Raw genomic sequence first — 115,343 nt, 5'->3', positions numbered from 1 at the left:
TAGATGCATGTTTAACATAATAAATCCAACCACGATCGTCCCTATAAGTAAGGCACGGTGCATCGCTTTCGAGCTTTTATAGGACATAGCCCGTACTGTAACTTGAGGAAGCCCGACTACTGCTACACCAACGAGGATCCAAAAGGAAGAAACATAAGTTGGTGTTAAACTGCCATCTGCACCAAATGGAGTAATCAAATCTGGGTTCTCTGCTGTTAGGTCTGCCATAATATTAGATATACCACCACCAGCAACAATCGTAGCGATTAATAAGACTAAGGTTCCAACAAACATAACCACGCCTTGGACAGTATCCGTTAAGGCAACGGCCTTAAACCCACCGATAACTACGTAAATGAGCACAGATACAGCAAAAATAAAAAGGGATGTAGTGTAAGATATTCCTGTTAAAGATTCTATTAATCTTGCACCACCCACCCATTGGGCTGCCATTGCAGAAAATAGAAAAATAATAATACTAAAAGCCGCCGTTAGCACAACCCATTTACTCTGATAACGACCTTTTAAAAAATCTGTTAACGTGACCGCATTATACCTTCTTGCCATAATGGCGAATTTCTTTCCTAAAATCATAAGAACAAAGTATCCCGTAGCCACTTGTGACATGGAGAGCAAAACCCAACCAAACCCTTGTGTATAAGCTACTCCAGGCCCACCAATAAAACTACTGGCACTTCCGTAAGTGGCAATCATGGTCATAGCTAGAACAAAGCCACCTAGCTGGCGACCGCCTAGAAAGTATTCTTGCATAAAGTCATTATTAGACTTATTAAGGGATCGACTCGCCATAAATCCAACCGCAAAAATAATAACTAAAAAAAGTAATAGTGGTACTATAACGGCTACATTCATGATTGATCACCCCTATCTTCATCTTCAAATGGCACCTCTACGAAAAAGAATTTAACAATAAAAATAACCAGAACAGTTATAAAAATAAAGCCACCCACGCAGCTATAAAAAAACCATGATGGCAGACCAAACACATAATTATACTCTTCTGGTGGTTTACTTCCTAACCCATAGGCAAAAGCAAACCACCAAACGAAGTTAATGATAGCTAAAGCAACACCGATTAAGGCCTCTCGGTTTGCTATTTTAAAACGATAGTCTTGATTCTTTGGAGCCATTTTCCCACCTCCCCATTAAGTTATAAAGTTTCGTAAATGGAAGCTTTCACGACACCACTAAGGAATCTTATAGTTCCTGCATCGATCGATAATGGCGGGGCAATCGTTAACACATTATTAAAACCGGCTACGGTATCCCCATTTTTTCCAATAATAACTCCCTTTTCTTTACACTTGCTTAGCACCAAATTCAACTTATCTTCGTGAATGGGTGTTTTATTAATAGAATCTTCAACAAGTTCAATTCCCATCATTAATCCTTTATATCGAATATCCCCAACATTAGGGTGAGAAAGGAGTTCTTTCATATCCTCGTAAAGCTGCTCCCCTTGATTGTAAGCATTCTCAATGTACTTCTCCCTCTCGATAATCTCGATATTTTTCAGCGCGACTGCGCAGGCTGCTGGATTTCCCCCAAAGGTTGTTACACTTCGAAAGTGGTCATATTTTTCAGAGGTTTCAAATGCTTCATAACAGTCTTTGTGAATTGCTGTGACCGATAATGGGAGATACCCACTAGTAAGCCCTTTCGCCATTGTTATGATATCTGGCGTTACATCCTCATGAAAGTGACCGAACATTTCCCCTGTTCGTCCAAAACCATTAATCACTTCATCTACAATCAAGAGTACTCCATGTTTTTCACATATATCTTTTACCCTTTCCATATATCCCCTTGGCGGAATTAGAACGCCTCCTCCAGAAATATAGGGTTCCATAATAATAGCCGCTACAGTTTCCTTCCCTTCCCAAGTAATCGTATGATCTATTAAGTCTGTGCACTCAAGATTACAAGTAGATGGTTGCTTATTTAATGGACAATGATAACAATCTGGAGGCACTGTGTGTAAAAAACCTGCAGCTAATGGCTCGTATTTATATTTTCTTTCAGCCTGACCTGTTGCAGCCAAAGCCCCCATTGTTGTCCCATGATACGACCGGTATCTTGAAATAATCTTGTGTCTACTCGAACTATCATTTTGAGAGTGATATTGTCTAGCGATCTTAAACGCCATTTCATTCGCTTCAGATCCGCTATTGGAGAAAAAAATAACGTAATCATTATTAAGCCAGGTGTTAAGTTTTTCAGCCAGCTCAATTGCTGGGAGATGACTATTTGTCATAGGGAAGTAGGACATATTTTTCATTTGTTCTGCTGCTGCCTCAGCAAGTTCTTCTCTTCCGTATCCTACATTGACACACCAAAGCCCCCCCATGCCATCTAAATATTTATTACCATCACTATCTTTAATAAAGCATCCTTTTGCATTTTCAATTATAAGTGGTTGCTTACTAGCTCGCTTTAGGGCGTGCATAACATTATTTTCATCTCTGCATTGCCATTCTAACGTCTCATTCATCTCATCACTCCCTGTTTAAATACGAATTGTAACTTTTCTTTCCTTATAAAAGGTCACACCGCCACTAGACAGATTGTAAACTGATTCGTATGTGTCACGCGATCAGGGCTACTGTATTTGTTATTTATGATTCGCTAACCTCTTCCACACCCCATCAGTATTTATCCTGTTCATTTTGGCCCCTCTCTATCGGTTTTTAAGAATTTTTGGTATGATTATTTTGAATATTAACTTAATTGTATAATGTAAGCACTTACATTTCATTAGACAGTTCATGAGATCTTAATATAAATTTTTGGACAGTGTGTAAAGAGGGAGGAAAATAGATGAATGATAATAACTTTCTCACAATCGAAATGTTATTAGGAATGGACTGCTTTAAAAAATCTAAAGTAGTATGCGGGATGAAAGGTACCCAACGAATCGTGAAATGGGCACATGTGCTCGAAGTTAATCAGGTCGAAGCCTTAATAAATGGAGGAGAATTAATACTTACGACAGGTATTGGCTGGGCAGAGAAGCCTCATCTAGGTGCAAAACTTTTGGATGAATTAATTGAAAATCAAGCATCGGGTCTCTGTGTAGAATTAAACACTTATGTAGAGAAAATACCCGAAGAGATGGTAGAAATCGCTGAAGAAAACAACTTCCCTATTATTGTGTTCGAGAATCAAGTACGATTTATCGATATTACCAAGAAAATCTATGATCAACTCTATTTCCCTGACGAAAACTTAACGTCCCAACAGCGATTGATTCAATGGTGGAATAATCCGTCAACCGCAGTTATGTCGGACATTTCCACAAATCCCATGTATCCTGGGGTTGCCTCCCTTTATTTGATTCATCCAGATGAGACTGTTCCTAACTTTTGTATCTTAGGAAAAGAACTTGGACTGGATATTACCTTCACTAATCTAGCCTCTAAAACTACTGGAGTATTTCTTATAGTGTCCGATTTAAATGATGAGATCCATACACTTCGTAAAAGGCTAGATAAACTTTTCATCTCACTACCTTCCCTAGTACTTATTGGTCAAAAAATGCACAGTATGAATGAGGCCGCTCATTCAATTAACACCCTTAAGGAAACAAATAAAATTTATCATTCATTAATAAGAAAAAGAACCTTACACTATGATGAATTGTTCATTGAGAAGTTGGTGGTTCCCTTGATAAGAGAGAATAAACTCTCAACTCTAATTGACGACCATCTTTTCCCGTTAATTAAGTATGACCAAGAAAACGATAGCAACCTGCTTATTACACTAGATACATATTTAAGTCATCAATGTAACAAGCAAGAAACGGCTAACGCTCTCTTTATTGTGCGCCAAACCCTATACCATCGCTTAGATAAGATCAAAAAACTTTTGAAGACAGATTTCACCTCCTCATATGATCGCTTATCCCTGGAAATTGCCCTCTGGTCGTTTAGAAATATAATAGATAAAAGGAATAATAAATAATCCTTAAATTAATAACTAGCTTGTCTAACACGAATATTGAGGTATCCGTTTGTAATCCTTTCAAACTCAGACGATAATCTTGTGAACAGCATTGACAACAAATTGGAGCTACTGACTAAATCCATAGCTCTTCTTCAACAGAAATAAAGTACAGATTGTAGCTGAGTGTAGCCTATCTAAAACTTGTCTATCCTATAACTTCCTACAACGTTGAGTTATTTTTTCATAGGTTTAAAGAACATCTTTCAAAAAGACATCCTCTTCCTCTTTTGTTACATTAGACGTTGTGACTAAGCTCGTCACAATCATCACAACAAACCCAGCAGCAGCGGCAAGGAACAGGGATATATAAATGTTTTCAAAAACGTTCAGGCTAGTAAAAATAACATAGAGCCCAGTACCTGAAATCAATGATGCGATGGCACCGTTCCCATTGGATTTCCCCCATAAATAGCCCAATACGATCGGCGCAAGGAGACCACTGATAATCGCTGAGAAACTAAACTGAATCAGTATCGCCAGCGACTCCGGTCGATCGAGCGACAGGTAAAAGGTGACCAAACCAACAAAGACGAGTGAGCCTTTTGCTACTTTTACCGAGCGTACATCCAGTTGATGCTGTGATAACTTCCCTTTTGATAGAATCGGAGCCAGCACCTTGTACAGATCGTTTCCAATGCTTGATGTAATGCTCAAATACAAGCTGTCTGTACTTGATAAAATGGCTGAAATAATTCCAACGATAATAATCGCAGCAATGATCGGCGGAAAGGCTTCTAATATATAGACGGGAATGGCCGAGTCCGCACTACTAAGCGATGGAGCCAGCACTCTAGCTGCCAGACCACCCAATACCATTAACACAGTAATGAAGAACATGCCGAGACCCGCTGACATCGTAAATGGCCGGAGCTGCTCCTCGGTTTCCAGTGATAACACTTTATTAAGCAGGTGTGGCATAACAACAAAACTGATATGTAAAAATTGCACGGACAAAATGGCCAGGACACTATTGTAAGGTCCATTTAGTGGTGCGACCAACTCCGGATCAATCGCCTCCAGTTTACTAGAAAGTTCCCCGAATACATTCAGCCCCCCACCTATGGTCCAGAATAACGACACAAAGATCAGAATGGAAGTAATAACCATCAGAGTTCCTTGAATGCCATCCGTAACAATTTGCGCGAAGGCACCTCCAAGTCCGATATAAAGAATCGTAATGGTCACACCAATCAGAATGCCCCAGAAATAAGGAATGCCGATAACGGATTCAAAAATCGTGGCTAACCCGACATTTTGACCGACAATATAGTACACATTAAACAGCACCAAACAAGTGACTAGTACTTGCAAAGTTTTGCTGTTATATCTTCTCCCCAGCCATTCAGGAAGTGTGGAAACCCCGCCGAACTTCTTGCCATATTTCCAAAACTTCTTAGCAAACAACAGCAGGGCGATCCAGCCAGCCCCAAAGCCACCCAGCGTGTACCATAGTACGGAGACTCCATGCTCATAAGCTAATCCAGGCACACCGATAAACAAGTTGGCACTGGCGAAGCTTGCTGCATAGCTAGCCCCTACCAGCCATGGACTTACTTTCCCTCTTGCCGTTGCAAAACCGTTCATCGATTTACTATGCTGGTTCCCCTTTTTTCCAATCCACGTCACAAAAACAAAGTACAGAGCTAACAGGCTGACTAGTGTCCATAATAGTGGTCCCGTAACGAGTTGCATTAGTTGCGCCCCCCTTGGGTAGATTTTCCATAGCTATGATTCCAAATGAGTAAACCAATTCCCCAGAAAACAGCTAATGCGATCCAATAGATTGTAAACATATGCCTCTCTCCTTTTCTCTAATAATAAAAATTCTTCTGTACCGCAACATCTTACAGGACCATATAAAAAAGCCCCTTTCAAAAGAAAGAGGCTGAAATATGTACTGCTTCAACCTCTTATCTTCCAGACATCAATCTGTCTGTTGGAAGTAGCACCGTTCCCCTTGTAGGGTGGTTGCCGGGCGTCATAGGGCCAAATCCCTCAGCCAACTCTTGATAAGAGCGAATTCGTTATAAAATTAGTTCAAATAATCTGATAAAAAGCATCATAGCAGAGGTAGGAATTCCCTGTCAACACTAACATTAGCTTCAAATTCCGAATCCGCAGTTGACATACACTTCGCTTTCCATGGGCGGCCAGCGAGCCTCCTCGAACGTCACTACGTTCCGTTCTGCGGGGTCTCCCTTTGGACGCTGTTCCCATAGGAGTCTTCGTGTATGTCAACTACTAATATGAAATACCATTTTTAACTTAAATGATTAGAATTCTCTTAACCTGCACCACCGCAGGGTAAATTGCAGAATATTTTCAAAGTAGTGATTGACACCTTTTCGGATATGCTGTATATTTTTCATCAACTTAATATTTAATGATATTTCTTATCCCGAGAGGTGGAGGGACTGGCCCTTTGAAACCTCGGCAACAGACTGCATCAAGTACTGTGCCAATTCCAGCAGGCGGGAACGCTTGAAAGATAAGGAAGAGCTCTCATACATGTACGGTTATCAGCCTCTTCTTTTTCTTTTAAAAGAAGGGGCTTTTTCATGTAACTGAAGCTTATTTACATAAAGTGAGAACTTAAGGAGGAATCACAATGAGGAAACAAATGATCTTAAATGCTTTTGAAATGAACAGCGCGATGCACAATTCTCACGGACTATGGAAGCATCCGAGAAATGAGCGTCACCGCCGCTATAAAGACTTAGATTATTGGATGGACTTAGCGAGATTACTAGAAAGAGGCAAATTTGATGCCGTCTTCCTTGCTGATGTGCTAGGAATCTACGATGTTTATAAAAAAAGTAAAGACCCATCAATTCGTGATGGATTGCAAGTGCCATTAAATGATCCCGCCCTTGTGATCCCGGCGATGGCCAGTGTGACCAAGCATCTATCGTTTGCGATGACGGTGAGCACCACTTATGAAGCTCCATTCGGAAACGCCAGGCGCTTCTCCACCCTCGATCACCTGACAAAAGGGCGAGTCGCCTGGAATGTTGTGACCTCTTACTTGCCAAATGCCGCACGTAACTTTGGGCTTGAAAATATGATCAAACACGACGAACGTTACGATATCGCCGATGAATACCTTGATGTATCCTACAAGCTCTGGGAGACAAGCTGGGAAGATGACGCATTTGTAGAAGATGCCGAAAACAACACACTAGTTGATCCGGAGAAAGTTCATGAAATTAATCACGAAGGAAAGTACTTTTCCGTGGAAGGTCCGCACTTAAGTGAACCATCCTTACAACGGACACCTGTCATCTATCAAGCCGGCACATCCGAACGAGGACGTGAATTCGCCTCCAAACATGCCGAGTGCATCTTTGTCGGAGGACCGACACCTGAGCGAATTCGCTACTATGCTGATGATATTCGCAAGCGGGCCGAAAACCATGGACGGAATCCAGAAAACATTAAAATCTTTTCTTTTCTCAGCGTGATTGTTGGCGAAACGACTGAGGAAGCGGAGCGGAAGTTTGAAGAATACGCGCGCCACTGGAGCCCGGACGCCGCCAAAGCACAGTACGGAGCAAGCGGCTACGACATCGCCGAATATGAAGAAATGGATCCCGACCTTCCATTTGAATACACGAAGTCTACAGAAGGCGGACACTATAAAGCGGCAACACTAACTAAAGATGCCCCTAAAAAACTAACTGTCGGCGAAGTGCTTAACCGATTTGAATCACCAGATCGTAACAGTATTATCGTAGGAAATCCGAAAGAAGTCGCAGACGCGATCCAATTCCAGTTTGAAGAATCAGGCGTAGACGGTTTCAACTTAAACCATCTAGTAACGCCTGGGGATCTGGAAGATTTTGTGGACCTGGTAATACCGGAGCTGCAAGAGCGTGGGTTGTATAAGAAAGATTATCAAGATGGTACGTTGAGGGAGAAGCTGTTTCCGCATGGAGAAAGTGTGCTGCCTGAGGATCATCCAGGGAGTCGATATAGGTATTCGTTTACTTAAATGAATGAAGTCCCTGTTCCTTCATACAACAGGGAACAGGGACTTCATGAATACACTAACCTATACGATTTCCTCCGAAAAAATGAGGTCACACCGTGTTACGTTCTAACTGTTCTTCCATTTCTTCCTGTTCCGAATCCGACAACTTGACGATTGAAAATCCGATCCCAGCATAAATCATCGATAAAATAGGAACAGTAAAATTCAAAATCGCATAAGGGGCGTATTCAAAAGCATGAACGCCTAATGTTCCAAGGATAAATACGCCACAGGTATTCCAGGGGATAAAGACAGATGTTAATGTCCCGCCGTCTTCCAAAGCGCGCGAAAGATTTTTGGAGTGGAGCTTTTTCTTTGTATAGACTTTGGCATACATTCTCGCTGGAACAACGATGGAAATATATTGTTCCGAACAGGTAGCATTTGTCGCAAAGCACGATAGAATTGTTGTTGGTACGAGACTTCTCGCAGATTTTGCTAATTTCAAAATTTGATCAACAATCACTTTTAACATTCCTGTATTCTCCAGAATACCTCCAAACGTCATGGCAACGATGGTCATGGACACCGTGTACATCATGGAATCCAGACCGCCACGGTTAAAAAGGTTATCCACCATTTGATTGCCTGAATCAATGGCAAAACCCGCCTGAAGTGTCTGAACTGTATTACTCATGGCATCGCCCTGGATAGCGATTTGACATAAAAAACCTAATAGTATACCAGCTATAAGTGCAGGGACTGCAGGAACTTTCCGAATTACAAGCAGAATTACAGCTAATGGAACAAGAAGCAGCCACGGGGAAATCACAAAGTTTTCATTCATAACCTTCATGGTTTGTTGAATATTTTCCATATTGACGGATTCCGAACCAAACCCTCTCCCCAAGAACCAATACACCCGAGAGCAATGATTAAAGCTGGAACAGTGGTGTACAGCATGTGGCGAATATGTTCAAATAAATTCGTCCCCGTTAACCCTGAAGCAAGGTTCGTTGTATCCGATAATGGGGACATTTTATCGCCAAAATAAGAACCGGAAATAATAGCACCCGCAACCATTGGTGCAGAGATTCCCATGCTGACCCCTATCCCCATGCCGGCTACTCCGATGGTTCCCATGGTGGACCAGGAACTCCCAATTGCAAGGGCCACAACAGCACAAATGATTGTAATCGCTACCAAAAACATGGACGGCGTAATAAGTTTTAACCCGTAGTAGATCATCGTTGCCACAATACCGCCACCAATCCACACTCCAATCGTAAGTCCGACCAACATGATGATGACGACAGCAGGTAGAGCTAGCCGTATACCTTTATACATGCTTTCTTCAATTTCGTTCCAGTTATAACCACTTCTCCAGGCAATGAAAGCCGCTACGGCTGTTCCGAAAATTAAAGGGATATGAGGGCTTCCTTCCAGTACAACGATCGTAACAAGCATAGCGACAATCATAAGAACCAGTGGGATAATTGCAAGTCCAAACGTCATTTCTTTTTTACGTGTTTCCACCATACTGATCCCCCTTTTTTAAAATTTTTCGAAAATGGAAGTTGCAAAAGTTCAGCTTCTTCTACTGATCTAACGTCTTTAATATCGTGTGAGCCAGGATCTCAATCCCAGAAAAAATAGCTTTCCGATCAAATGTCATCTGCGGATGGTGGAGACCAGGCTTTAGATTCGCCCCTAACCCTAGCATCGTTGCTTTTAAATGGGGACGATTAATGGTATAGAAATGAAAATCATCTCCTCCAGATGTCACGAGGGGGGCCATCGTATGTTCATCTCCGAGGACCTCTTTAATCGCCTCTCCCATATACCCTTGAGCTTGACTGTCAGTCTCTGCAGCCGGCACATAGTCCATAACTCGAAGCGTAATAGGAAGGTTGTAGGCTTTTTCCACAGCTTCAATTTTCCCTTCTACCTGTTCACGAAGCTGCTGAAGAGCCTCATTGGATTGCGCGCGTAAATCGAGGCTGAATACGGCAGACCCTGGAATGATATTTGGATTGTTCCCTCCAGCTTGAAATTTGGTTACTTTGGCTGAATAAGGGATCATCGGATCAAGGTAAATCCCTTTCACTAACTCCACAATGGCGGAACCAGCTTCAATGGCATTGACTCCTAAATGCGGACGTGCCCCATGTGTATCTTCACCTGCAATTTTCCCTTCCATAAACAGTCCCGCACCGTGAATGATGGCCGGTGAAGCTTGGCCACCTTCCATTTCCTGCACTGGCCTCAAGTGAACTCCATACAAATAATCAACATCATCAACTACACCATTTTCAACCATCCTTAATGCACCATTTCCTGTTTCTTCAGCAGGTTGAAAAATAAATCGAACACTTCCCTTTGGAACCCCTTTCATAAGAAGCGTAAGCAGGACTCCAACGGCCATACTCATATGGGCATCATGCCCACAGGAATGATTAGCCTGGAAAACTCCCCCTACTTCCTGCCAAAGGGCATCCATATCCGCACGTACCGCTACAACCGGCTTACCGCTGCCGATTTCAGCAATCAGTCCGGTTGAGTCCGGAAAAGTTGTAACCTTTACTCCTTTTTCCTCTAGTACTTGTTTAATATAAGTTGTCGTATTTTCTTCTTTCCAGCTGACTTCAGGATTTGTATGAAGATGGTCAAAAACGTTATGGATGTCTGGTTGGATCGTTTCTACAATCTGCTTCACCATCATTTATAGCACCTTCCCGAATAAAATCATCATGGTTCCGTCCGTTTCTCTTAGTCCATAACCATAGTAACCATTCTTCAAAAGCTGCTTTTGCTGCTGATAATCTTCGACTGCTACTGCTGAATATGTACGCCCGTCTATGGTCATGTCCCTTCGTAAATCTTTGTAGAGCACATACCGTAGTAGGCCGCCATACATGCCTTTGATTTGTGCAATCATCATTCCTTGAGCCAATTTATCTTTCAAGCTTGGATAATTTGTAGGAAAAACGGTACAGCAAAGATATCGGTACTCATTCGAAGTTCGATTAAACTCTGTCATTATCCATTTAGCCAATTTCTTCTGCAGGCCATTCCCGCGATATTCAGGGAGAATACAGGTTATTTCCTGGTGGACAACCTTCATTTGCTCTGTTTTAGATAAACCTAAATCACGCCCTAAATTTTCCTCATCATCACCCGGGTATAGAAGCGCTCGAAAGGCGATCAGCTGCTCCTGCACGAACACACCGAGTACCAGCCCTTTACCGTAGAATAGCTGTGTTAACTCTTCTTGCGTCAACGCCTGCAAAGATTCTTTGACTTGCAGCTGTTCGAAAACAGTATCCTGCACTTGTGAAATATCCGATAAATGCTCAGACTCTAGCCTGCTCACTTGAAAGTCTTCCTGCATTCCATTGGCCCTGTTCGTTACCTCTCCTTGATACAAGACGTCCATGCCTTTCCCCTCTTTTCAAAATCGATAACGTTATCTTTACTCAACCTTGTCATGCATTTCCGTTAATTCTTCTAGTATTTGCTCATCAACATCGATGCCCAGCCCCAGACGATCACGTAATTCAATAAAAGGAACATCATACGCCAGTGCTCCGATATCTTTGGAAAATTTCAACGGACCTGTTAACTCCACACTGGTAATGTCTTTTTTTGCAAAAGCTACGTGAAAACCTGCCGCCGAGCCAACTGATGATTCAACCATCGAACCAATCTGACAGCTCATCCCAGCCATACCTGCCTGGTGTACAAGTTTTACGGCTGGATAAATACCGCCGCATTTCATTAGTTTAATGTTTACCTTATCGACTGCACGCTTGCTGATCACTTCACGCATCTCCCTCGTTCCTTTAAGACCTTCGTCAATCATTAATGGAATGTGCGCTTTTTGTTTCACTTCCGCTAAGGCATCAATGTCGTCAGCAACTACAGGCTGCTCAATCCATTCCACACCTTCGCTTTCAATTTGTTTGATGATATCTAACGAATCAGCACTGGTTTTCCAGCCCTGATTGGCGTCAATTCTAATCCGAATATCCTCTCCAACTCTTTGACGTACGTTTTTAATCCGCTTCACATCTTTCTGTCTATCGATCCCTACTTTCATTTTCAGGATCTGGTAGCCTTTCTCAACAGCTTGAGCCGCCTCATCGGCCATTACTTCCGGCTCTTGTATGCTTAGTACGTGAGTCAAAGGGAACCTTTCGTGATACCTTCCCCTAATAGATTATAGACCGGTTGATTTATCGTTTTGCCCATAATGTCATAGCAGGCAATATCAATCGCAGCCTTCGCTGTAGCTGACTGATAGATACTTCGATCCATAATTTCATGGATTTTCTCAAGATGAAAGGGATTTTCTCCTAAAACAGCCGGAGCCAGTGTATGTTTAAGTACCTGAAAGATACTTTCCCACGTCTCGCCGGTTACATGTTCATCGGCTACCCCCTCCCCATAACCGACAACGCCTTGATCTGTCTCCACTTTAACGATAACGCTCGGCATCGTTGTGTACGTTTCATAACTAATTATGAATGGTTCTTTCAACGGCAGTTTTATGCCAAAAATACTGATCGATGTGATTTTCATGGCCATTCTATCTCCTTTTAATCGACAAAATAAAACATGTCGCTTGGTAGACGTTTAATATTAATAAACACCTTATCTTGAATTTTCAGATTTGTCAATCAACATTTTTGAAACAGGTGATGGTATAAGTTATAATGAGACTATTACTCTCAAGAGGGGTTACATAATGGTAGTGAAAATCGCTGTATTCGGCTCCACCGACTTTATTCATCACATAAAAAAATATGAAAAAGACATCAGTAACATTGAACTCATTCCTTATTCCTACAATCATCCCCGTGAATCCTTACAATTGATTCAACAAGCTGCACACTGTGATGTATTTTATTTCTCAGGTTTTTTACCTTACTTTTTCTCAAAAGCAGAACTTAAAAAGTTAGATGTCCCCGTTGTTTATGCATCCTTAGACGAAATCTCTCTGAGCTTGTCTCTTTTCTATATTCAACATCATTATCACATCCCAATAAGTCGTATAGCCATTGACGTAACCGATAAAAACGATGTGTATAACGTATTAAACTATGTAGACATTCTCGCAGAACCCCTTCATATTAAAGATTATCAAGAGATCTTAGAAGACGATGAAAGCTCATTCGATTTAGAGGAAATCATCCAATTCCATACTCACCTGTGGGAAGCAGGTGAAGTGGAGATCGTTCTGACCAGTATCCACGCCGTATATGACCGTTTAACTGAACAGGGCATCAACTGTATGAAAATGATCGAGTCTGAAAAACATATTGCCGATTCCCTCATCAAAGCCAAGGTCGCTGGCAAATTGCAAAAAAGTGAATCCTCACAAATCGCTGTAGGTCTGATTTCCATTGACGACTATGACAGTTTGGTTGAGAACGTGCCTGTCGTATATCAGCAAGAATACATCGCAAAGATCCGTCAACCACTCGATCAGTTTGCCAGGAAAATTAACGCATCGGTTCAGCATCTGCGAAAAGACCGCTTCGTCATCTACGGTACAAAAGGCGGAATTGAGTTCATTACGGAACACTTCCAGACGATGCCTCTCCTCTCTGAAGTTGAAAACAACATGCAAACATCAATCAGTGCAGGATTTGGCTTTGGTTTGACGACAAAGGAAGCGGAAAACCATGCAGCCATTGCCTTGAACGAAGCGAAGGCACTCCCAAACAGCAGTGCATTTATTGTGACAGAGGATAAAAAAGTAATCGGTCCTTTGAACGAAAATAAAAAATACCATCGATTAAAAACAGAAAACCATCAGTTACAAACTCTCGCCAAAACATTGCATTTGAGTACAACCAATGTCGATAAAGTGATTCAATTCATCAAATCGAGGAACTCACACCGCTTCACCTCATATGACCTGGCTGAGTATTTAGCAGTCAGCCGGCGTACCTCAGAAAGGATATTAAAAAAGTTCTCCGACCATCAATATTTACAGATTATCGGAGAAGAGAAAACTTATCAAAAGGGGCGGCCAAGGGCGATTTATGAAATCAATTTACCGATTGATCAATTCAGTTAATTGAGTCTGGTTGATATAGAAAAAGGAACTCTTCCTGAGGTAAAGAGTTCCTTTTTTGACTTATATAGTTGAAATCCTTCTCTTAATAAAGTGCAAGTCAATTTTACAATTTTAAAAAATAGGTTATAATGAGATTAGAATAGTTGCATATACTAAAAAAGACCGTTGGTGCTGTCACACCAACGATCAGGTACAATAGCCCTTCAAGGGGGCGGCTCACATAGAGTTTTTGGAAATAACTACCCACATGCTTGCCAGGCCTATGGGTGGTTATTTTTTATGGTTTGACAGTATAGCAACAATTAAAGTTCCGAAAGAAATCATCAGAAACAGTGTTTCGAATACTGTCATATCGGATCACCCCCTTTCATCTTACAGTTAGGGGAATGAACCGCCACCCATGAAAGCCCTATCATACTAGTATTATTATAGCAGAAATGATAGGATTCACCCATCTCAAAAATCAAATGACTATGTATTAAGGTAATTTGTTTTAAGACTACATACTACCGCAACCTCTCTTGGCTTGGAACCTTCTTCCCTCTATCCAATTAATAATATATCCCTTGTTATGTATCTATATCATTAATCAAGACAACTAGAAAAAAGAAAGCATAAATAGCCAAAACGGCTATTTATGCTTCTTGTAAGACACGAGTTTCTTTTTCCGGAGATTCATCCGTTTTTTTTTGATCGACTAAGTCAAGCGCCTGCGCTGTTGACGTATGGATTTCCTCGATCAATTCTGGGTTTTCCACTAGCTTCTTGCCATAAGAAGGAATCATTTCTCTGATTTTCGGTTCCCATTCTTTGATATGTTGCGGAAAACACTTTTCCATTAATTCAAGCATGACAGAAACGGCTGTAGAAGCACCTGGAGACGCTCCAAGCAAAGCCGCGATCGAGCCGTCAGCAGAATTGACCAGTTCCGTACCAAATTGAAGAGTTCCTTTGCCGCCGTCTTTCGTATCTTTGATGACTTGCACACGTTGGCCCGCTGTGACTAAATCCCAATCCTCGCTCTTGGCGTTTGGAATAAACTCACGTAACTGTTCCATACGTTTTTCTTTTGATAAAATGACTTGTTCAATCAAATATTTCGTCAACGAAGCGTTTTTTACGCCTGCCGCGATCATCGTTGCAAGATTATCCTTGCGTACAGATGTTATCAAATCAAGCAAGGAGCCCGTTTTTAAAAACTTCGGTGAAAAGCCGGCAAACGGTCCAAACAGCAGCGATGTTTTATTGTCGATAAAACGTGTATCCAAATGAGGCACAGACATTGGCGGAGCTCCCACCTTGGCTTTGCCGTACACTTTGGCATGATGCTGTTCGATCACTTCTGGATTGTTACACACCATGAATTGTCCGCTTACCGGGAAACCTCCGATATGTTTGGACTCAGGAATACCAGTCTTTTGCAGCAAGTGCAGACTTCCACCGCCCCCGCCGATAAACACAAAATCAGACGTATGGGTTTCAAGTTTTTCATTAGCGAGATCCTGGACCGTCACTTCCCAAGCGCCATCGTCAGTTCGCTTGATATCCTCAACACTATGCTTGTAATTGACATCAAGGTCAGTACTTTCCAAGGTGTCAAACAACTTACGCGTTAACACTCCAAAGTTAACATCTGTTCCTGCATCAATTTTTGTAGCGGCTATCGCTTCATTCGATGTCCGGTCTTTCATAATCAGCGGAATCCATTCTTTCAGCTTTTCCGGGTCATCGGAAAATTCCATCCCTTCAAATAATGGATTGTTGGCCATGGTTTTAAAGCGCTTTCTTAGGAACTTAACATTCTGTTTCCCTTGCACCAAACTCATATGAGGCAATGGTTTGATGAATTCCTGAGGGTTACGAATCAGATTACTGTTTACAAGATAAGACCAAAATTGCTTGGAAACCTGAAATTGTTCATTCACTTTAATTGCTTTAGAAATATCAATAGAGCCGTCCGGCTGTTCTTTCGTGTAGTTCAGCTCACACAGAGCAGCATGTCCCGTTCCCGCATTATTCCATACGTTCGAGCTTTCTTCTCCTCCAGTTCCGAGCCTTTCAAACACGCGAATATTCCACTCCGGCACCAATTCTTTCAACAATGCTCCCAATGTTGCACTCATGATTCCAGCACCAATTAAAATAACGTCTGTTTTAGTCTGGCTGTTGCTCATTTTTTTCATCCCTTATTCCTAAGATTTGCAGAAAGCGTAAGTATATAGGCGCTCCTACTTAGGCCATCACAGCAATCCAGGGAGCAACCTAATCACATATGTTTTCTGACTCAACCATATTCTAGTGTATCATTATTGATTTAAAAATTAAATTATATATTACCAAAAAGCTGGTTAGAAGTGGGGCCATTAGGTTTCAGGAACACATAATAAATCCTCAACACCATGATTCAGTTTGAATAATCAAGCGTTATTGGGTGCAACTTAAGCCATTTAGTAAAATGAGAGAACCGAGGTTATTTCTACATCTACTAATACCAAAAAGTCCCTAAGGAGCAATTACAAATACTCCTTGGAGACCTAATTAGTTTGCCCTGACCATTACTAGTATATTCAAAACCCGGCTTTACTTGCCACTACCTTCCCCTATTTTTACAACATAAATCCCCCGTAAACAAGAGCTACTGCAATTACGAATGCGGGATGAACCTTTAGCTGTTCAATTAATAAGTAACTGCTAATTATAATTAATGCGGTTTGCCATAGTCCTATCCCATTATATGATTCTCGGAAAAAACTCCATGCCATAATCCCTAGCAATATAGCAATCACAGGGCGAACATATTGTGTCATTCTTTTCACTTTATTAGAATCCTTATATTTATATAGAATACCTAACAATAAAATCATAATAATCAATGAAGGGGCAACTGTTGCAAAAACACCGATTAGGGCACCTAATACCCCACCTTCATCATAGCCTATGTACCCCGCCATCTTAGTTGCAATAGGTCCAGGTAGTGAGTTGGCTAATGCCAGCATTTCACTAAACTCTTGCACTGTCATCCATTCGTACCGGTCTACAACCTCATTTTCAACTAAGGGGATGGAAGCTGGGCCTCCACCATAGCCAAGAATACCCGGGATGAAAAAGGCTAAAAAAATCTCCCAATACTTCATGATGATTGACCTTCCTTCTTCATGACTTGTTGCTCTGTTTCCTGTGTTTTATCTTTCTGAACTAGTGCAGTCACAATTAGAATCCCAATGATTATTCCTGGATGTACGTTCAAAAAGAACAGCAGACCAAAAATGACAGCAGACATGATGCCAGTTTTCGTCCAGCCCATCCCCTTCCCTGCCTTATTAAGAAATTGCCATGTCAACACAGCAAGCATGACACCAACGACAGGTATAACAGCTGCAGTCATACCTTGCACCCACCCCACATCCTTTATAGATGATAGTGAAGTTAATAAAACGATCATCAAAACAATAGTAGGTAGAATGGTGGCTAACACTGCATTTAACATCCCCATGACACCGGAGACTCTATGTCCAATATAGCCAGCTAGTTTGGTCGCAATCGGTCCTGGCAACGTATTAGCCAACGCTAAAAGGTCGCCAAAATCTTCATCATTCATCCATTTGTATTTATCTACCACCTCTTTATGGATAAGAGGAATGGACCCCGGCCCTCCCCATATCCAAGCATGCCAATCCTGAAAAAGGCAATAAATAAATCCCAGTGTGTTTTCATAGATGGCTTGCCTTCTGTTTTACTTACCATGCCGCAACAGTACCATCTGTTCGAGACTCTGTGCCCCTATCAATACACCTGTTTCCGAGTCTCGCAAGATAATTTGCCCGCGTCCGAAGTTATTTGGTTCGAGCGCAATTTGTACATTATGCCCTCTTTCTGCCAAAGCTTGGGCAAGATGGTGAGAAAATCTGTTTTCTACTTCAACCGTTTTGTCTTTCAACCATTGCCAGCGAGGAGCATCTAAGCTGGCCTGTGGGTTCAGACCAAAGTCAATCATGTTCATCACAACTTGAACATGCCCTTGCGGCTGCATGAAACCACCCATCACGCCAAATGGACCAATCGGCTGGCGATCTTTCGTTAGAAAACCAGGGATAATCGTATGGTACGTTCTCTTTCCACCATGTAAAGCGTTCACGTGATCAGGATCCATTGAGAAATTATGGCCGCGATTTTGCAAGGCAATTCCCGTTCCTGGTACGACGAGTCCAGATCCAAAGCCCATGTAGTTACTTTGAATAAATGAGACCATGTTTCCCTCATCGTCAGCTGCCGCTAAATAAACGGTTCCACTTAATGAAGGTTCTCCAGCCTTAGGTAATAGTGCCTCTTCACCAATCATTTTTCTTCGTCCTTCTCCATATTCTTCATTTAATAAATGATCTGTTGTGTAATTCATATGACTTTCTTCTGTTACATATTGATGACCATCAGCAAATGCTAGTTTAATAGCTTCTATCTGTTTATGATATGTATCTGCTGATTCCTTTTCAGTAAAGTCAAATCCTTTTAAAATATTTAATGCTTGAAGCGCTACGATCCCTTGACCATTTGGCGGGATCTCCCACACATCATACCCACGATAATTCACGGATATCGGATCAACCCACTCAGCTTCATAGGCAGCAAGATCCTCAGCAGTTAAATAGCCTCCGTTTTCTTTTGAGAAATTACTAATTCTATCGGCTATTGAACCACGATAAAATGATTCCGCATTCGTTTCAGCAATGGAACGCAATGTTTCTGCATGATCTAAAGATGACCATATTTCTCCAGGTTTAGGTGCTCTCCCTTTTGGAGAAAAGGTCTCAAACCAATGGTTAAAAACAGGATCCTTTAAATGCTCTTTAAAGTTTTGATAGCCCTTGTCCCAGTACTTACTCAATGTGAGTGAAACAGGGAAACCTTCGGAGGCATACGTGATCGCCGGCTGTAATACTTCTTTTAATGGAAGCTTTCCGAATCTCGCTGAAAGTTTCGCCCATGCACCTGGCGCACCCGGTACAGTGACGGGTATCCATCCATACTTAGGAATTTCTTCATGCCCTGCATTTTTGACGGCGTCAATGGAAATACTCTTCGGTGATGAGCCACTTCCGTTGAGACCATGAAGTTCTCCCTTTGTCCAAACTAATGCAAAGGCGTCTCCTCCAATTCCATTTGAGGTTGGTTCTACAACCGTAAGACATGCTGCTGTAGCAATGGCTGCATCAATTGCGTTGCCGCCTTTTTTTAAAATATCCAATCCTGCCTGGGAGGCAAGCGGTTGTGAGGTGGACACCATACCATTACTCGCATATGTTGCATTTCGCGTTATTGGATAAGGGTGAGATTGATGGTTAAAAGAAAACATATAAACACTCCTTAGAAAGATACTGTAGCTCATAGTCCATATGAATTAAGCAGATATTTTATTATCACTTTGATTCCTTTGATTGCTTTTATAATTGCTAAAAATCCCATATGCCATTGATAGAATAGATAAAACAATTAAAGTTGCTGATATTGGACGTGTGAGAAATACCATTAAGCTGGGGTCCAATGAGATGGATTGACGTAAATTTGACTCAATCATCGGGCCTAAAATAATTCCTAAGATAAATGGCGGCAAAGGAAAACTGTTCATCTTCATCCAATAACCAATAAGACCAAATATTAATAAAACCCAGACATCAAAAATGCGATTATTCACTGCAAAACTACCAAGGACACATAACATTAGAATGACAGGTACTAAATAGTGAAAAGGAATTTGATTGATTTTCAAAAACATTTTGATCCCAAAGCTTTGTACAATTAACATTAAGAAGGCCGCTAAGAAAAATGAAATGAACACTCCATATACTAGAATCGGCTGATTTTGTACGAGTAATGGACCTGGTTGAATACCGTGGATAAGTAAAGCCCCTAACATCATGGCTGTTACTGCGTCTCCCGGAATACCGAAAGCCAACATAGGAACTAAAGCACCACCAACTGAAGAGTTATTGGCTGATTCAGCAGCTATCACACCATCCTTCGAACCATTCCCAAATTTAGAAGGATTTTTAGAAAACTTTTTAGCAATATCATAGCTTAGAATGTTTGCAATACTCCCGCCCGCTGCAGGAAGGATCCCAACGAATGTTCCGATCAAACTTGACCTAACCGTATTTCCTTTTGACTTCCACATATCCCTAAAAAGCTTTCTAATAGGATAGGTAACACTTGTTTTATCGTCAATGTTATAAGGCTTGGGTGGTTTCTTGATATCTCCTAACAGTTGGGAAAATGCAAAAAGTCCAATTAACACAGGCAGAAAATTAAACCCTGCTAATAATTGACTAAATCCGAATGTAAATCTTGGTGTGCCCATTAAAGGGTCTGAGCCAACAAGGGCAAACATAATCCCTAAAGCCCCGGCAATCAGTCCTTTTATTAAAGACCCCTCGCTTAAACTTGATATCGCACTAATTCCAAACAACATGAGGGCAAACATTTCCCATGGACCGAATTTAAGAGCCCACTCAGCTAACAGCGGCGCAGTAAAAATTAAGATAATGCCAGAAATGATAGAACCTATAAACGATGCCCATAATCCAATAGCCAATGCTTTACCCGGCTCCCCGTTCTTTACCATTGGGTAGCCATCAAAAGTAGTCGCCATCGCAGAGGGGGTTCCCGGAATGCCGAGCAGGCACGCCGTGATCAGCCCCCAGAGCTCCCCCCTACTTGAACACCCATCATAAGGGCAATACCATTTACTGGATCCATGCTAAAACTAAAAGGTAATGTCAGGGCAACACCCATTGTTATCGTAAATCCGGGAATGCTCCCTACAATGATCCCGGCAACAACGCCTATAAATAGAATCATGATGGTTTGAACATTTAAGATCGTTTCAAAGCTTAATAGTATATGTTCCATAATTAGTTACTCCCTTTAAAACAGCTGCCCTGTAGGAAGGAAAACCGACAGTCCATTTTGGAAAACTACATACAATACGAGAGTGAACGCCACCATCCCTAGCAATACAGCCCAAAGCTTTTGTTTATTATTCGAAAGCAGTAGATACAAGGTAAATAAAAACAAAATTGATGAAAGAAAGTAACCGATATAGTCTAGTAGAAGAACATATAAACCAAAGATCGCAAAGGTTAGAATCACTTTCTTATTTTCTTGGAGGAGATTTCTAAACGAGAACTTGAAATGATAATCCTTCGCTCGGACCATCCCGTATATACTTTTTACCAATAAACATAAGCTCAGAATGGCTAATACGATAATCACTATATTCGGAAAAAAATCCGCTTCTGTTTTACCTAGATTACGTTCTGATATTAATGAGGATTCATAGTAGGCAAAACAGCAGAAAAATAATAGTAACAGTGCGTTGATCAGGTCACGCTTTGTACTTACCATGCTGAATCGCCCCTTCTATTCTGCTAATAAGCCACTTTTTTCTAGTGAATCTTTCATATCTTTCTCATTTTTCTTCAAAAACTCAGTGTATTCTTCTGTTCCTTGGAAGTTGACGTCCGTACCCAATTCGTCCATTTTACTCTTGAACGACTCACTGTTTGCTACTTTCTTAAGAGCATCGCTAAGCTTTTTTACAATTTCTTCTGGCGTGCCTTTAGGGGCAACAATACCTCTGTTCGTAGCTGAGACCACATCAATACCTTGTTCCTTAAGGGTAGGTACATCTGGTAATACCTCACTTCTTTCTTCACCCGTGTAACCCAGCAGCTTCATACGGTCATCCGCAAGGTAATCTTTCCCTGCCACGACTGATACACCACCCAAATCTACATCATTACCGACAACAGCTTTCATACGTTTAGCCGTTCCATCAAAACCGACAATATTAAACTTTATATCTGCCGCTGTTTGAATCAATGCAGGCTCCAGCTGTGATGTTGAACCTATTGATGCTGCATAGGATATTGATCCTGGATTTTCCTTTGCTGCTTTTACAACATCCTCCATTGAATCCCAAGGACTACTTGGATGTGTTGCAATCGCATCATAAGTTGATGTCATTAATGCAATGGGTTCAAAATCAAAATAACCAAAATCAGATTGACCAGTAAGTTGAGACATAGCCACAGAGTCATGTATAGAAAGGAGTGTGTACCCATCATTTTTAGCGTTTAAAACCTGTTGCGCGCCTACAACACCGCTGCCACCTGCAACATTTTTGACAACGACATCTACCTCTAAATCTTTTTCCAACTCTTTTGCTACTAACCTATTGATAGCATCTGTATCCCCACCAGCATCCCATGGTACGACCAATTGAATCGTTTTATTAGGATAATTAGAGGCTTGTCCTTCCGAACTGGTTTCTGAACCGCAAGCAGATAGAACGAAGATCATCATAAGGCTTAGAATTGTAATATAAATACTTTTTTTCAAATTCAGTTCCTCCTCTTTTAGGACTGTTTTAGAATTACGAGACCACATTACCCTTGTAAAAGAACGGCCGTTACTAGTGCATCCTCCCTCCGACTAAAATATTTTAAAAATTATTATTATTCACATAATACAAAACAGGGAAAATTATGTCAAACATTTATTTAACAAAGTAAATCATTTTACTTATTTTTTGTTCGTTTGTCCTAATTTATAAACTTATTAATTTCGTTTGTTATCCAGGATTACTTTAACTTCAGTACACTAACGGGATACAGAAACTTCTCTTATATATCAGAGCCGATAATATTCCTGATAACTCGTTAATTTATTTTTACGGATCATGACCTGCTTAACTTAGATATCTCTGAATTACATTTTGATTAATGATTACCCTCTTCACGAAAAAATCCCTTCACCATAATTATGGTGAAGGGATACATGTATTTTTTACTTTTATTTTTAGGTTTAACGCAGTTCATCGATACCGCAAATGCTCTAATATCCTCACAGCTAACTTCTTCGGTGTATTCCTAAAAGCATCCTGTGTACTACCCGCAATGTGAGCAGTCATCGTTATATTATCCAGTTTTAAAAATGGACTGTCACCTTCAAGAGGTTCGATATCAAAAGTATCTATAGCCGCTCCAATAATTTCTCGGTTCTGTAAAGCCTCAATCAAATCATCTTCCTTTTTAGGGGAGTGGTGTGTTCAAAGGGCATATATCAATTATTACTATTTGTAACTTAAACCATGCCCGTAAGGATACAGATCTTCAATCGTAACCGGAAGTTTACCGCCCGGCTGAGCACCAAAGATCACATCCACAGAGGCTTTTAATGCAGGTAAAACCGTTGGATTATCACTTCCCCACTTATCAATCGCATAAGAAGTAAGATAACCATCGACTTTTGGATATTCGGCAACATCATAAGGCAACCCAAGGCTGACAGCAACAACTGGTTTACCAGTGTCCTGAAGCTCTTTGACAAGTTGCGCTTGTTCATCGGGCAGTCCGCTTTTTGAGTATGTTGCAACGATGATTTTGTCCGCATTCTCAGCTAATGCAGCTGCTTCTTGAACCTCCTCCTCCTTTGGGGTATGGGATGACGCCTGCCAAGAAGTGACGTTGGCCTCACTTATGTTTTGCACCGCACTAGCAACAGAATCCACCTCGGTTACACCTGCTACAAAAATATTCTGTTCAGTATGTTTATCGAAGGGTAAAACATTATCGTTTTTAACAAGAGTAATGGACTGTCGTGCTACTTCTGCAGCTTTTTCCTGAAAGTCAGGTTGGGCCGCAATTTCTTTTGCTTTTTCTGGATCCACAAAGCGATTTTCAAATAAGTCGTGTTTCAATTTTTGCATCAGTACGCGCTCAACTGATTCATTGATTCGTTTTTTAGATAGTTCACCAGATTCTACCGCTTGATAGAGTGATTCGAAGGTTTCTACTTGTTCTTCATGAGAACCAGTAGCCATTATAATATCCGCACCGGCTTTTAAAGCCATGACTGCGGCGTGCCCTGACCCCATCTTTCATCAATAGCATCCATGCTCATTGCGTCTGTAATAATGATCCCATCAAAATTCATCTCTTCCCGAAGTAATCCCGTTAACACTTTTTTAGACAATGTCGCCGGCAACTTTGGATCAATGGCTTCAATAATCACATGGGCGGTCATGATAGAGTCGACCCCTACATCTATCGCTGCTTTAAATGGTGCGAGGTGAACTTCTTTAAGCGTTTCACGGTCGTATGTAACCGTTGGCAAGCCAAAATGTGAATCGACCTCGGTATTGCCGTGGCCAGGAAAATGCTTGACAGAAGTAATAACACCTTCTGATTGATATCCTTTGATCATCGCACTCGTCATCTCAGAAACGAGGTCACTTTTTTCCCCGAAAGAACGGACACCTATGACGGGATTCTTGGGATTCGTATTGACATCCGCCAAAGGGGAAAAGTTCCAGCTAAACCCCATGGCCTTGGCTTCTTCAGCAGTGATGCTCGCCACAGTTTCTGCAACCTTTGTGCTACGCGTTGCCCCAATCCCCATTTGATGAGGAAATGTCGTTGTCCCTTGAATCACATTATGTGTAGTGCCATATTCAAGGTCCGCCGAGATGATAAGTGGAATACCAAGACGTGTTTCGCTTGCCCATTCTTGCAGTTGATTGTTGTATTTGGACATAAATTCAGGATCTTTTTTGTTTGCAATAATGACAGAGCCCGCATGATAATCTTGAATGATTTCACGTGTGTTATCATTTGGCATTTCATCAATTGCATGTTGAGGGTGGGTAACGGGCATAACCAGCTGGCCGATTTTTTCTTTCATGGTCATATGGGCAATGATTCTTCTGGCCATTCCCTTATTTGCCTTGTCCGATGGGGGATCTGAATGTTTAAAATGTTCCTCTGATGATTGTGATTTTGTAAATGCCGCACTTGGCGAAGCGACTACTAACAAGAAAACCATTAAACAGCATACTTTTGTGACTAACTTCTTCAAATGACCACTCCCTAAACAGAATTTTCAAAAATTAATGCACAAAATAAGTCTACCAATTATAAATATAGTTGTCTATACCATATAATGATATAATTCCCCTATGAAACAATTTAGTAGTTTCATATCTTCGCTTGTTATACGAGATCATTCCTTACTGAGTATTGAGTGTCCCAACCAGCATCACACATTTTTTTATGGATGGGATCGACAGTCCCATTGGCACGTTCGTTCTACCCCCGGCTTCCTCAAGAATATTACCCATAAAATAGGACAACCAGAAATGACTGGTTCACCTTATGATACGATGTCTCATTTACGGAACATACCCTTTAAACCTTAAGAGTAGCGCATACTTATCAATAACATTCGTTTTTGATACAGGTGGTATGAGCCATGTGAAACTCTTAAAAATCACCGTATCTTGGGCTGAACTCAAGTTTTAAAAGTCGTATCAAAAACAAAGTATTAATATATACTCCTAATAACCTTTTTGATAATATATAAGTAACGAATTTCAAAAAGGAGTTACAAAATATGTTATTTGGATATGCCCGGGTCAGTACAAAAGATCAAAATTTACATATGCAGTTTGACGCGTTAAAAAGATATGGCTTAGAAGAGAAAAACATTTACTCAGAAAAAATTACGGGAACGAAAAAGGATCGTCCGGCATTCACGGAAATGATTAAATATCTACGTGAAGGAGATACGGTAGTCGTTTATAAACTCGATCGAATTGGTCGTAGCACAAAACACTTGGTAGATCTAATCAATGACTTTCATGAAAAAGGCATTAACTTTGTTTCTATTAATGAGAAAATTGATACCACAACAGCAATGGGAAAATTGGTATTCACAATTTTTAGTGGATTAGCGCAGTTTGAACGTGACATTATATCAGAACGAACGAAATCTGGTTTGGATGCTGCGAGAGCCCGGGGTAGAAAAGGGGGACGACCAAATAAATCCCAATCTAAACTGGATATGGCCTTTCGCATGTATGATAGTAAAGAGTATAGTATAGAGGAAATACTGAATGCAGCTGACATTAGCAGAGCTACTTTTTATAGATATTTAAGTAATCGTTAACACCCTATTATTCCCCTCAAGAACGGATTTCGTCTCTTCTATATAATTTAAAGGCAGTTAGCCAAACAGGGTAGCGTCCGGATGCGAATTTACAACGTTAAGCGCATTTCCCCGGACGCTACCCTTCCTATTTATCTAAACATATCCTGCAAGGTCTCATACGCAAGTACAAATTTTTAAATAATCTGTAAAGTTGGTAGCTTATTACCAATTTAAGTAAATAATATTGACTAATCTCATTCACATGATAATTTATTTAGGTGCCCCAATATCCATATAACGGAAGAGGAGGAATGTATTGCGACTCCTCGTCGATTTACATATTATTCAAGTTTAGCGCATTTCTGCTTAACATTTATATTTTATTATAGGGATTGACTATTGGACTAGATACACTAGGAGGACAAGTTATGTATGCTGAAATGATGAACAACAAGATCCAATCTTTAAAAGAAAGTGGACAATATCGGGAATTCGTTACAATTAACCGTATACGCGGACAATATCCCTTAGCAATGTTAAGTGGACAAGAAGAAGAGCAATCAGTTGTTGTTTGGTGTAGCAATGACTACCTTGGTATGTCACAACATTCAGCTGTAACCGAAGCTGCACACGAGGCAATCCAGTTGTTCGGGGCAGGTTCTGGCGGGTCGAGAAACATAGGAGGTACCCATCAACATTATAACTTATTGGAATCCTCACTTGCAGACTGGCACAATAAAGAGGCAGCTTTAGTTTACCCAACAGGGTACGGATCAAATGATGCCACATTACAATGCTTACTACGGCTATTCCCTGAATGCATCATCTTTTCTGACGAACTAAATCATGCTTCAATCATTAATGGAATCCGTAGTACTAAAACCGACCGTGCAGTTTTCCGACATAATGACGTGGAGCATTTAGAGGGATTACTTGCGGCACAACCCATTGATCGGCCAAAAATCATTGTATTCGAGTCCGTGTACTCTATGGACGGAGATGTATCCCCGATTAAAGAAATTTGTAGCCTCGCTAAGAAGTATAACGCTTTAACATTTATAGATGAGGTACATGCTATTGGAATGTATGGTCCACGCGGGGCAGGTATAGCTGCGGAACTAGGCGTAGAGAATCAATTGGATATCATCCAAGGGACCATGGCAAAAGGAATTGGAGTAATAGGAGGGTATATTGCTGCATCAGAAGAAATGGTTGACGCCATTCGCTCCTTTGCCTCTGGGTTTATTTTTACTACATCACTTCCTCCATCTATAGTAGCAGCTTGTAACGCAAGTGTTGAACACTTAAAGAAATCAGATGAGGAAAGAAATACTCTACATAGAAAAACGAAAATCTTAAGGGATGAACTTTATCAAGCAGGTATCCCTATCATGAAATCGAGTGAAACTCATATTCTTCCGGTCTTAGTTGGGGATGCCAAAAAGTGTAAGGATGCGGCTAAGCGCTTGCTGGAAAAGCATCGTGTCTACTTACAACCTATTAACTCGCCAACCGCCCCTGTAGGAACAGAGCGCTTTCGTGTTAACGTTACACCTAATCACACCGAGGAACAAATTTTACAACTAACAGATGCTTTGATTGAAGTTTTCCATCACTTTGACATTTCATTTGTGGAACGTACAGATGTGACTTTCCAATGACAGTTTTTATGTACATTTTCTGCCTCCTTGTATGGGGGCTGAATTTTATAGCAGTCAAAATTCAGGGTACACCTATAAGCCTTGAAGTGTCATTGACCTACCGCATTGCAGGAGCTGCCTTGTTGTTCGTTATCTTAGCTTGCCTGTCTCGCCCATCTGGCCGGCCTTCACGTAGTGATGCTTTGCCCATTATTACATTTGGAGTTTGCAACTTTGCATTAAGTTACCTCTTTTTGTATTATGGCACAATCTGGAGTTCAGCAGCGCTGGTGACATTAATGTTTTCAATGAAAGCTATATTGACTCCTATTGCATTGCGTGTATTTCTTGGAGAGAAGTTACATCCTCGAATTCTTATAGGGGGAATTGTTGGTATTATTGCTGTTTGTGTGGTGATTTACCCTCTTTTATCGGAAGAATTCAATTCAGCTTACCTAAAAGGGATAGGAATGGCATTACTCGGTACCTTGTTGACATCGGTTGGTGATGCAAGTTCAGCTCGAAACGCCAACCGGGGAGTTAATCCCGTCTATTCAAATAGTGTGGGTGGGATTGTAGCAGCACTTCTTCTATTTATTATCTGCGCCTTCGAAGGCCAGAATTTCTACATCCCAACATCAACCTCTTATCTTGCAGCGTTGGCTTGGTTAACGATACTTGCATCCTTTGTCGCATGGATGTTCTACCTCAAACTTGTCGAGCGAATCGGTGCATCACTTAGCAGCTACATGGTTGCCCTTTTCCCTGCTATAGGAGGGATTGCATCCGTTATAATCGGGGACTCAAAGCCAACTTTATATTTATTTTTCGGATGCTTACTTGGTTGTGTTGGGGCTGCTATTGCAATGGGGTTTCGCCTTCCTTTTCATAGAAGTTTGAAGAAAGATTTTAAAAGGAACCAGTTATCATCTAATAAAAAAATCACTTAACAAGTTTAGCAACTGAAATGGTCTAAAGAAAATTACTCTTGTTAGTGCCCGAGCCTATATATCCTTCCTTTACTTTGCTCAATAAAGCTTGGTAGGGAGGGATTTTTAATTACTTGGACTCACTCGTTCGTATCCAAATATCATTATTTTCACCTCAATTAAATTGAACAACCTTGAATGAACACTTTATACCCTGGCATAACAGGGTTTTATTTTGTTTGAACAGGGTGTACCCTGTACATACAGATGAATGTACGTTACATTCTAAAGATTAGCTTTCACTGATAGTCCTTATAAATCCTTCAAAGGAGTTTCTCTTATCAATTCCAATAGACGCCAGCAGTATGACCACAGCAACAAAATGTTTGGTATGAGGACGCCTAAACAAGGATATCTTTGTAGCTGTCGGATTGCTCAGCGCGCTGTAAATTCAAAACGTAACCCTTCAAATAGAGTAGGTCTCATCTTTCTAAATAAGCCTGCCCCCATTTAAAATGAGAACAGGCTTAAAACACTTGCAAACTAACTAAGCACTGAATGATCATAAACAGGTTCAATCCCCATCTCACTCAATTGTTCCCATAAACTTTCCATTGCCTTTGTTCGATCAAAATAGAATTCTCGGCCCCGGACTCTCCAAAACAACCAACCAGCACGTTCTAGCGATTCCTGACGCTGCATGTCTTCCTCAAACTTCTCAGGACCATGCCACTTCTCCCCATCGCATTCAACAGCTAATCGATCACGTAATCCTTCAATCACAAAATCGATTCGATAACGCCCTACTTGCACCTGTGGAGTTACTTTATATCCTTTAGATAGGATCATTCGAAGGACGTCAATTTCAAATGGAGAATCACACTGCTCTTCTAAGTTTTCGACTTGTTCATTAAGACGTGTTGGATTCTTACAGTAGCTCAACAATTTATATCGTAAATCATCTGGATTTAACCGTTCTAATTCTACGGAGTGGTAGAGTCTCATCTGGTTCTTGGCTCGACTTGCCGCAACATTAAAACGTTGTTTATCAGAGGATTTTGTTAAGGCTCTAAAATTCCGATCAGGAGCTACGACCATGGATAGAAATACTATATCTCTTTCATCCCCTTGTAAGGTGTAAGGATTCCCGCAAATGATTTTACGTTTTACAAACTCACGGTCCCCAATTTTTTCACGAATCAAATTCTCGATTAGTCTATGTTGTTTCAGACCTTGGAGGGTTATGACTCCAATCGTTTGATCATCAAATTTAGGGTCTTCGATCATTTCTCCGATGTCACCAACGATGGCCTCCGCTTCTGGAAGGTTAATGTCTTTATTCCTCTCATCATTGTAGCCTTCATCGACTTTTACAGCGTGCACGGGTGGATCAATTTTTTCATCTTCTAACGGCAATCGCAAAGGAATCATTTCCCCACCGTAGCTTAAGTCATTGGAATATTGGATGATCTCGGGTACACAACGGAAGTGTTCTCGCAGCATTAATTTACCTTCTTTAGGGAAGGTTTGTTCAGCAATTTCATATAACGAAATATTCCCATCAAACAAGGTTGCATTCGGAATCCCCGTCATGTACCGTCTCGTCAGGTCATAGACATCCTCTTGATTGATTCCAATCGATTGAGGACTAATTTGTTCATCATCGCCCACTACAATTACTTTATTTCCTCGCATTAATACATTGACGGAAAACAAGTCGCATTGGCTGCTTTCATCAAAAATAATGACGTCAAACTTGTCGTTTGTAACAGGGAAGTTTTCGATCACTTGGTTAACTGGCATAATCCATACAGGGATCGCGCTTTGAGCTGTTTTCATTTCTTCTCTAGCATCCTGTAAATGGTTCTGCGCATACTTACCTGTACCCTGACCAAACCGCTTAATATAAGACTTCCATGCAGACAGCGCTCTCTTCTCCCTCGCTGTTATAGATTGCACTTGGTTCTTCCAGGTGGCTGCACTTACGATTTCACGCACGAGCCTTCTTTGTTCTTTATGCTCGTCTTCTATCTGGCCTTTAAGAAGGGCAACATTCATATCTTTTGTTTCATCCAACCACGTTTGCAACTTCTTAAGCTCAAAAGCTTCTTTATAATCTTCTGGAAAATCAATTAGTTTTCCAACTGAAAATTCGATCCACTTTCTAGTTAGAGGTAAGGATGGTTTTAATGGATCGAGCAGCTGATAAAACTGTTTTACGTTCAATTGTTTCTCTTGCAATGTTTGTAATCTTGTCAAAAGGTCGCTCCATTTAGCACGATCCTTCGATTCAAAGGCAGCCGTAAACTCTTCTGTAATCGGGTGCATCTTTTCCTCGTCACTTAATTCTCTTAACAGTTGATGTTCCTTGTAAAACTCCTGGTCCCATTTACGGTATTTTAGATGTTCAATCGCTGTTTCCATCTCTGCTTTTACCTTTTTATTATCTATTGGTGAGTATGGATCAAGTTCATCAAGGTTATAATCTGCAATTTTTTCTTTAAATGAAATAACTGCATCAATCGATTCTTGGATTGATTTGAGCTCATTTAACCGATCCTCTAAAAGGTAAGGGAACCTTTTCTCTTCCAGTTCTATGATGGAATGCCCTATCTCTTCCATATTTCCATTGAATTTACGAGCTGTTTCTTGTTTTAGCTCTTCATACTTCAAGTAGGTTTCAAGTGGCACAATATCCTCTAACGTGTTGACTGATTTTCCATCAACCACAGGCTTTTCAAACAAATACTTGCATGATTTTCCCTTAAGCATAAAAAAGAAGAAATTTGGTTTTTTGCCAGTCTTTAAGCGTTCTTTTGCAATTTCTAATTCTTCTCTTAAAAAGGATAAGTCTTTATGAGGTAGATCTACTTTATGAGTAACAAGTTGGTTGTAGTATTCAAATAGTTGTTGCTTCGCATCTTCCGTTTCCTCAATTAATGTCCGCCAACGCTGCTCGCGTCCGCCTCCCGCACGAAAATCTTCAATAACAGCCTGGTATTCATTATCACTTAAGATCTCTGAAACATGGATTGTTGCATTAATACTCGCTAGTAATGGTTCAAGTACAGTTTCATCACTCGGAAGCTGATAGGTTTCCAAAATGTTCTTTCCAACATCGTTAGAATCAACTAAACTTTCTCCTCCGTCCATGAAAGAGGAGAACGATTCACTATTCCTAATCTGTTCATCTACCACTGGAAGTTCCTTATGAACTAAAGATAAATCGCCTTTATGTAACTCACCCCTTAATGCCCACATTTCTTTAAAATCTGGAGCTTGCAACGAAAATTTCCCATCTAGAGGCACATCATCTTGAATCCAGGAGTAATCAATAGTAGATTCTGAAAGACGTTTAGCTACGTCATACTTATATAATCTTTCTCCTTTATATTGAATGGAAGTTCCCTCTTTTTCCGCATATTCTTTGATTTGGCTTTTTAACTTTGATTCATTTCGCTTGCTTCGATCTAAATTATCCTTATTTCTCTCAATCACTCTTTCAAGCTTTTGAACATCTACTTCTCCTAGCTTTTCACTAATGGTACGAATAGATTGCTCAATTCCTTGCAGGGATTCTCTTCCTCCGCCAAGTACAGGTACACATAAATCACGAATTTCTTTAGGTATCTTGTTCTTTAATACTTTTAAAGGACTCTCCTTTTGACTGGTGATTAATATCTTTTTCCCTTCAGAGAGAAAATGCGATACGAGATTCGCGATTGTATGAGTTTTCCCTGTTCCTGGAGGTCCTTGAACAGTGACACCATGATGATGTTCAACCCTATTAACGATTTCTTTTTGTTGTTCATTAGACTCTAGGGGGAAATATAGATTTTTCTCAACTGAATTTAATCCATCTTTTTCAAACCCTTTCGCATTATCTTTTGAAAGGTCACTTTCCTCACCCAAAATGGATAGCACCGTTTCAGAAAGCTCAAATTCTTCACCTGAAGAGATTTCTTCGATTATTTGCTCTAAATCCTCTCGTAAAACTCTGGTATTTTTGCTTCTTAAAGAAAAAATAGAATAATCATAAATAATAGGATGTTTTTGTGGCTTGATATTAGTAGGTTCTGCTATGTACTCCCCATTGGCATCTATTAAATTAACGAATTGGGTATAGAAGTCCGAAAAGTCTTCGGTAATCCCGCTAGCTTGGATGCTAGAAGTCAATTCATTCACTTGGTCCATATTAGGCAGTTGCACCCCCGAGAACATTTCATTCTCAACCTTTATGGTTTCATCGACTTGATTGGCAGTGATGATACCTCTATCAGCATCAAGCTCCAGTTCCAGTTTTGTTGTAATAAGTGGAGAGCGAATGGTTCCAATTTTAGGGTCCGGATGCTGCCAGCAGAAAAGTCCAGTTCCATAAATAAATTCGAGAGCCTCTCCCTCTTTTTCAAAACGAGAGATCAGCTCAAAGTACTCCTCATAAAGACGCAAGACAGTTCTTTTCTCTTTTAAATTAGCCGCCCATTCCTTCCATTCAGCAACCCACACCTGGTAGGATTGCTTTCGCTTACTGTTTTCAGAAAATATTTCTTTTATTTCGTTTCCATCATCATCTGTAGCAACTTTTTCAACTTTATATGATGGATTGCTAGTTTCATTGTTATAATCAAAATTAATCCACCGAGAGATTAACTTGTCTGGCTTTGGAGGTTTTTCATCTCTTTCGTTAATGACCGGTCTATGTATCTCTAGAACATGCCCCTCTTTCTGACAATCTCCGAAGGTATAACAGCCTTCCAAATCATTAAGTTCATTTAAGTCCCAGTTCTTATCAAATTCTTTATAATCTCTAACTACTTTCCCAACAAGTTTATTCAAGGAAAGCATATATTCGAAAAAATTCTTAGCTTTCTCCATGGTGTTAATTGATTCCAAACGAAATACCCCACTTTACTTTTGTCGATTTACTCTTCTTACAATTTTATCAAACTTTTGTCTTATCTAACACCAATACCACTATTGTAATGAGTGGTAGTAATCCATTTAGTATAGAAACATTTTCTCATTATCGATTCACTCCATGGTTATTCCACTCCATTGATTCCATAAGAAAAATTGGTCCATTTCGTAGAGATATACACTTTATTCCAATATGCATAAAGTATGCAGAATTTAATAATTCATGAAAGTAAAAATACTTCACTCCACGTTCTAAGGCGGTTTTCTGAATTGGCACAATATTTGCATTATAGATAAGGTAAAAGGAGGAAGTATATGTCAGAAACGAAGGAAATGAAAAGATCTCTAAAGCTTATTCATATTGTGTTATTTGGTTTTTCGTTTATGGCTCTTGCTACGGTCTTTAGCACATACGGTATCGCTGCCCAATTGTCACATGGAATGGTACCTGGGGCTTATTTAGTTGCCCTTATTGTCATGCTTTTTACAGCATATAGTTATGGTCAGATGTCAAAAGCCATTCCATCAGCCGGGTCAGCATATGCTTATACACAAAGATCAATAAATCCGTACGTAGGATTTCTTGTTGGTTGGTCCATTCTGATGGATTATTTATTCATTCCAATGGTTAATTACTTGCTATTCGGTATTTTCTTTTCTGCAGCCTTTCCAACTATTCCTAAGTATGTTTGGATACTAGGAATACTCGTCTTAGTTACCTTGACAAACATGAGAGGTGTGAAATTAGCGACTAAAGCGAACGCTTTGATCACCATTTTTTCTATTTCGTTTATCCTTCTTTTTATAGGTTTATCTATTGAAGAAGTTCTAGGAGGAGCAGGAACCGGTACTTTACTATCTTTAAAACCATTTTATAACCCCGAAGAGTCAATTTCGTTTATTGTAGCTGGTGCGGCTCTTTTATGTTTTTCATTTCTTGGGTTTGATTCAGCTACAACTTTTGCGGAGGAAACTATCAATCCCGAAAAAACGATCCCTCGTGCCGTCTTTATCATCACGCTCGTTGGAGGAGTCATTTTTATTGCCGTTTCATACTTTGCTCAAAATGTCTGGCCAGCATATGAAACGTTTACAAACCCCGATTCCGCTGCTCATGAGATCATTACTTTTGTGGGAGGAAAGACATTTGCTTCCTTATTTCTGGCTATATATGCTATTACAGCTTTTGGTTCGGCCATGTCTTCACAAGCAAGTGCAGCCCGAGTGTTATATGCTATGGGTCGAGATGGACAACTCCCCAAAAAGTTCTTCGGCGCTCTGCACTCGAAATATAACACACCAGTAAATAACATTTTATTAATTAGTGCCATCTCCCTTCTCGCCTTGTTTTTAAGCTTATCCTTAGTCGCCTCATTTATTAATTTCGGGGCATTTCTAGCATTTACAGGCGTCAACATCTCTGTCATTGCCTTCTATTTTATAAAAAGAAAAGAACGTTCTAAGAAAGGTATAGTCCTGTATTTGATTATCCCATCTATTGGAGCTCTACTAGACCTATGGCTGCTGATTAACTTGGATGTTAATTCGCTAGTACTTGGTGGGATTTGGTTCGCCCTGGGCTTTATCTATATGGCCATCTTAACGAAAGGATTTAAACAAAAGCCGCCTGGAATGGATCTGTCGGCTTAATATTAATCGAAAAGGAGAATGAATTCATGACTAAAGCTGATTTAATTCTTGTAAGTGATGCTGTTTTTACTGGATTAAAGGACAAGCCAGAATCACTGGCTGTAGCTGTTAGAGGCAACAAAATTCTTGGAGTTGACACAAAAGAGGAGATTGATATTTTTATAGGTAATAAAACAGAAGTTATAGACGTTGGGAATAAGCTTATTATTCCGGGATTACATGATGCGCACCTTCACATCTTGCTTGGGAGTTTATTCAGTGATTACTGTGTATCTTTAGCTGATGTAAAATCTGCCGAAGAAGCTGCTGTCAAAGTGAGAGAGTATGCGGAAGAGCACCCTGAAAGAAATTGGATTATTGGTACAGGGTGGGACCACACAGCATGGGAGGAAAAGGTATTCCCCGATCGTTTTATATTAGATCAGGAGCTGCCTGACCGACCAGTTATGCTTTTACATGCAGAAGGACATTATGGTTGGGTAAATTCAAAGGCACTTGAAATCGCTGATATAACAGAAGATACAAAAGACCCTGATTATGGAGTTATTTATAAAGATGATAAAGGAAATCCAACAGGTATCTTAATCGAGACAGCCATTGCTTTAACTTCAGATTTTGCTTACAATTTTTCGAAAGATCAGTATCGGGATATGGTTGAAGCTTTCTTAAAGCAGGCAGCAAAGTTAGGGGTAACATCCGTAAATGATTTGTATGCCAGTCGTGCCCATGAGAAGCTTGAATCTTATTCTGTTTACAAAGAACTAGAGGATGAAGGAAAGCTATCTAGCAGGATTCATCTTTATCCACCATTGAATGGCCAAATCGAACAAGCAAATGATCTCAGGGAGAAATACTCTTCAGAAAAACTGCGATTAGCAGGATTGAAACAATTTATTGATGGAGTAGTAACCGGTTATACAGCCTATATGCTTGACCCCTATACAGATAAATTGGAAACGAAAGGTGAAACAGCCTATACGGAAAAACAGCTTGAAGAATGGGTAACTGAAGCAGATCAAGCAGGCTTTCAAATTCGTTTTCACGCAATCGGTGATGGGGCGGTTCGTCTCGGACTGGATTTATATGAAAAAGCACAGCAGATCAATGGTAAACGGGATGCGCGTCACGCTCTTGAGCATATTGAAGTCATTGCACCAGAAGATATTCCGCGTTTTAAACAACTTGGTGTCATGCCTTCTATTCAGCCTTATCATATGGCACTTATGCCAAGAGAGAGTCATACAACCCGTGTAAGTGAAGAGAAGCAACAATATATTTACCCAAACGCATCTTTAATTGAATCAGGAGCAAAAGTTTCTTACAGCACTGATTACCCGATTGCTCCGCTTGAACCGATGAAGGAAATCTATCATGCCGTGACACGAAAAGACTTTACGCTTAATGAAACGTGGAATGAGCAGGAAAAGGTAACGTTAGCAGAAGCTTTAAAGGCATATACATCCGGTTCTGCCTATAGCGTGTTTAGAGAAGATGAGCTTGGAACAATTGAAACAGATAAACTTGCAGATTTAGTAGTATTGGATTGCAACTTGTTTGAAGAGCCTGAACGAAAAATTCTTGAAACGCAAGTAGAACTAACCTTAATGAATGGCGAAGTAGTGTGGAAAAAAACTTCTGAAGAGGTCAGATAAGTACTTGAAGCAAAGGTTTTTTCCCAAAGAAAGAACCAAGCTATCGTTCACACCAACGAAGCTTGGTTCATCCTTATTACAGAATTCGGATCGATGCTAATAGAATACATGACTTCTATATCATAAATTTCTTGACCCACGTATATCCATAACGTGAAAGCACAACAGAACCTTCTACCTTTCTATTATCGAATAAGTCAGTTCCTTTGAATGGCAAGGGCACCTCAACCTCTTCTCTTGAGGTGTTAACGACAAAGAAAACTTCCTCCCCTGAACTAGGTGAAATTCTTTTTAATGCAAAAAGACGGGGATCTAAATCAAGCACTTCTTGATCCGCATACGGTGAAAAGGCTGCTTCTTTTTTTCGAATTTCTATCATTTCTTGAAGACCTGAAAAAATACCGGACCGGCGTGGATCCGTTTGGAGTTCTTCATGAATCGTATCAACTTGGAGTTTTTCTCTATTAATTCGCCGTGGAATCCCTGACTCCGCCATCCCCTCCTCATCATTTTTTGACCCTAATAAGGAGTGATAGTAAATAGCGGGTACACCGATGACGGATAGTAACACGGAATGGGCCGCTAGCATCTTTTGTACTTCATCTTCTACGGTAAGGTCTTCTTCCTTATTCTTTAAGGCTTCCGAATAATTGATGTTTAGCTCATAGACAGATTGGCTTCCGTCTGGATTACTTTTATACGAAACATCTCCGCCGTTTACTTTTACTTGATTGATGAGCTCCTGCTTTTCGTCTTCCTTCAACAATCCTTCTGTAGGGCGCATACCTATGCCATCGTGACTGGCAAGGAAATTGAAATAAGTAGCTTCCTTCGAAACGGGTTCAATGGTTTGAGCCCACTGAGTTAGCTTTGATGCATCATGCTTCATGAAACTATAAAGAACCAGTGGGGGCAGTGTAAACTGGTACACCATGTTGGCTTCATTCGCTCCGCTCCCAAAGTAGCTGATATTTTCTACATGTGGAACGTTCGTCTCTGTAATGATTTGGGTATGGGGTTGAAATGCATTCATGACCGTATTCCATAACTGAATAATGGCATGAGCCTGTGGCAAGTGAATGCAGGACGTTCCTGATTCCTTCCATATAAAGCCGATCGCATCTAACCGGATACTGGTTGCCCCTTGATGGGCATAGGACAGCAGGATATCTGTCATTTCAATTAGCACATCAGGATTCGAAAAGTTAACGTCTACTTGATCCTTGCTAAAGGTTGTCCAGGCTGTTTTGCCTTCCGTGCCGTATTCATGATAGAGTGGCGAGGTTCTAGGTCTGACCACATGCTCACTATTAAACTCTGGATCCTTAGGGATAAAGAAGTCTTTATACGTCGGATCATCTTCAAGATACTTTCGAAACCATTCGCTGGATTGCGACATATGGTTGGCTACAAAATCAAACATCAACCGATAATCATCGGAAAAGTTCTGAATGTCACTCCAGTCCCCTAACTCTGGATGAATCGTTCTATAGTCGCTTACGGAAAAACCATCATCCGAAGTGTAAGGGAACATCGGTAAGAGGTGAACATCGGTAATGGTGTCGCCGACTTCTTCCTTCAAAAATTGGTGTAATGTCGGGAGAGTTGGTCCCCCCTCTTCATATATGCTGTCACCATATGTAATGAGGTAAATGTTCTGTTCTGTCGGCGCAGCTGGGGCAGTCCACTTTTTTCTTGACCATTGTTCAATCAGCCTTTGGAATTTATTTATCACCTCGACATCCTTCTTGCCATAAATATCTTCAAGATGATCGGCAATCTGATCGATAAGTTCTTCTTTCATGAAAGTCCCCTCCTTTGCTGACTATTGAAATAAGCGTGTTTAACCTGCGTCCAAGAAAGCTCTGTTGTATCATTTACTATCAGATCCGCTTGTTTAAGATATGATCCCACACCTACCGCAAACATACCGCTCGCTTGGATCGACTGAACGCCAACCTTTGCATCTTCGACCCCAATCGAGTGCGCAGGATCCGCTCCCAAAGCTTCACATACCGTTAGGAAAATTTCCGGATCTGGTTTCGATTGCTTAATTTTAGCTGCATCTGCACAGTAATCAAATAAGTGCTCGATTTCCAAGGCATGCAGGACGGTTTGGGCATTTTTCGAGACTGAAGCTAACCCAACCGGAATGGATTCACTTCTGATCTCTTCAATAAGTTCCTTCATGCCAGGTAAAATGTCCTCTGGAGCAAGCTGCTGGATCAATCTTTTATAGTACTCATTCTTTCGATTGGCTAAGTCTTCTATTTCCGAATTTGTATAAGCATCTGCCTGGTTTCCATTGGCTAGAATCAGTGTAAGAGACTCGACTCGGCTTACACCTTTAAGGTTTTCATTAAAGCTCTCATCAAAATGTATCCCTAATTCATCGGCCAGCTGCTTCCAAGCTAAATAATGATAATGGGCGGTATCAGTTATCACCCCATCCAGATCAAAAACGACGGCTTCTATGTGTTGTGATGTCATCGATTAAGTCCTTTCTTTGTGCAATTCATTATCCCTATGCAGGGGAATTTCAAGTTGATCAATTAAACGATAATGTTGCTTCCCAATTTCGGCATCAATTGGGTCTCCCCCAACTTTCTCAATGCATAACGTATTCTGATTCATCTCTACCGTAATTTTTCTGCCTTTATAATGAAAGGGCAGTTTAAAGGAAGACCATGCTGCAGGAAGCGTAGGATTCAGTTTAATCCCTTCCTGTTCAAACGATAAATTCAAGAAGCTAAAGACAGCTAACCAGATGGAACCTAATGAGGCCGCATGAATCCCTTCATCTGAAGAGTGAGGGTTCGGTCCGAGATCAATTAAGCACGCTTCCTGGAAGAGTTGGCAGGCCAGTTCCTCTTGATCACATCTCATCGCCAAAATGGAATGAATTGCTTTACTTAGCGAAGAATCATGGATCGTTTTATCTTCATAATACGTAAAGTTCTTCTCGACCACTTCTTTAGAAAATATATCAGGGAACAGATATAACAGCATGACAACATCCGCTTGCTTCAAGATTTGCATCTCGTTTACTTCGCCTCTGGAGTAATCAAGCAGGATCGATTGGCTGCCTTGATTCTTTTTATACTTGGATAAGTCAATCGCAGGTTTTCTTAAAAACGTATCATCTTGGGGAATAAGCTGGTCAGCGTTCTCTTTCGGTAAATACAATCGGTTTAGAAAATCTTCCGCTGCCTTTCGAAATTCTTCATCTAGCTTGTTGAATGTATCCAATACTTGCAGCGTTTGTTTTACAACATGATGGGCCATGTAATTCGTATAAGCGTTGTTATCAATAAACTCTGTATATTCATCTGGACCGATGACATTTAAAAGGTGCAGTTGTCCGTCACGTTCTGATGTGCGGCTCAGCCAAAACTTGCTCGTTTCTTCAAGCATCGTTAGCCCTTTCGCGGTCATGAACTCCTCGTCATCGGTTACGTGATAAAAATGGAGAACAGCATAGGCGATATCGGCTACAATGTGATGCTCCGCTAAGGCTGAGGCCACTTTTTGCCGTTCGCCAGTTTTTATATTGATGGCCGCATAAGCAGGGGTCTCTTCCTTGCCCGTTCGTGCACTCTCCCATGGAAACTGGGCACCCTCATGTCCATTTGCCTTCGCTCGCTCTCTGGCTTCTGGTAATCTATTATACCGGTATTCCAGCAATTGTTTAGCTGCCTTAGGATCATTGTAAAGATGATAAGGTAAGACGAAGATTTCCGCATCCCAGAAAACGTGTCCTTTATAGCCTTCACCCGTTAATCCTTTAGCTGCCACACTAAGATTAGGGTTATGTTTCGGAGCCATAATCTCCAAGTGATACTGGGCAAAATCAATCGCCTGCTGATCCATGGGGTTGCTGGAATGGATCTCAATTCGCCGTTCGTTCCAGAAATCCTTCCAAGTGTTTTCTGATTGTTGTAGAATCCGTTCATATCCTTCTTCCGATAAATTTTTCACCTTCGCTAAACCGATATCGTTTAACTCGTCAACTTTTTGATCGATACTTGTATACACCGCATTGAGTTTTTCCATATGAAATGGTTCATTTTTCTTCAATGAAGCCGTAGATTCACATAGCAGCTGGCGATTTTCCGCAAAAAAATGGACATCACAGCTCTTTGAATAGGTGCATGTCGAGAATAAGCCAATGGTTTGATGCGATCGTGTTGTTGTATACGTACCTTGCATATAGGTTTCGTCATGGACTTGAACATGATCTTCCAGCAAATGCTGGCGGCCAAAGTTCGTTTGCTGCGCATCAATGCCTGTCCGCACTGTAATCGTTACGTCCCTGTTCAAGCTCTCAATACTCACTTTTGAAGCTAGCACATGGACATCATGTTTAGCAGCTAGTCTGCGAAACGTAAATTGCAGACGCAGGCCATCTTCTCTTTCCCAAACAACATCCTTTGTTAGTTCTCCTCTATCCATATGGAGTGTTCGGTCATAAGAAATCGTTTTTCCTTTCAATGAAGAAAAGACTTCTCCATCAATTTCCAGGTCCATCCCCATGACATCTGGGAGATTTACTATTTCCTCAGGTTCTTCTGTGCTCGAATTGTTATAAATGCCTGCGACAAATAATCCACGCTTTTGAATAGGATAGTCTTCCTCATGTGTGCCCCGAATGCCCATGTATCCATTTCCGAGTGTCATGAGCGTCGCATATTTGTTTAGTTTTTTGAGATCGAAATGGTCTTCGGAAAGCTTCAAATTCCTCATAAATAAATACTCTCTCCTATTTCAGCAGATCTGTATAACGCTTCAACTAGTTTCTGAATTTCATATCCTTCTGCACCGTTTGTAATCCATTCTTCCTGTGATCCTAAGCATTTATGGATAAAAGAATGAATCGAAAGTCGTTCACGGTCATCTGTATCGGCAGGGCCTTTTTCAAACAGAGTTACGAGTTCACCCTTCTCGTCTGTATAAATTTCTAAAGGATACAAGGTGGCACCCGCTTGATCTCCAGCAAACTCGATATTCAGCTTTTTCGTTTGTTTCATATGAAGCGCAAAGGACGTGTCGATTTGGATTAACCCGCCGTTCTTAAGTTCAATCGAGCCGAACAGCGAGTCTTCTACCCCATATTGATCAGGATTCCATGTGCCAAAAGAACCTTCTGATTTATACGGTCCAATCTTCTGAAACATGTTCGCCGTTACCTTTTTCACTTCTGGAAATCCCATGATGAAAAAAGCGCTATCCAGCATATGTATGCCTATATCGATTAAGGGACCGCCCCCTTGAAGGTCTTTACTAATAAAATTCCCCCAGCCTGGCACACCGGACCTTCTTAAGGCAGAGAGCTTGGTGTAATAGATGTCACCAAGCATCCCTTCTTGAACTTTGTTACGCAGAATAGCCGTTTCCTCTGAAAAACGATGTTGAAAGTTATAAGCTAGCACCAAGCCTTTCTCTTTGGCTAGGTCATTCATTTCTTTAGCCTCAGAAGCAGCTATACTCGGAGGTTTTTCACAAAGCACATGACAATTCGCTTTCAGGGCTTCCATAACATGATGGTAATGATATTTATTCGGTGTGCAGACACTGACGATATCCGGCTTTTCCGTACTCAGCATTTCTTCCAGGTCAGTGTAGGCATGGTCAATTTGATTGCGCTCAGCGAATGAACGAGCCTTCTCTTCCCTTCTGTTCAGTACAGCAACGACTTCAACACCTTCATAACTCCGGTAATTCGGAAGGTGTTTCTTCTCGGCTACATCCCCGCCACCAATGATCGCGACCCTCATTGATTTCAATGGATACCCTCCTTCAGCTATTCAGTAATGACTTTAGATAAGCGATCGATTGCTTATACGCTTCTTCCTGATGCTCGCCTCTGATCCGTCCCTCGATCGTTACATAGCCTGCATAGTTATCCTGACGAAGCTGAGCAAAGCATTCCTCGAAATCAATCGATCCAGTACCTGGCTGGTAGCGGTGATTATCCGCGATATGAATATGTTCGATTACGTCTCGATTGGCGTGCAATGATCCAACGAGACTATCCTCTTCAATGTTCATATGATAAAAGTCACCAATGATTTTTGTGTGTTGCACCCCATTCTCTTCAATGTATTGTCGAGCATCGGCAATCGTATTGATCATATGGTCTTGGTAACGGTTTAAAGGTTCGAGAAAAATCGTCGTACCGGTTTCCTCTGCTGCTTTTTCTAAATGAAGCAGAGAATCACTAACAGCTTTCCAGTCCTCTTCCTGACTTCGCGGTGATTCCATTGGAGGTAAGCGGTACGTAAACATTCCCCAGGCTGCCGGAACGACAATTCCTTTTCCTCCTACATATTGAAGAGCTTTTAAGATTTCCGTGATTTCCTTTAAACCATTTTGACGTTTCTCTTCTGAGAAATCACCAATCCAGCCGTCATATCCCCGCAAGCGGCATTGACGACAACGCCTGTTTCATCGATGGCGTTTTTAATTTCCTCTTTATGATCCACTAATAGCTTCCCGTCTATTTCAAACGCGTCAAAGCCAAGCTTTTTAATGTAGTGAAATTTCTCGATGATCCCTTCAGGAAAAAAGCTCTGATTTTGCGTTGCGAGTTTCATACTCTCCATCCTTTCTTTATCCGTGTTGGACTCCAAGCTTGATACTAAGATTTGGTGATTGATCGACATATTTCATATAAGCCTCTGCACTATCTTCAAAGCTTACAACCGGATCAATGATTTTTTCACAGTCCAGATGACCGTTCATGAGTAACTGCCAGCACGTTCGTTCAATCCGCTTCCGATCCCAGCGCGGATAATCACGATTCGGTTCACTCGCTACCCTTGAGAATACAAGGTTGGCATTGTTGAAATGGGCTTCCCGTCCAAAATTAAGTCCCTCTGGAAAAGGCTTAGCAAATGCGATATAGGAGATCGTACCAGCATAACCGGTTCCTTTTAACGCATCCTGAAGGGCACTGCTGATCCCGCTTGTCTCAACCCAAGCATCCACACCCTGTTTATCCGTCAGTTTTTTCACTTCAAAACCGGCGTCGCAGCTAGTGGGATCCAGGCACACATCAGCCCCTCCTTCTCTAGCAATCTCCCTTCGATGTTCAATAGGATCAACACCTATCACTAAGCTGGCTCCCATTTTTTTCACGAGCTGAATCGCAATTTGACCAATCGCTCCTAAGCCAGAAATAGCGACACAGTCACCTGGTCTAATATGCGCATCTCTCACGGCACCTAGCGCAAACTGGGCAGGGTCATAACAAACTGCATTTTGCCATTTTCCGTGCTCCGGCATTTTTAATAGTCTATGGTTGTTACTAGCATTCACAATCACATACTCAGAGATTGGTCCATACGTGCAAACACGATCCCCTACCGAAACATCCGTGACCTTATGGCCGGTTTCTACGATTTCACCGACTATCATATTTCCTAGCTTGAACTCACCGAACACAATTCCTTTTTCCGAGGTATCTTCCCTTGGAATAAAGCTTCTCCACTCCTCTGAAAACTCTTCATCCATGAAAGGAGTAATCCCTCGAAAATCGACGACCTCCGTCCCGTGTTTCGGAGCTGAAAATTCAACCTTGATTTTCACTTCTTCTTCCCCTAATTCAGGTGCATCAACATTTAGAAAGGCTGCTTCCCTTGGTTTTGTAGCGACTAGCGTTTTGATTTGTTCTTTTTGAATCATCCTTTAACCCCTCCATCTGTTACATTTCCTTTAATTAAGTTTTCTGATATAGCATACATAATGACCACAGGCAGTGCTGTAATAATCGACGCGGCCATCATTCTTCCCCAAACGTAATCAGGGTTACTGAATAATGCATATAACCCTACAGGTAAAGTAAAATTCTCTGATCCCGAAAAGAAAATCGAAGCGAACAGGAAATCATTCCAGGCGACCATAAAGCAATAAACAAAAACGGAAACAATCCCTGTAAATGAAAGCGGAATGATAATGTAGAAAATCACTTTCACTCGATTTAATCCATCTATTTTTGCTGCTTCCTCTAAATCCTTAGGGATCGTTTCAAAATAACTATTTAGCATCAATATGGCTGTGGGCAAAGTCTGAACAATCATTACGATAATGAGTGATGTTTTTGTATCGTACAGACCTAGCCCGGAGATAACCTTAAACAAGGGCACAACCAAAAGAATGCCTGAAAACATATATACTGTGTAAAAGCTAGCGTTGATCGTCAGACGCCCTCTGAAGTTCAACCGTGAAAGGGCATAAGCCCCGAATATAGCGATCCCGACAGAGATGACAGATGCTGTTACGGAAACGATAAAACTGTTTTGTAAATAATGAAGGTAAGGGAAGATCGTTGGGTCAAAGATGTCGAGAAAGTGCTGGACCGTCCAATCCTTCGGGAAAAATGTTGGGTTCCTTGAAATAGCTTCTTCAGAGCCTTTAAATGCCGTCATAAGCATGATAAAGAAAGGAAATAGACAAACGCATAATAGAACGATTATTCCTATATAAAAGGACGCTCTCTTTGCCATTTTCGTCGATCTTGTATTAACTGCTGGCATTTAAGTTCACCTTCTTCCTAATAGCAATAATTAATGTACTAATGATTAAGAATAGAAGAACGGAAATCGCTGATGCTTTGCCTAAATCATTAAAGGCAAACGCGGTTTCATATAAATAGACTCCTAGTACATTTACTTTGTTTGTTAATAAATAGACGTCCTCAAACATATAGAACATCCAGATCGTTCGTAACGTGATCACCGTAAGCATGACCGGCATGATGGCAGGTAACGTAACCGTTTTAAACTTTTGCCAGACGTTCGCGCCATCCATTTCTGCTGCTTCATATAAAGTTGGTGATATCGTTTGAAGAATGGCCAAGAACGCGATAAAGGCATAAGGGAAATACCTCCAAATCGCAAATAACACGACAAGAATGAAAGCACTGGTAGGATTATCAAACCAGAGAGGTGCCCGATCAAATATATGCAACATATCCCTGCCAATGTAATTGATAATCCCATATCCACTGTTGAACATGTATTTCCAAACAAAGATCAGTGAAATGGACGGAGTGACATAAGATAAAATGATCAGCGAACGTGCAATCTTTCTAAACCGAAATGGACGATTAAACATGATCGCTACATAAAGACCTAGAGCTGTACTACCCACAACCACCAACAGTGTGTAAAGAAGAGTAATACCTAGGGATTTATAGAACTCAATATTCGTCAATGTTTCTATGTAGTTTTCAAGTCCTATAAACTCTGCAGGAAACTCAGGGTTAATGGGTTGCTCAAAAAAGCTTATATAGAAATTGGAGAGCATTGGGTAGCCAATTAGCAATAAGATTAAAAGTGAGCTCGGTAATAATAAAATCAATGCTAATTTTCCATCGGAAGTTTCTCGTTTGACCTTAAACAATAGGTTGACCACCTTTCTAAACAAGATTTAACTGGCTGCAGGAGGAATCTTAATCCGCACCTAATATTTTAGAAGAGACTACACTTATTCAAGGACTTTATCCAACTGTTCTTGCGCCGCCTTTATCCCTTCTTCAACACTAGCATCACCAACCGTTACTTGATTCATCATGATAGGAATCGCATTAGAACTTGAAATGTCACCCATTTTCACGAAGTTCTTATTCTCTACTAAACCGAATACTTGAATTTCATTAAAGGATTCGGCAATCTCAGTAGATAAATCACCAAATGCGTTAATGACTTTATTAGATTGATAGGTTTCACTCGCTACTACACTTTTATGTACTGGCTGAGCACCACCTGGAGCCATGAGTATCCATTCGGTTGCGTTTTCAGTTTTGGAAAGGTATTTTACAAACGTTTGCGCCGCTTTTTTCTTTTGTTCTTCTAGCCCAGATGGAATCGTTAAAGAACTGACTGTACCAAAAACCGCCTCTTGTTCTTTTTTCGGAATGGCATATCCAAGGTTACTAGGGTCACCTTGAGCGTAAACAGCGGGTAAAATGTACGTAGAATAGATGGCCATTGGTGCTGTACCATTCATAAACGCGTCTTTTACCTCGGTCACGCCATTTGAGCCAGGCATCGTATATTGCGACAATTTTTTATAATACGTTAAGGATTCTTTCATCTCTGGAGTACTTAGAGTGATCTCCCCGTTAGCATTTAAGATGTTGGCATTATTCGATAGGGCAAACTGTGAGAAAGCTTGCTCAGAGAGATTCCCCTCTACAGTTGGTAAAGCAATCCCATACTTTTGATTGGCCTTATCTGTAAATGCTTCCGCAATCTCTAGCAGCTCCTCCCAGTTCTGAGGCTCCTCAAAACCTTTGGAAGCTAGCATTTCTTTGTTGTACCATATGCCCTGTACCCACCCGCTGATAGGGACGCCTCTAAACCCCTTACCGTCCTCAGTACGTACAAGCTTCAATGTCCCGTCAAAGTATTCTTCTTTCCCAATATCCTCAATGACGCTTTTCAAAGCATCCGTATCGACAAGAGCGTTTTTATCCAGCATCTTTGCATGCTGCTGCCCAACCTCAATAACCTCTGGCAACTCGCCCGCCTGAGCTAATGTAATGATTTTTGTCGACAGACTGCCTTCCTCGACGACCACTGGATCAATATTTATATTGGGATTGTCCTCTTCAAATTTTTGTATTAACCCATTTACTACCTTTAAGCGTTCCTGCTCTACAGAAGTATGCATAAACTCAATGGTTACTTCTCCCCCCTTCGATTGGCCAGTTTCACTAGAGCAGCCGATTAAAGCTGCAGAGAGTCCAATGAAAACAATTATTCCAAACAGTTTTAGTTTCATGTGTCAGCCTCCTGAATAGTTTTTGCTGCTTCTACCTCTGAGAAATCCATATCTCCTTTTACTAGACGCACTTTTAGGGACCGCTCCCAAAAACCTACAAAAAATATGACAGCGTTACCATTTGTGAAAATCATAATATATCTTTTGTTTTGCTGTCAACATAATATTTCAGTAAAACTCCTTATTTGAAGCCACTTATATCATGTTAAATACTAACTAATTTATGGAAACCCCGTTCTATTTCTAACCTAAAATAAAAGCTATTTGGTGACATACTTTAATAAGTTTGATACTATGTAATGGAACCGGTACCAAAAAGAGGTGAACAATAATGAATCCAACGATCTATGATATAGCAAAGGCTGCGAACGTATCAAAGTCGACTGTATCTAGAGTATTAAATAATAACCCTAATATATCTTCTAAAAGCAAAGAGAAAGTACAAAAAGCGATAGAAGAACTGAATTACCAACCAAGCAAAATTGCCCGCGGACTTTCTTCTGGTTTCGATGCTATTCTTGTCGTTTCTCGATCAACGACAACAACAAAAAACAACCCTTTCTTCTCTGAGATCCTTCACGTCATATCAAGATTTTCTGACGAGGAAAACTATGATGTCATACTCCAGACCTCTCAAAATGATGTGGAAGAAATCAAACGTTGTATAGCAAAAACCGCATCCAAAATTGTGAAGGGTATTATTATGCTTAGCTCTCCCTCCGATGAAGACTACTTCAAAGAAATCGATAAGTTTAACATTCCGACCATTGTCATCGGAAAAGTTGCCGGGGAGTATAAAAACATATACTCTGTCGACACGGATAACTTCTTAGACAGTTATAACCTTGTCCAATACATGATCGATTTAGGACATAAGGATATTGCATGCCTGTATTCTCCACAAGAATATCATGTGTCGATTGATCGATTAAAAGGCTATATACAATGTCTAAAAGATAACAACATCCCTGTTAAAGATGAGCTCATGATCGACTGTGGCTTTACGATGAACGAAGCTTACCGAAATTCCCAAAAGCTTTTCGAGCAGCAAGAACTCCCAACAGCTATCTTTGCTACAGATGATCTAAAACTGCTTAGCTTATATAAGAATTTAGAAGAGCATGGCATTTCGACTCCTTCGGGTATTCTTATTGGCGGCTACAGTAATACGGAGATTACATCTTTCCTATTCCCATCTATCATCCAGATAGAAAACCCAACAGATGAGCTCGGAGAAGTGGCAACGAAACACTTGTTCAAGATTATTAAAAACAAAGCTATAAATGATCGCACAGTTATCATTCCTACCGCAAGGACTGTCCAAGGATCAAAGTATAGAACGCAGCCGTTTCCGAAATAGGATGGCTCCGTTCTATGTATAGTTATAGAAAGAGCCTCACAAGCCATCCTTTTCATGAGACGCTTGAGAGGCTCTTATTTTTTTATAAAATTCCGTAATCGCTACCGAAACGGCGGTCAGGCGACTTTATCCGTAGGATCCGCCCGTTAGTTGAGTGATAAAAAGTTGACTGTATCCCTAATAGATGGAAAGAAGTTCTGAGAACGGAACCTCTTTGTTGTTTAGCACTGTGTCGAATACTTTCCAAGCTTATGAATGACATTACACGTGCATTTAATTCCGTTGAAAAAGTTGTTAACCCCAATATTCTCGTTTGGAGAATGGTTGGCTTCATCGAAATTCGCGTAAGGAACGACGACAGATGGCAAATCTAATATTTTTGTCCATACATAGTCCGGAAGGCTTCCTCCAAGACTCGGCTGCAAAATCGTCTCCTGATTGAAGGATTCGCTCACCGCCCCTGTGACAACATCGACAACCTCCTGGTCAGCTGGCGTCCTTGACGGTTTCATGTCTCCAAGATGTTTGACTTCAATATCAGGAGCATATTTTTCGACATGAGCGCAGAACTTCTTGTAGATATCATATGGGTCCTGATCAACAACAAGCCGCATATCCATTTTTATCGTTGCTTGTGAAGGAATAATCGTTTTCGTTCCTTCTCCACCGTATCCGCTCGTAAACCCAGCAATATTAAATGTCGGTTCCATCGTTAATTTATGATAATACTCTTCTCCGTTCATATCTAATTGCTTATAGCCGATTTTTTCGGCAACTTGTTCTCTGTCAAACGGGAGCTCTTTAATAATCTCTTTTTCCTTCTCCGTCGGTTTGCGGATATCATCGTAAAATCCTTCGATTAAAACCCGTCCGTTTTCATCACGCATCGTTCTTAACAAATCAATCAAGTTCCATGCGGGGTTCGGGACAATATTTCCTTTATTACCGGAATGGTTTTCCCAATCAGCGCCTTTTGCCGTCAATTCCACGTATAACATCCCTCTGACACCAAGTAAAACGTACGGTGCACCGCTGTCATGCATAGGACCATCCGATGTGTATACGAGATCGGCTTTTAAAAGTTCTTTGTTTTTCTCAACGAAAGAAGCGAGATTTACGCTTGCACTTTCTTCTTCACCTTCAAACACCATTTTGATGTTAATCGGCAATTCACCGCATGTGTCTAAATAAGTTTTAATCGCCAAAACTTGCGCCATCAATTGTCCCTTGTTATCACCTGCACCGCGGCAAAAAATTCTCCCGTCGCGAATGGCTGGCTCAAACGGGGGTGATAACCACTCATCAAGCGGGTCCGGCGGCTGAACGTCATAATGACCGTAAATTAATAATGTAAACGCATCAGGATCCTTTATAACCTCACCATACACCACCGGATGTCCGTCAGTTTCCATCAGGCGAGTGTTTATACCAATATCCTCCATCATGCTTTTTAATAATTCGGCACAGTCTCTGATTCCAATATTTTGTGCGCTAATGCTCTTCTGCCGCAGTAATGTGAATAACTGTTCCAAATATTGATCCTTTCGTTTCTCAACCACATCCGAGATTTCAGATAAGTTCACTGCATTTCCCTCTTTCCATATTAGTAATAAAATTGTTGCCATTAATTAATACCGCTCAGATAATTGTCAATGGCGATATTTTCGTTCGACGCATACGTATTCGCAAATGCGAAAGGTGCTCCAAAACCAATAATAATTGCTTGTGCATCAAGAATCTTGCGAGACTACTCTTAGCAAACTTTTGTACACCAATTACGCCAACGTTTCGGTTAAAGCGTACCCATCAAAATCGTAGCAATAACAATCGAGGCTGTTGTTACCGTTGTAAAACCGCCGACAAGCATAGGTGTCAAAATGTTATTGAGAATGACTTGTTGTTCCTCTTCATCCCTGCCGACACTTCTACTTACTTCTTCAGCCAAGATATAACCTGCGGGAAATCCAAACATAGCCGTAAGTGCTACCGGAACACCTAAATACGGATCCCATCTCAACACTTTTGAAGCAAGAAAACCTCCGGCCAAAATGCCAAACGCTCCAACGGCAAGAATCGAAAGAACGGCGGGAAGATAATCGACAAACATACCAATCGTAATATCGTTCATCGCAGATATAATTACAAAAAGTAGTCCTACCATGGAAATACCAAATGTGTTTGCGCGTTGCATCATTCTAGGCTGATAAAAACCGAAATAGGTGCCGATAATCCCGATAAATAGTGCCCAAAGACTGTAGTGAATGCCTGTAAGACTTTCGAGCCAGACGGAAAGAGAACCACCGATAAACAATTGAAACAACAAAATAATGCTCGTTTGATACTTTTCCGGGAGCCAGCTGTTTTCATTTTCTTCTGTTGTTGCGGAAACTTCACTAGTTGGTTTACCAGCAGCCGCAAATGTTCCAGCATCAATCGAAGCCCGAAGTTTTAATGCATAACGACGCAAAAGATTGGAGGCAAGCGGCATACCTACTAACTTTTGACATCCATAGACTAGCGCTGGAATCGTAACCATACTTGCCAAGCCTATTTCCTCAAGCTTTTCAAACGTAATAAGGGTGGCAACAAGTCCTCCCGACAGCGGCCCCGATCCAGAAACAGCCTCTTCATAGCCAATAATCGGAGCGACTATAAGAAGGATGAGAACAGTTGAACATATCACGCCGAAAAGGGAAATTAATATCGCTTTTACCTGGCCTTTTAGTAACCGAAAAGGTACTAGCGTTCCCATATGTACAATGAGCGGTGCAACCATCACAGCTCCGAACGTTGCAAGGTTTGATTTGTCAATAAGATCTTTCGGAAAAATGCCTATCCAGATTAAAATCAAATAACCGAATAAAGCAACAAGCAGCATTGGAATTCTTGCTCTTGAGATGATCGACAAAAATTCACCTACTGCCAATAACGCTAACATCAACATCGCTGCAACTACAGGTTCACTTAACACTTCGTTTCCCCCATTTCTCTACTCTAAAGACTGTGGTTATAGACGTCTCTCAGTCACACACGCCCTTACCTTAACGTATATATTTTTTCCTCTGTGTTTCGATAAACGTTTAATAATATGTACCGACCTTACTAATTATTTAGCGCTGACTATCCCTTCGAGTTATGGCTATTCCCATCCTTGCCAGACAAAAATATAGTATCGTGTCCTGCCCCGCTTAATAATAAAACAGGTTTAATGCCGTACCTTGCATTATCCTCCTAACTTCTGCAGTCTATTTAACATTAGAGGTAATTCTTACATTCTCAGATCATTTATCATCCCCTTTTCACCTCACCAAGGTACGTATAATCAGTATAAACGAAGGTATTCGCAATTAAAATAATATTCAGTAAAATCCGAATAATTTACAGGGCCCTTCATTTGTGTCGTTAAATCCCAAATGTATGGTCCACGGAGGAATTTTTAATACTTTGTCAAAATTGTCGCCTGCCCCCAGTGCGTCAATACATTAACGCGCTGGGGCAGGCGTCTTTATCCGCCAGCGTAAACACAAGTACCCTCCGAGTCCCATAATTATCGCGATGATGTGATTAAATTTATATTTTGTAAGAGGAGTTGTATAGAGAGGAAATAAGAGATCCAAAAAAAGAGAAGGCTCTCTATCATAAATGTATGCTTCAAGAGCAAATACATTTTGAAAGAGGCCTTCTTATTACGGAAAGCGTTATTTAGATACTGTGCCTGCATCCTCAGGATGTACTCCATGACGATAGTAATCGGCATGATCAGGATCCAGCGGTTTACGTCCAAGGATAAGGTCCGCTGCCTTTTCTGCTAACATCAATACAGGTGCATGAATATTGCCGTTCGTAACATAAGGCATGGCAGAAGCATCGACTACTCGTACATTTTCGAGTCCGTGAACCTTCATGGTTTGCGGATCTACGACAGCCATAGGGTCTGAATCTGGTCCCATTTTGGCCGTACAAGACGGGTGAAGGGCAGTCTCAGCATCTTCTTTCACCCATTCCAAAATCTCCTCGTCTGATTGAACGGTAGGGCCAGGTGAAAGTTCCCCAGCATTGTACTTTTTCATAGCTGGTTGAGACATAATTTCACGAGTAATTCTGATTGCCTCCACCCACTCGCGTTTGTCTTGTTCAGTAGAAAGATAGTTATAGACCATGCTCGGATGTTCTTTCGGATCTTTTGAACGAATCTTTAATGAACCGCGGGCATCAGAGTACATAGGTCCGATGTGTACTTGGAACCCGTGATCCGTTGGCGCTTTTTGTCCATCGTACCGTACTGCTACCGGAAGGAAGTGGAACATCAAGTTCGGGTAATCGATTTCCTCGTTTGAACGCACGAAACCTCCGCCTTCGAAATGGTTCGTTGCGGCCGGTCCCGTACGTCCGAGCATCCACTGCAAACCAATCCAAGGCATGCGCGCTTTATTTAAGTTCGGCTGTTCGGAAACAGGAACCGGACAAGCGTGTTGGACATAGACTTCGAGGTGATCCTGGAGGTTTTCTCCTACACCTGGAAGATTAACGACCGGTTTAATGCCAAGGGAGCGAAGGTGTTCGGCATCTCCCACACCTGAAAGTTGAAGGAGCTGCGGCGTGTTGATCGCACCGCCTGAGAGTATCACTTCACCTGCTTGAACTTGATGAGTCTTCCCGTTTCGTTGATATGTCAATCCTTTGGCTCGAGTACCATCGAAATCGATACTCGCAACGAAAGCACGAGTCTTCACCGTTAGGTTCTCACGCTTCATTGCCGGATGCAGATAGGCACGTGAAGCAGATAATCGCTGGCCTTTGTACACATGCTTATCAAACGGTCCGAATCCCTCCTGGCGAAAACCGTTCACATCAGGGGTTCTTGAGTAACCAGCCTCTACACCTGAATCAAAGAAGGCTTGGAATAAAGGATTTTTAGCTGGACCGCGTTCCAATTTGATCGGCCCGTCGTGACCACGAAGCTCATCATCTCTTGATCCTAATGCATTTTCCAAGCGTTTGAAATACGGAAGGCAGTGGGCAAAATCCCACGTTTCCATACCTGGATCGGCTCCCCAGCGTTCATAGTCTTTCGGATTTCCACGTTGATAAATCATACCGTTGATGGAACTAGAACCTCCGAGCACCTTTCCTCGGGCATGCTTGACCCGTCGGCCATTCATATATGGCTCAGGGTCAGATTCGTATTTCCAGTCGTAAAGGCTTTTGCCTGCTGGAAACGGCAAAGCTGCCGGCATTTGGATCAGTAAGTCCCATGAATAATCACTCCGTCCGGCCTCCAAAACAAGGACACTTTTTTTTCCATCTTCACTTAGACGATCGCCGAGTACGGAACCCGCACTCCCGCCGCCAACGATTACAATGTCATAGGTTTCAGTCATCTATTGTTCCTCCTTGATGTTGAAAATGGAAAGAAGGGATCCAGACAATAGGAGAAGCATTGCTCTAAACCCCTTCTTTCATTTATTGATTCGAGTCAGTGTATTTATAAAAACGATTCCTTAAACCAATTCAGCAGCTCATGCTAAATCTTGATTCGAATGAATAATATTAGAACCAGTGTATAGGCTCTGGTTTAAGGTTTTGGAATATATGCTTTGTTTCTGTATATTCTTCCATACCTAGTCTGCCTAGCTCGCGGCCAATACCAGACTGCTTAAACCCACCCCAAGGGGCGTGTGGGAAGTAAAGGTTGAATTCATTAATCCAAACCGTCCCCATGCGCATTTTCGCTGCACAGCGTTCAGCTTTTGCAATATCGTTTGTCCAAACCCCGCCAGCAAGTCCGTAGATCGAGTCATTCGTAAGCTTTACGGCCTCTTCTTCGGCACGGAATTTCTCAACCGTAATAATCGGACCAAAAGCTTCTTCTTGAACGATGCTCATGTCTGTTGTGCAGTCTGTGAAGATCGTAGGCAGGTAGAAAAATCCTTTTTGTAACTCAGGATTTTCTGGGCGTCCGCCGCCAACGGCTAAGGTAGCCCCTTCATTAATCCCTGTTTCTACATATTTTTCTACTTTTGCAAGGTGTTCAGCTGAAATCAGTGGACCCATTTGGGTATCTTCGTCAAATCCGCTTCCCAGCTTAAATTCTTTCACGCGTTCTACAAGCGCACGAACAAACTCATCGTGAATGCTTTCTTCTACAATCAGTCTTGTGCCAGCGGAACAGATTTGCCCTGCGTGAAAGAAAACTCCGTTTAACGCTTGGTCGACAGCTATTTCAAAGTCAGCATCAGCAAAGATGACATTCGGGTTTTTCCCGCCCAGCTCAAGGGCGAGCTTCTTCACATTGGCACTTGCCGCTTGCATAATTTTTTTCCCAGTCGCAATGCCGCCCGTGAAAGAAAGCAGGTCTACGTCTTCGTTACTGGAAAGCTCTGCGCCTACTGTATCGCCTGAACCAAGAACTAAGTTGGCAACACCGGCAGGTACACCCGCTTCTTCTATCAGTTCAAATACTTTTATAGTAGTAAGTGGTGTAATTTCACTTGGCTTCATGATTAAAGTATTTCCGGCTGCAAGTGCTGGAGCCAATTTCCAGGATGCTTGCAGTAAAGGATAATTCCATGGCGTAATTTGCCCGCAGACACCTACTGGTTCGTGCACCACTTTACTAATAGAGTTTGATATCGGAGAGTCAATCAGCTCCCCGCCGTCTTTATCCGCAACTTCTGCATAATAACGAAATACTCCAGCGATATCTTCCATGTCTCCGCGGCTTTCTTCTACTGTCTTGCCGGTATCCAATGATTCTAAATAGGCAAGTTCTTCTTTGTCTCTCTCAATCAATTCAGCAATCTTCCTTACGACAACCCCTCGCTCCGTTGCTGGAGTCGAAGCCCATTCCCCGTTATCAAATGCTTCTCTTGCCGCAGCGATGGCTGCTTTTGCATTCGATTCATCACCTTCGGGAACAACAGCAATAACTTCCTGATTATAAGGATTAATAATCGCACGCGTATTCTCAGAGTCCATGCCAACCCATTTACCATTAATATAATGTTGCAGCTGCAGTTTCAAATCCATTATTATCAACTCCATTTTCGAAGTATATTAACTTTATTAAGAATTTATTTAACGTTTTTAACACTAGCACGCCTTTTTATGGATGTCAAAGTCATTTAAAGGATTAAGTTTAGAAATATTGAAAAGTAACTAAGAGGGTAGAATAGTAGACAGATGCTACCCCTTTAGGATTTACATTTGACATTAAATCTGAACGCGTTATCATTAAGTTCATAAAGAACATTTTATAAAAATTTAACGCTGTTCACTTTTTATTAAAGGAGCGACTCTATGAGTGAATCTACCGAAAGACCGAGCCTCAAAATAGAAGAAGCCAAAAATAAAGTCATAGCCGCCATTGCAGATACAATGGATTTATATGGGGTAACACCAGCTGCTGCAAACTTATATGCAACCATGTACTTTGAAGATCAGATGACGCTTGATGAAATGCGTATAGAACTTGGAATGAGCAAACCGAGTATGAGTACTAGCGTCCGCAGGCTCCAAGAAACAGAAATGGTAAAAAAAACATTTACACGCGGTTCCAGAAAACATACGTATGCAGCGGAGAAAAATTTCTTCCGTTCCTTTATGACGTTTTACTGTCAGATGTGGGAACGCGAAGCGAAAAAGAATTTGGAAGCCATTAAAGAAGCACAAGAAGATTTCATAGAGGTTATAAAAGATTCCAACAGTACTCCAGAAATTGTTGCAAAGGCAAAAGAATACTACGACCAATTAGAAGAGTCTAAAACATACTATCACTGGTTAGAAGACCTGGTTGCGAGTATAAGAAGCGGTGAGATCTTCGAATTCTTACCGAAAGATCAAAAAGAGTAAGCTTGATAAGAAGTGGTCAGGTAGTTTATCGAAAAGTATCTAATGCCTACCTGATTTCATCTCTGTCCCACTCTTACATATAAAAGAGCGGGCTTTATTTTGCATTTTTGTTAAATAAATTCTAAATACATTTAATTTAAGATGTATTGGAATAAATATATCAAATAAAAAAAGGGAGTTAATTAACATGAACAAGTGGAAAGAAAAATTTAGTCTAATTTTAGCGATCCTAATGATTGCTGTCCTGGCAGCCTGCGGAAGCACTAATGAGGAAGCAGCTGCAGGATCAGAAGAAAGCGATAAAGAAATAAGCATTGGTCAGGTCAACTGGGCTGAAAACATTGCGGTAACAAATATGTGGAAAGTTATTTTGGAAAATAAAGGATATGACGTCAAATTAAACAATTTGAACATGGGCAGTACGATGCAGGCGCTAGAAAGCGGCGATCTGGACGTTAGTTTAGAAATATGGTTACCCGTTCAAGATGCTAACTATTTGAAGGAATATCAAGATACCGTTAATTTCTCAGAGGCTACTTGGTATGACAATGCAAAAGTAGGACTCGTTGTTCCATCCTATGTAGAAGAAGTGGATAGTGTTGAAGACTTGAATGAACATAAAGAACTGTTCGATAGCGAAATCGTTGGATTTGATCCTGGCGCGGGTACGATGGAGGTGACGCAGCAATTAATTAAAGACTATGATCTTGAATTTGAACTCTTATCAAGCTCTGAACCTGCGATGTTAGCTGAAATTGGGAAGGCAATAGAAAACAAAGAACCTATCGTAGCCCCTCTTTGGAGTCCGCATTGGGTCTTCTCCAAATATGACTTAAAATTCTTGGAAGATCCGAAGAAAACATATGGTGGTGTAGAAAAAATTCACCATGCGACAAGACAAGGATTTGAAGAAGATCATCCAAAAGTGAGCGAATGGCTGAAAAATTGGAAAATGAATGATCAACAAATCGGCAAGCTTATTGAGTATGTAGAAAATAGCGAGAAGCCTCTTGCTGGTGCTGAGAAATGGGTAGAAGAGAATCAGGAATTGATTGATGAATGGGTAAAATAAGACATAGACGTAAGAAATAAAGAATCTTAAAATTGACGCCTGACCCCCGGTGCATTAATACCATTAACGCACCAGGGGTCAGGCGTCTTTACCCACTAAACCACCCCATTGTTATAATTCAATCTATGAACAATATTTCAAATCCCCACCATTTTAAATGAAAAATGAGCGCTAATCTTTATTATAGAAAAGCACCCCTTCTGGAAGACCGTAAAAATGAAGAAATGCGTAATTTGTGGATTTAAAATAAAGTCGTACCGTTTGTAAAAAAAATGAACTGTTTAAAATAAAGTTGCACCGTTTTACCCCTTTGGATATGATTTGTCCAAAGGGTATTATTATAGAAAGAATAACATAATGATATTCCGCATCGGGCCAGATAATTGAATAGGAGGGGGGAGTATTAGCAAAACGCGAAAATCGAAAGCTAAGCAAAAATAAAAATCGCGACCTTCCATATTACGTAAAGAAAGGTCGCTATACAGGCTAAATCTTTAATGGACGAAGTTCGTTTCATCAAGTAAAGCAATGAACAGACTTTAATTATAGGGGTTGATGTAGCCAAACGAAAACACTTGTCTCGGGCGATAGATGATCAGTGTCGTTCCTTTTTGGCTGGGAAACAGGTATTCCTCGGATCCCTTGTCTTTGGCTAACGATTACTACTGCCTTCATGGGTCGGGACTTGAATCCTATAGAATGCCTGGCACACCAAAAGAAAAGCCAACCCGGTGGATTGGCCTTTTTACTTAAGGTATTTGCTTAATTCATTTGTTCATGGAACCACTCATCGTTGGCAATTTAATAGTTTGATTTGGATATATTAGGTTTGGATTCTGAATCTGATCCTGGTTAGCTTGGTATATTGCCTCGACTTCTCGCACACTCTGTGCATTGGTTTGATCTCCGTGGTAATTCTCTTTTGAAATATTCCAGAGGTTGTCACCTGGTTGCACTGTGTATGACGATTCTTTCGGTTTACCTCGGTTTTCCACTAGCTCAGTAGTAACTTCTAAACCTCGACCAGTGTCAATACTGCTGTCGCCAAAAGTGTAGACCGTAGTATATTCTGAGGGAATGGTACCATCAGCAATAGCTTCAGCAAAATCACTAACTTTACCGTTATAGACCTTTTTGAAGATACCGTCATCTGTTGTAATGTCAGAATTTAAGAGGTACGTAGCCATGTGTTTTTGGCTTCTGCTGGATAGATGGTATTCGTCATAAGTGTAGAAATCATCAGGTTCCCAACCAGCGGCTTCAGGCTTATAATATTTGCTGTCGGTTGAGTAATTGTCATAACCACCATAGATGTCTTCCTTATCGTTGGTAGGGAAGATGTCGCTATTGTCTTCAGAGACTAAGCCATAACCATAGGCCGGAACCCAGTCGGAAATCATATAAAAGCCCATACTTTTATATCCGAATTTTTCAAAACCCTGTTCTTCTATATTGGCACGCAATCGCTGATTGTACCCGTAGATAACCTCCACATCATCAGGAGTGGTGTCCAAAGCAAGATAAGCTTCAATCTTCTGGACAACCTGTTGGTTTCTCATGTCATCAAAACTTGTTAAATCAGTACGCTGGTCCACAAAACGGTTCGGCAGCAAGATATATTTGGCGCCACCTTCTACAAGATTCTGGACCATTTTAAGAGCAAAGTCACTAGAAAGTTCTGCCGCACGTTCAGCCCCAAGATTTTCGACGGCATAAGCATCATTTCCGCCGACGCTGATAATATAGAGGGCTTTGGGATCTGCTTGCCCATTCATATCCGCGAGAAATCTTTCGGTTTGTTGTACGCCGCCCCAGCCTTTCAACCAAGGGGACCAGTTGGAACGTTCATCCGCTGAGCCCTTAGTACCTGTCATGACACCAGTAAAAGCTCCGCCAACAGCATAATTTGTCAAATTACCATAATCACCAGCCAATTCATTCGCAATGTACTCAGAGAAGACCCGGCCGTTAGAATAGCGACCTTTCCAGTAGTGCTCAGTATCGGCTTTTATATACATTCCGTCAGCGGGATCGAAACCTGGTGCTGATTGTGATGCCATTACTTGGGGGGCACGACCATAACGAAAAGAAGTGCAAATATTAAAGTTAATAAAGATTTTTTCTTCATTACTTTCCTCCTAATTTAGTTTTTAAGGTTACTTTAAAAGAACGTGTATGTTTTGCGTCCATCTTTATTTGACGTTATATAAACCTCTTCTTATACCTTTTTCAAACACACTCCTTCCGACACGCTGAACATCCACATGTTAAGGTAACATACATGATACAAAATCCATAAACGAGCATTTTCAAGAATTTTTGATGAATTTCTAGAGATTTTGAGATAAAATGGAATAAATATTATACAATAAAAATTTTACATACTTTATAAAAAAGTTTGTTTTTATTAATATTGATATTAATACTAATATGTAACCTGTCCAATAACAGATATACATATTAGACCGATGAAACCTATTGTATGGTGTGTTACGGCTGTTGACCCTTATGAGTTTTTATTTTATTATTCCGGAAAACCAGCTAATAGTTGTCAACATTTTTCATTAAAAATCTTAAGTTTTCCATGCTATACTAAAAATGAACATGCCAAATAACCTTCCGTTATGCCCTGATTAGAAGATTTTGTATTCAAATTGATTAATATAGTTTTTAAGCTATATCTAGGAAAGTTGTCTTACTTTTAAGCATTGCAAAAATCCAATGTAAAAGCTTATTAACACAAGCGATGATCGCTACTCTAAAAGGTTTACCTTCATCGCGTTTCTTATCGTAAAATTCTCTTAATCTTTTATTACGTGGAATGATTTCCACGCTTGTTTTCTTTTTACGAGCGTCTCGTATTCCGCATTGAACAGCCATAAATAGAGCTTGCCTTAATCTGCTAGATCCTCTTTTGGTAATACGGTTTACGGAAGCTGTAAACTTACCAGAGGAGTACACACTAGGATCGACTCCAGTGAATGCAACGAGCTTTTTGGGATGATTAAACCTTTCTATCTCACCAATTTCAGAAATTATCGTTGCCGCAATTTTTTCTCCGATACCTGGGATAGATTGGATTAATTCATATTCTTCAACTTCTTTGGCAAGGGCATCTATTTCAGCAGCTAACTTTGATAGATGCTCTTGGTATTGAAGAACAATATTTATCATTATTTCTAGGTTAATAATATGACTTTGATACAAGTTATTTTGAAATGGGTTACGAATTGCTGCATCTCGTAGCTTTTTTGCCTTTTCCTTAGCCCATTTATCTGAACGACTCTTACATAGTGAAGCTATTTTATCTGCTAAGACAGATCCAGTGACACTTAAAACTGATTTCGATGTTGGAAATATTAAAAGCACCTGTAAAGAAACTTTTGAATACAGGTTTCCAAATACTCCTCTATATTCAGGAAATACTTGGTCCAATATCGATTGAAGTTGTAGTTTGGTTTGTGCTGCTACACTTGAAATAGTTTCGTGCTGTCTTGTTAGATTACGAAGGTTTAAGAGGCGGATCCCTCTTTTCTTACTAGGTTCCAGTTCCTCTTTATAATAAAGCTCACACAGGTTGTAGGCATCTATGGCATCTGTTTTCACCTTTCGCAAACTTGAACTTTTCGCTCGATGTGCAATCAATGGATTAACAATAATATACATATATTGTTGTTCCTCTAAAAATTGAATAATAGGAGTATGGTAGTGTCCAGTCGATTCCAAAATAACCGAAGGTTTCCCCCCAGCTAGAGACTCAATCTCCTTTAAGAAGTCAAGAAATTTATTAAGCCCTTTAACATTATGCAAGATACTAAAACTTTTACGATAAGGCTCTCCCTTATCTAAAAACGCTTGAATCTGACTTTCCCCTTTGGCAACATCCAGACCAATGACTGGATTCATACGATTCTCCTCCTTTAATTGCACGTAATGTCGGTATCCCCTAAGGCTTCTTGTAACGTCGTAGGTTCGCTTGTTAAACGGGATCATTGTCTCAACCAGCCTGAAACACGTTTATACAAGTAGGAGGTGAACAGTTTTGCGGACGGGATCTTAGCCCCACGGGCGCTACGTTCTACCCCGACTACCGTTAATAATAAGACCATATTAAAAAAGGTCAACCAGTAAAAAATCTGGCTAACCTTATATTACGAACGGGCGCATTTCCGGAATAAGGATCTGCGTCCTTTTTGCATTTAAGGGTCATCTAATTAAACAGTGGTCTCTAATATACAAGGTAAAATTGGGGAACAATAAGCTTCAATACCAGCCTAAAAGGGGATTATTGATGAAAAAAATAATGTTATTTACTTTACTGGTACTCGTCATTTTCGTCATTTTAAACCTCCCTCCAGTTTTCACTCACGCTGAAGAAAAACGGAATGAAGATCTAATGAAAATTATTAAAGAGTTTGTACCTTCAAACTCATTCCTGATAAGCCCTAAAGAACCTGTATCAACGAAGCCATTTCAACTATATGACCTTAACGAAGATGGACAGGAAGAAATAATTATTACTTTTGAAATAAAAGCAAAAGCACAACCCTCTCCCTCACAGTTTGGAGCAATAGTATTAAAGAAAGGAGATGAAGGATGGAAAAAAATATGGGAAACAAAAGCACAGGGAGTAGGATTACATTATTCAGGTGTTGCCGATATCACTGGTGATGGTAGGAAAGAATATCTATTCGGTGTGACAATCGGTGCTTCAGCAGGAAATAAACTTGAGATATTTAGGTGGAGTAATAATTCTTTAAAAGAAATCGCAGATGTTTTATATCATAGGATTGAGCTATTAAACGATAAAAATGTTGGAATTGCTGTTTGGCAGAGGTACGTCGCCGACACCTATTTTGTGGACGTTCTAAAATGGAATGGACAAAAATTGGTTTTTGATGAAGAACTTTATTCTAAATACTATCCTGTTATAGAAAAATTTTATTACGATAAAATATCAGAAAGAGATACGTGGTTTTACTGGTATACACTTGCAGATGCTCAAATTAAAGCAAATTTATATGAAAAAGCCACTAAATCTATACAAAAAGGAATCGCATTAGCTAAGCAATTATCAATGCCTGATGTAGTCCAAGACTTTAATCAATTAAGTTACAAGCTTGAAGAAATGAAAAAGTCTTCTTAAGTAATACCAGCTAATGTAAGCTATATGCTTGTTCATGAATATCAGCTAATAGAAGATTAGTGATATTTTAGGATAGATTATTTTGAAATCAAGTCTTCTGCTAAAGGGCGCATTCCGGGATAAAGGATTTGCGCCTTTTTTGCATGAATAGGGCTAACTTTCCATTTTGTATTTTGGTGAAACGAATCTCTTTTTTCCTTCGTATCATTAGGGAGGGTGTACCACCTTAATAGCAAGGGGTTAATTATGGTCTCAACCACTATAGGAGATAAAGAGGTGATTTTATCAGGTTGAAAGTTCATATAAACATCATTATGTATCTCGTCTTAACCGCAGCTGTGTTTTATACCTGTTACATAATATTGCAGAAAAGCTTGGTTATTTCTTTAGTTGATGCTGCTTTTGTCCCATTTATAGGTGTTATTGCTTGGGGGTACAAAGTTGGTTAGAAAAGGAGAATGCAGGATTTGTGAAAAGAACTGCGATAGAATTAATCGCAGCCAATTTTGTACTATTTACACTGCAAATAGTTATATTCCTCAAATGCTTTTACTAGCTTTCTTTTAAGTGGTGTTACTTTCACAGTGGTTTATGGCGGCTTAAGTTATAAGAGGTACAAACGTAAATTTAGATGATATATTTTTTCTTTTCTGTTAAAGGAACTCGGCTTCCTAACAAGGCGAGTAAAGGAGGAGTGTTAAGATGGGCAAGAAAAAGAACTTTAAAGTATTATCTTTGGTTTGTTTATTTATTTGTGTACTCGCTTGGGTTCCGAACATAGTTTTTCAAGTCCCAAGTCAACTATGGATGTTAACTTTTGTTGTTTCTCCAATTGGGGTAGTTTTTACGGCGCTTATGAAAAAACGTTGGCTAATTGTAGCTAATACGCTTATGTTCTTAAGTTTTTTTTTATTTATGTTCGCGGGGTACTTTGTTAGTTACTTAACTGATGGAAAACTATAATAAATCAATTTATAAGTATTGTTCAACAAAAGGGCGCTATTCTCTAGTAAAGGATTGCGTCATACTTAAATTTATAGAACAGGGGGTATTTTTGTTGAAAATATCAAAATTTGCTTTATCAGTAATAATAATTCTTTTATCAGCTTATATGTTAATTACTAAAAACTTCGATATGCTTCCATTAAGTAACTTTTTATTAGGTTTATTTATGTTAGTAATGGGAGTAGAAGAATTTCGAAAAGGACGAAAAGGATATGGATATTTGGGTGTGGCCGTTAGTTTATTTGCTTTCTTTGTTTCACTACAGTCAATTTTCTTGAGCTAACGGGTATATCAGTGAAACAAGGGTTAAATAATCTTCCGTAACGGGCGCAAATCTGGAATAAGACTTGAGCTTTTTCTGTGTGATAGGGCCAGAGTGTTGAAGACTTATATTCATTATTGAGGGGGGATATTGTTGAAAATACTTAGATTAATTTTATCACTTATTGTAATAGCCTTATCAATTTATGCTTTGATAACAGGAACAACTGAAGTAATGTTGCCTTATCTTTTGTTGTTAGCAGGACTAACACTTATTGTTACAGGGATTATTGAATTTCAAAAACGGTAAGCGGAAAATAATGCCCACCTTCTAATCCTCCTCATGGCTGTGAGATACTACAGTCAGAATTTCTTAGGAGGATTGCTGATGAGCCAAACGGATAAACAAGCTCTTTGGGAAGATCGGCTGATTCATTTCCATGAATCCGGTCAGACGGCCAAAGAATGGTGTAACAACCATCATATAAATATTCATACCTTTCGCTATTGGAAAAGGAAGATTCAAGTATCAGCTGAGCCGGCGCCTTCCTGGGTGGCTGTAGAAGTTGAAGAAGAGTCTTCGCAACCATCTGTACATATTTCCATCGGAAAAGCGACGATTGAAACATCCGAAGATGTCTGTCCGGAACACTTGGCCAAAGTGTTGAAAGTAGTCCAGGCTGTATGTTGAACGTGGCGCACGTGGAGAAGGTTTACCTCGCCCAGGGCAGTACAGACTTGCGAAAGTCGATTGACGGTTTGTCGATCCTAGTCCAGGAAGCGTTCGAGTTGGATCCCTTTTCTCCCTGTCTGTTTGTCTTCTGTAACCGAAAACGGGATAAAGTGAAAATTCTCCAGTGGGATCACAACGGATTCTGGCTTCATTATCGTCGCCTGGAAAAAGGAACGTTTCATTGGCCTTCAGACGATGACGCTTCCGTCATGCCTGTCAGTCGCCGTCAATTCCGGTGGCTGATGGACGGGCTGCCTCTTCACCAGCGAGGAGCCCATCGGGCTGTTCACGCAAGAACATTGATTTAAAAGAAGGAATTCGTCTATTTATGTCGAATCCTTTTTTTATGGACACAAAGACGAAGATCCCAAAGACAATGGAATCACTGGAAAAACGTTGTCTATCACTCGAAGATGAAAACGCCAAACTGGCAGCCAAGGTAGAATGGTATGAAGAACAATTCAAATTGAGCCAGCAGAAGCGTTTCGGTGCTTCGAGTGAAAAGATGAACCCTGATCAGATTTCCCTTTTCGATGAGGCAGAAGTCACTTCCAATTCGAAGGAAGAGGAGCCGACCATCGAAACGATTGAATATAAACGGAAAAAACGAAAAGGGCAGCGTGATGAGATGATGAAAAGCCTTCCTACAGAAACGGTGGAATACCACCTCGAGGATCAGGCTTGTTCGTCATGTGGTCATGACATTCATCAAATGAGTACGGAAGAGCGTCGTGAATTAATTGTGATTCCCGCGCAGGTGAAAGTGAAAAAACACGTGCGCCATGTATACAGTTGCCGGCAATGTGAACAACACGGGGTAGAAACCCCTATTCACACAGCTCCTATGCCAAACCCTGTTCTTCCGAAAAGTCTCGCATCCCCTTCAAGTTTGGCATTTTTCATGAGTCAGAAATATGTCGAGGCGTTGCCTCTCTATCGTCAGGAAAAGCAGTTGGAACGTATGGGAATCCCTTTATCCAGAGCCACCATCGCCAACTGGATGATCCACGCAGCGCACCACTGGTTGAAGCCTTTGTTTGACCAGCTTCATCAAGCCATGGTGAAGCATTCATCGGTGCATGCGGATGAGACACCTCTTCAGGTGTTGCGGGAAGATGGAAAGGCAGCTGAGTCTAAGTCCTATATGTGGCTGTACTGTACCGGTCGCAACGGACCGCCCATCGTTCTGTATGATTATCAGCGTACGCGAGCTGGTAAGCACGCGAAGCGATTCCTTACATCGTTTTCCGGCTTCCTCCAAACCGACGGGTATGGAGGCTATCATAAAGTGGACGGCGTAAAGCTGATGGGCTGTTGGGCTCACACCCGCCGAAAATTCGACGAAGCTCTGAAAGCAGCCCCATCTTCTTCGACATTGGTAAATAGTGTCGCCAGGGAGGCGCTTCAGAAGATTCAGCGATTGTATGATATCGAGAAGAAAAGCAAAACGTGGACAGACGAAGAACGCCTGGAGTATCGGAAAGAGAACAGTAAACCGATATTGGAGGACTTTTTGGAGTGGCTGAAGAATCATAAAGCCAAAGTTCTGCCGAAGAGCAAGTTAGGGGAAGCCATCACATACTGTTTGAATCAATGGGATCAACTGGTCGTCTACCTGCAAGGTGGACAGGTAGATATCGATAACAATCGAGCTGAACGATTCATCAAACCATTCGTGATCGGCCGCAAGAACTGGCTGTTTTCAAATAGCCTGAAAGGGGCTGAATCAAGCGCCATCATTTATAGTGTTGTAGAAACGGCGAAAGCCAACGGCTTGAACCCTCTCTACTATCTTACGTATTTATTCGAACAACTTCCTCAGATGGATCTTGACGATTCAGAGGCTTGGGAAAAGGTTCTTCCCTGGTCCTCATCGTTACCCGAAATCTGTCAAGTTCCAAAGAAGTAATTCCATAATAGAACAAGCCCTCATCTATTCATAGGTGGGGGTTATTTTGCGCTTACGTTACAGGGATTATTGAATTTCAAAAACGAAAAGCAGATGCTCTTAATCTTCTTCTTGCATCTGGATTTGTTTTGTTTGTTGCAATTTATACTATGTAAAGCAATCGGGTGCAGTTCAAATAACGCGTCCTTTTTACATTTAAGGGCCATGGGGAATAAATCAGTTTTAATAGGAAAGTTTGGAAAGAAATATACTTAAGCCAAAGGAGCAGAATATGAAAAATAATGTTTTTGAACAGATGGCAAAAAAATATGATACAGAAGAACGAATTGAATTAGCCAAAGTTATAGTTAAGGAAGTAAGACCAGAATTACGAAATAGTAAATCAAAATCTTTAATAGACTATGGGAGTGGTACTGGTCTAATTGGTTTAGAATTATCGGGCTTGGTGGATTCTGTTTTGTTAGTGGATTCATCAAAACAAATGTTGGATGTTGCAAAAGAAAAAATTTCTCGCAAAGGAATTACAAACTCCAAGGTGACTTATGCAGACTTTACCGAAGAAACACCTGAACTTAAGGCAGACATAGTTTTAATGTCACTAGTTCTTCTTCATATTCCGGATACTAAAAAAATTCTACAAGAATTATTTAATGTTTTAAATAAGGGTGGCAAATTAATTATTATTGATTTTGACAAAAACGATAAAGTAAATCATCCAAAGGTTCATAATGGTTTTTCGGATGAAAGCCTTAAAAAAATATTATCCGAAGTTGGATTCAAATCCATCAAGATTAAGACATTCTATCACGGAAATCGTATTTTTATGAACCAAGATGCCTCAATGTTTATTACCAGTAGTATAAAGTGATTTCTTAAACAATCGGGCGCTTTTCTGGAATAAAGATCAGCGCTTATTTTTTCATAATACGAAGGGCATATAATTGAATAAGCGACTGTGAAAATTTCAGGGGAAACACTATTAATTAAGCTATAGTCGCATATGAAAAAAAACTGGTTCACTAGATCTGGAACCAGTTTTTTGTGGAATGCGTATGTTCTTAGGAAGGTTTAGTGTTTAGTGTTTAGTGTTTTGAATTCTCATCAGTTAAGAGGGACTTTTATTGCTAAGTCTTCAAATACATTCGGAGCTTCTAACTGAGTGGTTATAACTTTAAATTTGTTATCAACCGAAGGGAATTCTATAGTGTATTCATTCTTTTCAGGGTTTAATTTTGGCTTAGAATATCTTAAATAGTCTTTTCCTGATTGGTCTTGAAGCCAAATCTCATTAACCTGTTGAATAGGATCAATACCTTTTGCTTGAACGTGAATGACTGTTTTATTTGAAAGACGTTCAATATCAGCGATGTACACTTTACCCATTTCTCCTTGGTCTAGTACAATAGGTAAATCTCCGTTTGCCATTTTTGAAACTCTTTGGTCGACTGGAATCTTTCCTACGGTGTTAACCTCCTTCCCTGATGATTTATCGTCCATCTTCTCGAAATTAACTTTTTTAATAACGGGTTTGATTGTAAGATACTCTGTTTTTCCTAGGTTTTTTTCAAAACTCATTTTAACCTGGTGTACAATTTTATTATTTTTGGACCTACTACTTGACTCTGAATCGGTTGGGGCTAACATATTCCCCGAATCATCCCATGCTTGAAAACTAATTATTTCGGTTTTGGGATATTTCAGCATAGGTCTTGTTAAGTCAGCTTTTATTTCTGCTATCTCTGTTTTATTGGATACTCCCTTTACACTAACTTTGGACTCTTCATGTGCTTTTGTTAACTGGTTTGAAGATGTTTCATCTTTAAATACATTTATCCCATTAGCAGATGATGTATGGATGAACAAGAAGGCTAAAAACAAGGATGTAATAACAATTAAGGTGGTTGTTCTTCGTTGAATAATAATCACTCCCCTTATATGTCTGTTACTTCTTATTTCTTACTATATACAACCCCTCCCTGTCCTATTAATAATCTTCGAAGAGGTGATTTGCTTTTTAATACAGATGTAGACCTTAAGCAAACGGGCACAAATCTGGAATAAGAATTGCGCTTTCTCTGTGTGAAGGGCCAGATTGCTTAGCAACGTTTCGTAAGGTAAATGGATTTTTATGTTAAAATAAATGGAGATTTAAAGGGGGTTATGCCAGTTATGTTTTTAACACACCCAACAATAGACTTTGATTTTTATCAGCAAGTTCTACTTATTGGTTAGTAGATAATCACGAATTGATTGGTGTCGTAAATATTCGTCATCGCTTAACTGAACCACTGGTTAATGCTGGCGGGCATATTGGGTATGGTATTAGACCTTTAACAAGAAAAAAGGGGTATGCTACCCTAATTCTCTCATTAGCCTTAGAAAAAGCAAAGGAATTGAATTTAGAAAAAGTCCTCTTAGTTTGTAATTCAACTAATACAGCATCAAATAAAATTATAGTAAATAACGGTGGGATAAGCGATCGTGATCATATTGACGAGCAGAAAAATACCTTAAAAAGGTTTTGGATTAAACTTAAATGAAACTGAATTCCTTGTTAACAAACGAGTGGTTTAGTTACATATCACCTTCTTCCAAAGGACTTAAAGAAAAAGGACCACGCCTAAGATTTACATTAAAGTAAGCCTTAAACCAAAGTAACATAATCAACATTGCATAATTGGAGGCTAAGGTTGAAGAAGGATCCTTTGTAAACAGGTTAGTTTTCAATAAAGTTATAGGATTATGTAATATGAAAAATATCTATTTTCATACGTTCAACTGAGGTGGTGAAACAGTTGAGTTGGCTTTACTTATTATTAAGCATTATTGGAGGTGCTGTTTTAGCACTTCAAGCTGGTGTGAATGGGGAATTAGGGAAAAGGATGGGGACCATTGAAGCTGCGTTTGTAGCATACTCAGCAGGAACCCTAGTATTATTATTGGGCACATTGATTTTTGGAAAAGGAAGTGTAGGCTTACTTTTTTCATTCCAGAGTTGGAAATGGTTTATTGGCATACTTGGCGCCCTGTATATTTTCATTATGGTAGTTGCAATACCTAAAATAGGAGCCGCTAATGCCATTATAGCTGCGATATTAGGTCAACTTGTTATTGGGATGGTTATTGATCATTTTGGACTGTTTGGCGTAAAGACTCTTCCGATAAATCTCTATCGTATTGCTGGTATTGTATTAATGTTCATATCTCTTTTACTGTTTTTTAAAAGATAGATATTGAGGGAGAGCGGTAACCTCGAATCAAAATAATAAATCCTAGGGACAATAGCTTATTCCGGAATACCGGCCAATATAAGTTTGGTAAAAAATTGTAATTTCACATATCGTTTACGTTAGCCTGATCAATACAGAAAAAAGGAATGGAAAAAACTATGGAATTTTCTTTTTTTAATTTCCTCTTGTCAGCTATTTGGTCTATTTTATTTGCTTTGTTTTTGTTTGTAGACGCTTTTAGTTTATTTAGTTTAATATTATATCGAGTACAGGTGTTGATCCGGCAACAAATTTTTGGGTGAATCATGTAACGGTCTTTTTGTACATATCTTTAATAGTATTTTCTATAAATTTAATTGGACTTGTTAAGTCTTCCGATAAATCAGCAATATATATTTTTCCTCTTGTACTTTCTTCATTAACCGTTTTATTAGATTTATTTGTGGTGCTTATAGCTTCTTATAATATTAGCCCTCCACAATAAAGCTTCTTATTAACTTGGTCGATTCTACGCTTATTAAAGAATACTAGCTAATAGAAGTTTGGTAATTGTTTTGAGTAAGATTATCTTGGAACTGAGTCTTCATGATAAGGGCGCTTTCGCGGAATAAGAATAGAACCTAAAAACCAAGAGTGGTAGTGTATAATTAGGGTGCTATATCAAACACGAAAGGAAGAAGTTTTAAATGGCGCAGCTTGAATTACAATTGTATGACTATAACGAATGGGCAAATAGACAAATTTTCAACAGACTAAAAGAGCTTTCCAAGGATGTTTATCGTCAAGAAGTTCAAAGTGTATTTTCATCGATATCTCATGTTTTAGCCCATGTTTATCTTTCTGATCTTGGGTGGATAGAAGTGTTTTCTGGTAAAAGCATGGATTATTCATTAAGGCTACAAGAGCAACTAAAAGAGGAAACAGTGTCAAAGGGAATAGAAGAAATGGAAGCGATGTTTCTTAAACTGTCAGAACGATACAAGTTGTTCCTAAGTAAAATGGAAAACACAGACAAACCTTTTGTGATTGAAAACCCGAATGGTGACTTGATGGAAACAAGTGTGTTTGCGCAAGTACTCCATGTTGTGAATCATGGAACATATCACCGTGGTAATATCACTGCTATGTTAAGGCAGATGGGTTACATTTCTGTTCCGACAGACTATGGTCTTTATTTATATTTAAAACAAATGGAGAATAATCAAGAATAAATGTCGTGCAAATCCCAATAAAGGAAGACATCTTTAATTTCGACTGTTCAGCAATACCAGCCAATAGTTGTCAACACTTAGGTCTAAAAAAGTTCGAAAAAACATGTTATACTAAAAATTGGATATACCAAACAACCTTACTGCTGAGCCAGTAAGGTTTCAGAGTATTGTGAACCTTAATGATTTCTTATGATTGATCTACAAAGACTTCCTGACGTTTTAACATTGCATGGATCCAGTGAACGAGTTTGTTGGCACAGGCCCTTGTGTGGCTTGCCCTCGTTTCTTTTGCGATCATAAAAGGTTGTCATCTTTGAATCTACCGGGCACTATCACGAACCTGTACTCCAATTCCTTGAAGATCATCATATAACCTATTATTTAATCAATCCGGTGGTTTCTTATGAGGCCAGAAAAACAAGCTTACGTAAGGTGAAAACGGATAAAATCGATGCCTCCCATCTGGGGGAGTTATACTACATGGCTGACCTTATAATACGATCGGACGCGATTGTGGAGTAACTTAGGTAGAAAATGATCAAACTTTTTTATAAAAAATGTCTACTAATTCACAAGATAAGAATCCATTTTGATCAATCTTTTTTTCAAAATGGATTCTTTTGATCAAACTTTATTTTAAAGCTACATAATTCACTTCACTAACGCTCCCCATATGTGAAGTTTCCCGTGAGCTTAATAAAGTATTTTCTAAAATGGAAAAAGATACACGACATAATTGAAAACATTTGTAAACCCTGTACGTTGTGCAATTACGTTTGAAGGCTTGTTTGTCTCCATACAATCCCAGTACGGAACCATACCATCGCTGATACAATCCTTTACAACATAGTGGGCTATCTCTTGACCTAGTCTATTCCCTTGATGTGCCTCTATTGTTTCTATATCTAGACCGTGCACATTTCCGGCTACAAATCCTGAAAAACATACACTAATAATCTTATTATTGTAAGCAATACAATAGCCAATTCCCTTGTTAAAAAAACTTTCGGGTGAAGACCAAAACTCTAATAATTTTGAGCGTAAAAACTCAATGTTTTCAAGTGAATTATCATTGTTTTCAAAAAGAACTTTATTTATTTTTAAAACTTTGTATTCTTGTTCAATCGCAGGAGTGGATTTTTCCTTATAATTACATTTTTGCATCTCGTAAACCTTTTGATTCGACATTTTCAATTGACGATGTTTAAATACTTTTTCTATGGTCTTATTCCATCTTTGGTGATTACCAATTGCTATAAAGTAATTTAATTGAAGTTTCTTTGCTTCAGGAATTATTATTTTATCAATAAAATCATTTATGTCGTTATTAAATACCTTATTTTCTTCATTTCCAATAAAGAAAAATCCATCATTATTACCTAACCAAATAAGTCCAGTTTTAGGAGAGTCGTTATTATCTACAAATATACGACCAGGATTAACCCCTTCAATAACTGCTTTAACTTCTAAATTTCCTTTCTCATTTAATAAACTTTTACATTTATAAAAATCTCTCGTATGTAGTTCAGTAATCAACAGGATACATCCTTCCCAAAGAGTCTTAATCCAAATTAATCGCAATTAATAAAAATATCTTACGTACTGGGGGTGGGGTGCGGAAGTTGAGTTAATTTAGCATTTGTGCGCACCGGGGGCAGGTGTCTTTACTTTACCCTAGGTCCATTTAGATTAAATTTACGGATGCTTTAAACCATTAATAAAGGAATTAAAACTATCTGCAATCTTATAAGTATTTCCATCCTCATCTGACTGATCAAAGTAAAATGCATGGTCCCAATAGTAAACACCATCATTTTCTGAATCATGAATTAAGACGATTAACCCGGAGCCTGGATCGTCCCCAATTATTAGACTGTTTGGTATTAGATCTTCTCCAAACTCTTCATAACATTCTGCTAGATTAAATGTTTGATCTACGTTTATACCATATAAGACATCTAAAGGAATATTCTCATTTAATTTCTTCACACGGAACTTACTATATCGTACTTTTGAAGTTCCACCATTACACTTTTTCAAAAAATTTCTATAATCTTCTGGTAGAGAAAAACCTAAATGACTTTCTAGATTATTAACTTCTTCTTCATTCACTTTTCCAAAAGAATTTATATTCATCTAATCACTCCCATTATCTTTTGAATTTCTAGCGAGTGACATCCCACCCTTATGCCGGAATCTCCTGTGTTGCACCTTATTAACCTCCTGCATTGTGGTTAAATCCTCATGATGATGCCATGTGTTTTATCAGATTTTGGTCCATTTGGAGCAAGTTTATCTGCTTTAGCAAAATCTTTATCATAGTTTTGAAACTTACGAACCTCCTGTTTCACCATACCAGACGATTTAAAATCTGCGTAGCCATCTGGATAGCTTACAGAATTACCCTCCCAGTCAGTATATCTCCAGGTATCTTGTTCATCAATTTTAATAGTTCCACCTTTGTTAAGCCACCTTTCTGGGTTAGGCGCGTTTTTAGGTTTATTTGCAGGTTGTTCTTTTGTAAACTTTACTTCAGGTATATTATTTCCTGTTCGCTTTCCAACACCTCCTACAACTTCATCACCATTCTTCACAAAACCACCACTAACACCCTTAGCACCTTTCCTTTTCAGGTTGGTAGGGGTTGGGAGCAGTACAAAAAACGGACAATGTTTCTCCCTCCTACCAAAACTTTATAAGCTTAGGTTATCCATTTGTATCCTTCTTAAAGGTTATATCTTCAAGTTTCCTGTGTAACTTCCCCTAAACGGGAAAAGGTAAGAAGGACAAAAAAGGAGGTGCTTTTTATGAAGGAAAACGATAATCTTACCGCAGCAGGCACAAATATCGATAAGGTAAAAAGAAAAAATGAGCACTCCGGCATGTCTTACAATGAAGCCAAAGAATTTATGGCTAAAACCACAAAGGGACATGGTACTGAAACCTATAGTGATACTGACATAGAGGACGTTAAAAGAAAGAATCGAAATCAGGAACATTAACAATGAGGTCCCGCTGGTTATGCCCATTCAAACCAGCGGATCTCATTTATTTTTTCGTCATTTTTTCTTGAGCCATTTTGACCATTTCCTTAACCATGTTTCCGCCAATGGGCCCTCCAACTTTTCCAGCTTGTTCTGAGGTGATTTGACCGTTATATCCTTTTTTCAATGGAATTCCTTGTTCCTTTGCCACCTCGTATTTTACGTCATCCGGGTTTGTCATGTTGGTATCATAGCCTTTTCCTTTCATAACCCGTGCTTTTAACAGATCTAAATCTTTTCGGGCTTGCGGAACTAATATTTTATTCCTGACCATTTCATCGCCTCCTTCATCTGATATGGTTTACTTAAAAAGGGGTTTTTATATAGAAAATAAACCACCGTGTACGGACGGCGGATTCTTCACTTAAAATGTTGGTAAATTGTCAAGGTTGTTGCTCTTGATACCATCCGGCTCGCTTCGCAAAATATCGCGCCCGTATTTATGAAAAACATCCACATGGGCCAGGTGACCTTGCTTCGCTTCTTCTAAAGCGGAGACATAATCAAGCTCCCGCCCTTTACTCGTTTGAACCGCAATGATGTCGTCATCTTCGTTTTTTCGTACCGCTACAATCTCTTCTCGCCCATCATCAATAGCGTTCTGACTTTCTTGAGACGCCTGTTGTTCTCCGTCTTGCTTATATTTGTTATAAATTTGCTCAAAATCTGCCAATGGTCGTCCCTCCTTCTCTGTTTATTCTTCTCTAAATAGGGGAAAAATATAGGTGGAAAACCTTTCTGCTGTTGCCTATTTGTTTAACCTGTGATCACGGTTATGCTCCTTCTACCAGAGATCCTTCGTAAATGGTAAGCTCCTTCATCGCTTGACAAAGGTCTGACCTGCCAGTATGATCACTATCAATTCGAACTTATTTACGGAGAGATAAAGATGAAAATTTATGTTGATGCAGATGCTTGTCCGGTAAAAGATATTATTATTTCTGAAGGTACAAATGAGGATATTCCTGTTATCCTCGTTACTAGTTTTTCTCATTATTCTAATGAGGAACCACAATCAGGAGTGGAAACCATTTATGTTGATTCTGATCCAGAGGCTGCAGATTATCGGATTATGAAATTAGCAAAAATGGGAGACATCATTATTACCCAAGATTATGGCCTTGCTTCGCTAGGTTTAGCAAAAGGTTGTACCGTTCTTCACCATAAAGGCTTTAGCTATACACAGGAAAACATTGACCAACTATTACAAACACGTTATTTGAGTGCAATGGCTCGAAAAAGCGGAAAGCGTACAAAGGGTCCAAAGCCATTCACCTTAGAAGATAAGGAGAATTTTAGGGGAGTTTTTAAAAAAGCCATTTCCCATTAAAAAATAATCGTCCAATTTCAAGAGAAAAAAGCAGGTGTCCCTCCAATGAATTTCATTGAAGGAACACCTGCTTTTTTTAATGATGTCTAATAATTAATAGATGTTCTCAGTTCGTTAATTGCCGCCATACTTTTTCTTCAGTAATCCTATTCAAATAATTATTGGATTCCAGGCCGATCGCTTTAATAGCATAATCAGCATGAAACTTGTTTACACTCGCAGCAAACCCCAAATAAAAATAAGAGGTCATTTATTAAAATGGATTATCAAAAACCCAATCATTACGGCAACATAACCTTATTAAATTCTTCTATAAATGCTTCATAATGAAGTTTGAAGGCAATACTCGTTTTTCCCGTTTTACTTGTTGGTCGAAGGTCAATATAGGACATCCCCCTTGCTTCTAGACCCTCAACCACATTTGCATCATAGTATATGTAATCAACAATGGCAGGATTTTTAATAAGTATGATAGTAAGAAGATCGTGAATAGGCGCACCTGGAATACCTGGTACAGTTTTTTTATAAAATTCGTAGTAATACTCAAAGACAGGCGCCATTATCGAGGCATAGATGTTTTTCTTGTTTCTGGAAATGGCGTCCACAATATCTGGAGTGATAACGGCGAATTGAGTGACATTTAACGGAGTTATCGTCAGATTATGTGCAAACTTAACAACATAATTAGATGAAGTCGGATCTCCAAAGAAATTTGCTTCCGCCAGTGCCGTTACGTTTCCTGGAACAAAGAATGCCCCGCCCATTACATAAAAGGAATGCACCATTTTTATTTGGTCTGGAAATAGGATAAATGCAGTTGCCAGAGTAGTCGAACGGCCTGTGTCTACAATAATGAGTTCATTTCTATATCTCTCTATGATGAGACGAATGGTGTCAAAAGGATACGTCTGATATTGCATATTACTGGGAGGCCGTATCGGACCGATTCCTTCCTCACCGTGAATTTCCGGGTAAAACATCACTTCTTCCTGCTGGACGGGACTGGATGCACCAGGAATAATGGGAATGTCATTTTTACCCGCTAATTGCACCAAATAGGCAGCATTGGCTGTAGCCTGGTCTTCTGTTACATTCCCATAACCAGTGACAATACCAACCAGCTCGATTTCAGGATCAAGCATAGTGTACATAATTGCCAAAGAATCATCAATCCCAGGATCACAAAATAAAAGGATTTTTTTCGTAATCGGAAGCCCCCCCTTTCTATTCTATATATTCCAATATTCTTAAATCATGCTTAAAACAGGGGAACAGTGATCCCTCCCTAATGTTGAAGACTCGAAATTAAACCCTTTTATATCCCTATGAAGAGATTCTATACACAAAAAAAGCGACCATCACCCATAAGTGATGGTCGCTTTACCTTTTATCTAGTTAAAAAAGATGGATATTCCCTAGCTAAAATTTGACGGGCAGAGAATCTAATCCCTGTGTGGACAGCGTGAACTGCCAAGTGACGTTCTCCCTAGGAATGCCAAGTTGCAGATCGGGCATGCGTCTTAGCAGTGTGGAAAACGCAATGTCTCCTTCCATGCGGGCCAATGGAGCTCCCAAACACATATGGAGGCCCTGGCCAAAGGCGAGATGACGATTGATCTTCCGCGTAATATCCAGCTCCTCCGCCTGCGCAAACTTGCTCTCATCCCGATTGGCCGATTTCACTAAAACAAGGAGCATATCCCCTTTTTTGATCTGCTGTCCAGCAAGCTCAACATCTTCGGTGGCAAAACGTGGGCCGACGCTTGTGGCAGGCCCATTGTAGCGCAGCAGTTCTTCGACGGCTGAAGGGACCAAACTAGTGTCAGCCTTAAGCTTTTTTAAATGCTCTGGTTGATCCAGCAGCATGAAAGTGCCGGTACCAATGAGGTTCGATGTTGTTTCATGGCCTGCAAAGATCAATAGAGTAATCATCGATATGAGTTCCTCTTCGGTAAGTTGATCTTCATCTTCACCGACTGCAATCAACTGGCTGATCAAGTCATCGGCAGGGTTATGGCGCTTGTCGTCCACAAGTTTTGCTGTATATTCTCCGAAATCTCGTAAATGCTTTGCGACGTCCGGCTCTTGTCTACCCCAGCCTAATCCCTCGGCAATAGCCCCCGACCAGACTTGAAGCTGTGGCCGGTCAGATTGTGGGACCCCGAGCATTTCAGAAATCACGTTGATCGGCAATGGATAGGCATAGTCCTTCACAATGTCCATCTCTCCTTGTTCTTGAACCTGATCAAGTAATTCGTCAGCAATCTCCTGAACGCGTGGGCGTAAGCTTTCCACATACCTTGGTGTAAAAGCTTTCGACACCAGTTTCCGTAACCGGCGATGATCGGGTTCATCGACAAAGAGCATGGATTTTCCGGTAAAAAAAGTAGAAGGGGCAGATGAATCATCATTGCTTACAGAATTTCCCCTGATATTTCTTCCATCAATCGAGCTCGGATCTACAGTAAAGCGGGTATGATCTTTGATCACCTGCATCGCCTCGTCCATCTGCGTAACCATCCAGGCTTGACGATCAGTCTCGCCTAACGGGTTCGGTATAGAAACAACAGGTCCAATCGCTCGCAATTTCGCTAATAATGGAAAGGGATTTTCAACACTTTCACCACTAAGTAAGCCTAATACCTCTTTGGGGACGACTTGCTCCGAATTTTTCATGTCGACCTTCCTCTCAAAATTAAAATGGTTTAGTATGGGCGCAGGGATAAGGTAAGAAATCCACAACTGCCCGTCTCGAAAAAACATTCAACGTACGACATCGCCTTGTATTCAAACGACTTCAACTTGTTATGTACGTTTACATCGAGTATAATGTCAGTGTATGACAAAAGTCAACGGAGGAATTTTTCTAATGAATGACAGTAAACCTTCTCAACACGAAGAAAAAAAGTCAATCAGCTTGAGGGAACGCAAGAAGCAGCAGGCTAAAGCAGATATTGAAGAAGCAGCACTCCGACTCTTTCATGAAAAGGGGTTTGAGCAAACCTCTATCCAGAATATTGCAGATGTAGTAATGATGTCTCCCCGTACTTTCTTTCGCTATTTTGCTTCCAAAGAAGACGTGCTCTTAGGGTTCATTCGCAGGGCACAAAGGGACGGAATTCGTTCGCTGGATCAAATAGAACCAACAGCATCACCACACATTGCTCTTAGAGAGGTCTTTGAATGCCTGGCCAGTGAGTATCAGCAACAGCGATCCAATCTTCAGATTCGTTATCAGGTGGCCATGCAAACCCCTTCTATTTCTTCAATATTTCTCTATAGCCTGTTGGAATCTGAGCCAGCAATCTGTGACGCGCTTTACTCCCGCCTTGAAAAGGCGAATGTTAACGAGATAAGGTTCCTCGTTGCCATCTATATGGCTTCTTTTCGTGTATCTGTAGAAAAATGGCTGGAAAATGAAAAAAACAGTGATCTAGTTTCCTTATTAAAAGATCATTTGGACTACTTCTTAACCATGCCTATTGATAACAATCGGTTGTAACAGTTGGCTTTTAAAACAAGTATTAGCAAACAAATGAATTGGAGGGATTCTTCTAATGAAATTACAAGATAAAGTGGCTGTTGTCACAGGGGCAGCATCAGGTATGGGAAAAGCCATTGCCGAACTCTACGCGAAAGAAGGAGCAAAAGTCATAGTAGCTGACCTAAATAAAGAGGGCGCCCATAAGGTTGCAAAAAAGATTACCAACCAAGGTGGATCAGCTAAAGCTGTTCAAACAAACGTCGCAAACTTACACGATATCGAACATATGATTGAAGCAGCAGTAAATGAATTTGGAAGCTTAGATATATTAGTTAATAACGCAGGGATTATGGACGGGTTTGAACCTGTAGGAGACATTAGTGATGAAAGATGGGATTTACTATTTGATATTAATACCAAAGGAGTCATGCGTTCCATGCGTAGGGCGATCCCAATCTTTTTAGATAAAGGAAAAGGAGTGATTATTAATATCGCTTCAACCGGCGGATTAAACGGGGCTCATGCCGGCGCAGCCTATGGAGCCTCCAAACACGCAGTGATGGGACTAACGAAAAACACCGGGTACATGTATGCAGACAAAGGCATTCGCTGTAACGCCATTGCACCAGGAGGAGTTCAAACAAATATTGGTTCCTCTATTAAACATATTAATGAATTCGGTGCGGAGCGTACGAAAGCAGTACAAGGTGTAATGCCAAGAACTGGGGAGTCAGAAGAAATTGCACAGGTTGCCCTATTTTTAGCTTCTGATGATTCGAGCTTCGTAAATGGGACCGTTATCGTAGCAGATGCAGGGTGGACCGCCGCGTTTTAAAGATCTCAGCCCTTTTACAATAATCACTTCTAGCAGAATAATGTTTTCCATTTTAACAAGCAGGACCTCTGAGGATCCTGCTTTTTTTATATCCATCTTCTTTAATTGTTATGATAAAGTCTAATACCTACCATTCATTCCAAGAGAATTTGTATTACACCAACTTAAAGACTACAAACTAAGCTATACTAAATATTTACAATATGAATGAGACTGCGCCCCCCATAACCACCCCAAGTATAAATATATAGCTAGACTTTATGTCCTTATTATTATCGCCTAACAATTTTTTAAAGGTTTCTTCTATAAGTCTAAAAACCACCCCTGCAATTAATACAATGGGAATAATCCACAGAAGAACCCCTACAAGAAGATCAAAGTCCAAAAAATTTATAAGAGAAAATGCGGTAAAAAAACCGAAGGGTATAGATAAAAGGCAAGCTAAATCATTGTCACTTCTTCTATATAACCATTTTAGAAATTTCTTTACAGTCTTAATGATTTCACACTCCTACCATCTACTTCTAATTTTTAAAGTTTACCTCCCACCAAATAAACAAGTCTTATGATACAATACGTCCGCGCCCTATTACAGAATAACCATTTATTTCGATTCTTCCTGAATTTGATTAGAGACTTTTTCGATACGATCCATATTAAAATACCAAAAGATGCTTCCCAAAAAATAAGAAATACCTAGTATAGAAAGAATATCTGTCACACTTTCCTCAATTGCGTTATTAGAAACAAAATACCCCCATGTTATGAACCCAACAACATAAACAAAGGGAATAATTACAAAAAACAAACCGTATAAGAATTTCTTGAAATTTCTCACCGATTACCCCCTCCTACACTATTACTTAAGAAAAGTTCTTACTCTATATGAATACTTAGACAAAGATTTTGAAGAAGCCTCACACTTTCGGGCGCTAGCCGCCAACTTAAACCCCTCGCACTATATAGTTTCTCATTTCTTCACCTTCTATCTCCACTTCATCCGTTAACCTTAACCTTTCTAAGTGTAAAGGATGGGAGGTGATTTCGAGCAGAAAATGTTCAGTTTTATTGATCAGGAACTGTCCAGTTTAGTCTAGCAGTTACAATTACCTTGTAAATAGCCAAATTAAGACTAATATGCTTGCAATTATAGCCCAGAAGATAGCCTGCGTATTTTTCAAATTTACCCCCCTTTACATGAAGACTCAGTATCGAGATAACTTGTACATAAATAACATCAAGCTTCTATTAGCTAGTACATATATAATAAGTTCCTAGTTGTCACTACTATCATCAGTGAAACTATCCCCCTCAGAAAAATCATCATGATGAGTATCAAAAGTTTTATAGTATTTAGCATCTGGTTGACCTAATACTGCTCCTCGTCTTTTATCATATGATCCTATTAAATGTAATATTGAATAGCCAATTCCTACAGATAAAGCTATGTAAATTAAATAATCGGCCTCATAAAACAGGTATGTACAAACTCCCGACATCGCAATTAAACATCGCAATTATAAGCAATAGAACTTTAATCGTTCATCCCCCTCTGTATTTATCAATACGAAATAACCAATAATTTCAATTAAGCTTACCTATACATAGTTCACTTAATTTAACCGTTTTCTAATTATTCCATTATCTTGAATTTATTCTTCCACAGCCCTATCCGATTCTACAGTAAGAAAGGTGACTACTCTTAATGAATAATCACACCCTATTCTGGAGCAACACTTAGGTGTCAAACAAGATAGAACCTTAAAGATTCGATTCTGTTCATTGGTTTGGTTTATACACAGAAAATTTCCACCCATAGAGATAGGTATCAATATTTTTAGCCTCTAACATTTCCTTTTCAAATGTTGACGTAATGCTACTTCCAACCAAAATTCCTCGTATGGTTTTATTAGGGTATTGTTTTTTCAAGTACCGTATGTAACGTTGTATCTGGTTTATGGTATCTCTGCCCAAAGGCCCTTTTTTTAATCTCTACAACTATATATTCTCTTGTATGTTTATTCGACAGCAGAAGATCAAGTCGGCTATCATTACCCAATATACGTTGCTGATCTACAATATCGAAATTTTCACCAAGAACAGTTGGATTGTTATGAAGAAACTTTTCTATATCTCTTTCCAATAACTGAAAAACCTCTTCTGATGACAAATAATTTTCGGAAAGACGCCCTTCTGCATCTGTTGCTTCAATTTGTTCCTTGAGATAGTCAGCATCTTTACCACTTAAGGGTTTCCATTGGCGCAGTGCACTAGTCATCTCTTCCTGAATCGGTTTCACATGATTAATCTTCACCAGGTTGATTTTTTTCCAAATGTGGATTATGAAAATGACTATAATAAGGATCTTGCTTAATTTCGCGAACATTCCGAATGTCTTCAACAACATAATAAGCTGTAACGTAACGACGGCCATAAATCATTCGATGGAAAAACAATAAATCATCCTTGCTGACCTTATTTTTCAAGATATTAGCCCTAAACCCTGATTCCCCATAGGTGAATTCTCTTAACATAGGATCCTCATGACCATCATTTTTTTCTGGGAGAATATAACCGATAAGATAACTGCTCACTTCATTCATCCTTTCCGAAGAAAACACAAATTCTTTTGTGACAAGTTCACTTTGTCCTCGTGTGATCAAAGGGACTTTTGCGATAAAATAGAGCCTGACCATCCCTAGCCGCTATATTATAAACCTGTAAAGGTAGTCAACCTACTCATTAATCAATCGCGCTTCAATCAATCGCGCTTCGAGATAATTGAAAAGCTTTTTTTACCCTTTCTGAAAAAGGCTCACAATCAGAAAAGACCAAAGTTTCCGGTTATCTATAATTTTCAAAGTCAAGCCATTTGAGACATCAATAATGCGAAAACTATAAAAAAACAGGACATGATAGCTATTACTGTTCCTAGAGTAGCCAATAGTAATAGTTTCTTTTCAGAATTTTTTTCAATACCAATTATACCTAAGACTATTGATAGAGCTAGGATAATAAATATTATTGTAACAATTAAGGTGAAATTAATTCTTATGTAGCCATAGATAGTTGCAAAGAACACGATTATCGGGATTATACTTAACAAAATTGACCAATAACTAAGCCAACCATATCTTTTCATGTAACCCCCCTATCCCCATTTCTTTTCTGATTGTATTTATTCAACAAGATGGCCTTTTCACAAACAAGGAATGAATGTCTAATTCAAGATTTGCACCCGTTAATTGAATACTTGAATTCAAGATAATTTAAAGGAACACTCATATAGATAAGCAAAATATAGTGAAGTGATCTTGTATGATCCAATATGCAGATAATAAATTCATTTACTTGTCACATAAGAAAGCCACATTCCAATTATAGAATGCAGCTTTTTGCAATTTGTTATCTGATATAAATAAAAATTCTGTAATGGGGGTCCTAGAAGCCTGATCCACCGCCAAATGTATTTCTATTTGCTTCCGTGTACGCCCGACTTTTAGCCTCTGCTTGGTTTAGGGAATCTGGATTTCTTCTGTCTAACCGATAATCCTTGTTGCCTTTTTTGCTTTTGAAGAATAATTTTTTGGCAATCATTCCAATTAAGCCAGGTAAAAACAATACAAAGAGAATTCCAAATAGTGTTAAGATTCCGCTTAGTATAAGCAATCACTCCCGTTTGGATTGGAAAGAAGTTGAAACCAACCACCTTCATATTAACATAAAACCGTAAGTATGTAACACCCTCCACGCTCGGACGTTTGAGTCAGTCGAAGAGTTACCAATGAGGAAGCAAATACAAGTAGACTTTGGTCCCTATGGGGTTTCGCCAGGATCTCGCCAACATTTTGAAAAAATCCTACGCTAAGAAACTAAAAAGCCTAATTTTTCAATGTTGTAATCGAGAAATTAGGCTTTCCGTTCGTGAAGATCGATTTTAGAAACAGAGAGTCGATTAAAGACGAATATTGTTTGTTTTACAGGTCGAATATTTTATGTAAAAAACGCGGAACTTACAGGGGAATAAAAACAATTTAGGAGGTATTAAGATGAAGCGTTTACTAATAACCGTTATTGTTCTTCTATGTTTATTTACTGGATTCTCTTTTGCTTCGGCTCAGGCCCAAAATTCTAATGGCCATAATACGGTTGGACAGGAACAAGCCGTAGATCAACTCTTATTAGATCTTTTTAATAAAGAGATTAGTAATGCAGTAGCCAATTATTATAAGAAGGGCTCAATAAGCTTTCAGTATGACTGGTGGGACAAAGATTATGATGTGGTTGAGGTAGATCAAAGTGAAAAAGGTCATGTATTAGAAAGTCCGTTCGTAGTAAAATTTACGGTTATGCCTACAAAAACAAAACACAACAGCCGGACAAATACAACAACCCTCGGCCCATCATTGGGAGGGACGGATACAAGAACCTTCGGTGTGGAACCAGGAGACTTAACAAATGGAATCAAAATAAAAATGTTAAATTACGAACATAATGAACCAAAACAGTGATTAGTAAAGGACACTACCTTCAGAAACTTTACTCCGAGTAAGGGATTTTTAGGTGTCCCTTACTCGGAGTATTTCGGTTCTTTCTGGGTTGAGCAGAATAGATATGCATTATATTCTTCTTCCAGAAAAGCGCCCTTATACGGAAGACTCAATTTCAAGATAATGCAATATATTCTTAGCATAAAAGCACTCTTTTTACTTAAGATAATGCCTTTAATAGGAAACTGCCTAAACTTCCTTCACTTCCCTTCTTCTAACTTGAGCCATCCTTCAAAATCAGAATTCCCCTCTATGTTTAAGAAATGCTTTAAAAACCTAATAAACTCTTCTGTATCAACTTCTTTATATTTATATAGCCTATAATATTTGTGCAAAAAATCCTCAGCCACCTGTCTGTCTCCATACTTCTCAAATACTTTCCACAGGCCGACAGAGGAGTTTCCATAAATATAAGGACCATATTTCTCGGGATATTGATCTATTGGCAAATTAACAGGCTTCGGTTTGGAATTAAATTCATTTGGCATTTCTTTATTCCCTTTATGAGCAAAAAACAAGGAACTAGAAAGGGTTGTTAATCCTTCGTCCAACCACGCATCATAATAGGGATCGTTATTGACCATCCCATAGAACCACTGGTGAGCAACTTCATGAACAACTAAGCTCTTTAACGACCCGATTCTTTTAGTACCGTTATCAACGGTAACAATACCCGAGTACTCCATTGAGAGATCACTTAAAATAATATCCAATTGCTGATGTGGGTAAGGACCTATAGTATCCTCAAAATATTTGATAGCCTCGGATGCTATTTCTACAACCTTTTCTCGCCGATTCGTATCCTCCGTATTAAAAACTCTTACATTAGTATCCTCTGCAATCCCTTCTGACATATCTGGTTTGTATAGCACAGCAACATAAAGCTCTTTCATACGTTGAGCTAGAAGTGTTGATTCACTACCACTAGGAAACTTATCTTGTTCACTAGAGGAGACAACCGTGTATCCTTTAGGAACTTCATAATGTAATTTAAAGTTACTGAAGGCCGTGTGGTAAGACTCTCCTTTGGATTGATATTCCTCTTTATTCCACCCGTTCCTATACGTCGGAACCATCGGATACCACTGAGCTAGGTAAAAACTTGACCCTTTTTTCGTAAATCTATGTCCTTCTTCCGGAAGGGTAAAAGTATAGTTAACTGTCACATTTATGGATTCTTGAGGTGGTAGCTTTTGACTTAAGGGTATAGTGAACGTATCTTTTTCCAGGGAGTATTCTGCTGCTTTTCCATTAAGGGTGATTTTATCGACTTCCAAGTTAGAAGGCTGTTTAAGGTCGGTAGAGTTTTCTTCAGTGAACATGTTAGGAATGAAGTAAAAGACAAGTGTGTCCCATCCTTCATTTGAAACGTTTTGAACCTCGATGGATGCCTCTACAGTGAATTCCCCTTCATCGTCCAACTTCAATGAAAGATCATAGGTGCTTTCGCTTCCTGGGGCGATAGGATTAATGTTAAAACTCGAAGCCTTACTCGTGTTTTCAACTGATTCCTGATCAATTAATGGGTTACAGGCCACTACAATGAATAACAATGATCCTACTACAATTGCTGCTTTTTTCAAGCGCTTCCCTCCAATAAAATATAATTTTTCATATGAATGGTTTAGACAGATAAAAGAAAGGATCTAACTCCTTATGTATATGTAAATTACTGGAACTATTATTTTAAAATATATCAGTGCCTATAAATGGTTGCTATACTTTCTACATAACTTCTTATTAAACACCATACAAAAACAAAAATTACTACTGTTTTCCATTGTTAAACTACTCTGTATCTCACTAACCTTTGTGCCCCACATTAATACAAAAAGACGCTATTCCTAAGTTAAAGGAAAGCGTCTTATAAATGTAAACAAAAAAGTATTTACTCCAGAATTGCGCCCGTTTGTTTAGCAAGCTAAACTAAAAAGAAACTATGTTTTGAATTTTTTGGTTTAAGTTATGTTCTCGCCAACAGCCACCACTCCAATAACTGCTAATAAAACTAATAAAATTCCCTATATGTAAAAGAGCACAATTCTTGCTTTAGAATTGCACCCGTTTTTTAATTAGAGTTTACTGTGTTAACGGCAATTACATTTTAGAAATTCCACTAGCGAGAAAGCTAAATAAGAAGCTTATGGTTGTTAAACCAGCAACAGGTATGGCAAAACCTTTGTTATTTTTAAATTCATAAGCAGCAACAATTACTCCCGCCACACATAACACCAACCATACAGGAATAAATATTAGGTCTGCTATGTTCGTTGGTAATAAAGCGTAGGAACCAGTTAAGAAAAGCAACCAGTTAATAACCAAGAGCCCCAAAATTCCATATGAAAATTTTCGAGGGGCTGGCCCCTTCTCATTTCTTTTAACAGCCATAAATGCTGGAACAACAAACGTTAAAATTACAATCGCTCCTACAACTAATCCAAATATTAATGAAAATGTGATTGTTATCACTCCTTTGGATTGATGAATATGAATTCACTTCATTTTAACACAAAATGGAAATTGAAGTCCCTCTTTCTTTTAAATTCTTATTCAATTATCTGGCCCTTTTCACAAAGAAAGAGCACAAATCTTATCCCAGATTTGCGCCCTTAATGGAACTATTAATACTATATTGTCGCCCATTTTATAAGTTAGATAAGTTACAAAACTGAAATGATCTTCTGGGTTCCATGGCATAGTTTCATTCCTTCATAAAACCTATAATTTGTTGATACAGCTTCTCGGGATGGGTGAGATTGAGCATATGGTCGGCATCTGGAATTTCTATGATTTGAGCGTCTGAGTGATTTCGAAAGTAATTGGCAACTCGAAGGTTATCGGGTGAATCCTCTTTACCGATGATTAATAATGTTTTAGCTGTCAATTCTCCTAATCTTTCGATGGCCGGTGGTTGCGACAAAATTATTTTAACCGCCGGCCATTCAAACATTCGGCTCATATGGTGCCGGAGCATTTGAACCATCAAATTCCGGTGAGGACTCCCCGTTACAACACGATACGATGGATCACTGATCAAAAGCTCAACCATTTTATCGATATCAGGGGCAGCCTCATGAACCGCCTTTATCTTCTCTTCAAATTCTTTTGAATAGCTAAACCCAGATAATCCAGGTGCAAGTAAAACGAGATTTGAAACCCTTTCAGGATAATCCAAAGCGAATTCAGTGGCAATTTGACCACCCATTGAATGACCGATGAGTGTTGCCTGATTGATGTCTAGATGGTCAAGCAACGACAGTAAATCTTCGACATGGTTAACATCTTCTAAAGGAGACGGTGATTTACCGGTCCCACGTCCATCAAAAGCAACGACCTTGTAGTGTTTTGCTAAAAGAGAGGTGACAAAAGTCCAGTTCCGTACATCAGCACCACCAGTGACGAGAACGACAGGATGACCCTTTCCATTAACTTCGTAATACAAATCCACTGAAATCCCTCCACCCATTACAATTTAATAAATTCCTGCACTTTTTCTGGTCTAACTTACTATTCAAGAAATACATTTAATTTCCTTCCTTAGAATATAAAAACAGCACAGATCCACACTCCGGCCCTTTTCCTAAGGCCAATAAATATGTATTTATAGAGATAAATCTAATTTGTAAATTAACCGAGCTAATAGAATAAGCCCTGTAATCAACATCTGATCTTACTCCATTAAATGCCCTATACAAAAGAACGCGTTATTCGATAAACGCGTCCCTTTTATTGAATAAGAATTTTTTTCAAATCGAGACGGATTGGCATATACATTTCAGTAAAGGCTATTTATAAAACGTCACACACTTATTTGTTACCGAGTTGTTCCGCCAAACCGATTAAAAGTCCTTCGGTTCCACGAATGTAGCAGAGCCGATACGAGTCCTCGTATTGAACCACTTCGCCAACGATCTGAGCACCATACTTAGTAAGTCTGGATACCATTTCGTCAATATCTTCAACGGTGAACATGACGCGTAGATAACCAAGCGCATTTACAGGAGCAGTCCGGTGATCTGATATAGTAGGTGGGGTGAGAAATCGCGAAAGTTCAATTCGGCTGTGGCCATCTGGGGTAACCATCATAGCAATCTCTACGCACTGAGAACCCAATCCGGTTACGCGACCAGCCCATTCACCTTCGACAGTGGCTCGTCCTTCGAGGTTCAAGCCAATCTCCTCAAAGAAAGGGATTGCGTTATCAAGGGATTCTACAACGATGCCGACATTGTCCATTCTTAGTAATTTGTTTTTTTCCATAGTTTTATCTCCTTATGTGTAAAAATTTATTCTCTAATCATCTTCATAATTTCTATTAAAAAGTTACAAATTCCTTCCAAACAAAAAATACCTTGTCACAGTTTATGATAGTTTCAAAAATTCGATACCCTAGTTGCTATTCTATAAAACAACTTCGACTTCCCCACAAAATATTCCTGCCCTGTACTCCATTAAATTGCCCTTATCTGAGTAAAATTCACTTTTATCTCGAATTCAAGTCTTCAAGATAATGGCCCTTTAACGGAATAAACAAATTTAAATTTTTTCCATATGTATTGTTCAATACTATTCCACCTTATAGAAAAAACCTCCCAAAAGTGCAGTGAACTAATGAGAGGCTTCCGAAATTTAGAGTGAGCTCGAAAAATCTACAATATATAGGGTATCGGCTCCTAGTCTATCAAAGGGTTTGAGAGCAGATTAAATCATGCCGCCCATGTTTTCACCTAATCAAGTTAATGGCAGTTCCTCACAAGTTCGCTAGCCAATACCTTAATTAAAAAGATATAAATACTAATGAGTAAAAATATGCCAAGAAGTATGTCATAAAAATCACAGTTTAACAGAGAAATCTACCTCGATTTTACAGAAAGACTTGAAAAGACTATCTCTTGACCTTACTATGTAATCTTCTGGGAGTAATACTTCGACTTTTACATATTTAAAATCCATTTGTTCTAAAATGCCCCCTTATTTATCGGCTGTTCATAGAGTTGCTACGGTTTGGTAGTCTTCAATTCTGCGCTCCTTTAATGTAATAAGAACTCCTGATTAGAAGTGGCTTACCTTTAAAAACTTATTCGTCAATTTCTTTTCGAAACCTCTAATTTAATACACAATAATTTCCTTTGAAGGGAAACTTGACCTAGCAACTAAGCTCCTATTTGGAATATCCAACAACTTGTATATGGGATGAGAAATTTAAATGTATTGTTAATTTTCGTTAATACCGTGTTAATAATTGTTAATTACCACTTTAATTGACTTAAAAGGTGGTATAGTATTTTAAGCCCTTAAAAAAGGTAGTACATTCCAGTTGCTTTAATTGATGATTATCACAGTGAATAATCACTCTAAGGTTGAAGGATATAAAGATGCAGTAGGTAATATTAATTTTGGAACAAGAAATTAATTTATAAAACTATTAAATGTCGGAGGAATGAAGATGGCAAGAGAAAGAATAGAATCGGTCTATTATTTACGAGTTTTTGCCATGCTGATGGTTGTTATGGTTCACGTCACTGCAGCTTTTCAAGCTGTGTTAACGGATGGTAGTGATGCTTATCAAACATATCATTTTATTAATCGTATTATACGGGTAGAAGCAGGTATATTTATTATGATTATAGGCATGGTATTTTTTTATAAGTATATGAGTCAAAAAATGGATCTAACAGAACTAAAAAAATATTACAAAAAGAGAGCATTATACATACTTATCCCTTATTTGGTATGGGCCTTTTTCTATGAAGCCTTATCTGTATATATCGGGGTTGTACCGTTAAACTTTGTTGAGATGACATGGCGTATATTGCAAGGGGAATCTTTTTATCATCTGTATTTTATATTTATTATCGTTCAGTTTTATTTAATATTCCCGGTAATCTTGTACCTAGCTCAAAAGTTAACTTTTTTTAAGAGATATATGTGGTTGTTTGGTATAGGAATAGAAATTGGCTATTATTTCTTAGATCGAGAGTATCAAATTATTCCATTTTCTATCTTTATAAGTTCGCTAGGTCCATATTTATTAGGGGCCTGGATAGGTGCTTACTACAAAGAACAAAAAGCTCTTATCAATAGGAAATCAACGATCATCTGGGGATTATTTGTATCCATCACAGGCTTCTACTATGTCTATTTAAATTATCACATGTACACGATCTCATCATTTGTGTTACCAGGGTATATTTACTTAATAGTTAATTTATTTTATATACTCAGTGCAAGTTACCTTTTGTTTCGTTTAACTGAATACATTTGTAGCAAATGGCCTAATGCTATACCCTACGTCCAGAACGCGGCCTATTACTCATTTGGATTCTACCTATTACATCCATTTGTTTTAAAGGTGGTTGCCCAATTTGTACCGGTTCCTGCAGGATATTGGTTTCATGGAAGTATGATTCTTAGGTTCATTGGTACAGTGGTACTCTGTTATTTGATTATTTGGCTATTTCATCGATTCTTTCCATTTCCAAATATTATGTTTGGAAAGTTACCAAAAAAAGCTCGGTTCATATTGAGTACAAATCCACCGTCAATAAAGTATAGGAAAACTGGCTCTGATTAGGAAATCACTAAGTCAGAAAGACCGTGCTTGAAGCTGCCGATTTGAGTCTGTGTATGGACTGCATTCCCTGCGAAGGTTCGACAATTTGCCGCTCAATCCAAGATAATGGATACTCAGGGAATGTGGGATCACGTCTCTCCTAAAGGTTATACTTTGTAGCTATCTTTGATCAGTCATAAACAGTAACATATTCAAATTTATTAGGGTTTTTATGGGAAGCTACGTGTACATGATGTATCAGTTCATTTTCATTTGTCCACCAATCGATAAAAATAAAACTCGATCCACCTTCATGCACACCTATAAAGCCTACCGAATGCTTGATAAGTTCAGTGCTAATTTCACATTTTCAGGTTAATCTACCCCTAAAGTGGTTAAATGTGTACCCGGCTGGGCCTGACAGAGACTGTGGATATTTTACACCCAACAACAGGCACAATTGTTTTTTGAAGCCGCTGGAGGTCCCGCTTCTGATCCCCATCGGTTAGATGATGGATACGGTCTGGTATGTGAAAGTTTGTAACTAAGTATATAGATATTCCTTTAATAAGCCTGGATGCTTTAGTCTGGGGACACTCCTTAGCACATTAACGACTGAGGGCTAGGCACTTTTATCAAGCTTTTTTGAACGAATGTTTTGTCTACATCGTTTTACGATTCACAGACTTAATAGGTTCTACCGCCTTCCCCTTTTTTTCTTCCACTGTTTCAAAATTTCTTCGCTGTGCAGGAAAGAAAATTTATTTTGGCGAACAGAAATTTTCGTCTCCTTCAATACCAACTCCTCCGCCCCCTTTCATCTTTGCAATACACGGCGTTAAAATCTCTCTATTCTTTTTGTAAAAAGTGTGTGGATTTGGATCCACTACCTACTACTTTTTATTTAGTTTTGTTTTGTTTAAATAATGGGCTAGTAAAGTGGTTAGGTGACTAGTTACTAAGGTGGTTGCTAGGGTGGTCAGTACTGTAGTCGGTTTTCGACGGCAGGGAAACCATTTGGTAGAATTTATCGGCTCATATAGGCCCTATAGAACCATCAACTTTTTCTATATTGGGGCCATCTGGCATACTGATCTCTGTTTCTTTTTTGCCAGTTTATGGATAATTAACTTTTTTCCTAGGTTGGCACATAAAAAGTTTCCTCCTTGAAATCTGATGTAGGGGTTTCTTTTTTCGATTCGAAAAATAAACTCCTTCGTTTCTATAATCGTTGGCTATCGTTATAAGGTGTCTACATCATCTTTATCTTTTTTACTTCAATGTATTTTTGCACATAAAAAGGCCCGCTCTCTTATGACGAGTTTGTAAATGGGATCTAAAAAATTCTAAGTAATCTTCCCGTAAGTGGGCATGCCCTTCACAGTGAATACATGAGGTTAGTTTGATTGAAAACACCATGATCCCTCGGTTATAATTTTTCTTGATAAAGCCTATATAAAAGACGATTGCGCTGCCGCTCGATCGAAGCAACTACATGACGTAAAAGCCCAATAGAAGTAGTCACCTTCCTTTGCCGATCGGTGGCTATTTCTTTTTATGTTGAGAGTAATAAAGAACCTCTGTATAGAAAAAGACCTCAAGCTCTGGTAGAGAAGTACTCACAAACAAACATGCTGAAATAGGTGTGTTTTTATTTTTGTCAAAGGAGGATTAGAATGTTTCTTGTTCCAATAACGCCAAGCAGAAAAGTCGCTGCTACCATAATTATGATTTCATTTATACTGATGGGGTGTGCTCCCTCAGCGGAAGAACCGTCAAGTTCAGAGGACGACGTTAAAACTGAAAAAAATGAAACAAATCAAGAGATCGCTAAGCAAGAGACAGCAGGGGTAAATTCAACAGATGAAGCCACTAAACTCGCCAGCAATGAACGCGAAAAAGAAACAAACGCCACCGTTACACGCGTCATTGATGGGGATACACTTGAAGTCTCCATGAATGGTCAAATAGAAGATGTCCGCTTACTCCTGGTCGATACGCCCGAAACCGTCCACCCATCAGAGCCTGTACAGCCATTCGGTCCTGAGGCTTCACAGTTTGTAAAAGAAAATCTTAGTGGTGAGAAAGTAAGGGTGAAAGTCGGCCAAGAAGAACGTGATCACTACGGGCGTTTGCTCGCCTATGTATTTATAGACGGTAAAACGATCCAGGAAATGCTCCTGAGCGAAGGTCTTGCTAGAACAGCATATCTGTACAATGACTTGACTATGCTCGATGAATTCCACGAGGCGCAAAAGCCGGCAAGAACGTCAGAAATCGGCGTCTGGTCGATACCTGGTTATGCTCATGTGGACCATAGCCATGGCTATCATTACCAGGTGGAACCTGAGCAAGGAGCGAATACAGGATTGAAATATGACCCGGCTGGGCGTGACAGAGACTGTGGAGATTTTAGCAGCCAGCAACAGGCACAAGAGTTTTTTGAATCAGCCGGAGGTCACGCTTCTGATCCTCACCGATTAGATGGTGATGGAAACGGTCTTGTTTGTGAAAGTTTGTAACTAAGTAGATAGGTATTCCTTTAATAAGGCTTGTCTTCCAGCGTGCTTAGCCTGGGGACAAGCCTTTTTATTTTAAAACAGAGTAGGACAAAACGACCGATTCCTCCCGACTTGAAGAGGAATAGGAGCCCCCGGTCTTTAGGGATAAAATTATGATTTGTCTTATAACAATTATGCGTTACACGAAATGTCCATATAGCATATGGTAACTACGAGTAGGTAGGTAGGTAGCTATATTACGAGGAGGACATTGATGTCATGTACACACAATCACCAGAACAAGAATGGCTTTATCGTCTAATAAATTGGAGTCAAAATTATGAAGAGTATCTTGCCTTATTGCATTCAAGATCTGACATTAGCCCAGAAGAGGGAAATCAAATAGAAGAATGGGTAGACCAGTTCACCCAATTACGTCATACAGCAGAAGGTTATAGCGAACGCTCCCCACAAAATGAGGAGGGATATAACCATTCGCCAGATATCTCCTCCATTTATACAAAAGCTCATCAGCTTCATGAGCATTTCATAGATTTTTCACAAGAAAAATCGTTTAACTCATCGGAACAATCTAGAGAGCACAGGAAAGAAAATCAAGCGGTTCCGATTGGAGAACACACTCTCCCTCCGCTTCCCTACAATTACGATGCCTTAGAGCCATATATCAGCGAAGAAATTATGCGTCTGCATCATGATAAACATCACAAAGGGTATGTGGAAGGGTTAAACAAGGCCGAGAAAAAGATGCAAAAGGCCAGACAAACCGGCGACTATTCCCTGATCCGCCATTGGGAAGTGGAAGCGGCATTTAATGGTGCCGGACATTATCTTCACACTATTTTTTGGGATAACATGAGTCCTTATGGGGGTGGTAAACCAAGCGGACCACTAGAAAAGGAAATCAAACATACTTTTGGCAGCTTCGAGAAGTTTAAAGAACATTTTTCAAAGGCTGCGGAGAAGGTGCAAAGTGTTGGGTGGGCAATGCTGGTATGGTCACCACGTTCATGGCGTACCGAAATTCTGCAAGCGGAACAGCACCAAAACCTTTCCCAACAGGATATGATTCCTTTGTTAGTACTAGATGTATGGGAACACGCGTATTATTTACAATATAAAAATAACCGTAAGGACTATATTGAGGCATGGTGGAATGTTGTTAATTGGGATCATGTTAACAGACGTTATCAAGAGGCAAAGAAAATTAAATGGCAGCCTTTTTAACTTCTAAGGGCCTCCACCATAATCAGGATGGAGGTTCGCACGAGGAGAGATCATTCCACTCTAAAAAGCTCCCTTATCTTGTCACAAACAAAAGATAAGGGAGCTTTTTTTGATTTTATGGAGTCTGGTCATTGAAAATAACACAGTTTTTCAGCTGCTCATCTTTAATTTTTCAAGACATTGCAAAATTACGGCATTCTTCAGCACAATGCAAGCAAGTTTGACCACATCTTTGTGAATATTCATCCGGATGCTGTAAACAATGATTTCCACAACATTCACAAATTTGGGCGCATAAGCAGGCCATTGATTTTGCAAACATGCTGCAACGTGCCATATACTTTGCGGTTAACGTACATATATCAGCACAATCCCTAAGCATTCTTAATTGCTCTTTTCTATGACTTGCATCACTCATTTGTAGAATTGAATACTCCGTACATTCACAAACAGCTTCACAATGTTGAACCGTTTCTAACACTCGTTGATGTAACATATGGCTCTCACCAGCATAATTAGGCATAGTATGATGCATTTACATTCCCTCCAATTATTTCTCCGTTGTAACAACAATTTCATCATATGTAAGGACATGTACCTATGTTATAGGCGTAAACCCATTTTTTGTAATTTATGATAAAAAGCAAGGGCAGGGGTGCGCCTTTCCATCTAGACGATCTTTTAGTTGGATACATGTTTACCTATTAAATGGCAATAATAATCAAGAATACATTCTGTAGTGGAGGGAAAAACGTGCAAAATCAAAATCAAATGAATCAGCAACAGCCACAAGGGAAACAGTTGTCCGAAAATATGATGCCTAACATGAGTCACGGCGGGCATGAGCTCCTAGACGCTCATGAAGTGATTGGAGGTATGATCGGCTTGCTGGATCAGTATAAAATGTATGATCAGCATATTCAAGATCCTGAGTTGAAAGATATTCTGGGTCGTCAATACAACTTTATGACGACGCTCTATAACATCGTTCTTGAAAGCTTGCAGACAGGCCAGGAGCCATCAACATCTACTTACATTTATAACATGACCCAAAGTAATGATGTAATGTATGGTCTAACGCCAGGTCAACCGAAAAAGCCGGTTCAATCCGTTAATGAGCTATCAGACGGTGGTCTTTCCGGTTATATGATGGGACAAGTGAAGGGATTGGCCTCTTCCATGACGATGGCTGCCCTTGAGATTACGAACCCTGTGCTGCGAAGAGTGGTCAGCGATAGTGTTCCAAACCTTATTGAGATGGGTTACGAGATTTTCCTATATCAGAATAAACATGGATATTATCAAGTGCCGCAGCTTTCTCAGCAGGATATGACTACTATCCTTCAAAGCTATACTCAAGCTCAACAAAATCCTTTAAACTAGAACATACGATTAGATAGGAAGTTCAACCCACGGGCTGAGCTTCCTTTTCCTTTTTACAAAAATAATCCCTATCCATACGTTATCTTTCCTAGGTGCCTGCCTCCAGCGTATTAATGCGTTCATGCGCAGGGTTCAAGCACCTTCATACATCCATTGACTGTACGCATAAAGTAACCCCTCACCTTTTTTCATAGGTGGGGGTTACTTTACTTCCAATCAGTTTCCTAATGTCCATTATATAGCTAAGGTGGTTAACCCCCCTGTATTAACCACTTTTAACAAGAGGGCAAACAACGGTATTATGCAGCAAACGCGCCCGTTCGTATTCTTGAAGAAGTAAATAACTCTACCTAGTACTGTAGCAGATTGGATTATTAAAACGTAAAGTTTTGAATATTAAAAGGAACCCTACATACCCTGATAAAAGACACTTTACATCAGGAGGGGGTCAAATGAAAAAAAAGCGAAACATCTTGATAAGTTTAGCTTTAATTTTAGTTGTGGGAGCTTCTGTATTTACCTATAACCATTACAATGCGGTATCAGCTAATGAATCACAAGAGAAAAAAGGAAAAGTCGTTGTAGATCCAGAACTGTCAAAAGACTATTCGACAACTGAAGATATTCTTTTAAGAATGATAAAGCCTAAAATAGATAAGGTTATAAAAAATAAAGAGGGGGATAACCTTGAACGGTGGCGTTATTATAAAATAGACAGTATTTACTTTTATAATGATCTTGAGAATGACAAGAATGATTGGTACAAGGTCACAACTGTTGTTGAATTATTTCGAAAGGATTCTGAAGATAACGACGCCGCGGGGATTATTATAAAAGTTGATCCAGCTGAAAAAAATGGAAAAATAAGTGATACTAAGGTTGAGCTAATTGAATATAAATGATTAGTAAAATGACATTTATTAAAAGACTGCACCTTTCTTCGAGCGTCTGGGAAGTGTAGTCTTTCTTTTTTATAATGTATCGATTTTTATTCATTCTCCTACATATATCCTATAAATGCAAAGGAGTGCTCTCTCTTATTCAAGAAGCGCCCTTTTATTGAATAAAGAATATCTTTAACGTAACTTAGGGACCACTGACTATAACCCTGATAACAATGGTGAAGATTAAAAATAATAAAATCACAGAAATTAAGCTTCCAACAGCAACTTTCCGCCAAGTTCCTTTCGAACTAAATAATGCTAAAATTAGTGATGCTCCTAAGGCAAAAACAGCAAATCGAAAAAAGTTATTACCTATGAAGTCCACATTTGGAGCGACAAACAAAAAACAAATAACTATTAATAAGGTTAATACGAATGAAAAAATACCAAAGGAATTCCTCAACAAACCTCCCCCTCCTTTTTATCTAGCGACCATACTTTTTGCTTAGTAACAATCGATTCAAATCACCGTATTTTCAATAATGAGTACTCCATTATATGTACCTTTTTAGAAAAGACGCGTTATTCGATAAACGCGCCCTTTTCATGAATACTTGATTTCGAGATATTATTAATAACGATCTACCGATTTTGCCCCCTTTACCAGAAGACTTGGATTCGAGATAATTAAAAGACAATAAATTATCTGTTTTACCTTCCACTAAAATACGTTTCAAAATGTGTATATTAAAATAGGAAAATAATCCACTATAAGTATAGAAAGGCGTGTATTCGATGGAATTAATAATCCTAGGAGGAATCATAGGTGCCATTTCAATTAGTGTAATTAAATTCGCAATTAAAGGAAAACCTTCGGATTCCAAAAGACGAGAGTACACTCCCACAAGTGATGTATATAGTGGAAAGAATAGAGATTATAGCAGTCATGCACCTGTAGAAACTCATAGAAAAGCTCCTTATGAAGAAGTGGACAAAACAGAATAAACTAAGAATTGATCATTGAAACATTAAAAATGGTGCCACCTTTTCCATTGTAACTCAACTCCTGTTCATCTTTTCTTCTATAATTATAATTGAAACTGTAATATAATATCCCGCAGAAATTATATTTACCTCTTACTTCGTCGCGCTATAATGAAATACACGCCAACCAATAAAACGACCGTAACAGCCAAATAGATATATACAGAATGATTATTTGTATTTGTTAAATCAACAGAAACTTCCTCTTTCGGTGCCTCTCCTTCACCTAGAGCATGAATATCCTCATCTGCTTCCGACAATAGTGCTGTTCTGGAACAGAGACTGACATGAAGCCCGCCATCCCTTTCATTGGCATAGACGATATAATCCTTATTTAAACTAAATTCATATCCGCAGCTTGCTGAACTTCTTTCCGTATGTACGACAACCTCTGATTTATCCATTCCCTTCCATGTCTCTTCCACTTCTAAAACAACTGCAATTGGATCAGTAGATGATTGAATAAGATTATTTTTGTTCTTATCCATTATCTTCACCACTTTTCCAGAGAAAACCGCCATACTCTCCTCAAGTTCTTCTTCTGGTGTACCGGGTAACACGCATGAACAAGCATAACTGTTAGTTGGTAAAAAAGTTAGAATAAAGCTCGATGTTATCATAAACAAACCAGCATACCTGAAAATTTTCTTGTTTACTTTGGACAAAATCAATCCCTCCCCATACTAATTTGACGATATCTCACTTAAGAAGTTACAAAAAGCCTAATTTCTCCGTATTAGAATTGAGAAATTAGGCTTCTTTCATTACTACATTAATTAGCCCGATTCAGAAGGACTCACTATTCCGTTAGCGCGCCCTTATACGGAAGACTCGATGTCAAGATAAAATTATCCAAAAATGAGCACCAGGCTTCTATTAGCTGGTATTCCTTAGTAAGCAAGGAACTCCTAAATAAACAGAGAGAGTAAAAAAAATGATTTAAATTAATAAATAGGTCAATTTGAGTAAGACTAAAGGCAATAATCATAATGGAGGAATGTTACATGCCTGAAAAACCCGCACTTACGTCATCAGAACTTGGTACGTTATGGCTTACTTACCAACAGAAAACCATGATTTTACGGATGTTAGAATATTTTATAGAGAAAGCTGATGACGAAAAAGCCAAAAATATTATGGTTGGTTTATACGATGAAATCGACCCTTATGTGGAAAAAATAACAGTCATTTTTCAGAATGAAGGAGCTGCAATACCAGTTGGCTTTACTTCCCAGGACGTCAATAAAGATGTGCCTAAGTTATATGACCATGGCTTCGACATCATATTCGTTCGCTTAATCAAGGAAATTAGTATGGGTATGCATACACTGAATATAACTATGGCCTCACGTGAAGATATTGTGATGATGTTTAAAGACCTGACGGCTATCACACAAAAGTATTACAATGCTTGTACGCAATATTTGATTGAAAAGGGAATGCTTGCCCGGCCCCCTTATGTTTCGATGCCCCAGTCGGTTGAATTTGTTAAAGATACCTCCTATTTGGGTGGTCTTAATCCTTTAGGTTCAAAACGGACCCTCAATACAGTTGAGGTTGCTAATATGTTCCATGCGATTGAAACAAACATTACCGGAATGCAAATGATTACCGGGTTTGCTCAATGTGCAAATGAACAAGAAGCAAAGAAATATTTCTCCAAAGGATCAGAACTTGCTAAAAGCATAGTTGAAGAGCTGAGCAAAATCTTTCTTCAAGACGGTATTCAAACACCCTCTGCATCAGGTGGCATTGCCACGCGATCAACAGTAGCTCCTTTTTCTGATAAATTAATGATGTATTGTACCAGTCTTTTTTGCAGCTTTTCCTTAGGTGGGAATTCTCTAGGAACTGCTTTTAGTTTACGGAATGATTTATCAGCTAAAATCATGGTTTTTATGAAAGATGTATTCCAATATGCCCATGAAGGTGCAAAAATCATGATTAGAAACGGATGGATGGAAGAAGAGCCTCAGATGGAAGAACGAGATAAACTAAAAAAATAATGTCTAAACCCATCCCCAAACAGAGAAAAACAAATTCCAAATGAGCAATAAGCAATGTCTATTTTTTTACAAAGAAGAAAAAACTTAAAACAATTGGTTATGGTTATAACATCTACAATCACTTGGATGGTTAATATGAATCGAAATAATAAGTATGAAAAATTACTTTGGAGTATCGCATTACCTGGTTTTGGTCAGATTTTAAACGGTAAGTTTCTCAAGGGATTACTTATCATTGCATTGGAATTTCTGGTGAATGTTCAATCTAATTTTAACGAAGTGATCCTTTTAAGTTTTCATGGGGAGATTGAAAAAGCGATTCAACAAGCGAATTATCAATGGTTAATGTTTTATCCTTGTTTGTACTTTTTTGCGATGTGGGATGCGTACAAAGATGCTGGTGGTGGAAAGTCGCCTTTTGCATTTTTGCCATTTGCATTTTCCGCCTATCTTGTAACAGTTGGCCTAATTTTTTCGCCAACCTTCAAGATCATGGGAATCTTATTCGGTCCTGTATGGTTACCCATAATGTGCGTAGTACCGGGGGTAGTAATCGGTCTGATTATAAAAGAGTTAAGCTCCCGTTAAGCTAGTAGTTAAAGAAACAAACATACACATCGAGGTCCTATATAAATAGGGATCCTTTGTGCTCTTATGAAATTAATTAGAATTCTTATCCTATGTTATCTTCGACAATCTGGCCCTTATGTATGGAACAGGCGCCAAGTGTTATTCCGCGAAAGCACGTTTACGGAAAATCTAAAATATGTAATTTTAAAACTGATTTTGTTCCATTATGAACTGTACCAAATAGAAAAAACATATTGTATTTTCTTTAGAGCCGACTACCTATAACAATAGTTTAGACAAACTAATAGTTAGAAACTGCTTATAATTGGAGGGATTGAATGGACCAGGAAGAACAGGGAAAACAGATAAGGCTGACATCTACAGAAATAGGCCAACTTTGGGCTCAGTACATGAATGATAGTGCAAGCATCTGTATGTTGAGTTATTTCTTAGAAAAGGCTGAGGATGAAGAGATAAAGCCTATGATTGCTCATGCCTTAGAGTTATCTCAAGCTCATGTAAATAATATAACAGCAATACTTACTGAAGAAAAGAACAAATTGCCTCATGGCTTTAAGATGGAGGAGGATGTTGATTTAACAGCACCTAGACTCTTCTCTGACAGCTATGTTTTAAATTTTATACAAAACATGGCTAAAATTGGACTTACTACTTATTCAGCTAGTTTATCTGTAGCTATAAGAGCTGATATTACAGACTTTTATATGGAATGTCTTTCTGAGACAATGCAACTGTACAAGATGTCAAAGGACTTACTGTTGTCAAAAGGCCTATACACAAGACCTCCTTTCTTTCCTAATTTAGAGGAGCTTGAATATGTGGAAACAAAAGGGTTTATTTTAGATTTGTTTGGAGAAAAAAGACCTTTACAAGCATTAGAAGTAACTAACCTCTACTCCAATTTTCAAAGGAATGCTTTAGGAGCAGCTACAGTAGCTGGATTTAGTCAGGTATCAAAGTCAAAGGATGCAACTCAATTCTTTCTAAAACTTATAGGAATTGCAAAAAAACATGCTAAAGCATTTGGAGCAAAATTAGAGGAAAGCAATCTCCCTACTCCATTGTCTTGGGGTTCAGATGTAACAAAAAGCACGGATTATACATTTTCAGATAAGCTCATGATGTTCTATACATCTCAATTAATTTCTTTAAGTATTGGATATTATGGTACAGCCATAGCTCAAAGCCCTAGGATGGATTTAGGAACAATGTATAATAAATTGGTACTAGAAATACAGAAAATTTCTGTTAATGGAGCTAACATTATGATAAAAAATAAATGGATGGAACAACCTCCTATGGCTCCTGACAGAATAGGATTAGCGAAGAAGAATAAATAAAAGCAAACTAGTAGTTAGAAAACTGCTTGTAATTGGAGGTGGTTTGATGGGAAACTTTTCACCATTTTTAGAATGCCATAAACATGATAGTCAAGAACATCTAACTTCTCTCCAATTACTTTACCTTCTATTCTTATCACCATTTCAATGTATGTATTCAATATTTATTTTAACATTGTTTATTCAAGAATCTGGCCCTATACATAAAGAAAGAGCACAATTCATTATCTCAGAATCGCGCCCCGTTTAAGCAATAAGCTTCATCTCTATAAAAAGCCATTATTTTTCATTATCATTAACAATTGGAAGAAACCGATATGCCCAATGCGTTTGACATTTATTCAATTTATAATACCCTTCTTGCTTATCTTTTGACATATAGCCACATTGCTGGCGCGTATTGAAAACGTCTTTTACTTCATTTTCTGATGCGCTATAATGACTCAAATCTGGAATAACCCCTATCCAACTCTGATCGGCATTTTTATCATATCTTGATTTTAAATCATAAATCAGCGGCCCTTTATCCTTCACTACTCTAATCTCACTTTCATTGTTTTTGCCGTTTTCTCCAGCGACTTTCATAAACTCTTCAAGTATATCTTTATTTTTTAATTCATTATTTTTCAATACAACATCATCTTCATCTGGATGAAATTCTTCTTCTTTTTGTTCGTCTTGCGCACTGTTATCAGATGACTCCAGTGTACCTTCCCGTTCTTTTAATTGTAATTGAGCATTGAGGACAGCAGATTGAAGACTGAATGCAATCGCATAGTTCTCACTCTGTTCCCCGTCACTCGTATCAATTTTATCGATTACTTCCAGTGCTTCATCAATTTGTTCTTTGCCTGTTGAATCTTTTATCTTACTTGACTTCCCCTCTTTGACTTTTTCTTCATCTTCTACCTCAAACAAATCGCTCACCTTTTTGGCTGCTATGTCAATGTTATTTGCACTTTCGTTTTCGGTATTACAACCTTGCAATACCAACACTACGCTTAAAACAATAAATAAGCTGATTGCAATAACTTTCTTTTTTGATTTGACAGTAGATTCATTATTCGATTTCGCTGATTTTTTGTCTCTGTTCAACTTACCACTCCTGAAAATTTTATTAGCAATCTGGCCCTTATAGAAGGAACGGGCGCCAAGCCTTATTCCGGAATGGCACCCTATAACTGAATAACCTTGATTATAAAAACCAGAAAAGCTATTAGTCCTCGTCTTTTTGGCGAAAGTAGAAGACTGTAATTGCAAAGTAGATAATCATTACTACGGAGATAAACGTGATACCTTTAATAATCTTTTGTGTAGTATATTCCGATGAGTATAGAAGAAAATAGAGTGGCCAAGAAACGTATGAAACGCCACCTAGTATGTAAAAAAACTTTTTATCTTCCATAAAAATGCCCCCCTACCACTTATATTACGGTTGGAATTCAAATCGGTTTCACTTATGAAACAATACTACTCTTAACTGAACCCACCTTACTTCAAAATAAATTGGAACAAAGAATTGCTCCATTATAGGGCCATTATCTTGAATTCAAGTCTTCCAGATAATGGCCCTATTGTTGAACTGTTAAGATGCTACAAGTTCCACTTTTATTCTGTCAGGGTCTTTAAAGTAAACAGCGTGATGGTCATCTCCTCCAGCAAATGGGTGCTTGCTTGTATAAAGAATAGTAATTCCTTTATCTTTTAATTTCATAGTCATATCATCGACGTTTAGCCGATCTATCTTGATCATAGTAGTGAAATTGATGATGTTAAGCTAGTACTCCTTTTCTTAACTTGTCGTTGATTTCAAAAAATATTAATAGCTAGGTTTGTAAAATAAAATCGGTATTAAGGGGCTCATACAAGATACGTTTACTATATAGTGTTACAATGAGAAAAAGATAAAATTATTAATAGAGTAGGACGTGTATTTATTTCATGTTGTATAAATTAATCTCCAACGGTACAAAACCACCCAAAGAACTTCATCATTCAGGTACTGATACCGTCAAAATATTTCATACGCTGGAAGATGCTAATGCGATGAAAGATGAGTTAAATACCATTACTGTCGATAACGTGCATTGGAAAGTGATTCCTCTATCCGCAGAGAAGAAAAAATGACAAGTCGTTTATGATCAGTACCAGAATCTAAAGAGAGAGAATAGATATAAGTTGCTTTATTTATTGTTAGTCGATTATAAGAAAGAAAAAAGCCCAATTTCTCTCCCTGGATTAAGGAGGAAATTGGGCTTCCTTAGATCATCATTTCCTAACAATACTCAGATCATTTGCTTTTCCATATTTAATTACTTCATAGGCTGCTATGACATCACTAGGCTTTCCACTTCATTCGCTTTCCTTGGTGTTTTTTCTGTAAGGTTTCTGTAATCTTCCTCATGTCCCGTTGTTTTGGCAATATTAAAAAGCGCATTGTAAAACTTCCCGTTATCTAGATGATGCATATATTCATATTCGAATCCACTTGCCGTATATACGGCAAAATCCCATACATGTGGATAATCTCGTTTGCTCACTCCTTGCGCAATCGCATTGAGGACTTTCAATAACTCAATGGTAATGACCACGTTATCTCTTGCATAATGACGAGTAGAGGCAAATCCAATATATAAATAATCGTCAAATTTAAGATTTTGTAAAATAAGACGAAGGTTAGAATCTTTATCAGTTAAATAAGGGGTAAACTTCGCCTTCTGAGAGATGTTGATAAGTAAATCTCCAATCTCATAAATGGTGCCAGTTGCTGTTGTGGGGTCATCATTTCCCAAGGCACGAATTGCAATTTCAACAAATTTATTGATGCTGAATTCAATATCTTGAATTTCTGTTTGTCCATCTCCTATATGAAACATATTATTATATTTAAATTCATCAATGGTTGTGTTTCCTTCCTTTTTCCAATAGGTTAACAATGGCGTTGAGCCAAATACAAAATTCCCCACTTTGTATTCTAGCCGAATAATGAGATCATCTTTACATGCTTCCTCGATTAATGGTACAAAATCAATCGTTTGTAAATAACCTGAATCATCAATGCTTATCTGATGCCCCTGATATTCTGGGAGTTGACCGTTTATTGTCCCTTCCTCCTCTACCCTGTAAGGATCAAGCTCACTAAGCAAGGAATTATCAATAATATCAATGGATTCCCTTTTCATATCTTCCTCCATATTTGACACTTGAAGCCAATTGACGATGTGATTAATAAAAATAGCAAAACTCCCTAAACATAAAGCTGTCAAAAATGTGGCTGTGACTGGGATCAAGGTATATTGGGAGACTGTTTCCCCGTTAAGAAATAATAGACAAAGCAATACATATAGGAAGCTCCCGTTAAAAATCCCTAGTGTTCGCTGGGTCACCTTGGTCATCATGAAATTCTTTAGTATTCTCGGGGAAAATTGACCAGCGAAAGTAGTTAAAGCTGTTAATACACCATAAAAGGTAAAGGCGTTTAATGATAAAAGTCCCGCCGTTAAGGTACTTAAAATGGTTTCGGTCAATTTATAACTTGCACTCAAAATAGAAGGCATCATGTCGCCAAACTCCATCTTCAGGTCGCCCCACACGGTTAAGGCAAAAAGCAATAAAAATAACCCTGCATACATAATCGGCGTTACCCAAAGATTAGAGTAAATCTGGTGCCATTTTTCTCTTTTTGACATATTTCTATATTTTTGAATTTTTGAAGAAAGCCCTTCTCTTTTGTTCATCACTTCACTCCCTGTATTAATATAACCTGTTCTCCCCACTTACCCTTTTTTTATCCCTTTAACTCTCTAGATATTTCGGTTAAATTATTTGTACGGGCGCTTTTCTTCACAAATTAGATACATAGAAGGGAATAAAGAAACGCAGGAACTTATACAGCGTTACAATAGAGAAAAAATCAGTCGGGAATCATTAACATATTTATCATAAAAAGTTTTCAAAAATATTATAAATCAAGAATGATTAGAATATAAATAATAAAACTCAAACCAAAATTCTGAACGACTAAAGTTTATATACTTGAAGGTAATTGCTTTACCTAACTGCAGTTAATATGAAAATGATTGTACATTAATCTAGTCAATCGGATCTTTTGCTTTTCCATATTTAATTACTTCATAGGCTGCCATGCCATCACTGGGCTTCCCACCGTCATTCTTAAATGGCATTAAAGAAAAGAATATAAAATAAAATGAGAAATAAACAAATTGATTAAAGAACAAGCTCTTAGGAAGGATATCAGCAAATATTAAAGAGTTTACTATTAAAATTACGACCAGATTAAATATACTACCGGCTAAATAAATAGAAACATGAGCCCACGTTTTATTGTAAGTGAGTTTTTCATACTGACATAATCCTTCCATAAAATATTTCTTTTTCACTTCTAATGAACCTATATTTAAAAGGGTTTCACCTGTACCTATACAAAATTTAATTTTCCCTCCAAATAATCTTGCCACCAAAACATGTCCAGCCTCATGCACAAGTGTTACAATCGGTAAAATTAAGAAAAAATTAACAAAAAACATCGGAATGTCACTTAAAGTAAATATTGAAAAAACCTCCATACCAAATAATTTGTTGAGTTTATTATAAATACCCAGAATCACAGCATTCCCGGCTATCGATGTTTTAAACTTAACTCATAAGACATTCGTAAAGATAACCCACCGAATAAGTGAGAATACAAAAAAAGTTCATGAGAAGCTAATTGCCTCATGAACCTTTTTGTTTACTTTACTCTGTTGTTCACTGTAAGATTTAACATTTTTGGGAGAGGTGTTTACCCCTTTTAAGTTAATTCTCGAACTTCTGCCTCTGTTGGAGTTGTTTTTAAACTCTCTATCCCATTATTACAGCTCTGCTTCGAGGTGTACAACTCGCTTGTCACAATAATCTCGCCATTTCCTGCTTTTAATAAAAAGAAGAATTGTCCATCACTTGACTTCTGTATTTCAAAATGACTCATTTCATACTCTCCCTTCTCTACTATACTTCTTTTGTATTCCCTCTTACTAATTCAACAAAACAAACATTAGAATTACGATCATCGTTGAAATTTCATCTTCAGGTTTTAGCCATCATTGATCCCAAAGATTGATACAAAAAAAAGATATAAACTTTGTTAGTTTAGAGGTCAATTACTTTCTTCCACAAAAAGATGCTTATCTGGGGATAGCGCCTTTCTTTATATATACGAAAGAGCCAGACTATCGAACAAATCTTCTTCCACATAAAAATCAGCTAACGGTTGAAGAAGAGAAATATCAAATGATTTCTCACTGATTGACAAAAATCACACCGTAATCATCGTATTGCAAAAGAATCTCAATAGGGTAAACCCTATTGAGATAAAAATAGACTGAACGTCAAAAGCCGGCCAGTCCATAAGTAATCTTATTAAGCAATTGCGCCCTAAGATTGAATATTTTGCTATTAGCTGGCATGTGTTGAGGGCTATTTAGTTTTCAATACATGCCAGGGATTCACAAAATTTATGAATTATTTCTTTTGGCTAACTCAATTCTGTCAGGAGCCATAGGAGGCTGTTCCATCCATTTATTGTTTATCATTATATTGGCTCCTTTCTCAGAAAGTTTTTGTACCTCTAATGATAACTTGTTATACATTACAGCTAAATCCACTCTAGGACTTTGAGCTATTGCTGTACCATAATAACCAATGCTTAAAGCAATTAATTGAGATGTATAGTACATCATGAGTTTATCTGAAAAGGTATAGGCTGTACTTTCTGTTAAATCTGAACCCCAAGACAATGGAACAGGGAGATTGCTTTCCTCTAATTTTGCCCCAAATGTTTTAGTCTGCCTTTTTGCAACATCTATAAGTTTTAAAAAGAATTGTGTTGCATCCTTTGTTTGTGCAACCTGACTAAATCCAGCTACAGTAGCTGCTCCTAAAGCATTCCTTTGAAAATTAGTGTAAAGATTAGTTACCTCTAAAGCCTGTAAAGGTCTTTTTTCTCCAAAGAAATCTAAAAAGAATCCTTTTGTTTCTACATATTCAAATTGCCCTATATTTGGAAAGAAAGGAGGTCTTGTATATAGACCTTTTGATAAAAGTAAGTCCTTTGACATCTTATATAACTGTTGTGTCTCAGAAAGACATTCCATATAAAAGTCTGTAATATCAGCTCTTATAGCTACAGATAAACTAACTGAATAAGCAGTAAGTCCAATTTTAGCCATATTGTGTATAAAGTTTAACACGTAGGTATCAGAAAAAAGTCTGGGAGCTGTTAAATCAACATCCTCCTCCAACTTAAATCCATGAGGTAATTTATTCTTTTCCTCAGTAAGTATTGAAGTTACTTTTTGTATATGAGATTGAGATATCTCTAAAGCATGAGCAATTACAGGCTTTATTTCAGCATCCTCAGCCTTTTCTAAAAAGTATGTTAGCATACAAATGCTGCCACTATCATTCATATACTGAGCCCAAATTTGAGATATTTCTGTGGCTGTCAGCCTTCTCTGTTTTCCCTGTTCCACTTTAACACCCCTATTCACTCGTATTATTACTTTAGCTATCCCCAATAATTACCTGTGATATGTATCAGCACTACCCCTTATCGTTGTAAATCCGCATTTTCCTGACTTGCCCCCTATATTACACCTTTAATAGGTAATTAGTTTTTAATTACTTCATTATCTCGAATTTAAGTCTTCAATATAATGGCCCTATTACGGAATACCTTTATAGGTGAAGCCTAGTAAATTTTTTATAAACGTCGCGACATTATTTAAGAAATTTCAACTAAGATATATTGACTTTCTGGTTAGGAATCATTTTTTGCAATTGGTGAAGCCCCTGGTTTGCTACTCCTCCTTCATTAACCTATAATCGTATAGCCCTGATGATGGTTTTTTTGATTATGCGGGATAATGGAGTATGCTCGAGAACAAAAAAGAAGCTGCTATTTCACAACTCCTTTTAGTTCATGTTATTTGTTTAGTTTGCAGTCGTAACCTCAAAGCATGGTCTGATTACATACAATATGTTTCCAAAAGCTTGCTCCAGACTATTTTTATAAGTAATCTGGAGAGCTTTCTCAGCACTGCCCCTCATCCAACAAGTCAATTAAATCAGAGGGCTTTCGCATAGGAAGGGGTTGCTTTTATCAAACAAGAACCCCTTCTATTTATAAAGTCATTTATTTACAGATTCATCTTCTGGGATAAGCTCATCATCATTCATCCCGCACTCCGGGCACTGACACAAGAGGAAGAGGACCATTTTCTCCTCGAATTCCCTTCGTTCCACCTTCATAACTTTCGCTTCATCATGAAAGCATTTCCTACATCGCTTCTCTATCAATTCTCCTGCCTGATATTGCCTCATATTACCCCTCCAAGAATATTTGGATTGAGTAAAATAGTAACATAGATCAGTAGAAGTGAACATGTCGCTATACTAACATTATCATTACAATTGTTAGATCTTGTCCTCTCCCCGGTAACAAACCTTTTAGAAGAGAAGTTATCTCTTTTTTTATTTCGAACGGTTGTTAAAGATTAAAACCTAATAAAAAAAGGTATAGGGGGGGAATATACACCATGTTCATAGAGGAGTGGCCAAGTGAAGAATCGAAAAAAACTCCAAGCAAAAATTAAAAAATATAAAAATATGTCTAAAAGAGAGAAATGGCACCAGATTTACTCTAACCTCTGGGTGACACCCATCATTTATGCAGGATTATCCCTGCTGCTCTTTGTCGTAACTGTATGGGCAGACCTGAAGATGGAGTTTGGCAACATGATCCCTTCTGTTCTGAGTGCAGGTTTTCAATTGACCAGTACCATATTAAGCACACTGACAACTGGGCTTTTATCCTTAACGTCCTTCACCTTTTATGGAATGTTAACAGCTTTGACTACTTTCGCTGTTCAATTTTCACCGAGAATACTAAAGAATTTTATGATGACCAAAGTGACACAGCGAACACTGGGGATTTTTAACGGGAGCTTCCTGTATGTATTGCTCTGTCTACTGTTCCTTAACGGCGAAACAGCTTCCCAATATTCTTTGATCCCGGTTACAGCCACATTACTGACTGTATTATCTTTAGCAGCTTTTGCTGTATTTATTAACCACATTGTCACTTGGCTGCAAGTGTCGAATATGACTGGGGATATGAAAAGGGAATCCGTTGATATTATTGAGAATTCCTTACTTAGTGAGCTTGAGCCTTACAGGGTAGAGGACGCCAAAATGATCAATGGTCAACTTCCAGAATCCGAGGGACACCAAATAGCCATTGATCAGTCGGGCTATTTACAAACCGTTGATTTTGTTCCATTGATTGAGGCAGCTTGTAAGGATGATCTCATTATACGGTTAGAATACAAAGTAGGGAATTTCGTCTTCGGCTCGACACCCTTGTTAACGTATTGGAAGAAGAAAGAGACCACGACCATCAATGAATTTAACTATAAAAACATGTTTCATATCGGCAAGAGCCAAACAGAAATTCAGGATATTGAATACAGTATTAATAAATTTGTTGAAATTGCAATTCGTGCCCTGGGGAATGATGATCCCAAAACAGCCTCAAGTACTATTTATGAGATTGGAGATTTACTTATACACATTTCTCAGAAGGCGAAGTTCACACCCTATTTAACGGATAAAGATTATAACCTTCGTCTTATATTACAGAATCTCGACTTTGACGATTATTTATATATTGGATTCGCTTCTATACGTCATTATGCTAGGGAAAATGTGGTCATTACTGTTGAATTTTTAAAAGTATTAGATGCAATTGCTCAAGGAGTGAGCAAACGAGACCACCAAGCTGTCTGGGATTTTGCCACATATACAGCCAGTGGATTCAAATATGAATATATGCATCACCTAGATAATAGGAAGTTTTATAGCGCGCTTTTTAATATCGCAAAAACAACGGGATATGAGGAAAATTACAAGAACCTTACTAAAAAAATATCAAAGCATTCAGAAGTCTCGTTTAAAGAATAACTATTATTCCCTAGTGTAGAAACTCTTTTTATAGAAGGTAAGTGTTTAAATACAAGTTAGCGGTATAAGCTATTTAATCAGGAATGAATCTGTTCATTCCTGATTCTTTTAAACTGGAAGACGGGAGAAATATAAAATGGCGACAACACCAATCATGATTTTATTGTTTATCGGCTACATCATTTTCACCATTGATAAAAAGAAAGAGAATTTCCCTGTGCCACTTATATTGATCGTTGTCGGTATTGGGCTCTCCTTTATCCCCTATTTTTCTTCCATTGAAGTTACTAAAGACATGATTTATCATGTCTTTCTACCGGGCTTGCTTTTTACTTCAGCCTATCGGTTTTCTCCCAACGCCCTTAAAAGGAATGCCGGGATTATAAGCTTCTTGGCTACCATAGGAATCATGCTCACGGTCCTTTTCTTAGGTTGGACAATCTATGTCGTGAGCGGTCTTTTTGTATCACTATCATTGGTTGGGTCTATGTTAATTGCAGCTATGCTTACCCCAACAGACCCTGTTTCCATCGTTTCCATTCTTAAGAAATCTTCCGGAGACGAGATGATGGCTGATGTAGTAGAAGGTGAATCCCTGATTAACGATGGAACAAGTATCGTCATATTCACAGTGATTTTAAGTATATTTCTTCATGATAAGACTTTTTCTATTCGTTCTTTCCTAGGTGAATTTTTATTTGTATCTATCGGAGGAATGCTTATCGGGTTAGTATTTGGGTGGCTGTTTAGTAAGGCTATACACATTACCCATCACAAAGAATACCAAGTGATGCTAAGTATTGTTCTTGCTTATGGAATTTTTAATACTGCAGAGCATTTCGGTGTGTCCGGGGTATTGGCCACCGTTTTTGCTGGCATCATGCTTTCATTTGAATTTAACCGCTCCCTACAAGAAGACCATTTCCGTGAATCACTGGACGGTTTCTGGAGCGTTGTAGAGATCTCTATATTATCTTTATTATTTTTACTCATTGGGGTTGAATCTACCAGCTATCTTGCATTTGATTATTGGGTACTGGCCTCCCTAATATTTGTCGCATCTTTATTGGTAAGATTTCTTATTATTGCCGGTGCGACTCAGACCTTTCCAGTGTGGAGACACACAATCAACTGGAGAGAATCCCTCCTTCTTAGCTGGTCAGGATTGAAAGGATCTATGTCTGTCTTCTTGATCTTAAATCTTCAGGCACAAGAAGCACAAGGCACTGAATTAATACTCTCTCTGACATTTGCTGCTGTCTTGCTCTCTTTAGTCGTTCAAAGTATAGGAATACACCCTTTGTCAAAAAAATTACTAAATCGTGGCTGATCGGAAGAGACGTAGCAAAATAATAAATAATCATTCTGAACCCCAACAGCCTGTATGTTTTCGCCAAAACACCATTTCTCTATAATTTCAATAATTCATTCACGAAGCTAATTATAAACATAATTAAAATGAATGAAGCTAAAAACCATTCGTAATAGTAAGCCATTGACTCCTTGTCTTCCTTCAATTCTTCGATACCTCTTAATAAAAATATTGCGCTAAATAGTAAAAACATTGGGGGAGGCATTACACTCCAAAAGTTTACGTTCATGAAAAAAATGTATCCAATAATAAGTATATAGATTAAAGATTCAAGTACTATGTATAGTCTTTTCCTGTCCTCGTCTAATAACCCCTTACGTTTAATTTGGAACTTTTTTTAAAATAGAATTTCCTTATAGTGAGTGTTCAAAAAGTTGCCAAATTAGAAGAAAGAAGGTCGAGACGGCGTAATTTTGAGCACAAAGGAAAAGTGATTTTCTTTTACAAGGATCGGAACGTATGTTTGTTAATACGTGAGTAGCGAGGCAACTTCCGAGGATATCCTTCACCGCTGCCTTGCACCGAGGAATTTACTTCTTTGAATAGGCTCGTAGACGCAGGTGCACACGCTCCTCAAAAGCAAGCCAACGAAGAGATTCGCCTCTTATCATTTGGTGACTTTTTGAACAACCTCTTATACAAAAAAACCAGAACGTCATAAGGAGAAACTAGTAAAAAGAAGGGATTGATAAGATCACCACCCATAAATTAAATCCCTAAAAACGGAAGCAAGATTCATCCTGGAAAAAATAGGTTTTAAAACTCTCTCGCCTTTTTCTTAAAAAGTCTCATTTCATCTTAATAATTAACCTCTTAACGTCTACCACTACGCAATATTAAAGCGTCACTCCTGTTGCGAAAGACATAATTAGTCTAGAACCTTTGCTAAACCTCTTTAATCATAGTAATAAAATCTGCGAAATCAGTAGTGAATTTGCCCTTCTTTACAAACCCTAGTTCTTCATATAAATGAATCGCTCTTTTGTTAAACGTTGCAACTGATAGTCTTATAGAAGTTCCTTCATAGTTTTCTCTTATATAGTTAATAATAAATGAGCAAAAGTCATAACCGTGCCCTTTCCCCACATAATCAGGATTCATCCCAAGTCCCATATCCACAAAATTTTCATTATACACACCATATTGGTTTCCAATTGGTATTTGAGCTGTAGCTCCAAAACAAAAGAAACCAATTACCTCTCCTTGTTCATCGGATAAAGCGTAGTACGATCCATCAAGCCTTTCTTTAATTTCTTCGCCATTTACTTCATTATTATAAAAATCATAGGGTCTTTCATACTTCCAATTTAGGATATGGGTTGCTAGATTTTTATTCATATTATTAATGATTAATTTCATACTGGCCTCATCTCCCTACTTTCAGTTGAGTAGCCTTAGGTGCAACCTTCAGTATGTGAAGTCTTTATGCTACAAACTATAATGGACCGATTCCTTCCTCACCGTGAATTTCCGGGTAAAACGTCACACCCTCCCGTTGAATTGGCTGGGAAGCACCAGGAATAATAGGAATGTCATTTCTATCCGCTAATTGTATCAAATAAGCAGCATTGGCTGTAGCCTGGTCTTTTGTCACATTACCATAGATGTGACAATACCAACCAGTGCGATTTCAGGATCCAGCATGGTGTACATAATTGCTAAAGCGGCATATAAAAAGAATCCATTTTGAAAAAAGATTGATCAAAATGGATTTAACATTTGGTACAATATTTAATTTCCTTACTCCGGAATAGCGCTCCTATTGCGGAAAATTAAACGTTATCGGTAATTATTATGTCTAGGTTGAAATAAATCTTCTTGAGCACTTCTAACATCAGAAAAATGCTCGACATTATAATGACCATCAAGTATTTCATTATGATGCATGATGATCTGTTCGGCAGATAAAGTTGAGGAATCAGTCGTTGAATGTCCATCCTGAACTAAAGTGACATCAACGTTATTGACTGTGGCAGTTCTTACCGCTGTGTCAATACAATGTTCTGTTTTACACCCCATAATAACTAGATGTTCAATCTTACTTTCTGTTAAATGGTTCAACAATGGGGTTCCATAAAATGAATTTGTTGCTTCTTTATCAAATATTGTTGAGTTAGCAGGCACTTTGATATCCTGATGTATTTGAAATCCTTTGCCTTCGCCTCCGACTACATCTTTATCCCTCATAAAAATCACTAAAGAATTGGATTCAATCGCCTTATTTATAACCAAATTAATATTTTTTACTAGCTTTCCCTTTTCAAAAACACTTTTTTCATTCTGATTACCTTCAATTAATTCTTGCTGCGCATCAATAACTAACAAAGCTTGTTGCAATAGAAAAACTCCCTCCATAATTCGATTCTATTGTGCATACGATCACCCTCCCTTACCTTTAAAACTTACTTCGCTATAAAGCTCGTATACTCCTCTATTAGCATGTCATCATTTCAAATTTCCCTCCCTGGATTACTAAACTATATGGCCCGTTCGTATTCCTGAATAGTGAGTTACAGTATTAAAAGTAGAGCAAAATCTTTGTTGCAAGCTACCAATTTGCGAAAGCTATGCTTACTATAATTTTTTATTGGCTAGAACAGAACACACCGAGTAAATTCCGTAATGCAGAAGAGGTTTTTAATCAAAATTTTTTCGGATAGAAAGAGAATTAACAAAGGTTAGAACGTGGATTAAGAGAAGAAGAAAAACAATTTATTCAATGGATGGATAAAAAAACCCTGTTACATAAGAA

The 115,343-nt window shown here is 39.0% G+C and carries 98 protein-coding genes, 9 pseudogenes and 2 riboswitches (1 of these 109 running past the window's edge); of the genes and pseudogenes, 42 read left to right on the top strand and 65 right to left on the bottom strand.

Annotation, left to right across the window (positions count from 1 at the left end):
• The 3 genes in view from panF to MUO14_RS17615 are tightly spaced (at most 20 nt apart) and all read right to left on the bottom strand, a layout consistent with a single transcriptional unit that may run on beyond the window.
• Window positions 1-873, bottom strand: partial view of a sodium/pantothenate symporter gene (gene panF, locus MUO14_RS17625; RefSeq protein ID WP_244751890.1) — the 5' portion only. Its footprint begins 597 nt before the window's first position; the window shows 873 of its 1,470 coding nt (coding positions 1-873); it begins with the start codon at window positions 871-873; the stop codon falls past the left edge of the window.
• Window positions 870-1,151, bottom strand: a complete 282-nt coding sequence (locus tag MUO14_RS17620; RefSeq protein ID WP_244751889.1) for a YhdT family protein — start codon at window positions 1,149-1,151, stop codon at window positions 870-872. Before MUO14_RS17620 ends, panF begins: the two co-directional genes overlap by 4 nt.
• A gap of 20 nt (window positions 1,152-1,171) precedes the next feature.
• The gene (locus MUO14_RS17615; protein WP_244751888.1) at window positions 1,172-2,512 is read right to left on the bottom strand and encodes an aminotransferase; all 1,341 of its coding nucleotides are present in this window, start codon (window positions 2,510-2,512) and stop codon (window positions 1,172-1,174) included.
• Between the two features lie 326 nt (window positions 2,513-2,838).
• Here MUO14_RS17615 and MUO14_RS17610 point away from each other — a divergent pair, with 326 nt between their 5' ends.
• Window positions 2,839-3,981: a PucR family transcriptional regulator gene (locus tag MUO14_RS17610; RefSeq protein WP_244751887.1), complete on the top strand. Its 1,143-nt coding sequence runs from the start codon at window positions 2,839-2,841 to the stop codon at window positions 3,979-3,981.
• Between the two features lie 231 nt (window positions 3,982-4,212).
• Here MUO14_RS17610 and MUO14_RS17605 read toward each other — a convergent pair whose 3' ends face one another.
• A complete protein-coding gene (locus MUO14_RS17605) occupies window positions 4,213-5,715 on the bottom strand; it encodes a sodium:solute symporter family protein (protein ID WP_244751886.1) in 1,503 nt (500 codons plus the stop codon).
• Between the two features lie 215 nt (window positions 5,716-5,930).
• Window positions 5,931-6,039: riboswitch (SAM riboswitch) on the bottom strand.
• A gap of 374 nt (window positions 6,040-6,413) precedes the next feature.
• A riboswitch (SAM riboswitch) is annotated at window positions 6,414-6,518 on the top strand.
• A gap of 113 nt (window positions 6,519-6,631) precedes the next feature.
• On the opposite strand from MUO14_RS17605, the gene MUO14_RS17600 reads away from it, so the two are divergent.
• Window positions 6,632-8,014, top strand: coding sequence for an LLM class flavin-dependent oxidoreductase (locus MUO14_RS17600; RefSeq protein ID WP_244751885.1), 1,383 nt, complete (start codon window positions 6,632-6,634; stop codon window positions 8,012-8,014).
• A gap of 88 nt (window positions 8,015-8,102) precedes the next feature.
• On the opposite strand, the pseudogene nhaC reads toward MUO14_RS17600, so the two are convergent.
• The 4 genes and pseudogenes from nhaC to MUO14_RS17580 all read right to left on the bottom strand — a co-directional run bounded on the left by nhaC (window position 8,103) and on the right by MUO14_RS17580 (window position 12,574).
• Window positions 8,103-9,532: pseudogene (gene nhaC, locus MUO14_RS17595) on the bottom strand (Na+/H+ antiporter NhaC).
• 58 nt (window positions 9,533-9,590) lie between these two features.
• On the bottom strand, window positions 9,591-10,709 hold the full coding sequence (locus tag MUO14_RS17590) for a M20 peptidase aminoacylase family protein (RefSeq protein WP_244755648.1): 1,119 nt from the start codon (window positions 10,707-10,709) through the stop codon (window positions 9,591-9,593).
• A 6-nt stretch (window positions 10,710-10,715) separates the two neighbouring features.
• Entirely contained in the window at window positions 10,716-11,429 is a 714-nt protein-coding gene (locus tag MUO14_RS17585) for a GNAT family N-acetyltransferase (RefSeq protein ID WP_244751884.1), read from the bottom strand.
• A gap of 36 nt (window positions 11,430-11,465) precedes the next feature.
• Window positions 11,466-12,574: pseudogene (locus tag MUO14_RS17580) on the bottom strand (mandelate racemase/muconate lactonizing enzyme family protein).
• Between the two features lie 166 nt (window positions 12,575-12,740).
• Here MUO14_RS17580 and MUO14_RS17575 point away from each other — a divergent pair.
• Window positions 12,741-14,078 carry a transcriptional regulator gene (locus MUO14_RS17575; protein ID WP_244751883.1) on the top strand — a complete coding sequence of 446 codons (1,338 nt, stop codon included), beginning with the start codon at window positions 12,741-12,743 and terminating at the stop codon, window positions 14,076-14,078.
• A gap of 270 nt (window positions 14,079-14,348) precedes the next feature.
• Here MUO14_RS17575 and MUO14_RS24840 read toward each other — a convergent pair whose 3' ends face one another.
• From MUO14_RS24840 to MUO14_RS17525, 11 genes and pseudogenes are all read right to left on the bottom strand, one after another.
• A complete protein-coding gene (locus tag MUO14_RS24840) occupies window positions 14,349-14,429 on the bottom strand; it encodes a putative holin-like toxin (RefSeq protein WP_390306632.1) in 81 nt (26 codons plus the stop codon).
• Window positions 14,430-14,713: 284 nt separating this feature from the next.
• Complete coding sequence (locus MUO14_RS17570; protein WP_244751882.1) at window positions 14,714-16,252, bottom strand: malate:quinone oxidoreductase; 1,539 nt, start codon at window positions 16,250-16,252, stop codon at window positions 14,714-14,716.
• 432 nt (window positions 16,253-16,684) lie between these two features.
• Entirely contained in the window at window positions 16,685-17,212 is a 528-nt protein-coding gene (locus MUO14_RS17565) for a chromate transporter (RefSeq protein WP_244751881.1), read from the bottom strand.
• Window positions 17,209-17,792, bottom strand: a pseudogene (locus MUO14_RS17560) (chromate transporter). Before MUO14_RS17560 ends, MUO14_RS17565 begins: the two are co-directional and overlap by 4 nt.
• 23 nt (window positions 17,793-17,815) lie before the next feature.
• A pseudogene (ggt, locus tag MUO14_RS17555) lies at window positions 17,816-19,428 on the bottom strand (gamma-glutamyltransferase).
• 45 nt (window positions 19,429-19,473) lie between these two features.
• Window positions 19,474-20,930 (bottom strand): annotated as a pseudogene (locus MUO14_RS17550) (tripartite tricarboxylate transporter permease).
• A gap of 66 nt (window positions 20,931-20,996) precedes the next feature.
• Complete coding sequence (locus tag MUO14_RS17545) at window positions 20,997-21,476, bottom strand: tripartite tricarboxylate transporter TctB family protein (RefSeq protein ID WP_244751880.1); 480 nt, start codon at window positions 21,474-21,476, stop codon at window positions 20,997-20,999.
• Window positions 21,477-21,491: 15 nt separating this feature from the next.
• Window positions 21,492-22,472 (bottom strand): tripartite tricarboxylate transporter substrate binding protein, encoded by a 981-nt coding sequence (locus tag MUO14_RS17540; RefSeq protein ID WP_244751879.1) that lies wholly within the window; start codon window positions 22,470-22,472, stop codon window positions 21,492-21,494.
• A gap of 475 nt (window positions 22,473-22,947) precedes the next feature.
• The gene (locus MUO14_RS17535; protein WP_244751878.1) at window positions 22,948-23,151 is read right to left on the bottom strand and encodes an NAD(P)-dependent oxidoreductase; all 204 of its coding nucleotides are present in this window, start codon (window positions 23,149-23,151) and stop codon (window positions 22,948-22,950) included.
• Window positions 23,152-23,205: 54 nt separating this feature from the next.
• The gene (locus MUO14_RS17530) at window positions 23,206-24,009 is read right to left on the bottom strand and encodes a glycoside hydrolase family 3 C-terminal domain-containing protein (protein WP_244751877.1); all 804 of its coding nucleotides are present in this window, start codon (window positions 24,007-24,009) and stop codon (window positions 23,206-23,208) included.
• Window positions 23,976-24,989, bottom strand: a complete 1,014-nt coding sequence (locus MUO14_RS17525; protein WP_244751876.1) for a glycoside hydrolase family 3 protein — start codon at window positions 24,987-24,989, stop codon at window positions 23,976-23,978. The genes MUO14_RS17530 and MUO14_RS17525 overlap by 34 nt, the downstream gene beginning before the upstream one ends.
• A 534-nt stretch (window positions 24,990-25,523) precedes the next feature.
• Here MUO14_RS17525 and MUO14_RS17520 point away from each other — a divergent pair.
• From MUO14_RS17520 to MUO14_RS17510, 3 genes are all read left to right on the top strand, one after another.
• Window positions 25,524-26,078, top strand: a complete 555-nt coding sequence (locus MUO14_RS17520; protein WP_244751875.1) for a recombinase family protein — start codon at window positions 25,524-25,526, stop codon at window positions 26,076-26,078.
• A 410-nt stretch (window positions 26,079-26,488) separates the two neighbouring features.
• Window positions 26,489-27,721: a 5-aminolevulinate synthase gene (gene hemA, locus MUO14_RS17515; protein ID WP_244751874.1), complete on the top strand. Its 1,233-nt coding sequence runs from the start codon at window positions 26,489-26,491 to the stop codon at window positions 27,719-27,721.
• Window positions 27,718-28,650, top strand: a complete 933-nt coding sequence (locus tag MUO14_RS17510; RefSeq protein ID WP_244751873.1) for a DMT family transporter — start codon at window positions 27,718-27,720, stop codon at window positions 28,648-28,650. Before hemA ends, MUO14_RS17510 begins: the two co-directional genes overlap by 4 nt.
• 522 nt (window positions 28,651-29,172) lie before the next feature.
• Here the strand turns inward: MUO14_RS17510 and MUO14_RS17505 are convergent.
• Window positions 29,173-33,522: an AAA domain-containing protein gene (locus MUO14_RS17505; protein WP_244751872.1), complete on the bottom strand. Its 4,350-nt coding sequence runs from the start codon at window positions 33,520-33,522 to the stop codon at window positions 29,173-29,175.
• 339 nt (window positions 33,523-33,861) lie between these two features.
• Between MUO14_RS17505 and MUO14_RS17500 the strand changes: the two genes are divergently transcribed.
• Together MUO14_RS17500 and MUO14_RS17495 are read left to right on the top strand one after the other, a co-directional pair.
• Entirely contained in the window at window positions 33,862-35,196 is a 1,335-nt protein-coding gene (locus tag MUO14_RS17500) for an APC family permease (protein WP_244751871.1), read from the top strand.
• A gap of 26 nt (window positions 35,197-35,222) precedes the next feature.
• A complete protein-coding gene (locus MUO14_RS17495; protein ID WP_244751870.1) occupies window positions 35,223-36,848 on the top strand; it encodes an amidohydrolase in 1,626 nt (541 codons plus the stop codon).
• Window positions 36,849-36,963: 115 nt separating this feature from the next.
• On the opposite strand, the gene MUO14_RS17490 is transcribed toward MUO14_RS17495, so the two are convergent.
• From MUO14_RS17490 to MUO14_RS17445, 9 genes and pseudogenes are all read right to left on the bottom strand, one after another.
• Window positions 36,964-38,652, bottom strand: coding sequence for an alpha-amylase family glycosyl hydrolase (locus tag MUO14_RS17490; RefSeq protein ID WP_244751869.1), 1,689 nt, complete (start codon window positions 38,650-38,652; stop codon window positions 36,964-36,966).
• Window positions 38,649-39,338 carry a beta-phosphoglucomutase gene (gene pgmB / locus MUO14_RS17485; RefSeq protein WP_244751868.1) on the bottom strand — a complete coding sequence of 230 codons (690 nt, stop codon included), beginning with the start codon at window positions 39,336-39,338 and terminating at the stop codon, window positions 38,649-38,651. Before pgmB ends, MUO14_RS17490 begins: the two co-directional genes overlap by 4 nt.
• Before the next feature lie 3 nt (window positions 39,339-39,341).
• Entirely contained in the window at window positions 39,342-41,591 is a 2,250-nt protein-coding gene (locus MUO14_RS17480) for a glycoside hydrolase family 65 protein (RefSeq protein WP_244751867.1), read from the bottom strand.
• The gene (locus MUO14_RS17475) at window positions 41,588-42,622 is read right to left on the bottom strand and encodes a Gfo/Idh/MocA family protein (protein ID WP_244755646.1); all 1,035 of its coding nucleotides are present in this window, start codon (window positions 42,620-42,622) and stop codon (window positions 41,588-41,590) included. The genes MUO14_RS17480 and MUO14_RS17475 overlap by 4 nt, the downstream gene beginning before the upstream one ends.
• Before the next feature lie 22 nt (window positions 42,623-42,644).
• Window positions 42,645-43,441: pseudogene (locus MUO14_RS17470) on the bottom strand (sugar phosphate isomerase/epimerase family protein).
• Between the two features lie 16 nt (window positions 43,442-43,457).
• Window positions 43,458-44,513 (bottom strand): zinc-dependent alcohol dehydrogenase, encoded by a 1,056-nt coding sequence (locus MUO14_RS17460; RefSeq protein WP_244755645.1) that lies wholly within the window; start codon window positions 44,511-44,513, stop codon window positions 43,458-43,460.
• Window positions 44,514-44,527: 14 nt separating this feature from the next.
• Window positions 44,528-45,352, bottom strand: a complete 825-nt coding sequence (locus MUO14_RS17455; RefSeq protein ID WP_396265852.1) for a carbohydrate ABC transporter permease — start codon at window positions 45,350-45,352, stop codon at window positions 44,528-44,530.
• Window positions 45,353-45,368: 16 nt separating this feature from the next.
• A complete protein-coding gene (locus tag MUO14_RS17450; RefSeq protein ID WP_244751863.1) occupies window positions 45,369-46,250 on the bottom strand; it encodes a carbohydrate ABC transporter permease in 882 nt (293 codons plus the stop codon).
• 84 nt (window positions 46,251-46,334) lie between these two features.
• The gene (locus tag MUO14_RS17445) at window positions 46,335-47,633 is read right to left on the bottom strand and encodes an ABC transporter substrate-binding protein (RefSeq protein ID WP_244751862.1); all 1,299 of its coding nucleotides are present in this window, start codon (window positions 47,631-47,633) and stop codon (window positions 46,335-46,337) included.
• A 331-nt stretch (window positions 47,634-47,964) separates the two neighbouring features.
• On the opposite strand from MUO14_RS17445, the gene MUO14_RS17440 reads away from it, so the two are divergent.
• On the top strand, window positions 47,965-48,993 hold the full coding sequence (locus MUO14_RS17440; RefSeq protein WP_244751861.1) for a LacI family DNA-binding transcriptional regulator: 1,029 nt from the start codon (window positions 47,965-47,967) through the stop codon (window positions 48,991-48,993).
• A gap of 221 nt (window positions 48,994-49,214) precedes the next feature.
• Here the strand turns inward: MUO14_RS17440 and MUO14_RS17435 are convergent, their stop codons facing one another.
• From MUO14_RS17435 to betB, 4 genes are all read right to left on the bottom strand, one after another.
• Window positions 49,215-50,576 (bottom strand): M20/M25/M40 family metallo-hydrolase, encoded by a 1,362-nt coding sequence (locus tag MUO14_RS17435; protein ID WP_244751860.1) that lies wholly within the window; start codon window positions 50,574-50,576, stop codon window positions 49,215-49,217.
• Window positions 50,577-50,785: 209 nt separating this feature from the next.
• The gene (locus MUO14_RS17430; RefSeq protein WP_244751859.1) at window positions 50,786-51,964 is read right to left on the bottom strand and encodes a hypothetical protein; all 1,179 of its coding nucleotides are present in this window, start codon (window positions 51,962-51,964) and stop codon (window positions 50,786-50,788) included.
• 727 nt (window positions 51,965-52,691) lie between these two features.
• Window positions 52,692-54,374 (bottom strand): choline dehydrogenase, encoded by a 1,683-nt coding sequence (betA, locus tag MUO14_RS17425; protein WP_244751858.1) that lies wholly within the window; start codon window positions 54,372-54,374, stop codon window positions 52,692-52,694.
• A 169-nt stretch (window positions 54,375-54,543) separates the two neighbouring features.
• Window positions 54,544-56,022, bottom strand: a complete 1,479-nt coding sequence (betB, locus tag MUO14_RS17420; RefSeq protein ID WP_244751857.1) for a betaine-aldehyde dehydrogenase — start codon at window positions 56,020-56,022, stop codon at window positions 54,544-54,546.
• A 270-nt stretch (window positions 56,023-56,292) separates the two neighbouring features.
• Here betB and cudC point away from each other — a divergent pair, with 270 nt between their 5' ends.
• Entirely contained in the window at window positions 56,293-56,844 is a 552-nt protein-coding gene (cudC, locus tag MUO14_RS17415) for a choline uptake/conversion transcriptional regulator CudC (protein WP_244751856.1), read from the top strand.
• Between the two features lie 187 nt (window positions 56,845-57,031).
• Window positions 57,032-57,916, top strand: coding sequence for a glycine betaine ABC transporter substrate-binding protein (locus MUO14_RS17410; RefSeq protein WP_244751855.1), 885 nt, complete (start codon window positions 57,032-57,034; stop codon window positions 57,914-57,916).
• A 767-nt stretch (window positions 57,917-58,683) separates the two neighbouring features.
• On the opposite strand, the gene MUO14_RS17405 is transcribed toward MUO14_RS17410, so the two are convergent.
• Together MUO14_RS17405 and MUO14_RS17400 are read right to left on the bottom strand one after the other, a co-directional pair.
• A complete protein-coding gene (locus MUO14_RS17405) occupies window positions 58,684-59,976 on the bottom strand; it encodes a LysM peptidoglycan-binding domain-containing protein (RefSeq protein WP_244751854.1) in 1,293 nt (430 codons plus the stop codon).
• 610 nt (window positions 59,977-60,586) lie between these two features.
• On the bottom strand, window positions 60,587-61,822 hold the full coding sequence (locus tag MUO14_RS17400) for an IS110 family RNA-guided transposase (RefSeq protein WP_244751853.1): 1,236 nt from the start codon (window positions 61,820-61,822) through the stop codon (window positions 60,587-60,589).
• Between the two features lie 385 nt (window positions 61,823-62,207).
• On the opposite strand from MUO14_RS17400, the gene MUO14_RS17395 reads away from it, so the two are divergent.
• The 9 genes from MUO14_RS17395 (at window position 62,208) to MUO14_RS17355 (ending at window position 67,838) form a co-directional block, all read left to right on the top strand.
• Window positions 62,208-63,062, top strand: coding sequence for a hypothetical protein (locus tag MUO14_RS17395; protein WP_244751852.1), 855 nt, complete (start codon window positions 62,208-62,210; stop codon window positions 63,060-63,062).
• Window positions 63,063-63,764: 702 nt separating this feature from the next.
• The gene (locus MUO14_RS17390) at window positions 63,765-64,025 is read left to right on the top strand and encodes a hypothetical protein (RefSeq protein WP_244751851.1); all 261 of its coding nucleotides are present in this window, start codon (window positions 63,765-63,767) and stop codon (window positions 64,023-64,025) included.
• Between the two features lie 94 nt (window positions 64,026-64,119).
• Window positions 64,120-64,350: a DUF3953 domain-containing protein gene (locus MUO14_RS17385; RefSeq protein WP_244751850.1), complete on the top strand. Its 231-nt coding sequence runs from the start codon at window positions 64,120-64,122 to the stop codon at window positions 64,348-64,350.
• Window positions 64,351-64,482: 132 nt separating this feature from the next.
• Window positions 64,483-64,638: a hypothetical protein gene (locus MUO14_RS17380; protein WP_244751849.1), complete on the top strand. Its 156-nt coding sequence runs from the start codon at window positions 64,483-64,485 to the stop codon at window positions 64,636-64,638.
• A 78-nt stretch (window positions 64,639-64,716) separates the two neighbouring features.
• Window positions 64,717-65,019 carry an IS66 family insertion sequence element accessory protein TnpA gene (tnpA, locus tag MUO14_RS17375; protein ID WP_244751848.1) on the top strand — a complete coding sequence of 101 codons (303 nt, stop codon included), beginning with the start codon at window positions 64,717-64,719 and terminating at the stop codon, window positions 65,017-65,019.
• A gap of 11 nt (window positions 65,020-65,030) precedes the next feature.
• The gene (gene tnpB, locus MUO14_RS17370) at window positions 65,031-65,369 is read left to right on the top strand and encodes an IS66 family insertion sequence element accessory protein TnpB (RefSeq protein WP_244751847.1); all 339 of its coding nucleotides are present in this window, start codon (window positions 65,031-65,033) and stop codon (window positions 65,367-65,369) included.
• A gap of 38 nt (window positions 65,370-65,407) precedes the next feature.
• The gene (gene tnpC / locus MUO14_RS17365) at window positions 65,408-66,970 is read left to right on the top strand and encodes an IS66 family transposase (protein WP_244755462.1); all 1,563 of its coding nucleotides are present in this window, start codon (window positions 65,408-65,410) and stop codon (window positions 66,968-66,970) included.
• A gap of 26 nt (window positions 66,971-66,996) precedes the next feature.
• Window positions 66,997-67,125, top strand: coding sequence for a DUF3953 domain-containing protein (locus tag MUO14_RS17360; RefSeq protein WP_318036044.1), 129 nt, complete (start codon window positions 66,997-66,999; stop codon window positions 67,123-67,125).
• 116 nt (window positions 67,126-67,241) lie between these two features.
• A complete protein-coding gene (locus MUO14_RS17355; protein ID WP_244751846.1) occupies window positions 67,242-67,838 on the top strand; it encodes a class I SAM-dependent methyltransferase in 597 nt (198 codons plus the stop codon).
• Window positions 67,839-68,071: 233 nt separating this feature from the next.
• On the opposite strand, the gene MUO14_RS17350 is transcribed toward MUO14_RS17355, so the two are convergent.
• The gene (locus MUO14_RS17350) at window positions 68,072-68,896 is read right to left on the bottom strand and encodes a hypothetical protein (RefSeq protein ID WP_244751845.1); all 825 of its coding nucleotides are present in this window, start codon (window positions 68,894-68,896) and stop codon (window positions 68,072-68,074) included.
• A gap of 290 nt (window positions 68,897-69,186) precedes the next feature.
• Here MUO14_RS17350 and MUO14_RS17345 point away from each other — a divergent pair.
• From MUO14_RS17345 to MUO14_RS17330, 4 genes and pseudogenes are all read left to right on the top strand, one after another.
• Window positions 69,187-69,510, top strand: a pseudogene (locus MUO14_RS17345) (GNAT family N-acetyltransferase); the annotation flags it as partial.
• 255 nt (window positions 69,511-69,765) lie between these two features.
• Window positions 69,766-70,200: a DMT family transporter gene (locus MUO14_RS17340; protein WP_244751844.1), complete on the top strand. Its 435-nt coding sequence runs from the start codon at window positions 69,766-69,768 to the stop codon at window positions 70,198-70,200.
• A gap of 686 nt (window positions 70,201-70,886) precedes the next feature.
• The gene (locus tag MUO14_RS17335; RefSeq protein ID WP_244751843.1) at window positions 70,887-71,411 is read left to right on the top strand and encodes a DinB family protein; all 525 of its coding nucleotides are present in this window, start codon (window positions 70,887-70,889) and stop codon (window positions 71,409-71,411) included.
• A gap of 306 nt (window positions 71,412-71,717) precedes the next feature.
• Window positions 71,718-71,903 (top strand): annotated as a pseudogene (locus MUO14_RS17330) (IS110 family transposase); the annotation flags it as partial.
• A gap of 216 nt (window positions 71,904-72,119) precedes the next feature.
• On the opposite strand, the gene MUO14_RS17325 reads toward MUO14_RS17330, so the two are convergent.
• The 4 genes from MUO14_RS17325 to MUO14_RS17310 form a co-directional block, all read right to left on the bottom strand.
• Window positions 72,120-72,947: a GNAT family N-acetyltransferase gene (locus MUO14_RS17325; RefSeq protein WP_244751842.1), complete on the bottom strand. Its 828-nt coding sequence runs from the start codon at window positions 72,945-72,947 to the stop codon at window positions 72,120-72,122.
• A 159-nt stretch (window positions 72,948-73,106) separates the two neighbouring features.
• A complete protein-coding gene (locus tag MUO14_RS17320) occupies window positions 73,107-73,547 on the bottom strand; it encodes an SMI1/KNR4 family protein (protein ID WP_244751841.1) in 441 nt (146 codons plus the stop codon).
• Window positions 73,548-73,640, bottom strand: coding sequence for a hypothetical protein (locus MUO14_RS17315; RefSeq protein ID WP_244751840.1), 93 nt, complete (start codon window positions 73,638-73,640; stop codon window positions 73,548-73,550).
• A 5-nt stretch (window positions 73,641-73,645) separates the two neighbouring features.
• A complete protein-coding gene (locus MUO14_RS17310; protein ID WP_244751839.1) occupies window positions 73,646-74,005 on the bottom strand; it encodes a cytoplasmic protein in 360 nt (119 codons plus the stop codon).
• Window positions 74,006-74,218: 213 nt separating this feature from the next.
• On the opposite strand from MUO14_RS17310, the gene MUO14_RS17305 reads away from it, so the two are divergent.
• Entirely contained in the window at window positions 74,219-74,413 is a 195-nt protein-coding gene (locus MUO14_RS17305) for a gamma-type small acid-soluble spore protein (protein ID WP_244751838.1), read from the top strand.
• Window positions 74,414-74,459: 46 nt separating this feature from the next.
• Here the strand turns inward: MUO14_RS17305 and MUO14_RS17300 are convergent, their stop codons facing one another.
• A complete protein-coding gene (locus MUO14_RS17300) occupies window positions 74,460-74,729 on the bottom strand; it encodes an alpha/beta-type small acid-soluble spore protein (protein WP_244751837.1) in 270 nt (89 codons plus the stop codon).
• Between the two features lie 90 nt (window positions 74,730-74,819).
• A complete protein-coding gene (locus MUO14_RS17295) occupies window positions 74,820-75,128 on the bottom strand; it encodes a DUF3892 domain-containing protein (RefSeq protein ID WP_244751836.1) in 309 nt (102 codons plus the stop codon).
• Window positions 75,129-75,344: 216 nt separating this feature from the next.
• Here MUO14_RS17295 and MUO14_RS17290 point away from each other — a divergent pair, with 216 nt between their 5' ends.
• Window positions 75,345-75,785 (top strand): YaiI/YqxD family protein, encoded by a 441-nt coding sequence (locus MUO14_RS17290; protein WP_244751835.1) that lies wholly within the window; start codon window positions 75,345-75,347, stop codon window positions 75,783-75,785.
• Window positions 75,786-76,066: 281 nt separating this feature from the next.
• Here MUO14_RS17290 and MUO14_RS17285 read toward each other — a convergent pair whose 3' ends face one another.
• Window positions 76,067-76,993 (bottom strand): nucleoside hydrolase, encoded by a 927-nt coding sequence (locus tag MUO14_RS17285; RefSeq protein ID WP_255822208.1) that lies wholly within the window; start codon window positions 76,991-76,993, stop codon window positions 76,067-76,069.
• A gap of 211 nt (window positions 76,994-77,204) precedes the next feature.
• The gene (locus tag MUO14_RS17280; RefSeq protein WP_244751834.1) at window positions 77,205-78,461 is read right to left on the bottom strand and encodes a cytochrome P450 family protein; all 1,257 of its coding nucleotides are present in this window, start codon (window positions 78,459-78,461) and stop codon (window positions 77,205-77,207) included.
• Window positions 78,462-78,654: 193 nt separating this feature from the next.
• Between MUO14_RS17280 and MUO14_RS17275 the strand changes: the two genes are divergently transcribed.
• Window positions 78,655-79,287, top strand: a complete 633-nt coding sequence (locus MUO14_RS17275; protein WP_244751833.1) for a TetR/AcrR family transcriptional regulator — start codon at window positions 78,655-78,657, stop codon at window positions 79,285-79,287.
• A gap of 55 nt (window positions 79,288-79,342) precedes the next feature.
• Window positions 79,343-80,104, top strand: a complete 762-nt coding sequence (locus tag MUO14_RS17270; RefSeq protein WP_244751832.1) for an SDR family oxidoreductase — start codon at window positions 79,343-79,345, stop codon at window positions 80,102-80,104.
• 604 nt (window positions 80,105-80,708) lie between these two features.
• Here MUO14_RS17270 and MUO14_RS17265 read toward each other — a convergent pair.
• The 5 genes from MUO14_RS17265 to MUO14_RS17250 form a co-directional block, all read right to left on the bottom strand.
• Window positions 80,709-80,942, bottom strand: coding sequence for a hypothetical protein (locus MUO14_RS17265; protein ID WP_244751831.1), 234 nt, complete (start codon window positions 80,940-80,942; stop codon window positions 80,709-80,711).
• A gap of 941 nt (window positions 80,943-81,883) precedes the next feature.
• Window positions 81,884-82,033, bottom strand: a complete 150-nt coding sequence (locus MUO14_RS24835) for a hypothetical protein (RefSeq protein WP_396265713.1) — start codon at window positions 82,031-82,033, stop codon at window positions 81,884-81,886.
• Window positions 82,014-82,403: a PDDEXK family nuclease gene (locus MUO14_RS17260; RefSeq protein WP_244751830.1), complete on the bottom strand. Its 390-nt coding sequence runs from the start codon at window positions 82,401-82,403 to the stop codon at window positions 82,014-82,016. The genes MUO14_RS24835 and MUO14_RS17260 overlap by 20 nt, the downstream gene beginning before the upstream one ends.
• 4 nt (window positions 82,404-82,407) lie before the next feature.
• A complete protein-coding gene (locus MUO14_RS17255; RefSeq protein ID WP_244751829.1) occupies window positions 82,408-82,698 on the bottom strand; it encodes a hypothetical protein in 291 nt (96 codons plus the stop codon).
• Window positions 82,699-83,545: 847 nt separating this feature from the next.
• The gene (locus MUO14_RS17250) at window positions 83,546-83,773 is read right to left on the bottom strand and encodes a hypothetical protein (protein ID WP_244751828.1); all 228 of its coding nucleotides are present in this window, start codon (window positions 83,771-83,773) and stop codon (window positions 83,546-83,548) included.
• Between the two features lie 380 nt (window positions 83,774-84,153).
• On the opposite strand from MUO14_RS17250, the gene MUO14_RS17245 reads away from it, so the two are divergent.
• Window positions 84,154-84,615, top strand: a complete 462-nt coding sequence (locus tag MUO14_RS17245; protein WP_244751827.1) for a DUF3888 domain-containing protein — start codon at window positions 84,154-84,156, stop codon at window positions 84,613-84,615.
• 239 nt (window positions 84,616-84,854) lie between these two features.
• Here MUO14_RS17245 and MUO14_RS17240 read toward each other — a convergent pair whose 3' ends face one another.
• The 4 genes from MUO14_RS17240 to MUO14_RS17225 form a co-directional block, all read right to left on the bottom strand.
• A complete protein-coding gene (locus MUO14_RS17240) occupies window positions 84,855-86,237 on the bottom strand; it encodes a M1 family metallopeptidase (RefSeq protein WP_244751826.1) in 1,383 nt (460 codons plus the stop codon).
• A 514-nt stretch (window positions 86,238-86,751) separates the two neighbouring features.
• Complete coding sequence (locus MUO14_RS17235) at window positions 86,752-87,123, bottom strand: hypothetical protein (RefSeq protein ID WP_244751825.1); 372 nt, start codon at window positions 87,121-87,123, stop codon at window positions 86,752-86,754.
• Window positions 87,124-87,355: 232 nt separating this feature from the next.
• The gene (locus tag MUO14_RS17230) at window positions 87,356-88,102 is read right to left on the bottom strand and encodes an alpha/beta fold hydrolase (RefSeq protein ID WP_244751824.1); all 747 of its coding nucleotides are present in this window, start codon (window positions 88,100-88,102) and stop codon (window positions 87,356-87,358) included.
• 359 nt (window positions 88,103-88,461) lie between these two features.
• A complete protein-coding gene (locus MUO14_RS17225; RefSeq protein WP_244751823.1) occupies window positions 88,462-88,914 on the bottom strand; it encodes a VOC family protein in 453 nt (150 codons plus the stop codon).
• 1,186 nt (window positions 88,915-90,100) lie between these two features.
• Here MUO14_RS17225 and MUO14_RS17220 point away from each other — a divergent pair.
• The 7 genes from MUO14_RS17220 to MUO14_RS17190 all read left to right on the top strand — a co-directional run bounded on the left by MUO14_RS17220 (window position 90,101) and on the right by MUO14_RS17190 (window position 98,225).
• Complete coding sequence (locus MUO14_RS17220) at window positions 90,101-91,228, top strand: acyltransferase (protein ID WP_244751822.1); 1,128 nt, start codon at window positions 90,101-90,103, stop codon at window positions 91,226-91,228.
• A gap of 1,655 nt (window positions 91,229-92,883) precedes the next feature.
• Window positions 92,884-93,729, top strand: coding sequence for a thermonuclease family protein (locus MUO14_RS17215; RefSeq protein ID WP_244751821.1), 846 nt, complete (start codon window positions 92,884-92,886; stop codon window positions 93,727-93,729).
• Between the two features lie 258 nt (window positions 93,730-93,987).
• Window positions 93,988-94,953 (top strand): superoxide dismutase, encoded by a 966-nt coding sequence (locus MUO14_RS24985; protein WP_244751820.1) that lies wholly within the window; start codon window positions 93,988-93,990, stop codon window positions 94,951-94,953.
• A 753-nt stretch (window positions 94,954-95,706) separates the two neighbouring features.
• Window positions 95,707-96,336 (top strand): spore coat protein, encoded by a 630-nt coding sequence (locus MUO14_RS17205; protein ID WP_396265712.1) that lies wholly within the window; start codon window positions 95,707-95,709, stop codon window positions 96,334-96,336.
• Between the two features lie 452 nt (window positions 96,337-96,788).
• On the top strand, window positions 96,789-97,238 hold the full coding sequence (locus tag MUO14_RS17200) for a hypothetical protein (protein ID WP_244751819.1): 450 nt from the start codon (window positions 96,789-96,791) through the stop codon (window positions 97,236-97,238).
• A 218-nt stretch (window positions 97,239-97,456) separates the two neighbouring features.
• Window positions 97,457-97,729, top strand: a complete 273-nt coding sequence (locus tag MUO14_RS17195) for a hypothetical protein (RefSeq protein WP_244751818.1) — start codon at window positions 97,457-97,459, stop codon at window positions 97,727-97,729.
• Window positions 97,730-98,015: 286 nt separating this feature from the next.
• A complete protein-coding gene (locus tag MUO14_RS17190) occupies window positions 98,016-98,225 on the top strand; it encodes a hypothetical protein (protein WP_244751817.1) in 210 nt (69 codons plus the stop codon).
• A 125-nt stretch (window positions 98,226-98,350) separates the two neighbouring features.
• Here MUO14_RS17190 and MUO14_RS17185 read toward each other — a convergent pair whose 3' ends face one another.
• Window positions 98,351-98,929, bottom strand: coding sequence for a hypothetical protein (locus tag MUO14_RS17185; protein ID WP_244751816.1), 579 nt, complete (start codon window positions 98,927-98,929; stop codon window positions 98,351-98,353).
• A 339-nt stretch (window positions 98,930-99,268) separates the two neighbouring features.
• On the opposite strand from MUO14_RS17185, the gene MUO14_RS17180 reads away from it, so the two are divergent.
• The 3 genes from MUO14_RS17180 to MUO14_RS17170 all read left to right on the top strand — a co-directional run bounded on the left by MUO14_RS17180 (window position 99,269) and on the right by MUO14_RS17170 (window position 102,201).
• Entirely contained in the window at window positions 99,269-100,270 is a 1,002-nt protein-coding gene (locus tag MUO14_RS17180; protein WP_244751815.1) for a DUF3231 family protein, read from the top strand.
• 135 nt (window positions 100,271-100,405) lie between these two features.
• A complete protein-coding gene (locus MUO14_RS17175; protein ID WP_244755638.1) occupies window positions 100,406-100,858 on the top strand; it encodes a hypothetical protein in 453 nt (150 codons plus the stop codon).
• 320 nt (window positions 100,859-101,178) lie between these two features.
• Entirely contained in the window at window positions 101,179-102,201 is a 1,023-nt protein-coding gene (locus MUO14_RS17170; protein ID WP_244751814.1) for a DUF3231 family protein, read from the top strand.
• A gap of 279 nt (window positions 102,202-102,480) precedes the next feature.
• Here MUO14_RS17170 and MUO14_RS17165 read toward each other — a convergent pair whose 3' ends face one another.
• Window positions 102,481-103,296, bottom strand: coding sequence for a hypothetical protein (locus tag MUO14_RS17165; protein WP_244751813.1), 816 nt, complete (start codon window positions 103,294-103,296; stop codon window positions 102,481-102,483).
• A gap of 490 nt (window positions 103,297-103,786) precedes the next feature.
• Window positions 103,787-103,939 (bottom strand): annotated as a pseudogene (locus MUO14_RS24980) (VOC family protein); the annotation flags it as partial.
• A 203-nt stretch (window positions 103,940-104,142) separates the two neighbouring features.
• On the opposite strand from MUO14_RS24980, the gene MUO14_RS17160 reads away from it, so the two are divergent.
• Window positions 104,143-104,328 (top strand): hypothetical protein, encoded by a 186-nt coding sequence (locus tag MUO14_RS17160; protein ID WP_244751812.1) that lies wholly within the window; start codon window positions 104,143-104,145, stop codon window positions 104,326-104,328.
• Between the two features lie 200 nt (window positions 104,329-104,528).
• Here the strand turns inward: MUO14_RS17160 and MUO14_RS17155 are convergent, their stop codons facing one another.
• The 5 genes from MUO14_RS17155 to MUO14_RS17135 form a co-directional block, all read right to left on the bottom strand.
• Window positions 104,529-105,938 (bottom strand): DUF2254 domain-containing protein, encoded by a 1,410-nt coding sequence (locus MUO14_RS17155; protein WP_244751811.1) that lies wholly within the window; start codon window positions 105,936-105,938, stop codon window positions 104,529-104,531.
• Window positions 105,939-106,292: 354 nt separating this feature from the next.
• Window positions 106,293-106,829: a site-2 protease family protein gene (locus MUO14_RS17150; protein ID WP_244751810.1), complete on the bottom strand. Its 537-nt coding sequence runs from the start codon at window positions 106,827-106,829 to the stop codon at window positions 106,293-106,295.
• Window positions 106,830-107,011: 182 nt separating this feature from the next.
• Window positions 107,012-107,188: a YegP family protein gene (locus tag MUO14_RS17145; protein WP_244751809.1), complete on the bottom strand. Its 177-nt coding sequence runs from the start codon at window positions 107,186-107,188 to the stop codon at window positions 107,012-107,014.
• A 526-nt stretch (window positions 107,189-107,714) separates the two neighbouring features.
• Window positions 107,715-108,731, bottom strand: a complete 1,017-nt coding sequence (locus MUO14_RS17140) for a DUF3231 family protein (protein ID WP_244751808.1) — start codon at window positions 108,729-108,731, stop codon at window positions 107,715-107,717.
• A gap of 658 nt (window positions 108,732-109,389) precedes the next feature.
• Window positions 109,390-109,581 (bottom strand): hypothetical protein, encoded by a 192-nt coding sequence (locus tag MUO14_RS17135; protein ID WP_244751807.1) that lies wholly within the window; start codon window positions 109,579-109,581, stop codon window positions 109,390-109,392.
• 237 nt (window positions 109,582-109,818) lie between these two features.
• Between MUO14_RS17135 and MUO14_RS17130 the strand changes: the two genes are divergently transcribed.
• Window positions 109,819-111,219, top strand: a complete 1,401-nt coding sequence (locus tag MUO14_RS17130; protein ID WP_244751806.1) for a DUF2254 domain-containing protein — start codon at window positions 109,819-109,821, stop codon at window positions 111,217-111,219.
• Between the two features lie 136 nt (window positions 111,220-111,355).
• Window positions 111,356-112,549, top strand: a complete 1,194-nt coding sequence (locus tag MUO14_RS17125) for a cation:proton antiporter (RefSeq protein ID WP_244751805.1) — start codon at window positions 111,356-111,358, stop codon at window positions 112,547-112,549.
• A gap of 79 nt (window positions 112,550-112,628) precedes the next feature.
• Here MUO14_RS17125 and MUO14_RS24825 read toward each other — a convergent pair whose 3' ends face one another.
• The 4 genes from MUO14_RS24825 to MUO14_RS17110 form a co-directional block, all read right to left on the bottom strand.
• Entirely contained in the window at window positions 112,629-112,916 is a 288-nt protein-coding gene (locus tag MUO14_RS24825) for a DUF4181 domain-containing protein (protein WP_396265849.1), read from the bottom strand.
• 560 nt (window positions 112,917-113,476) lie between these two features.
• Complete coding sequence (locus MUO14_RS17120) at window positions 113,477-113,950, bottom strand: GNAT family N-acetyltransferase (protein WP_244751804.1); 474 nt, start codon at window positions 113,948-113,950, stop codon at window positions 113,477-113,479.
• 76 nt (window positions 113,951-114,026) lie between these two features.
• A complete protein-coding gene (locus MUO14_RS17115; protein ID WP_396265710.1) occupies window positions 114,027-114,185 on the bottom strand; it encodes a hypothetical protein in 159 nt (52 codons plus the stop codon).
• 185 nt (window positions 114,186-114,370) lie between these two features.
• Entirely contained in the window at window positions 114,371-114,928 is a 558-nt protein-coding gene (locus MUO14_RS17110; protein ID WP_244751803.1) for an isochorismatase family protein, read from the bottom strand.
• Window positions 114,929-115,343: the final 415 nt, after the last annotated feature.

Origin of the sequence: Halobacillus shinanisalinarum, from assembly GCF_022919835.1 — a bacterium.
GTDB lineage: Bacteria > Bacillota > Bacilli > Bacillales > Halobacillaceae > Halobacillus_A > Halobacillus_A shinanisalinarum.
This window is presented reverse-complemented; position numbering and strand designations above follow the sequence as displayed.

Bases quoted from the DNA above. Each gene is read 5' to 3' on its own strand.
- MUO14_RS17620 (WP_244751889.1), bottom strand. From the start codon at position 1,151: ATGGCTCCAAAGAATCAAGACTATCGTTTTAAAATAGCAAACCGAGAG.
- MUO14_RS17615 (WP_244751888.1), bottom strand. From the start codon at position 2,512: ATGAATGAGACGTTAGAATGGCAATGCAGAGATGAAAATAATGTTATG.
- MUO14_RS17610 (WP_244751887.1), top strand. From the start codon at position 2,839: ATGAATGATAATAACTTTCTCACAATCGAAATGTTATTAGGAATGGAC.
- MUO14_RS17605 (WP_244751886.1), bottom strand. From the start codon at position 5,715: ATGCAACTCGTTACGGGACCACTATTATGGACACTAGTCAGCCTGTTA.
- MUO14_RS17600 (WP_244751885.1), top strand. From the start codon at position 6,632: ATGAGGAAACAAATGATCTTAAATGCTTTTGAAATGAACAGCGCGATG.
- MUO14_RS17585 (WP_244751884.1), bottom strand. From the start codon at position 11,429: ATGGACGTCTTGTATCAAGGAGAGGTAACGAACAGGGCCAATGGAATG.
- MUO14_RS17575 (WP_244751883.1), top strand. From the start codon at position 12,741: ATGGTAGTGAAAATCGCTGTATTCGGCTCCACCGACTTTATTCATCAC.
- MUO14_RS24840 (WP_390306632.1), bottom strand. From the start codon at position 14,429: ATGACAGTATTCGAAACACTGTTTCTGATGATTTCTTTCGGAACTTTA.
- MUO14_RS17570 (WP_244751882.1), bottom strand. From the start codon at position 16,252: ATGAGCAACAGCCAGACTAAAACAGACGTTATTTTAATTGGTGCTGGA.
- MUO14_RS17565 (WP_244751881.1), bottom strand. From the start codon at position 17,212: ATGAAGTATTGGGAGATTTTTTTAGCCTTTTTCATCCCGGGTATTCTT.
- MUO14_RS17545 (WP_244751880.1), bottom strand. From the start codon at position 21,476: ATGGTAAGTACAAAGCGTGACCTGATCAACGCACTGTTACTATTATTT.
- MUO14_RS17530 (WP_244751877.1), bottom strand. From the start codon at position 24,009: ATGGGGTCAGGGCACGCCGCAGTCATGGCTTTAAAAGCCGGTGCGGAT.
- MUO14_RS17520 (WP_244751875.1), top strand. From the start codon at position 25,524: ATGTTATTTGGATATGCCCGGGTCAGTACAAAAGATCAAAATTTACAT.
- hemA (WP_244751874.1), top strand. From the start codon at position 26,489: ATGTATGCTGAAATGATGAACAACAAGATCCAATCTTTAAAAGAAAGT.
- MUO14_RS17510 (WP_244751873.1), top strand. From the start codon at position 27,718: ATGACAGTTTTTATGTACATTTTCTGCCTCCTTGTATGGGGGCTGAAT.
- MUO14_RS17500 (WP_244751871.1), top strand. From the start codon at position 33,862: ATGTCAGAAACGAAGGAAATGAAAAGATCTCTAAAGCTTATTCATATT.
- MUO14_RS17495 (WP_244751870.1), top strand. From the start codon at position 35,223: ATGACTAAAGCTGATTTAATTCTTGTAAGTGATGCTGTTTTTACTGGA.
- MUO14_RS17490 (WP_244751869.1), bottom strand. From the start codon at position 38,652: ATGAAAGAAGAACTTATCGATCAGATTGCCGATCATCTTGAAGATATT.
- pgmB (WP_244751868.1), bottom strand. From the start codon at position 39,338: ATGACATCACAACACATAGAAGCCGTCGTTTTTGATCTGGATGGGGTG.
- MUO14_RS17480 (WP_244751867.1), bottom strand. From the start codon at position 41,591: ATGAGGAATTTGAAGCTTTCCGAAGACCATTTCGATCTCAAAAAACTA.
- MUO14_RS17475 (WP_244755646.1), bottom strand. From the start codon at position 42,622: ATGAGGGTCGCGATCATTGGTGGCGGGGATGTAGCCGAGAAGAAACAC.
- MUO14_RS17455 (WP_396265852.1), bottom strand. From the start codon at position 45,352: ATGGCAAAGAGAGCGTCCTTTTATATAGGAATAATCGTTCTATTATGC.
- MUO14_RS17445 (WP_244751862.1), bottom strand. From the start codon at position 47,633: ATGAAACTAAAACTGTTTGGAATAATTGTTTTCATTGGACTCTCTGCA.
- MUO14_RS17440 (WP_244751861.1), top strand. From the start codon at position 47,965: ATGAATCCAACGATCTATGATATAGCAAAGGCTGCGAACGTATCAAAG.
- betA (WP_244751858.1), bottom strand. From the start codon at position 54,374: ATGACTGAAACCTATGACATTGTAATCGTTGGCGGCGGGAGTGCGGGT.
- betB (WP_244751857.1), bottom strand. From the start codon at position 56,022: ATGGATTTGAAACTGCAGCTGCAACATTATATTAATGGTAAATGGGTT.
- cudC (WP_244751856.1), top strand. From the start codon at position 56,293: ATGAGTGAATCTACCGAAAGACCGAGCCTCAAAATAGAAGAAGCCAAA.
- MUO14_RS17410 (WP_244751855.1), top strand. From the start codon at position 57,032: ATGAACAAGTGGAAAGAAAAATTTAGTCTAATTTTAGCGATCCTAATG.
- MUO14_RS17405 (WP_244751854.1), bottom strand. From the start codon at position 59,976: ATGGCATCACAATCAGCACCAGGTTTCGATCCCGCTGACGGAATGTAT.
- MUO14_RS17400 (WP_244751853.1), bottom strand. From the start codon at position 61,822: ATGAATCCAGTCATTGGTCTGGATGTTGCCAAAGGGGAAAGTCAGATT.
- MUO14_RS17395 (WP_244751852.1), top strand. From the start codon at position 62,208: ATGAAAAAAATAATGTTATTTACTTTACTGGTACTCGTCATTTTCGTC.
- MUO14_RS17390 (WP_244751851.1), top strand. From the start codon at position 63,765: ATGGGCAAGAAAAAGAACTTTAAAGTATTATCTTTGGTTTGTTTATTT.
- tnpA (WP_244751848.1), top strand. From the start codon at position 64,717: ATGAGCCAAACGGATAAACAAGCTCTTTGGGAAGATCGGCTGATTCAT.
- tnpC (WP_244755462.1), top strand. From the start codon at position 65,408: ATGGACACAAAGACGAAGATCCCAAAGACAATGGAATCACTGGAAAAA.
- MUO14_RS17355 (WP_244751846.1), top strand. From the start codon at position 67,242: ATGAAAAATAATGTTTTTGAACAGATGGCAAAAAAATATGATACAGAA.
- MUO14_RS17335 (WP_244751843.1), top strand. From the start codon at position 70,887: ATGGCGCAGCTTGAATTACAATTGTATGACTATAACGAATGGGCAAAT.
- MUO14_RS17320 (WP_244751841.1), bottom strand. From the start codon at position 73,547: ATGAATATAAATTCTTTTGGAAAAGTGAATGAAGAAGAAGTTAATAAT.
- MUO14_RS17315 (WP_244751840.1), bottom strand. From the start codon at position 73,640: ATGCAGGAGGTTAATAAGGTGCAACACAGGAGATTCCGGCATAAGGGT.
- MUO14_RS17305 (WP_244751838.1), top strand. From the start codon at position 74,219: ATGAAGGAAAACGATAATCTTACCGCAGCAGGCACAAATATCGATAAG.
- MUO14_RS17300 (WP_244751837.1), bottom strand. From the start codon at position 74,729: ATGGTCAGGAATAAAATATTAGTTCCGCAAGCCCGAAAAGATTTAGAT.
- MUO14_RS17290 (WP_244751835.1), top strand. From the start codon at position 75,345: ATGAAAATTTATGTTGATGCAGATGCTTGTCCGGTAAAAGATATTATT.
- MUO14_RS17280 (WP_244751834.1), bottom strand. From the start codon at position 78,461: ATGAAAAATTCGGAGCAAGTCGTCCCCAAAGAGGTATTAGGCTTACTT.
- MUO14_RS17275 (WP_244751833.1), top strand. From the start codon at position 78,655: ATGAATGACAGTAAACCTTCTCAACACGAAGAAAAAAAGTCAATCAGC.
- MUO14_RS17270 (WP_244751832.1), top strand. From the start codon at position 79,343: ATGAAATTACAAGATAAAGTGGCTGTTGTCACAGGGGCAGCATCAGGT.
- MUO14_RS17245 (WP_244751827.1), top strand. From the start codon at position 84,154: ATGAAGCGTTTACTAATAACCGTTATTGTTCTTCTATGTTTATTTACT.
- MUO14_RS17225 (WP_244751823.1), bottom strand. From the start codon at position 88,914: ATGGAAAAAAACAAATTACTAAGAATGGACAATGTCGGCATCGTTGTA.
- MUO14_RS17220 (WP_244751822.1), top strand. From the start codon at position 90,101: ATGGCAAGAGAAAGAATAGAATCGGTCTATTATTTACGAGTTTTTGCC.
- MUO14_RS17215 (WP_244751821.1), top strand. From the start codon at position 92,884: ATGTTTCTTGTTCCAATAACGCCAAGCAGAAAAGTCGCTGCTACCATA.
- MUO14_RS24985 (WP_244751820.1), top strand. From the start codon at position 93,988: ATGTACACACAATCACCAGAACAAGAATGGCTTTATCGTCTAATAAAT.
- MUO14_RS17200 (WP_244751819.1), top strand. From the start codon at position 96,789: ATGAAAAAAAAGCGAAACATCTTGATAAGTTTAGCTTTAATTTTAGTT.
- MUO14_RS17190 (WP_244751817.1), top strand. From the start codon at position 98,016: ATGGAATTAATAATCCTAGGAGGAATCATAGGTGCCATTTCAATTAGT.
- MUO14_RS17180 (WP_244751815.1), top strand. From the start codon at position 99,269: ATGCCTGAAAAACCCGCACTTACGTCATCAGAACTTGGTACGTTATGG.
- MUO14_RS17175 (WP_244755638.1), top strand. From the start codon at position 100,406: ATGAATCGAAATAATAAGTATGAAAAATTACTTTGGAGTATCGCATTA.
- MUO14_RS17170 (WP_244751814.1), top strand. From the start codon at position 101,179: ATGGACCAGGAAGAACAGGGAAAACAGATAAGGCTGACATCTACAGAA.
- MUO14_RS17160 (WP_244751812.1), top strand. From the start codon at position 104,143: ATGTTGTATAAATTAATCTCCAACGGTACAAAACCACCCAAAGAACTT.
- MUO14_RS17155 (WP_244751811.1), bottom strand. From the start codon at position 105,938: ATGAACAAAAGAGAAGGGCTTTCTTCAAAAATTCAAAAATATAGAAAT.
- MUO14_RS17145 (WP_244751809.1), bottom strand. From the start codon at position 107,188: ATGAGTCATTTTGAAATACAGAAGTCAAGTGATGGACAATTCTTCTTT.
- MUO14_RS17135 (WP_244751807.1), bottom strand. From the start codon at position 109,581: ATGAGGCAATATCAGGCAGGAGAATTGATAGAGAAGCGATGTAGGAAA.
- MUO14_RS17125 (WP_244751805.1), top strand. From the start codon at position 111,356: ATGGCGACAACACCAATCATGATTTTATTGTTTATCGGCTACATCATT.
- MUO14_RS17120 (WP_244751804.1), bottom strand. From the start codon at position 113,950: ATGAAATTAATCATTAATAATATGAATAAAAATCTAGCAACCCATATC.